Below are 112,865 nucleotides of genomic sequence, written 5' to 3'. Positions count from 1 at the left end.
AGCATCGGCGACGTGCTGGAGATGACGGTGGCGCAGGGCCGGGAGTTCTTCGCCGGCAGCCGCCGGATCGCGCCGGTGCTGGCGGCGACCGCCGACGTGGGGCTGGACTATCTGCGGCTCGGCCAGCCGCTGACCAGCCTCTCCGGTGGCGAGTGCCAGCGGATCAAGCTCGCCGCGCACCTGCGGGGCGGCGCCCCGGCGTACGTGCTGGACGAGCCGACCAGCGGACTGCACATGGCGGACGTGCGGCGGCTGCTGGGCGTACTGGACCGGCTGGTCGACGAGTACGCGGCGACCGTGCTCGTGATCGAGCACAACCTGGACGTGGTCGCGCACGCCGACTGGGTGGTGGAGCTGGGGCCGGAGGGCGGCAGCCGGGGCGGCCGGGTGCTCTACCAGGGCGAGCCGCGCGGACTGGTCGAGCTGGGCGGCTCGCCGACCGGCGTACACCTGCGGCGGGCGCTGGGCGGGTCCGGGGCCGTGGCGAAGGGGAGGGCGGCATGATGCCGGGACCGGACGAGGACCGTCGCCGGTTCGCCGCCGTCGTCAGTGCCGCCGCCGAGGCGGTGGCCGAGCTGCTCGGCCGGCACCAGGTCCGGCCCGGCACCCCGGTCCCGCTCGCCGAGCTGCTGCCGGAGCTGGCCGCGCGGCACCGCGCCCTACAGACTGCCGTCGACGGGTACGCCGGGCCGCTCGCCGTGGACCCGGCCGGCCGTCCCGAGCCGCTGGGCCAGGAACTCGCCGGCCTGATGAGCTGGCTGCAACTGCTCACGGTGCAGTACCGCGGGCTGGTCGACATCCCCGAGCCGCTCCGGGTGGGCGCCGGCCGGAGCTTCTCGGCCGCGCACCTCGCCGCCCGCCGGGTACGCGACCGCGCCCGCCGGCTGGCCACCTGAGCACGCCCGCCGGCCGGCGGGCCCGATCATGCCCGCCGGCCGGCGGGCGGTCACGCCGGGCCGCCTGCTGACCACCGGTTCGCCTGCTGACCACCGGCCAGGTGTTGCCTGCCGACTGCCCGGTCACGTCGGCGAGCGGCGGTCATGCCTCGATCCGTTCCCTCCCGAACCGGACTATGAGTCGACTGCTGACGGCGGCGTAACTGATCGTCAACACGGCGAGCAGCGGCATCAGGACGATCGGCGGCGGCACCAGGGTGACAGCGCCGAGCAGCCCGACGGTGACGGTCGTGACCGCGATCCGCAGTCGCGGTATGCCGCCCAGTGCGATCCGCTGCAGTGCCAGGCCACCGATCATCCAGCTGGCCAGCGAGACCGCCAGCAGCAGGCGCAGCATCCGGGGCAGGTCCTCGCGGCCGGCACCGACCTCCCGGACGGCCTGCCCCAGGCACCAGCCGAGCAGCAGCAGCGCGGAGCCGATCAGCCCGTGCACGGTCGCGTAGCCGATGCCGGCGCTCAACCGGGACCTGGTCAGGCCCAGCGTCACGAAGGTGGTGTAGACCCACCAGATCGAGGCCGGGATGAGGAACCCGGTGGTCGCCACCACGACGGCGGCCGGCGAGGGCCGGCTCGGCATCGCGTCGATCAGGTCGGTCAGGCTGACCCCGAGCAGGATGATGGTGAACTGCCCGATCCGTTCCGGCAGGTGCGACGGGTGCACCGGATGCCGGATCAGCCAGCGGCGGCCGAGCCACGGTGTCAGTACTTCGACGACCAGCCCGGAGAGCCAGAGCATCGGCCGGTTCTGCGCGGGTACGGCGAGCGAGGCGACCCAGAACAGCAGGCCCGCGCCGAACCCACTGAGGTATACCGTGGTCAGCCGCCGTGCGGTGGTGTTGGTGCCGCGAACCCGGAGGTAGAGCACCAGCAGGGTGCCGCGGACCACGAGGTAGCCGACCGGCAGCAGCAGGGTGTCCGGAGCGTCCCTGACGCCGACCGCCATGGCGCCGGCCCCGACCATTCCGACGAGTACGACCAGCCGGTGACCGAGGTCGTCGGGGTCGAACCGGGTGTCGTAGATCGCCTGGCCGACCCAGGCCCAGTAGACGATCGCGTAGAGCGCGGCGGTCCGGAGGATCTCGTCGGCGTCCGGCACCTCGTCGGTGAGCCGGTTCTGCACGGCGGCCAGTGCCAGTACGAAGACGAGGTCGAAGAAGAGTTCGAGCCAGGAGGCGTGCCGCTCCTCCTCGCCGGGCAGCGCCTCCGGGTCCAGTCCCCAGCGCTCGATGATCCGACGCGGCCGGATCACGCCGTACCCCGGCCACCGGCCCGGTCCGTCCGGCCGGTCACAACCTGCCACCTTGAATCCACAGGCGGTAATCATCCCGCCGTGCTCGGGGTCCGGATGCGCGATCGGCGAATCTCGTTCAGTCGGTGATCGACTGAAAATCTGAGTCGATCATGCGCTGCTGTGACCGGTTTTCACTACGTAAGAGACTTTTATACATCAGCCGTTCGGCTAGCCTCAGCCGATACCAACGGGCTAAGGTGACACCTGAACAGCCACACGCCACCACCCGAACCACCACATGCACCCGCACGGACAACCCCGTCCCCGCCCACAACGCAGGGAGACCCACCATGACCACCACCACCGCCACCAAGCCCACCACCACCGCCAGCAAGCCCCACCTCAACGACACCGCCACCGACCTGCTCCACGCCATGGCCGCCCTCCCCACCCACCACCCCTCCCGCGCCACCCTCCGCGACAAAGCCATCGAAGCCTGGCTCCCCCTGGCCAACCACCTCGCCCACCGCTACAGCGGACGCGGCGAACCCACCGACGACCTCACCCAAACCGCCGCCGTCGGCCTCATCAAAGCCATCGACAAATACGACCCCACCCGCGGCGTCGACTTCGCCGGCTACGCCATCCCCACCATCATCGGCGAACTCAAACGACACTTCCGCGACCGCACCTGGGACATCCGCGTCCCCCGCCGCCTCCAGGAACTCCGCCTCGCCATCAGCGAAGCCAACAGCAACCTCCTACAAACCCTCGGCCGCTCCCCCACCGTCACCGACATCGCCACCCACCTCAACCTCACCGAAGAAGAAGTCCTCGAAGGCCTCGAAGGCGCCCGCGCCTACAACGCCGTCTCCCTGTCCACCCCCACCGGCGACGGCGAACGCACCACCGAACTCGGCGACCTCCTCGGCACCGAAGACAACGAATACGAACTCGCCGAACTCCGCGTCGCCCTCGGCCCCGCCCTCGCCACCCTCGACGAACGCGAACAGAAAATCCTCACCCTCCGCTTCTACGGCAACCTCACCCAATCCCAGATCGCCGAACAGATCGGCGTCTCCCAAATGCACATCAGCCGCCTCCTCACCCGCGCCCTCACCAAACTCCGCGGCCAACTCGCCGACACGTACGTCGGCTGATCTTGGTTGATCCCCGGCCAACGCGAGCTGATCCGGGCGTTCCCGATCGGTCCCCCGGCCTTGGCCGGGGCCCGGGTAGGACCCTCGCCCATGGGCAAACGGGCGGTCCCGGCGGCCGGACCCCTGGCGCCCGGCGCGTAAGGCCCACTGATGGCGGCGGCGGGTGGCGGACGTGTCGCGGAGGTCGCGCCGTGCCACCCCTGCCGCCGAGGCTCGCGGAGACCCCGTCCGGTAGCCTGAACACCCGACGGGTCGCTAGCTCAATTGGCAGAGCTGAGGACTTTTAATCCTTAGGTTCGGGGTTCGAGTCCCCGGCGGCCCACCGAAACGGATACCCAAACGGAGGATCCAGGATCCGCGAAGTTGCAGGCCACGGTTTGGGCCGGGGGCTAAGCAACCGGCGCCGCTCGGAATGGGAGGGACGGCCGGGGGGCAAGTTGGGCCTGGCTCTCTCGCGGCTACCAGGCGTGGACCGAGCTGTCCGATCACACCTTGAGGACGTTCACGCCGTACAGCGCTATCGACGCGTCGCGGGAGGCGAGGGTCAGCCCTTCGGTGATTGCCTGTGCCACCAGCATGCGGTCGAAGGGATCGCGGTGATGTGATGGCAGGCGGCCGGCGGCTATGGCGTGGGCGTGGGTCACCGGGAGTTCTCGAAAGCCCATGTCCCTTACCCGCTCTGCGAGGTCAGGGGGTCCGGTGAGTTTTCCGGTGCTCTGTTTGATGGTGATCTCCCACAGGGTGACCGGGGAGAGGAAGATGTCCGGCTCGTGGCGTAGTCGGTCGAGCAACTCGGTGCCGAGGGTCGGGTCACCGGTGATGGCCCAGAGTGCGACGTGAGTGTCTAGTAGCAGGTTCATGCGCCGATGCCGAAGTCGTCGGCGATCTCGGCGTTGGTCTGTGGTGAGTCCCAGTCACCGGAGAGGTCCAGTTGGCCGGCGAGGGAGCCGACTGCGGTGCGGTTGGCCCGCCGGACCAGCGGTACCACCTTCGCCACCGGGGTGCCCGCCCGGTCGATGATGATCTCCTCGCCGCGTTCCACCCGTTCGATGATGCGCGACAGGTGGGTCTTGGCATCATGCATGTTGTAGTGCACCGCATCAGCCGCCATGGCGCAACCTCCTCGCTTAGCTAAGGTGTTAGTTTAGCCTGCTTGGCCACATGCGTCACCGGCCTTAGTCAGCACCGACCTGTCGGTGCCTATCGGGACAAGTCGGGCAATCGGCTGTCCGCGATCGGTGATCTCGACAGTCTCGCCGCCACTCACCCGCGCCAGCACCAGGCTCGTGTTCTGGTTCGGCGCCCGGACACCGATGCGTTCCATGGACACGAATGTGGAACCAAGTGTTCTACGGTTCCAACTCCAGGAGCTCTTCAGCCGAACAGCGAAGCGGTTATGTCGGCGTAGAACAGGGCGGGGTCGCGCGAGAGGGAGGCCTTGACCCTGGCGGTGGGAGCGTCGGCGACCACTTCGAGTTCGCCCGCCTCCAGGCCGTCCAGGGCCATGGTGACCACCTCGTGGGGCGGGAGCTTGGGGATGTCGTAGCCGGCCATCATGTCGGTGTCGGCTATGGCCAGGGCCAGGGCGGTGACCTGGGTTTTCTGGCTGGCCAACTCGAGTCTGACGCCGTTGGTGAGGGACCACTCCGCCGCCTTCGAGGCAGCGTAGCCGTTGCTGGCGGGGGCGAAGGTGTACCAGCTCAACGCCGAGATGACGTTGAGGATCGCGCCGCCGGCGAGTCTGGGGGCGAAGGCCCGGGTGACGTTGAGGGTGCCCCAGAAGTTCGTCTCGAACTCGCGCCGGACGTTCTCCGTGCTGGGGCCGAGCAGGGGGGCTTCGGTGGAGATCCCGGCGTTGTTGACGAGGATGTCGAGCTCGCCCACCTCGGTGGCCGCGGCCTCGATGGACGCCGGATCGGTGATGTCCAGTCGGAGGGGCACGGCGCCGGGGATTTCGATCTGGTCGGGGCGGCGGGCGGTGGCGTAGACGGTGGTGGCGCCGCGGGCGAGGAGAGCCTCGACGAATGCCTTGCCGAGACCGCGGTTGGCGCCGGTGACCAGGGCTTTCTTGCCGTTGATCTGCATGCCGCCACGTTACGATCTCACGTTGATGTCAGGTGCAAGTACTGCGAGGTGGATCACGTCGGTCCCGTGCGTCCTGGCGCCGTGCCGGCCTCAACCGGTCGGCAGCCGGTCCACCAGCTCGTCGAGCTGGATCGGCAGGGTACGCAGGCGCAACCCGGTGGCGTGGTGGACCGCGTTGGCGACCGCCGCCGCCGAGCCGACGATGCCGATCTCACCCATCCCCTTGATGCCGAGCGGGTTCCCCCGGTCCTCGTCCGGCACCCAGTACGCCTCCATCGTCTCCACGTCCGCGCAGACGCTCACGTGGTAACCGGCCAGGTCCCGGTTCACCCAGTCGCCGAACCGCTGGTCGAGCACGCCCTCCTCGTGCAGCGCCATGGAGAGTCCCATGGTCATCCCGCCGATCAGCTGGGAACGGGCGGTCGTCGGGTTCACCACCCGGCCGACGGCGAAGACGCCGAGCATCCGGGGCACCCGGATCTCGCCGGAGTCGACGTCCACCCGGGCCTCGACGAAGTGTGCGCCGAAGGAGTACCGGGGGGCGGTGGGCAGTGCTGTGGTCTCCTCCATGGTGTCGACGCGTACGGCGAGGCCGTCCGGCGGGGCGCTGCCCGCGTACTCCCCGTCGAGCTGGCGGCGCAGGCCCTCGCAGGCGCGGTGCACCGCCAGGCCCCAGCCGGCGGTGCCCATCGAGCCACCGGCGACGTACGCCGGCGGAAGGTCGCTGTCCCCGATGCTCACCGCCACCCGGTCGCCGGGCACCCCGAGGGCGTCCACGGCGACCTGCCACAGCGCGGTCCGGGCGCCGGTCCCGATGTCGGTCGCGTTGATCCGCACCCGGTACGTCCCGTCCGGCTCGGCCACCGCCTCGGCGGTCGCCCCCGGGGTCCGGGCCGGGTAGATCGCGCTGGCCATGCCGGTGCCGACCAGCCAGCGGCCGTCCCGGCGTACTCCCGGGGCGGGATCGCGGCGGGCCCAGCCGAACCGTTCCGCTCCCTCCCGCAGGCAGGCGGCCAGGTTGCGGCTGGTGAACGGGACACCCTCCTCCGGGTCGACGTCGGTGTCGTTGCGCAGCCGCAGCTCGACCGGGTCGACGCCGCAGGCGACCGCCAGCTCGTCCATGGCGCACTCCAGCGCGAACGACCCGGGGCACTCGCCGGGGGCACGCATCCAGGACGGTGTCGGTACGTCCAGCCGGGCCAGCCGGTGCGTGGTCCGGCGGTGTGGTGCCGCGTACAGCGCCCGGGTGAGTACGGCGGTCTGCTCGGCGAACTCGATGCTGGTGGAGGTCTGGCTGATCGCGTCGTGGCAGATCGCCGCGAGCCGGCCGTCGGCGTCGGCGCCGAGCCGGACCCGCTGGATGATCGGGGTGCGGTAGCCGATCGGGCCGAAGAGCTGCTGCCGGGTCAACGCCAGCCGCACCGGCCGGCCGACCTGCCGGGCGGCCATCGCGGCCAGCACGGGAGTGCACCGGGTCGTCCCCTTGCTGCCGAAGCCGCCGCCGACGTGCTCGGCGGTGACCCGGACCGCCCCGGTCGGCAGTTCGAAGAGGCTGCCGAGGTCGCCGCGCACGTCGGTGGTGCCCTGGCTGGAGTCCCGCACCAGCAGCCGGCCGTCGGCCCAGTGCGCGGTCGCGGCGTGCGGCTCCATCGGGTTGTTGTGGTACGCCGGTGTCCGGTACGTCTGGTCGAGTCGTACCTCGGCCGCCTGGTAGCCGCTGTCGAAGTCGCCGACCGACGTGTCGGTGGGATAGGCCGGGTTGACCCGCTCCGGCGTGTAGAGGCTCGGATGCCGTTCGGTGAGTACGCTGCTGTGCGGCTCGGTGTCGTAGTCGATCCGGACCAGCCGGGCACCCTCCCGGGCCGCCTCCAGCGACTCGGCCACCACAAGCGCCACGATCTCGCCCCGGTAGCGGACCCGGGGCTGCTGGAGCAGCAGCAGTTCGGGGCTTCCCGTCGGGTTCAGCCGGGGCGCCGTCTCGAAGGTGAGCACCGCCAGGACCCCTGACTCGCGTTCCGCTTCGGTGGCGTCGATCCGGACGATCCGCCCCTTGGCCACGGTGGCCTGCACCGCCCAGCCGTACGCCGTGCCGTCGGCGGGGTGCTCGACGGCGTACCGGGCGGCGCCGGTGACCTTGTCCCGGCCCTCGACCCGGGGCTGTGGCCGGCCGATCACGCCGGCCGGCGCGCTCACCGGGTCACCCCGGCGGAACCGCCCGTCGGCTCCGGCGACCGGTGCGCCAGCTCCACCAGGGTCCGTACGGTCAGGTTGCGGATCAGTGGGATCTTGAAGGCGTTGTACGCCAGCGGCCGGGCGGCGGCGAGTTCCTCCTCGGCGGCGAGCCGGAAGGTCTCCTCGGTCGCCGGCTGCCCGCGCAGCGCCGCCTCGGCCAGCCGGGGCCGCCAGGGCCGGTGCGCGACCGCGCCCCAGCCCAGCCGGACGTCCCGGACCAGCCCGTCGGCGACGTCCAGCGCCGCCGCCACCGAGCCGGCGGCGAAGGCGAACGAGGCCCGGTCCCGCGCCTTCCGGTACGCCGACCGGCGCCCGAACGGCAACCCGGGGATCCGTACCGCGGTGACCAGCCCGCCCGGGGCCATCGTCGTCTCCTGGTCCGGCCGTTCGCCGGGGAGCCGGTGGAACTCGGCCAGCGGGATGTCCCGGGCGCCGGCCGGTTCCAGCACCTCCACCACGGCGTCGAGGGCGACAAGCGCCACCGCCATGTCGGAGGGGTGGGTGGCGACGCACCGCGGCGACCAGCCGAGGATGGCCAGCTCCCGGTTCTGCCCCTCCAGCGCGGCGCAGCCGGCCCCGGGTTCGCGCTTGTTGCAGGGCCGGCTGACGTCCTGGAAGTAGAAGCAGCGGGTACGTTGCAGCAGGTTGCCGCCGACGGTGGCCATGTTGCGCAGTTGTCCGCTCGCCCCGGCGAGCAGGGCCCGGGACAGCACCGGGAAGTCCCGCCGGACCGTCGGGTGCGCGGCCAGGTCGCTGTTCCGGACCGTGGCGCCGATCCGCAGCCCGCCGTCCGGGGTCGGCTCGACCGAGTCCAGCGGCAGCCGGGTGACGTCGACGAGCAGCCGTGGCCGGGCCACGCCGAGCTTCATCAGGTCGACCAGGTTGGTGCCCCCGCCGAGGTACACCGCGTCCGGCTCGGCGGCGACCAGCGCCACCGCCCGGCCCGGGTCGGTGCTCCGCTCGTACCGGAAGCTCCTCATCGGACGCCCTCCGCCGCCGCGGCCTCGCGGATCGCCGAGACGATGTGCGGGTACGCCGCGCAGCGGCAGATGTTGCCGCTCATCCGCTCCCGGATCTCCGGGTCGGTGAGCCCGTCCGGCCCGGCGGCCAGGTCGGCGGTGGCATGGCTCGGCCAGCCCCGGCGTACCTCGTCGAGCATGCCGAGGGCCGAGCAGAGCTGGCCGGAGGTGCAGTAGCCGCACTGGAAGGCGTCGTGCGCGACGAAGCAGCTCTGCAACGGGTGCAGCCGCCCGTCCTCGGCCAGCCCCTCCACGCTGCGTATCTCGGTGTCGTCGGCGGCCACGGCGAGGACCAGGCAGCTCTTCACCCGCCGGCCGTCGAGCAGCACCGTGCAGGAGCCGCACTGCCCGTGGTCGCAGCCCTTCTTGGCACCGGTCAGGCCGAGGTGTTCGCGGAGCGTGTCGAGCAGGGTGGTCCGGTTGTCGAGGTCGATCTCGTGCGGTCCGCCGTTGACGGTGAGCCGCACCGTCGACCGGTGCGGCGGTTCGGCGAGCCGGGTACGCGAAGCAGTTTGCACCATATGTCGAGATTACCGAGCGAGGGCGCCGGCGCGGGACCAATCAGACCTTCCGGTCGCCGTCGCCGATCCGGCCCGGGGCCGGCCGGGGGCGCAGCCGCCGGACCCGCACCTCCGCGAGGGCGTGCGGCGGGCGATCGCCCCGGTCGCCACACGGCGGGACACGGGGGCGTGCGGCCGGGGCGATCATTCGGCGGCGACGTCCGCCACCACCAGTGTCACGTTGTCCGGGGCACCCGCCTGGTGGGCGAGCTTGACCAACTGTCGCGCACACTCCTCCCGGTCCGGAAAGCCGGCCAGGGTGCCGGCCAGGGCGTCGTCGTCGACCACGTCGGAGAGGCCGTCGCTGCACAGCAGCAGCCGGTCGCCCGGCTGGGCGATGAGCGCGACCGTGGCCGGCTCGAGCGGGCCGCCCTGCACGACCCGGGTGACGAGCGACCGCTGCGGGTGCCGGCGGGCCTCCTCCGGGGTCAGCCCGCCCTGGTCGACCAGCTCCTGCACGAAGGTGTCGTCCCGGGTGAGCTGCGCCAGGCGGCCGGCTCGCAGCAGGTACCCCCGGGAGTCGCCGACGTGCGCGACCGCGAGCCGGCGGCCGGCGAGCAGCACCGCGGTGACCGTGCTGCCCATCCCCTCGGTGGCCTGGTCGGCGTCGGTCACCGCCCGGATCCGGGCGGTGGCCGTGTCGATCGCCGCCAGCAGGGCGGCCACGGGTTCGACGTCGGGAGCGGACCGCTCGACCGGGGCCAGGGAGCTGATCACGATTTCGCTGGCCACCTCGCCGGCCGGTGCGCCGCCCATGCCGTCGGCGACGGCGACCAGGCGGCTGCCGGCGAACGCCACGTCCTCGTTGTTCGGCCGGACCAGGCCAGGGTCGCTGACCGCCAGGCTGCGCAGGACAAAGGTCATACCGTGCAGCTTGCCCCGTGATCCGCGGCGAAGTCACTACGCAGTACTGCGTAATGTTGACGCATGATGCCGGTCTCCATGGTCGGGCGTGCCGGCGAGCTGGCCGAGTTCGCCGCCGCCTGGGCCACGGTCGCCGGTGGGCGCTCCCGGACGGGCTGCGTGGTCCTCACCGGCGCCGCCGGAGTGGGCAAGAGCCTGCTGATCAGCGCGGCCCTGGACGGCCTCGCCCCCCGGCCGTCGACAGTGCTGAGCGGTACGGCCCGGGTGCACACCCCGGCGCCGTACGACTGGCTCGCCGCCGCGCTCACCGGCCGGGAGACCGCCGACCTGCCGCTGCCGCCCGACGCGCTGGCCTGGCTGGCCCAGCACCCGAACGCGCCCCGGGAGCGGTACGCCCCGGACGCCCTGCTGCGGCTGGCGGTACGCACCGTGCGGGCACTCGTCGGCGCCGGTCCGGCGGTACTGGTGGTGGAGGATCTGCACGCGCTCGACCCGGCCAGCCTGAACCTGGTCGGCGAGCTGGCCGCCGCGCCGGACCTGCCGGCCCTGCTGGTGGTCGGCAGCCGGCCGCCGGAGGAGGCGGTGTCGCCCCGGCTGGTCGCCGCCACCCTGGCCCGGCTCTCCGGCGCGCCGGGCGCGGTCCGGCAGCACCTCGGCCCGCTCGGCCGGCCGGACGTGGCCGCCGTGCTCGCCCAGGTCTATCCCGACCTGCCGGTGCCACCGGCGGTCGTCGAGTCGGTGTGCCGGCGCACCGGCGGCAATCCCTTCCGGCTGATGGAGCTGCTGGTGGCCGAGCGCGGCCAGCGTCCCGAGGAACTCGTGGCCGAGCCGGCACACCCCTTCCCGCCCGGACAGTTGACCGGCCGGGAGGTCGAGGTGCTCTCCTGCCTGGCCGCCGGCATGTCCAACAAGCAGGTGGCCCGCTCGCTCGGCATCTCGGTACGCACGGTCACCGTGCACGTCTCCAACCTGCTCCGCAAGACCGGCTCGGCGTCGCGCACCGAGGCCGCGCTCTGGGCGGTACGCCAGCAGCTCACCGACCCGGCCCGGCAGGGCTGACCGGCTCCCGCCCCCGGCCCGCGACCGCCGTTCCTGGTGGCCGGTCCGTATCCGCCGTTCCTGGTGAGCGGCCCGGCGAGGTGTTCCGCCTGCCTTGACGCGTACGCCATCATTGATGGATAGGCCCGAGATGCGAAGGGGGTGACCGCGGTGAAACGTGGCACCACTGTGGAAAGGCCGATCATTACGGCGTTGACCAGCATCTTCCTTTGATTCACCACCGGTGGTGGAGCCGGGGCCGCCGCAGCCGGTCGATCACGTCTCTATCATCGGGGCGCGCGGGACAGTCGTCGGGCTGCCCGACGCACAACATGAGTGCCGCTCGACCTGGCCGGTGTTTTTCGCGGATGGTGGTGCACGATAGATGAGGATCCAGCCCCGTCAGGAGCTCCTGGAGATCTGGGCGGCCACCGTCCGGACGAGCTGGCAGGACGGAAAGTGGCAGTGGGGCGGTCGGGACGGGCCGAACTCGATCAGTGACGCCGAACAGCTGCTCTGCATCCTGCTACCGGCGACCCAGGCGGACTTCGGGCTGGACCGTCCGGACGAGACCGCCGAGGAAATGATCAGGGCGTTGCGCCCGCTCGGCACCGCCACCCAGATCCCCCGGGTACTCATCCAGGTGCTCACGGAGTATTACCAGCGCTACACCGACAAATCAGGGACGCCGGTCTTCTCCGGCCGGACCTATTTCCAGACCGACGGCGGCGAGCCGTCCGAGCAGCAACTCGATCTCGACATCGTGGACTCGTTCGCCATGTCGATCACACTTTCCCTGGCCGCCATCGGTTTCGCCCGGGTCTTCCGGACGGCGGTCCGCCGGGAGGAGATCATTCGGGAGATCGACGACCTGGAGACGATGGCGAGCACCCGGCTGACCGCCGCGATGGTGGGTCTGCTGCGCAGTTTCGCGGTGAACGTCTTCGACGTCGACTCCGAAGAGGGGCAGGCGCTGGTCCGTACCCTCAACCAGAGCAACCTGCCGCAGCGCCAGGTCGTCGCGCAACTGCGCCGCCGGCTGCGGCAGACCATCGCGAGCTTCCGCGAGGTCATGATCGGTTCCGGTCAGGTGGCCGACCTGGACAGTCCGAACCGGCTCTTCGAGTGCGGCTGGTCCTGGGGCACCGTCCGGGAGGCGCCGGACGTCGAGACGACCGAGCCGATCGGCGAGCAGCGTGCCGGGGTGGCGCCCGAGGAGCCGTACCTCTACTTCACCGTGATCGCGATCGACGCGATCGAGGAGCTCTTCACCGAGCGGACCCGGATCCTGGGCCTGCTCAACGAGGAGCAGCAGCGGCTCTCCCGGGCGCTGCAACTGCGGTGGGACCTGACCCGGGGCTACTGGGCCACCGTCGCCACCTTCGGCGACGGGCACCGGTGGCCGCTGGAGGACATCCCGTGGCGGACCACCGACCGGGACGCGAACGACTACTACACCCTGTTGGTGACCTCGCTGGCGGTCAAGGGTCTGGTGGTCGAGCGGGGCGCCGACGCCGACCTCAGCCGGGTCGGCGCGGTGCTGGAGGAGCTGGCCAACCGGGCCCGGGTGACCCGCCGGCCGTTCGACGAGGATCCCGCGCTCACGCTGCACTCGCCGGGCGTACGGATGACCCTGCAGAATAGCGACAAGCTGGGCGGTCCCACGCTGCGCTGGGCGGTGACCGAGTTCTCGGCGCTGCTGTTGCAGCGCACCGCGTACATCGCCGGTCTGCTCAGCGACGCGGACCAGCGGGCCAGGATGCTGGACCTGGCCGACCTGGTCTGGGACCACCTGGTGCTGCGGCGCCTGGAACGGGGCAACAGCCGGAGCCTGTGGGACCAGCCGGCCCGGGTGTTCCGGCAGTTCGACGAATACCACGACGCCCCCTCGTGGTACTACACCGAGCGGGTGGTGCAGGGCCTCGTCACCACGGTACGCGTGCTGCGCCGCCCGCCACTGCGCAGCGACCGGCTCACCAAGCACGCGCTGGACCTGCTCAACGAGGCCGAGCACCTCTACGACATGGAGCTGCTGGCCGGCGCGGCGGCGGCGGGCCCGAAGATGCAGCAGACGCTCCAGATGGTCCGGGTCAACCTGCGGCGGGCCCGGGAGATCGTGCACGAGCGCCCCGGCACCGCCGCAGCGCTGGCCAGCGCCGTACTGCGCCAGTTGGACGAGTTGGCCGCGGCCCGGCGCGACGTCGCGGAGGCGGGCTGAGATGTTGGTCTTCGCGGTCTCCGACAAGGGCGGCACCGGACGGTCGGTCACCAGCAGCAACATGCTCTACCGGAGCGCGTTGCAGGGCAGCGACGTCTGCTATCTGGACTTCGACTTCGGGTCGCCGACGGCCGGCGCGATCTTCAACATCAACTCCGCGGTGCACGGGACCACCCGGGGCGGACTGCACGACTATCTCGACGGCGCCCTGGCCGAGCCGCAGCGCATCGAGGTCTGGACCGAGTCCGACCGGCCCAGCCTGCGCAACCGGCCGCCCGGCGCCGGCCGGCTGGTGCTGCTGCCGGGTGACAGCGGCGGCGGCGAGTTCCCGGCCACCCCGGAGCGGATCGAACGCTGCGCCCGGCTCTTCCTGCGGCTCGAGGAGGAGTTCGACCTCAGCCTCGTCGACCTGAGCGCCGGCCGGTCGTACGCCACCCAGATGGTGCTGGCCGCCACCGCCAGGCCGGAGCTGAAGTCGGTGCGCTCCCGCTGGCTGGTCTTCCACCGCTGGACCCGGCAGCACGTCCTCGCCGCCTCCAGCCTGGTCTACGGCACCCGGGGCATCCTGGAGGCCGGCACGCTGGCCGGGCACGACTACGAGGACCTGGTCAACCGGCTCCGGTTCGTGCGCACCGCGGTGGTCGACCCGGACTCGCCGGAGCTGGAGGGGCTGCGACCGCCGCAGGTGGCCTGGCTCCGCGAGTGCAACCAGGACCTGCTCGAACTCGCCAGCAACAACCGGGTCGGCCGGACGATGCTGATCGGCTCGGTACCGCTCGACCCGGTGTTGCAGTGGCGCGAGCAACTGATCTCCGACAACGACGTGTACGCGCGCAAGATCGCAAACCTGGAGACAGTGGAGGCCTTCTCAGCACTGGCAAAACTCATCGTGGACGACGCGGCCTGGGAGATGCTGTGAGACGACCGGATGTGACCTTCGAGGAGACGGCGGCCAGACGCAGCGTCGAGTCCGTTCCGCTCTCGCACCTCTCCATCGAGCTGGGACACCTCTACATCGAGGAGTTCGCCGGCGGGATCGACCAGCTCCGCCGGCACTTCGCCCGGGTCGTGCCGTGGGCGGCGGCGGCCCGGCAGGCCGTCGCCGACCGGATCCCGAACGGCCGGCCCCGGGTCAGCACCTGCTTCATGATCGACGACTACTTCCAGCGGTTCAGCACGCCCCGGGTGGTGATGGAGCAGGTCCGCGAGGCCGCGCGGGACGCCGGGCTGGTGATCGACTACTTCGCCCGGGAGGCCGGCTGCGCCCAGGCCGACGACATCCCGCTCGCCGAACTGGTGCTCACCCAGCTCGTCTCCGACCCGGTCCCGGAGACCACCGGGGACCGCCCGCCGACCACGGAGACCGGCTGGCTCTGCAACGGCCGGCGGTCGCCGACCTCCGGCCCCGGCCAGGCGATGAGCGTCGGCCGGGCCTGGCAGCCGCCGGTGCAGAACGCCGCGAACCGGCACTCCATCTTCATGGACGTCGAGCTGTGGGACTACGAGGAGGACGGCCGGCGACGCTGGTCCTGCCCGTTCCTGGCCGCCGTCTGGCAGCTCATGCGGCTCGGCCTGCTCCGGCACGAGGGCGAGGGGGTGACAAACCCCTACCAGCTCGACGACTGGCCGGACGACTGGGACGAGATGCCGGCGGTGGTCAAACTCAACCCGCACGCCGCCCCGTTCAGCGCGTACCGCGCCTTCTCGGTGCTCGGATCGCGCTTCCTGCCGATCGAGCACGCCGTCCGGACGATCCTGAGCCAGGTCTCGATCAGCCCGGCCGTGCTGGACCAGATCCAGACCCGCAGCCGCAACGAGCACATCGACCTGCCCAAGGACCTGGTCGAACGGATCGAGTACGTCTTCACCAGCGACTGACCGCACCCCCCTCACCGCCGTACGTCCGGCAGGTGGTCGGGGTCGGCGTCGGGCAGCCAGGTGAGCACCTGACCGGCCCGGCGGCGGAACCCGGGATCGGGATCGTCCCGGGCCAGCTCGGTCAGGAGTTCCCGGGTCTGGTGGTCGTCGCCGAAGTGCGTGCCGAGGGCCTGCACGGTGGCGGCCCGCACCGACCAGTCCTGGTCACGCAGCCGCTCCACGAAGAGGGTACGCACCTCGGGATGTTCGGCCAGGCGCTCGCCGAGCACCCGGAGCACCTCCCGGCGTACCTGCACGTCCTTGTCGTTGCCGGCCCGCTCGATCAGCAGCTCGCGTACCGCCCGGTCGGCGCCGAAGTGCTCGCCGAGGATGCGTACCGCCACGGTCCGGATCTGCGGGTCCTCGCCGGTGGCCCGGCCCATCAGCAGCTCGCACTGCTCCACGTCGGTGCCGAGCCGGGTGGCCAGCTCGACGGCCGCCTCGTGCACGAGTTCGGGGTCCGGGTCGTGCCGGATCCGCTCCAGCAGCGCCTCCCGGACCTCGGCGTCGACGCCGACCCGCTGCACCAGCAGGCGTACGGCGGCGAGCCGGACCCGGGCGTTGCTGTCCCCGTGCACCCGCCCTTCGAGCAGCTCGTGCACGTCGTCCTGGGAGCCGCCCCGCTCCACCACCGCCGTGGCGGCGAGCGCGAAGACGCCGGCGTCCGGATCGTGCCGCGCCCGGTCCAGCAGCACCCGGTGGACCTCGGCGGACAGTCGCGGCTCCCGGGTCAGCGCCCGCAGCGCGGCCAGCCGCACCTCGGCGTCGGAGTCGGTACCGGCCCGGTGCAGCAGCACCTCCCGGGTGGTCGGGTTCCGGCGCACGGTGTCGGCGAGGGCGTCGACGGCGGCCAGCCGTACGGCCGCGTCGACGTCGTCCCGGGCCAGCCCGGCGAGCACCTCGGAGACGGCGGAGTCCATCCCGACCCGCTCGATCAGCGCCCGGGCGGCCACCAGCCGGATCCGGGCGTCCGGGTCGCGCAGCGCCAGCTCGCCGAGCGCCGCCCCGACCGACGCCTCGGCACCGATCTCGTCGGTCAGCGCCCGGGCGGCGAGCAGCCGTACGTCGGCGTCCCGGTCCTGCCGGGCGGCGGTGACCAGCAGGTCGAGCAGTGCGGTGTCCCGCTCGAAGTGCTCGACGAGCAGCCGCAGCGCGGCCCGGCGTACCGTCTCGTCGGCGTCCCCGCCGGTCCGGCTGACCAGCAGGTCCCGGGTGGTGGTGTGCGGGCCCTGCTGGTCGATCAGGGCGCGGGCGGCGACCCGGAGCACCCCCGGGTCCCGGTCGGCGCGCACCCGGTCGATGAGCAGCGCCCGGACCTTGGGATCGGCGGCCAGCCGCTCGCCGAGCACCCGCACGCTGGTCCGCCGGGTCACCGGGTCGGTGTCGTCCCGGGCGCGTTCCATCAGCAGGTCCCGGACCTGCCGGGTGGCGGCGAACCGTTCGACGAGTACGTGCGCGGCGGTCCGGGTCACCTCGGCGTCGGGGTCGGTACGCAGACACTCGACGAGTACGTCCCGCAGCTCGTCGTCGCCGCCGTACCGGTCGCCGAGGGTCTGGATGGCGGTACGCCGCACGCTCGCGTGCTCGTCGGCGTGCGCGCGTTCCCGGAGCAGGTCGCGGACGTTCGGCTCGTCCCGGAACCGCTCGCCGAGCGCCTGCACGGCGGCGAGCCGCACCCCGGCGTACCCGTCGGCGCGGACCCGTTCGATCAGCAGGTCGCGGGCCTCGGCGTCGGTGCCGAACCGCTCCCCGAGGGCCTGCACGGCGGCGAGCCGCACCCCGGCGTGGTTGTCCGACCGAGCCCGCTTGATCAGCCGGGTCCGGGCCCGCGCGGCGGCGGCCTGGTGCGCCGGGCTGTCCACCGCCGAGGTGGCGAGCTGGGCCAGCTCGGCCAGCCCGGCGACCGAGGCGTACGAGGCGGGGCTGTCGTCCATGGTGGCGAGCACGTCGTCGAAGAGGTCGTCGATCCGCTCGGCCGGGGTGGAGAGCATCGCGGCCAACCGGGCGGCGTGGGTGGAGATCGGGTTCCAGACCACCCGGACACCCCGGCGGCGGTACCAGGAGAGGTAGATCTTCCGGCCCGGCCAGTTCGGCCCGATCGCCTTGGCGGCCGGCAGGATCTCCTCGTCGATCAGCCGGGCGGTCTCCCGGTCGTCGATCGAGACGCAGTGCTCCAGCAGCAGGATCAACTGCCGCAGCAGGGTCTCGGCCGGCTTGGCGGCGGCGTTGTGCAGGTTGCGCACCTCGGCCAGGCACTGCACGGCCAGCGCCAGGTTCCACGGCGGCGGGGCGAAGTCGGCCGGCGGCCACGGCTGGTTGACCTCGGTGGTGAGCAACTGGATGAGCTGCGCGGTGTGGTTCTGGTGCAGCGCACCGGCGAGCAGTCGGAGCACCTCCCGCCAGGACAGGTCGGCCCAGTGCTGCCGGAACAGGTCCTTGAGCTGCTCGAAGGAGAGCACCTGGTCGTGCTGGAACTTGGCCAGGATCGCGTCCGCGCAGAAGAACTCCAGGAAGGTGCGGTGCACGAAGCCGTAGACGTGCGGGCCGTACCGGCTGAGGATGAAGTTCCGCTCCCGGAACTGGTCGATCATCGTCAGCGAGATGGTCCGTGCGGTGGCCGCGTCCCGCCGGTAGCGCTCGACCAGGTACTGCTCGAAGACGTCGCTCAGCTCGGTCCGGTCGATGTAGTTGACCGTCAGCCCGCGGTCGGCCGACTGCATCCGGTAGGCCAGCCGGCGCAGCAGCTCCTTCTTGTCCTCCGGGTCCAGGAAGCTGGCCGCCGGGGACTGCTCCGGCAGGTGCCGGTCGGTGTCCCACTGTGCCACCAGCACCGTGGCGGCGTGGTCGTAGAGCTTCCAGCGTTCCCGGGGCAGCGGTTGGTGCTTGCCGATGATCGCCAGGATGGTGAGCAGCAGCGGGTTGCCGGCCAGTTCCCGGATCGCGTGCGAGTGCCGCATCGCGTCCAGCAGCCGGGCCCGCTGGGCGTGCGCGTCCTCCGGCCGGTCCCGGATCGCCAGCCGGTACCAGCTGGACAGGAAGTCACCGGTCTGCTCCTCGTCCAGGTCCTGCAGGGTGTAGTGCACGAAGCCGACACTTGTCAGGATCCGGCGGGAGTAGCCGATGATCCGGGAGGTGACGATCATGCGTACCTGCGGGTGGTTGGCGGCGAACCCGGCGATCTGCCGGGCCACCTCCTCCCGGCGGTGCCGGTCGAAGACCTCGTCCAGACCGTCCAGGATCATCACGGCCCGGCCGCCGATCCCGAGGTGCCGCAGCAGCGCGGCCCGCTCGATGCCGAGCCCGTCGGTGCCGGCCCGGTGGTCGAGGTAGTCGACGAAGTTGTCGCACTTGCCCTCGGCGACCAGGGTGACGAAGGAGCGCAGCTCGATCAGCAGCGGCAGGTGGTCGGCGAGCGCGGAGAGCCGGTCGTCGGTCGGACCGCCGGTCAGGCTGAGCGTGACGTACCGGGCCGCCGTCGACTTGCCCGACCCCGGGTCGCCGAGCAGCACGATCGCCCGCTGCTCCGGCGCACCGAGTACGTCGAAGAGCCGCTGCAACGGCTTCGCCCGGTACGACTCGTGCAACTGCACCAGCTCCCGGGGGTCGACCTCCTCCGGCACGTCCTCGGTGCCGATCCGCCCCTCGGACTGCATCCGGCGCAGCCACTCCCGGGGCAGCTCGGCCGGCGGCGGGTCCTCGCGTACCCACTGCTCGACGAAGACCGACGTCAACTGGATCCGGAGGTAGTCCTCGTTCTGCTCCGGGGTCAGCGCGTCCAGGTCCAGCACCCCGTAGTGCTGGCGCAGCCGGAGCAGATACTGCTTGAGCGTGTCCCGGCTCAGCGCGGGCATGCCGCCGTCACCCTGCACCCCGGCGTCGGTGAGACAGTTCGCCACCGCCGCGGTCACCATCGCGGCCAGGTCGGCCGGGTCCCGGAAGGTGCCGCACATGTGCCGGTCGGCCAGCTCGGCGCGGAGCGTCTCGATCTTGTCGGCGTCCCGGCCCCGGTCGACGAAGCTGCGCGGCCAGGGCGCCTCCTCGTCCAGCAGGAAGATCAGGCAGGGCTTACCGCCGTTCAGCGCCTCCCGGTATTCGAGTTCGGTGATCGAGCGGTCGTAGCCGGCCGGGACGAAACCGTACCGCCAGGCGAAGATGCCGACGTAGACGTCACATTCGGCGACGTCGGCCAGGCAGCGTTCGAGCGGTCGGCGGTCCTCGGCCACGTACGACTCCATGGCCACGTCCTCGACCCGCAGTCGGCGCAGTGCCAGTTGGACGGCGGCCCGGCACTCCTGGAGATCCCGGAAAGTGGCCGAGACGTAGACCTTGGTCACGGCGGCGGCTCCTTGGGGGTGACGCTCGGGGCGGCGTGAGCGGCGCGTAACGCAACCGTACCAATAGGACGCAACAGCGAGGTTTCCGCTGGTCGGATGGGGTGAGCGTCGCGTACCGGACCTGGGCGGGCGTACCAGAATGAATTGCCGTCAGCCGATCACCATGTCCGGCACCGACATCGGTTACCGTGACGCTGTCACGGCGACCCGGCCCCGGTGATGCGGTCACGGTGCCAACGAGCGTGCGGAGGCGCGCAATGCTGACCCTGGGCGAGGTCCATACCGGACTTTTGCAGAACTCCAGCTCGCTCTCGCTGGAGAACACCGCCCAACTCCTCGACTTCCTGGTCGGTCAGCGGGTCCGCCGGTCCGAACGGCCGATCGCGTACGCGGTCTCGCCGGACCAGCTCACCGGGATCGACTGCCGGCTGCCGGCCGGCTCCGGCCGGGGCACCCGGGGGGTGGGGACGGTGGTGTCGCACGCGGCGGTGACCGGCGGGCACGTGTTGCAGGGCTCCACCTACACCCGGCTGGACCGGGCCGCCAGCAACCGCCGGTTGATCTGGTCGCACTACCTGGCCCGGCCCGGCTGGGTGGAGACGATCGGCAAGGTCGACCTCCGGGACGTCGCCCGCGGCTTCCTCGGGCCCACCTACCAGCCACAGACGCTCAACCTCGGCGCGATAAGCGCCCGGCTGATCGACGCGGTGCAGAAGTCGCCCCGGCTGGACCGCCGGCCGCCGTTCCGGACCAAGCGCACCCGGCTGCGCTGGGCGGTGCTGCCGGCCGCCGACCCGGGGACCGAGCCGCACGGCAAGTTCCGGATCGAGTCCGAGACGCTACGTAGCCTGGAGCTGACGGCGCCGCAGGAGGCAGTACCCGCGCTCGTCGAGTTCTGCGAGGACCTGGCCCTGCACGACTGGCTGCTCACCACGCTGCTGTCGCTCATCGAGTTCAGCCTCACCGGGCCGGGCACCCGGACCCAGAAGATCGACCGGCTGCGGCCGGCGATCGACTGCCTGCTGCACCTCTGGATGCCGGCCGCCCGGCTCGACGAGTCGGTGCTGCCGGTCTGGCAGGACCTCGAACACCGGCCCGGCTTCACCCGGCAGTGGCAGACCTCGGTGACCCGGATCCGCGACCAGGTCACGCTCAGCACCATCGCGCTGCTGGAGGCGCCGTCCCGCTGAGCCGGTCGGTCCGTCCCGCCGAGCCGGGTCAGTCCGTCCCGGGCGGGCGGGCGGAGAGTTCCCGCCAGGTGTCCGGTCCGGCCAGCAGGGTCCGGACGACGTCGTACGCCGCCTCCTCGCTGTCGAACTCGTAGAACCGGGAGATCCCCTCGGCTCCGCCCGCCCGCTGTTCCAGGTGCCACTGGTCGGCATCCGCCCGGAGGTAGACGTCGCGCCGGGCCAGGCGCCCCCACTTGCCGTTCCACCAGTGCTTTCGCTGTTCCATCCGGGGACCTTATCGAACGTACGTACGAGAAGATCACCGGGTGCCGGACCGTCACCCGGGCAGGTGACGGTCCGGGTTCAGGGGTGGCGCTGCGCCGGCGGGTACTGCCCGCCGAACCGCTCGTCCGGGCCCTCGGGGTGCCGGTTCGGCGCCCGGCCGGCGGCGACCAGGGCGTCCCGGATCTCGGTGAGCAGCATGATCTCCTCGCTCGGCGCGGCCGGTGCCGGCTCCTCGCCCCGCTGACGCCGCTCGGCGAGCTTGTTCATCGGGAAGACCACCAGGAAGTAGAGCACGGCGGCGGTCATCAGGAAGGTGATGGTGGCGTTGAGAAAGGCCGCCCAGTCGACCTCGGCCTTGTTCGGCAGCGTCCAGGTGCCCGCCTTGAGGCCCTCCTCGCCGCCGAACATGGTGATCAGCGGCTTCAGGAAGGAGTTGGTGAACTGGGTGACCAGGCCGGTGAAGGCCGCGCCGATGACCACGCCGACCGCGAGGTCGACGACGTTGCCGCGCATGATGAAGTCTTTGAAGCCCTTGAGCATTGGCGTCTCCAGGTTGCCGGATTCCTGTCGGTCGACAACCTAGTGCCCAGCCCCGCGCGGACGGAAAAGCGGCGGTGTCGGCCGGTCAGCTGGCGGCGACCGCCTCGTCCACCGTCTCGTGCGTCTGGAGGACCTCCACCAGGCCGCTGACCTCCAGGATGCGCAGCACCCCCCGGCGCGGCGCGGCCAGCCGGACCGTCCCGCCGGCCTCGTCGGCGCTGTTACGGGCCCGGACGAAGACGGAGAGCCCGGTCGAGTCGCAGAACGTCAGCTCGGCCAGGTCGAAGACGAGCCGGTTGCGGCCCTTCTCCAGCAGATCCGTGATCTGGTCCTGGAGTTGCGGCGCGGTGGCCATGTCGAGTTCGCCCGCGACCGACACGACGACCACGTCGGACCGCTCCTCGGTGTGCACCGTCAGGGACATTCGCAACCTCCTGGGATATCGGTCGAACCGTACTCCACAACCGGCCCGGCACGCATGACAGGCCTCGGAAGTCGGCCGCCGGAACCGGTGCCACCCGCCGGACGGACGTGATCAGCCCTGGGCGAACAGGGCTTACCGGATGCCCTCCCGGCCGGGCACCATCGCCGGATGCGCATCCTCGTCCTCGGTGGCACCGTCTTCCTCGGTCGGGCCGTCGCCCGGCAGGCCCTGGCCGCCGGCCACGACGTCACCTGCGCCGCCCGGGGCTCGTCCGGAGACCCCGTCGACGGCGTCCGCTTCGTCCGGGTGGACCGCACCGACCCGGCCGGCCTGGCCACACTCACCGGCGAGTTCGACGCGGTCGTCGACGTGGCCCGGCATCCCGAACAGGTCCGGAACGCGGCGACCGCGCTCGCCGGACGGGTGGGACACTTCACCTTCGTCTCCACCGGCTCGGTGTACTCCGACACCGCCACTCCCGGCCAGCGGGTCGAAGACGCCCCGCTGCTCCCACCCGCACCCCCGGACGCGGAGGACCCGACCCGGGACGCGGAAGCGTACGGCGCCTGCAAGGTGAGCTGTGAGCGGATCGTGACGGAGGCGTTCGGCGCCGGGTCGGTGTTCGTCTGCCGGGCCGGGCTGATCGTCGGGCCGGAGGACCCGAGCGGACGCTTCGAGTACTGGGTGCGGCGGGCCGCCCGGGGCGGTGAGGTCCTCGCCCCCGGCACGCCGGACGAGGCGGTGCAGTTGGTGGACGTACGCGACCTGGCCGACTGGATCGTGGCGGCCGGTGAACGCGGACTCACCGGCACGTACGACGGCACCGGCGCGGCGACGACCCGGGCCGCCTTCCTGGCCGACGTACTTCCCGAGGGGGTCGAGCCGACCTGGGTGTCCCAGGAGTTCCTGGCCGAGCAGGGGGTACAGCCCTGGTCCGGTGCGCGGTCGGTGCCGCTCTGGCTGCCGGTGCCGGAGTACGCCGGGTTCCTGAGCCGGGACGTCTCCGCGAGCCTGGCGGCCGGGCTGCGGACCCGGCCGCTGGCCGAGACTGCCCGGGACACCGCCGCCTGGCTGGCGTCGGCCGGTCCGGGGGCGGGGCAGCGGATCGGCCTCACCGGGGCCGAGGAGGCCGAGGTGCTGGCCGCCTGGCACGCCCGCTGACCGCTCACCTTCCCGGTCCACCTTCCGGGCTCACGTTCCCGGTCCACTCTCCGGCTCACCTTCTCGGCCCACCCGCCCGGTCAGCCGGTGCGGACCTGGATGCCGGGGGAGGTGGCGCTGGCGCGTAGCCGGAGCCGGACGATCCGGGCGTCGGGTGGGATGTCGTAGACGACCACCCCGGTGACCCGGTTGCCAGGGTTGATCTCGCTGAGGAAGCCGAGCCGGTCCGCGTTGGCGAGCAGCCCGGCCGAGCTGTCCACCCCGAACCGCTGCCCCGCCGGCCCGTACGCGACCTGGAGGGTGTCCTGGAACGTCGCCGGTCGGTTACCGAGGTTGCGGACCGCCAGGTCGACCACGCAGAACTGCCCGACCGCGAGCTGGCTGACCAGCGGGTCGCCGACCTCGGTGAGCCCGCAGCGCAGTTCCCGCACCCGGAACTCCAGGTCGCCGTCCCGGGCCGCCTGGTTGAGGTCGACCACCCGGGGGCTCTGGTCGCGCAGCCCGGTGTAGATGTCCGGCCCCCAGGCCAGCACGATCACGGCCGCGGCCACGCAGCAGCAGGAGAGCAGGGCGGCGACGAGGCCGAGCACGAACCACCAGCGGCGGTCGGCCTGCCGGACGAACTCGGGAGCCTTGGCGAGGCCGGCGGGCGTCGGACGGCCCGGCTCCGCCTCGCCCTGCGGTGGTCGGCCCGACTCCGCCTCGCGCTGCGGCGGTCGGGACGGCCAGGTCGGTGGCGGGGGACCACCGGGTGGCGGCGGGTTGTCGCCGGCCGCCTGCGGATAGTCGCCGGGCGGCGGGTAGCCGCTCAGCGGCGGGGTGCTGGCCCGCGTCTGCGGGGTGGACCAGTCCGGTGGCGATGCCGCCGCCGGCCCGGGAGCGGCCGGCGGTTGCCCGGGATTGGCCGGCGGCCGTCCGGGGGTGGCCGGCGGTTGCCCGCGATTGGCCGGCGGTTGCCCGGAGGTGGCCGGCGGTTTCCCGGCGACGGGTCGGTCGGGCAGCGGTGGGGAGGGTGGGCCGGCGCCGGGGGCGACCGTGTCGGGAAAGCGGCCGGTCGACGGGATCGGCTCGGGGACCTCGTCGACGGTCGAGCCGGCCGCCGGGTCCGGGGCCGGCTCCCGGCTCGGCCCCTCCGGCGGCGGCGGGTCGATCGCCCAGTCCCACGATCGGGGTACCGGCTCGGCCGGCCCGCCCCCGCCCGCCGGGGGCTCGGCCGGCCTGTCCCCGCCCGCCGGCGGCTCGCCGGAACCGGCACCGGGCCGGTACGGCTGCCCGCCGGACTGCTCGGGGCTGGTCATCGCGATCCTCGTATCCTCCGGGGCCTTGAGGCAAATAGTATGCTTCATCCCTATTCGCCCAGCAGGGATCGTCATCTTCGTCCGGGACGGCGGACGGGCGGGGCAGGGGTGTCCCGCCCCGGCCCGGCGAGGACCGCCGCGGACCGGCTGGTCGGCCGCAGTGGCAGGATGATCCGGTGGATCTCGTGACCGTCGACGACGTACGGGCCGCGGCGGGGGACCTGACCGGGGTGGTGCTACGTACCCCGCTGCTGTCCTGCCGCTGGGACGACCAGCTCTGGCTGAAACCGGAGAGCCTGCAACCGGTCGGCTCGTTCAAGCTGCGCGGTGCCACGCACGCGGTGGCCCGGCTCGACCCGGCCCGGCGGGACCGGGGGGTGGTGACGCACTCCTCCGGCAACCACGGCCAGGCGCTCGCCTACGCCGCCCGGGCGTACGGCCTGCCCTGCACCGTGGTGATCCCCGAGGGTGCTCCGGCGGCCAAGGTCGACCAGGTACGCGCGCTCGGCGCCGAGGTGCGGATGGTCGCCCCGGCCGACCGGCTGTCGGTCGCCCAGGAAATCGCCGCCGAGCAGGGGCGCACCCTGGTCCCGCCCTTCGACGACCGGCGGATCATCGCCGGCCAGGGCACCATCGGGCTGGAGGTGCTGGCGGACCTGCCCGAACTGGACGTGCTGCTGGTGCCGGTCGGCGGCGGTGGGCTCGCCTCCGGGGTCGCCACGGCGGTCAAGGGGCTGCGTCCGGAGGTCAGGGTCGTCGGGGTCGAGCCGGCGCTCGCCGCCGACGCGGCCGAGTCGTTGCGCAGCGGCGAGCTGCGTCAGTGGGAACCCGCCCGTACCTACCGGACCAGCGCGGACGGGCTGCGGACCAACCTCTCCGCGCTGACCTTCGCACACCTGCGCGCCCGGCTGGACGGCATCGTGACGGTCGGCGAGGACGAGATCGCCGCCGCGATGACCCGGCTGGTCCGGGACGCCCGGCTGGTGGTCGAGCCGAGTGGCGCGGTGACCACGGCGGCCCGGATGTTCCACGCCGCCGAATTGCCCGCCGGTCGTACCGTGGCGGTGGTCACCGGTGGCAACGTCGACCCGGACGTCCTGGCAGCCGCCGCCGCTGGCCGTTCGGCCGACAGTCCCGCCGCCGCTGGCCGATCCGCCGACAGTCCCGCCGCCGGCTGACGGCACGACGAAGTTCCCGGCAGGGCCGGGGGATTTGGTGGAGTTAACCCCACCCCGCCCCGGGACCTGGCGCTCCTGCCCCGGCGGCCCGGCGCTGGTGTGCTCGAAAGGTGACCACAGCGACCGCCGCCACGGCCTCCCGGACCCGCATCCCCGACCTCGACGCGCTACGCGCCTTCGCGCTGCTCGGCATCCTCGTCGTCAACATCACCTTCGCCGCCACCGGCTACAGCACGACCGTGACCGACCCGGCGTACGACTCCTGGCTGGACGACGCCGTGCGCTGGCTCAACCTCGGCTTCTTCGGGATGAAGTTCTACCTGCTCTTCTCGTTCATGTTCGGCTACAGCTTCGTCCTCCAGGCGGACGCGGCGGCGCGGGCCGGTGCGGCGTTCCGGCCCCGGATGGTACGCCGGCTGCTCGGCCTGCTCGCCCTCGGCGCGGTCAACATGGTCTTCCTGATCAGCGGTGACATCCTCACCGTCTACGCCCTGCTCGGCGCGGTGCTGCTGGCGTTGCGCGGAATCCGGGACCGGACCGCGTTGGTCGTCGCCGCCGCGCTCTACGGCTACCTGCTGCTCGGCATCGGGTCGAGTCTGCTCTTCCTGGACACGTCGAGCTACTTCGACCACGCCGCGCAGGTCGCCGCCGCGCAGGAGTCGACCGCGAACCTGGCCGGCGGGTTCGACTCGGTGATCGGCGAGCACCTCGCGGTCCTGCCGCTCTACGGCCTCTCCCAGCTGACCGTGCAGGGGCCGACCACGCTGGCGATGTTCCTGCTCGGCATGGTCGCCGCCCGGCGCCGGATGCTGGTCGGGCTCACCGGGCGGGAGGGCTGGCTGCGGGCCGTCCAGCTCGTCGGCTTCCCGGTCGGCATCACCGGCGGCGTCGTCTACGCCTCGCTCGGCGGCAACGGCGACACCCTCGGCGTACTGGTGAGCGCGACGACCGCTCCGTTCCTGGCCGCCGCGTACGCCGCGACCCTGATCCGGGTGGTGCACGGCGACCGGGGCCGGTGGCTCGGCACGACCCTGGCCCCGGCGGGCCGGATGGCGCTCTCCAACTATCTCGGCCAGTCGGTCGCCACGCTGCTGATCTTCACCGGGGTCGGCTTCGGGCTGGTCGGACAGGTCTCGCCGCTGGAGATGCTGCTCTTCGCCCTGGCCGTCTTCGCCGGTCAGCTGGCGCTCAGCCGGTGGTGGCTGGCCCGGCACGGGCACGGGCCTGTCGAGTGGCTGCTGCGCTGGTTCACCAACGCCGACCGTCCCGCCTGGCGGGGCAGCCAGCTCAGCCGGCTGGCGGGCTAGCCGCCGGCACCGGGGCGGCCGCCCGTTCGTCGTACCTGGCGCGGGAGGCGGCGATCTCGTCCAGGTGGGACTCGGTCCAGTGCACCAGCGACTGGATCGTGTGGTGCAGCGTCACGCCCAGCGGGGTGAGCGCGTAGTCCACCCGGGGCGGCACGACCGGATGGACGGTGCGCTGGACGAGCCCGTCGCGTTCGAGTTGCCGCAGGGTGACGGTGAGCATGCGCTGGCTGATCCCGTCGACCGCCCGGCGCAGCTCGGTGAAGCGCAGGCTGTGCCGGTCGAGCAGGGCGATGACCAGCAACGACCACTTGTCGGCGATCCGGTCGAGGATCTGCCGGACCTCGCAGTCCTCGCGGCCGTCCCACTGCCGGGCCGTGTAGTCGCCCTCGGTTCCCGTGCAGTAACCGGGTGACTTCGAAGTGCCTTCTTCCACGAAGGTCAAGCCTGGCCGACGATTTCCTTGGTTACAAGAGGGAACCGACCTGCCGGGTGGTAACCGACCGACGCGCCCCGGCGGTTCCCTCGCGCGGTCCCGCCTGTGCCGAGGAGCCGTTCTGTGTCCAGTCCACCGACAGTCCAGCAGTCAAGCGATGCACAACGCGTCGACGCGCGCGCCCGGGGCGTGCTCGTGGTGATGTGCGGAGCGATCTTCCTGGAGGGGATCGACGTCGCGATGCTCAACGTCGCCCTGCCGGCGATCCGCGCCGACCTCGGCCTCTCCACCGGGGAACTCCAGTGGGTGATGAGCGCCTACGTCCTCGGGTACGGCGGCTTCATGCTGCTCGGCGGCCGCGCCGCCGACCTCTACGGCCGGCGCCGGATGTTCCTCGGCTGGCTGTTGGTATTCCTGCTCTTCTCCGGGCTCGGCGGGATCGCCACCGAGAGCTGGCTGCTGGTGCTGGCCCGGTTCGTCACCGGCGTCGCCGCCGCCTTCATGACCCCGGCCGGACTCTCCATCATCACCACGAGCATCCCGGAGGGACCGCAGCGCAACCGGGCCCTGCTGGTCTACGCCGGGATCGCCTCCGGCGGTTACTCGCTCGGGCTCGTCGCGGGCGGCCTGCTGACCGCGATCGCCTGGCGGTGGGTCTTCTTCGCCCCGGTACTCTTCGCGCTGGTCCTGCTTGTCGCGGCCGTACCGCTGGTGCCGAGGTCGCCGCGGCCCGACCCGGCCGGCCGGAGCGTCGACCTGGCCGGCGCGGTGACCGTCACCGCCGCCCTGCTGCTGCTCGTCCTGGCGGTCGAGCGGGCACACACCAGCGCCGGGCAGACCATCGGTACGCTCGCCGCCTCGCTCATCTTCCTCGGCGCGTTCCTGCTGACCGAGTCGCGGTCGCGTACCCCGTTGGTCCGGCTCGGCATCCTCCGCTCCGGAGCACTGGTCCGGGCGAACCTGACCGGGCTGCTCTTCCTCGCCGCGTTCTTCGGGTTCCAGTTCGTCGCCGTGCTCTACCTACAGGAGCTGCGCGGCTGGTCGACGCTGGAGACGAGCTTCGCGCTGTTGGCGGTCAGCGTGGACGTGGTACTCGCGCCGATCCTCACGCCCAGGCTGGTCGCCCGGTACGGCACGCCACGGGTGGTCCTCGGCGGGCTGCTCCTCGCCGCCGTCGCGTACGCGCTGTTCCTGCCGATCGGTCCGGACACCGGCTATCCGGCGATGTTCCCCACGGTGATCATTCTCGGGGTGGCGTTCGCGTTGGTGTACGGGCCGCTCACCATCGGCGCCACGGACGGGATCGGGGAGCGGGAGCAGGGCCTGGCCGGCGGGCTGCTCTACACGTCGTTCCAGTTCGGTGCCGCCCTCGGCCTCGCCGCCGTGACCGCCGTCAACGTCGCCGCGACGGGCGCCGGCGGCACCCCGGACGCGATGCTCGACGGCTACCGGGCGGCTCTGCTGGTGCCGCTGGCCGCCGTGCTCGTCGCGGTCGTCGTCACCGCCTCCGGGGTACGTCGCCGGCCGGTCCGGCCGGCGCGGTCCACGCCGCCCATCTGACGTTTGTGGCCCGGACCCGGGTCGGTGGCGTGCTCGATGCCACCACCCGGGTCGGCGTCCGGGCGGACGCGTCCGGGCAGCGCCCAGGACCCGTCCCGGGGAGCGGGCATAGCTTCACTCGGAGAGTGTCGAGCTGCCCCGCCTGCGCACCCACCGCCCACCGACCGCACCGCTGCGTCCCTCTGCGCGTTCGCCCCGTCCGTGCACCCAGCTCGACAGTCTCCACAACGGACCTTGTCGGCTCGCGAGCCGTCGCGGCGACCGGCGCCGCACCAGCTGACCGGCCCCGCACCGGGCGATCGGTGCGGGGCCGGGTTCGCGGCGGGTCGGCGTACCGCCGCGTAATCGTCGGGCGTCGCGTCGGTCAGGCGCGGCGCCACTTCTGGTTGTCGCCGCCGGTGCACTCCCAGAGCTGGAGCTTGCCGCCGTTGGCCGTGTTCCGGTCGCGGACGTCGACGCACTTGTTCGCCTGCGGGTTGACCAGGTCGCCGGCCGCGCTCAGCACGAACTGCTGGGCCGGGTTGCCGTTGCAGCCGACGATCTGGATGTTGGCGCCGTTGGCGGTCGAGCCGTTGGCCACGTCCATGCACTTGCCCATCGCCCGGACGGTGCCGCCGGTGAAGGTCCAGCGCTGGGCGGCGGTGCCGTTGCAGTCCCAGATCTGCAACTGGGTGCCGTCGGCCGGGTTGGCGCCGGGGATGTCGATGCACCTGTTGGCCAGCCCGACGAGCTGGCTTCCGGTGCCCGGGTTGCCGCCGCCGGTGTTCCAGCCCCAGACCCGGACGTAGTCGACGACCATCTGCTGCGGGAACGTGGTGCTCGCATCGGGGTAGCCCGGCCAGTGGCCGCCGACGGCCACGTTCATGATCATGAAGAACGGGTGGTCGTAGACCCAGCGGTTGCCGTTCAGGTCGGCCGGGGTCTTGCGGCCGTACTGGATGCCGTCGACGTACCAGGTGATCGAGTCCGGCGCCCAGTCCACGGTGAAGGTGTGGAACGCGTCGGCGAACGCCTGGCCGCCCGGCAGCGTGTAGCGGTGGCTGATCGCACTGCCGCCCGAGTAGCCGGGGCCGTGCAGCGTGCCGTAGACGTTGCCCGGCTCGCGGCCGATGTTCTCCATGATGTCGATCTCGCCCATGTCCGGCCAGGGCATCCCGCCGAGCATCCAGAACGCCGGCCAGATGCCCTGGCCGCGCGGCACCTTGAGCCGGGTCTCGAACCGACCGTAGGTCTGGGTGAAGCGGTCTGCGGTGAGCAGTCGGGCCGAGGTGTACTGGCAGCGGCCGTAGTGGCACTGGTAGTTGGCGGGGTTCTCCCGGCGAGCGGTGATCACCATGTTGCCGTTGCCGTCGTGCGCGGCGTTGCTGGTGCTGTTGGTGTAGTACTGCTGCTCGTTGTTGCCCCAACCGCCGCCGCCGATGTCGTGCTTCCACCTGCTGCCGTCGGGCGGGGTACCGGCTGGTGCGTTGAACTCGTCGCTCCAGGTGAGCGCGCCCGGCTCGGCGCCGGCCGGGCCGGGTGGGGTCACCACCAGGCTCGCGGCCAGCAGGGCCAGGACGAGGGTGGCTCGGCGTGTACGCATGTAAATGTTTTTACGCCAGAGAGCGCTTTCTGGCAAGGTTGTTAACTAATTTAGCCTCGCTCCTGGGGTGCTGCGGGGTGCGCCGGGGGCGGTAGGTATGGGAATATCTCTCGGAGTAGCTATATCGACACGCAGAGCTTCCCTCTGGTTGGAGGTGTCGTGACGCAGCTGTCGTTCTTGGTCCAGACGAGAGCGGCCCGGAGCCGAAGCACCGAACCCCTCCACGAAATACGGGGAAACGGTGTGTGTGGCCGGACTCAGCGTCGACCCGCTCCGACGGGGCTGGGTGCGTCTCTACCCGATCAACCACCGTGACCTTGTTCGTGAGGACCGATTCCGGAAATACGAGATCGTGTCCATCGATGGCAGGCCTGCGCGGCAGGACCAGCGCCGGGAGAGCTGGAAGCCGATGATTGACTCGATCTCGCGGGAGACCTTCGTCCCGCCCTGGCGGAAGCGGCGCCAACTGCTCGATCCCTATGTCGAGGATTCGATGTGCCGGGTGCACCGCGCGACAACGGAGCGGCCGGACGCGCCGTCACTGGCGTTGATCCGGCCGGCCCGAATCGACGGCATCCAGGTCATCCCGCACCAGGGTTGGTCCGTCGATGAGCAGCGCAAGATCGACGCGTACGTGGGTCAGCTCGATCTGCTGGACAGCAGTGACCGGACACCGCTCGAGCCGCCGCGCTTCCGCGCCGCCTACCGCTACCGTTGCCACGAACCAGGGTGCGGCGGCCATCGGCAGGGCCTCCGGGCGCGGGCTGCCTGAAGTACCAGCTCCCGGTGACACTGCCGCTGGTCGGCCTCGAAGCAGAGTAGCGCGACGAGTTCCTGCCGACTCGCGTCGGCGAGCGTGTCCAGTACCTCGACGGCCTCCGGGCGCGTGAGCAGTCCGGAATAGACCGCACGTGCTTGCGCCCGCGCCTCCGGCGAGCCGGTGAATCCCGCGCGGTTGTCTCTCGGGTTCCCCAGCTCACGTCGGTGCTCGTAGCCGATTCCCGCATCCCCCAAGGCCTGTCCGAGCGCCGTCTTGCTGAACCCCGGCTTCCGGGAGATCGGATTGAGCCGTACGTCGACCAGACGTGTCACGCCCATCGACAGCAGGTCCGTCACGAAGCCCCCGATATCCCGGCCCTGGTAACCCACGCCGACCAGTCCGGCGCGTACGGACACGGATATCGTCATGGAACCCATCCTTCCGTACCGGCGTGTCTCTACGCCGTGATGCCCAGTCGGTCGAGGATCCAGGCGGCGACGAAGGCCTCCTCCCGCCAGGAGTCGTAACGCCCGCTCGGGCCGCCGTGCCCGGCACCCATCTCCGTCTTGAGCAGGTACGACCCCTGTGGCGCGACGGCACGCAACCGGGCGATCCACTTCGCCGGCTCGTGGTAGAGCACCCGGGTGTCGTTCAGGCTGGTGACGGCGAGGATCGCCGGGTAGTCCTGCGCGGTGACGTTCTCGTACGGCGAGTACGACTTCATGTAGGCGTACACCTCGGGGTTCTCCAGCGGGTTGCCCCACTCCTCCCACTCGGTGACGGTCAGCGGCAGCGACGGGTCGAGGATCGAGCTGAGCGGGTCGACGAACGGCACCTGCGCGACGATCCCGGCGAAGGCGTCCGGCGCCAGGTTGGCCACCGCGCCCATCAGCAGCCCACCGGCCGAGCCACCCCGGGCGACCAACCGGTCCGGCGTCGTCCAACCGGCCTTCACCAGGTGCCGGGCGACCGCCACGAAGTCGGTGAAGGTGTTCTTCTTGGCCAGCAGCTTGCCGGTCTCGTACCACCGGCGGCCCATCTCGCCGCCGCCGCGCACGTGCGCCACGGCGAAGACGACGCCCCGGTCCAGCAGGGAGAGTCGGGGGATGGAGAACCACGGGTCCATGCTCGCCTCGTACGAGCCGTAGCCGTAGATCACGCACGGTGCCGAGCCGTCCCGGGGGGTGCCGGCCCGGCAGACCAGCGAGATCGGTATCCGGGTCCCGTCGTCGGCAAGCGCCCAGTCCCGGTGCTGCTCGTAGTCCGCCGGGTCGAAGTCGCCGAGCACCGGCTTCCGCTTGCGCAGCACCATCTCCCGGGTGACCAGGTCGTAGTCGTAGACCGAGTCGGGCGTGGTCAGCGAGGCGTAGTGCAGCCGGATCTCGGTGGTCCGGTACTCCGGGTTGCTGTCCAGGCCGACGCTGTAGAGCGGTTCGGGGAAGTCGATGTCGTACGTCTCGGTGCTGCCCACCGGGAGCACCCGGATCCCGGTCAGGCCGGAAGTCCGCAGTGACACCACGACGTGGTTGGCGAAGGCGTCCACGGACTCCAGCCGGGTGCCGGGACTGTGCTCGATCATCGGCACCCAGTCCCCGGGCGCGTCCGCCGAGGTGTACGCCAGCGCGAAGTCCTCCGCGCCGTCGTTGTGCAGGATCAGGAAGCGGTGCCCGTGGTGCTCGACCGAGTATTCGACGCCCTGCCGGCGGGGGGCGATCACCGCCGGCTCGCCGGTCGGGTTGGCGGCCGGGATGACGCGTACCTCGCTCGTCACCTTGCTGTGCGAGTCCATGACGACGAAGTGTTCCGAGCGGGTGAGCCCGACACCGACCCAGAACCGCTCGTCGTCCTCCTGGTAGACGATCTCGTCGGCCTCGGCCGCCGTGCCCACGGTGTGCCGCCACACCCGGTAGGGCCGCCAGCTCTCGTCGACGGTCAGGTAGAACAGTGTGGAGCCGTCGGCCGACCAGGCGCTGCCGTAGAACGTGTCCGGCACCTCGTCGGCGAGCACCTCGCCGGTGTGCAGGTCCTTGACCCGCAGCGTGAACCGCTCGCTGCCGGCGAAGTCGGTGGAGTAGGCGAGCCAGCGGCCGTCGGGGCTGACGTCGAAGGTGCCGAGCGCGAAGAAGTCGTGCCCCTGAGCCAGCGCGTTGCCGTCGAGCAGGATCTCCTCGCCCGGCAGCGGTGCGCCGTCCGACGGCATCGGCGGGGCCGTCTCGTCGTCGCGGACCGATCGACGGCAATGGATGCCGTACTGCTCGCCCTCGACCGTCCGGGTGTAGTACCAGTGGCCGTTCTTGCGGGTCGGCACCGATAGATCGGTCTCCTTGGTCCGCCGCTTCGTCTCGTTGAACAGCGTCTCCCGCAACAGCCCGAGCCGGGCCGTGGTCTGCTCGGTGTACGCGTTCTCGGCATTCAGGTAGGAGATCGTGTCCGGGTCGTCCTTGTCGGCGAGCCAGGCGTACTCGTCGATCACCGTGTCGCCGTGGTGGGCGCGCTCGGTCGGGACCCGCTTGGCGACGGGGGCGGCGGTCGTCTCAGTGGTCACCGGGGTCACGTTACCCGCACCCGGCCGGCGGCAGGGCGGTCCGGTACGGGCCGGGCGTTGCCGAAAATTAGTACATGTGTACGATGACCAAGGTGGGGGAGATCTCGATAGAACGGCACGGCGGCGCCGACATCGCGCGGCGGCTCGCGGGCATCTGTGGTGCCCACTTCGCCCGGCCGGCGGGGGCGGCCGACGGGGTGGCCGGCGCGGCGGCCCGCTGGGTCGCGGCACCGGGCAGTCCGGAGGCGGTCACCGAGGTGGTCCGGCTGGCCGCCGAGCACGACCTCTCGGTGGTCGCCCGGGGCGCCGGCACCAAGCTGGACTGGGGCCTGCCTCCGTCGCAGGTCGACATCGTGCTGGACACCGGCCGGCTGGCCGGGGTCTGGCGGCAGCCGGAGGACGAGCTGGTCGCCGAGGTCGGGGCCGGCACGCCGGTCCGGGCCGCCGAGGCGATCCTGGAACGGACCGGGCGCCGGCTGCCGTTCGACGTGCCCTCGGTCGGCGCCACCGTCGGCGGTGTGGTCGCCGCCGACGAGAGCGGCCCGCTGCGGCACCTGCACGGCAGCCCCTGCGACCAGCTCGTCGGGGTCAGCTACGTCGACGCCTCCGGGGTGCTCACGCACGTCCGGGCCGGCGCGCCCGCCGGGCTCGGCGGCTCCGGCGGCTCCGGCGCGACCGGCGGGTCCGGGGTGGCCGGCGGATCCGGGACGGGCCACCGACCCGGCGCGGACCGTCGGGCCGAAGAGTGGCCCGGGGCGGACGCCCGGTCCGCCGCCGACGGTCGTGCCGACGGGCCGGCGGCGCCTGTCGATCCCGACGTCGCCCGGCTGCTCTGCGGCTCGCAGGGCGCGCTCGGCGTGCTGGTCTCGGCGACCCTGCGGGTGCAGCCGATCCCGGCCAGTCGGGCCTGGGTGACCCGTTCGGTCTGGACCCCGCTGGAGATGCACGACCTGGTCCGCGCCGTCCTCGACGCCGAACTGCGGCCCACCGCGATCGAGGTGGACCTCCCCGGCGGCCGGGTGCCGGCGGGCGGACCGCGCGGTCTCGGCTCCGGCGGCCACCTGCCACCGGACGGGCCGGGCGTCACGGGGGCACCCGGCCCGTCCGGTCCACCCGGCTGGTTCGGCGCCCCGGACCGCTCCGTCGTGCCGGCCCGGCCGACCACCCCGGTCGACTCCGCCGCCCGGGGCCGCTCCGGCGCCGGCCGGGCTGGAGCGGGGCGTGCCCGCTTCGGCGAGCCCGGCGCCGGCACCCTGGCGGTGCTGTTGGAAGGCGGGCCGGCCCAGGTGGCCGAGCGGGTGGCCCGGTTGACCAGGCTGCTCGGCGGTGACGCCAGGGCCGAGTCGACCGCACCGGCCTGGTGGCGCCGCTATCCGTTCCGGCCCGACCAGGTGGCGCTGCGCATCGAGGTGCCGATCCACGACCTGCACGCCGCCGTCTACGCGCTGCGGGACGCGGCCGGGTCGCCGGTTCCGGTCCGCGGTTCGGCCGGGCTCGGCGTCGTGCACGCCGCGCTGCCCGCCGACTCGTCGGCGCAGCGGGTCGGCACCATCCTCGACGGGGTACGCGCGGTGTTGCGGGCCCGCTCCGGCCGCTGCCTGGTGGTCGCCGCCCCGGCCCGGATCCGGGCGGTGGTGGACCTCTGGGGCGACCTGCCCGACCTGCCGTTGCGACGCCGGATCAAGGAACGGTTCGATCCGGCCCGACGACTTGCCCCCGGGCGTTACCCGGGCGGCATCTGACCCCTGGGCGGGGGTGCGCCCGGCCCGGTCGGTCCGTGCCGACCGGGCCGGGCCTGGGTCAGCAGTTCGGCACCCCGGGCAGTTGGGCCGCCGGATGGTCGATGTAGATGTTGGTCATGAAGCCGTTCTGGTCGCGCAGCCGGGACCACCAGTTGTTGGTGTAGCCCTCGGCGCTGACCGTGTCGCCCTGCTTCTGGCAGAGCACGTAGACCAGGGTCGGTCCGGCCAGGGTCGTCACCGTGGCCGCACCCAGTCGGGCGTCGCTGCGTACCCGTACCCCGGTGCCCCAGGTCCAGAAGGCGGTACCACCGCCGCAGCCGTTGTCGCTGGTCAGGTGCCGCTGGTTGTACGAGCCGGGGTAGGGCGCCAGCGAGCTGCCATTTATCACGATGTTCTGGCCGGCGCCGTTGTAGAGCTGCTCGTAGTGGATGTGCGCCCCGGTCGAGTTGCCGGTGCTGCCGGTGGTGCCGATCTGCTGGCCCTGGCCGACCGTGGCGCCGTCGGCCACCGAGAACGCGGCGAGGTGGAAGTAGTAGGTCGTCCAACCGCCGCCGTGGTTGATCACGATGTAGTTGCCCGCCCCGCCGGCCTGGTAGTAGCGCCGGGCGGTGCCGGGAGCGGAGGCGAGTACGGGGGTGCCGGCGGTGCCGCCGCCGTCGGAACGTACGAAGTCGAGCGCGAGGCGTACCTCGGCGCTGTGGTGGGAGTAGGTCCAGCGCTGTCCACAGGGGAACGGGGCCTTGAACACCGGTGCGGCGTGTGCCGGGGTGGCCGCCACAAGTGTCGCGGCGAGCGTGGTGCAGACGGTTGCCGTGAGGGCGAGCAGTAGCCGGATCGATCGCAAGGGTTCCGTCCTTCCCGAGCGGGGGTGGGGGAATGGCCGGCCGATGCGTACGCAGGGAAATGCTATCGAGAGGATCGGGATATGTAAATACTTGCCTTAACGGATGTTCAGGAGTGAAGGTTTCCTCCAGGTGTCCGGCCCGGAGCAGGCGGCGGTCAGTCGGTGGAGTCGTTCCGGAGCACCAGGATGGCGATGTCGTCCCGGGGCGACTCGACCGAGAAGTTGATCGCCGTGGCGCGCAGCCGGGCGGCCAGCACCTCCGCCGAATAGCCGGCCAGCGGCGCCGCCGCGTCCCGCAGCCGGTCGATGCCGAAGAGTTCCCGGCCGCGCCGCCGCTCGGTCACCCCGTCGGTGTAGAAGACAAGCGCGTCACCGGGACCGAGCCGCATCTCGGCGACCGGCGAGGTGATCGAGTCGAGCAGGCCGAGTGCCGTACCCCCCGAACCGACGAACGACGTCCGCCCGTCCGCGCGGACCAGCACCGGCCGGTCGTGCCCGGCCAGATAGAGCGAGACGGTGAGCCGGCCGATCCGGTCCCGCTGCACGGCGGCCAGCGCCAGCGTGCAGTACCGGCCGCCACCGCGCTCCACGAGCGTGCCGTTGAGCCGGGACAGCGCCTCCGGCAGCGGCTTGCCGTCCCCGACCAGTACCCGGATCACGTCCCGGACCAGCCCGGTCACCGCCGCCGCCTGCACGCCCTTGCCGGAGACGTCCCCGACCACCACCAGCCAGCGGTCGTCGGCCAGTGGCACGACGTCGTAGAAGTCGCCGCCGACCTCGGCGGCGTCCCCGGTCGGCACGTACTCGGCGGCGAAGCCGATGCCGTCGACCACCGGCAGCACCGGCGGCAGCAGCGACTGCTGGAGGGTGTGTGCCACCTTGCGCCGCTCGTCGTGGATCCGGGCGTTCTCGATGGCCAACGCCGCCCGCCGGGCCACGTCCTCGAGTACGGCGATCTCGTCCGGGTCGTGCCGGTGCCGCTGATGCCGGCCGACCGCCAGGGTGCCGAGCCGCTGCCCCCGGGCCACCAGCGGGATGGCGAAGCCGTCCAGCGGCGGACCGATCGGCACCTGCCCCTGGCTGCGGGACGCCTCGCGCAGCCGGGACTGCACCGACTCCGGACCGTCGTCGGAGAGCATCTTGTGCAGCTGCGGCAACACCGCCTCGTCGGCGTGGGTGGCCGCGGCCAGCTTCAACCCGCCCCACTCGTCCGTGACGTGCACCGCGCACCACTGCCCGAGCCGGGGCACCACGAGCTGCGGGATCAGCGCCATCGTCAGCTCGACGTCCAGCGACTGGGCCAGCAGCTCGCTCGCCTCGGCGAGAAAGGTCAGCCAGGTCTGCCGGCGTACGTCGGCCCGGCGCAGCCGGTCGTTCTCCAGGTGCAGGGAGAGCCGCTCGGCGACCAGCGTGGCGAGCGGGCGGGCGTACCCGGAGGGCGCGGCGTCGAGTTCCAGCTCCCCGGCGTACGGCCGGTGCACGGTCAACGGCACCCGGATCAGTTCGTCGCCGGGGCGGGGCTGCCGGCCGTACCGGGCCAGCAGTTGCCAGCCCGCCCCGTCACCCCGGTCCAGGCGTACCGCGCCGCCGGCCGCGCCCACCATGTCGCCGAGCCGGACCAGCAGGTCGGCGGCGAAGGTGGGCAGCGGGTCGTCCGCGTACGGGTCCGGGGCGGTCTGCATCAGCGCGCTCATCGCCCCGGCGCTCGGCGCGGACGGCGGTGGCGCGCTGGCGGCGCCCGGCCGGGCCACCCTGTCCGGCGGCGAGTACTGCCCGGGGGTGATCTGACCCTTGCGGTCCAGCCGGAACCAGACGCCCTTGCCGGTGGGCTGGTGGGTGGTGCCCCAGCGGCTGGCGAAGTGGTCGACCAGGAGGAGTCCCCGGCCCCGTTCGGAGACCTGGGAGATGTCCGTCAGGTCGTTCCTGGGCCGGGCCGTCACGTCCTCGAGCGGTCCGGCGGCGAAGTCGGAAACGGTCACGGTCAGCCCGGAATGGTCCGCGACGACCTCGATGTCCAGTTCGGTGCGGGCGTGCTCCACGGCGTTCGTCGAGAGTTCCGTGGTGAGCAGCAGTGCCTCGTTGAGCAGCTCGTCGAGGCCGGCCTCGTCGAGTACCGACCGGACCAGGGCGCGCGCGGCCGCCGGGGTACGCCGGTCGGCGGGTAGGCGTACCCGGCGCAGCTGGTCGCCGCCGCCCGCGGCGCCCGCCCCGTCGGTCCCCGTGCCGCCCGCGTCCGCTGACACCCTTCGCATCCTCCACGGTCCGAGATCCAGGCCACCCTATCCGGGGCGGGCACATCGGTGGCCCGCTCGTGCCCGCCGGGCGGCCGGTGCGGGGCGCGCTAGGCTGGACGCTGCCCCACTTGACCGTTCTGCCCGCTTTCCGGTCGCGCCGGTCCCGTCGGTTGCCGGTGCCTCCGGTGTGCGGCCGAGGGTGGCACCGGGCGGACGAAAGGCACAATGATGTGTGTGGCCGTGACCGGCGCGGGTTCGCGCGGGCACGGCGGAGCGGATACGCCGACCACCTGGCGGCGCGGGCCGGCCGGACCGGCCCACCTCCTTCGAAACCTGAGCGAGGCACGATGACCACGGCGAAACAGTTCTCTGCCGAGGAGCGGTCCGCCGCCGAGGAAGCGGTGCTGCTCAGCGAACTCGCCGACGCGCTGCGGCGGGTCCGCCGCGGCGACCTGAAGGCACGGCTGCCGCGCCGCGCCGGTGTCGCGGGCGAGGTGGCCGACGCCTTCAACGAGGTGGTCTCCCTCCAGGAGCGGCAGCACCTCGACCTGCGCCGGATCAGCCGGATCGTCGGACGGGACGGCCGGCTCACCGAGCGGTTGGACGAGGAGGGGCTGGACGGCGCCTGGGCCGAGGGGCAGCGGGCGATCAACTCGCTGATCGACGACCTGGGCCGGCCGACCACCGAGATCGCCCGGGTGATCGTGGCGGTGGCCGACGGCGACCTCTCGCAGCACATGGCGCTGGAGATGGACGGCCGGCCGCTGCGCGGCGAGTACCTGCGGATCGGCCGCACCGTGAACACCATGGTCGACCAGCTGTCGTCCTTCTCCAACGAGGTGACCCGGGTGGCCCGGGAGGTGGGCACCGAGGGTGAGCTGGGCGGCCAGGCCGACGTACGCGGCGTCGCCGGCACCTGGAAGGACCTCACCGACTCGGTGAACACCATGGCGTCGAACCTGACCTACCAGGTGCGGTCGATCTCCCAGGTGACCACGGCGATGGCCCGGGGCGACCTGTCGCAGAAGATCACCGTATCCGCCAAGGGCGAGGTCGCCGAGCTGGCGCACACCATCAACGGGCTGACCGACACGCTGCGGCTCTTCGCCGAGCAGGTGACCCGGGTGGCCCGGGAGGTCGGCACCGAGGGCAAGCTCGGCGGCCAGGCCGAGGTGCCGAACGTCGCCGGCACCTGGAAGGACCTGACCGACAGCGTCAACTCGATGGCGTCCAACCTGACCGCCCAGGTGCGGAACATCGCCCAGGTGTCGACGGCGGTGGCCCGGGGCGACCTGAGCCAGAAGATCACGGTGGCCGCCCAGGGCGAGATCCTGGAGTTGAAGGACACCGTCAACACGATGGTGGACCAGCTGTCGTCGTTCGCCGACGAGGTGACCCGGGTGGCCCGGGAGGTCGGCATCGAGGGCAAGCTCGGCGGCCAGGCCCAGGTGCGCGGGGTCTCCGGCACCTGGCGGGCGCTCACCGAGAACGTCAACCAGCTCGCCGGCAACCTCACCTCGCAGGTCCGGAACATCTCCCAGGTCTCCACCGCGGTCGCCAAGGGCGACCTGTCGCAGAAGATCACCGTCGACGCGCAGGGCGAGATCCTGGAGTTGAAGTCGACGGTGAACACGATGGTGGACCAGCTGTCGTCGTTCGCCGACGAGGTGACCCGGGTGGCCCGGGAGGTGGGCACCGAGGGCAAGCTCGGCGGTCAGGCCGAGGTGAAGGGGGTCTCCGGCACCTGGCGGGACCTGACCGACAACGTGAACTCGATGGCCTCGAACCTGACCGCGCAGGTCCGGAACATCGCCTCGGTGACCACGGCGGTGGCAAAGGGTGACCTGTCGCAGAAGATCACCGTCGACGCCCGGGGCGAGATCCTGGAACTCAAGTCGACGGTGAACACGATGGTGGACCAGCTGTCGTCGTTCGCCGACGAGGTGACCCGGGTGGCCCGGGAGGTGGGCACCGAGGGCAAGCTCGGCGGCCAGGCCCAGGTGCGCGGCGTCGCCGGCACCTGGCGGGACCTGACCGACAACGTCAACTCGATGGCCTCGAACCTGACCGCCCAGGTCCGCAACATCGCCCAGGTCTCGACGGCGGTCGCCCGGGGTGACCTGAGCCAGAAGATCACCGTCGACGCGCAGGGCGAGATCCTGGAACTCAAGCAGACCGTGAACACCATGGTCGACCAGCTGTCGTCGTTCGCCGACGAGGTGACCCGGGTGGCCCGGGAGGTCGGCACCGAGGGCAAGCTCGGCGGCCAGGCCCAGGTGAAGGGCGTTTCCGGCACCTGGCGGGACCTGACCGACAACGTCAACTCGATGGGCTCCAACCTCACCTCGCAGGTCCGCAACATCGCCTCGGTGACCACCGCGGTGGCCCGGGGTGACCTGAGCCAGAAGATCACCGTCGACGCGCAGGGCGAGATCCTGGAGCTGAAGGACACCGTCAACACGATGGTGGACCAGCTCTCCTCGTTCGCCCAGGAGCTGACCCGGGTCGGCCGGGAGGTCGGCGTCGAGGGCAAGCTCGGCGGTCAGGCCCAGGTGCGCGGGGTCTCCGGCACCTGGCGGGACATCACCGAGAACGTCAACCAGCTCGCCTCCACGCTCACCACCCAGCTCCGGGCGATCGCCCAGGTCTCCACGGCGGTGACCACCGGCGACCTGACCCAGCGGATCACCGTGCAGGCGCAGGGCGAGGTCGCCGAGCTGAAGGACAACATCAACCAGATGATCGTCACGCTCCGCGAAACCACCAAGAAGAACGCCGAGCAGGGCTGGCTGGACTCCAACCTGGCCCGGATCGGCGGCCTGCTCCAGGGGCAGCGGGATCTCGGCGAGGTCTGCCGCATGATCATGACCGAGGTGACCCCGCTCGTCGACGCGCAGCTCGGCGCGTTCTTCCTGGCCGACACCGACGAGGCGGTGATGCGGCTGCGGCTCACCGCCTCGTACGGCTACGTCGCCCGGCACCACGACGTCACGTTCGGCCCCGGCGAGGGCCTGGTCGGGCAGGCGGCGGTGTCGCGCCGGACGATCCGGGTCGGCGCACCGCCGAACGGCAGCCTCACCGTCCGTTCCGGACTCGCCGCCACGCCCCCGGCCGACCTGGTGGTGCTGCCGGTGCTCTTCGAGGGGGAACTCCTCGGCGTCATCGAGTTCGCCACCGTCTCGCCCTTCTCCGAGCTGCACCTGGCGTTCCTGGAACGGCTGGTGCTGACCATCGGCATCGCGGTGAACACCATCCAGGCCAACCGGCGTACCGAGGAACTGCTCTCGCAGTCCCAGCGGCTCGCCCACGAACTCCAGGAACAGTCCGCCGAACTCCAGCGCACGAACGCCGAGCTGGAGGACAAGGCGCAGTTGCTCTCCGAGCAGAAGGGCAACATCGAGACGAAGAACCGGGAGATCGAGCTGGCCCGGATCGGGCTGGAGGACAAGGCGCAGCAGCTGGCCCGGGCGTCGGCGTACAAGTCGGAGTTCCTGGCCAACATGAGCCACGAGCTGCGTACCCCGCTCAACTCGCTGCTGCTGCTGGCCCGGCTGCTGGCCGACAACTCGGAGAGCAACCTGACCGAGAAGCAGATCGAGTTTGCCCGCACCATCCACAGTGCCGGCTCCGACCTGCTCTCGCTGATCGACGACATCCTCGACCTGTCCAAGATCGAGGCGGGCCGGATGGACGTCGAGCCGACCGAGGTGCGGTTCTCCGAGATCCGCGGCTACGTCGAGCAGGCGTTCGCGCCGCAGGCCGAGGAGCAGGGCCTCGACTTCCAGGTACGCATCTCCAAGGAGCTGCCGCCGACCCTGGTCACCGACGCCCAGCGGTTGCAGCAGATCCTCCGCAACCTGCTCTCCAACGCGGTCAAGTTCACCGACAACGGGGCGGTGACGCTGCGGATCGGGCCGGCACCGGAGGGGGCGTTCTTCGACGTACCGGCGCTGGCGACCGCGCGTCAGGTGGTGGCGTTCACCGTCATCGACACCGGCATCGGCATCTCCGACGACAAACTCGGGCTGATCTTCGAGGCGTTCCAGCAGGCCGACGGCACCACCAGCCGGCGGTACGGCGGCACCGGCCTCGGCCTGTCGATCAGCCGCGACCTGGCCAGACTGATCGGCGGCACCATCACCGTCTCGTCGGCGCCGGGGCAGGGCTCGACCTTCACCCTCTTCGTGCCCGACGTCCTCGCCCCGGACGCGGTGGTCGCCCCGGTGCCGGTACCGCCGATGCAGACGCCCAGGGGCGGCCTGCCGGCGATGCTGCGTACCCCGACCGAGCCGGACCGGCCGATCACCCCGGCTGCCCGGCAGCTCGACGGCGCCACCGTCCTGATCATCGACGACGACGTACGCAACGTCTTCGCCCTGACCAGCGCGTTGGAGCTGCACGGCATGACCGTGCTCTACTCGGACAACGGAGTGGACGGGGTACGCCTGCTCGCCGAGCATCCGGAGGTCGACATCGTGCTGATGGACGCGATGATGCCGGACCAGGACGGCTACGAGACGACCCGGGCGATCCGCCGCAACCACCGCTTCACCGACCTGCCGGTGGTGTTCCTGACCGCCAAGGCGATGCCCGGCGACCGCGAGTCGGCGCTCGGCGCGGGTGCGAGCGACTACATCACCAAGCCGGTGGACCTGGACGAGTTGATCGAACTGATGGCCTCCTGGGTCAGCGGAGACGGACGGGAGGTCGAAGGGTGAGCGCGCGGCTGGTACGCGGACGATCCGGGGGACGGGGGACGAGCCGGTGAGTGAGCTGGCCAAAGCGCTGCTGGTCGACGACCGGCGGGAGAACCTGATGGCCCTCGAGGCGATCCTCCAGGGGTTGCCGGTGCAGTCGATCGCGGTGGAGAGCGGCGAGGCGGCGCTGAAGCAACTCCTGGTCGAGGACTTCGCGGTCATCCTGCTGGACGCGCAGATGCCCGAGATGGACGGCTTCGAGACCGCCAGTCACATCAAGCGGCGGGAGCGTACCCGGCACGTACCGATCATCTTCCTCACCGCCGCCGACCGGGACGCCCAGCTCGCGTTGCGGGGTTACGCGGTGGGTGCGGTCGACTACCTGACCAAGCCGTTCGATCCGTGGGTGCTGCGGGCGAAGGTGTCGGTCTTCGTCGAGTTGTGGGTGAAGACCAGGCAGCTCGCCGCGCAGTCCGAGCTGGTCCGGGAGCGGGACAACCAGTGGCGGGGGATGACCGAGGCGGTGGACGACGCGGTGGCGCTGCTGCGGTCGGACGATCCGGCGGGGCGGGAGCGGGCGGTGCGGGTGTTGGAGCAGGCTCGGTGGGGGGCGGCGGCCTGACCTTCCGGGGTGCGCGGTGGCCTGACCTTCCGGGTGCGGTGCTGGTCTGTCTGCGCGCCGTCGTGGTGGGGGTTGGGGCCGGATCGCCCGCTCTGGGCGGTCAGGCTTGATCCCGACGCGGGCGATCCGGCCCCAACCCCTGACGTGGTGGCGGTGGGTGCGTGTCCGGCCCGCGTGGGCCGGGCCAGGTGGCGGTGGGCGCGGTGCGTGCCCGGCCCGCCGGGCTGGGGCAGGCCGCCGGGGGCAGTCGGTTGCCGATACTCTCCGTCGTCGGGCGGGTGGCCGGGGTCAGCCGGTGGCTTGTTCGTTGCGGATCATCAGGGCGGAGCGCAGGCCGGTGATGTCCAGCACCCGGAGCAGGAAGTCGCCGACGTTGGTCAGCATCAGCAGGCTCTGCGAGTGGCTCGCCTTGCGGCTGAGCACGACAAGCGTGCCGAGCCCCTGCGAGTCGCAGAAGGTGACGTCCGACAGATCCAGGACGATTCGGGACGGCGCGTCGGCGAGTATCTCGTTGACGGCGCTGGACAACCTGGTGGCGGTGAGCATGTCGATCTCACCGGCGAGGAGGAGGGTCACCTCGTCGCTGCCGCGCTGCACGGCGATGGTCAGGTCCGCCCGGTTCACCCGATCAGCCTATCGCGACCTGACCGAACCGGCCTGTTGATGGCTGTGCGCCCCGCCGGTGTGGTGGTGGCGGCCCGGGAGTGGTGGCGGCCCGGGAGTGGTGGCGGCCCGGGAGTGGTGGCGGCCCGGGAGGGTCCGGCCGGGTGCGGGGTCCGGGACGTGACGTGGGCGACGGGGTGAGGGGTGGATGCCGGGCGTCCAGGCAGCGCTGACACAATGGCGACACCGTGAGTGAGACGTACCCCGCCGGCCCCGGTCGCTATCCGGCCGCGGCACCGGCTTCCCAGGCCCTGTTCGACCGCGCCCGCGCCCTGGTGCCGGGCGGGGTGAATTCTCCCGTGCGCGCGTTCCTGGCCGTCGGCGGCACACCCCGGTTCATGGCCCGTGGCGAGGGCGCGTGGCTGGTCGACGTGGACGGGCGACGCTATGTCGACCTGGTCTGCTCGTGGGGGCCACTGATCCACGGGCACGCCCATCCGGAGGTGGTGGCGGCGGTGCAGGCCGCGGCCGCCGGCGGGACCAGCTTCGGCGCCCCGACCGGTGCCGAGGTCGAGCTGGCCGCCGAGATCGTCGCGCGTACCCCGGTCGAGCAGGTTCGGCTGGTCAACTCGGGGACCGAGGCGACGATGTCGGCGATCCGGCTGGCCCGCGGGTTCACCGGCCGGAGCCGGATCGTCAAGTTCGCCGGCTGCTACCACGGGCACGTCGACGCGCTGCTCGCCTCGGCGGGGTCCGGGGTGGCCACGCTCGCGCTGCCCGACTCGCCGGGAGTGACCGGTGCGGCGGCCGGCGAGACGGTGGTGCTGCCGTACAACGACGTGGGCGCGGTGGAGGCGGTCTTCGCGGCACAGGGGTCGGAGATCGCGGCGGTCATCACCGAGGCGGCCCCGGGCAACATGGGTGTGGTGGCGCCCCGGGACGGGTTCAACCAGGCGCTGGCCCGGATCGCGCACGCGCACGGCGCACTGCTGATCATGGACGAGGTGATGACCGGGTTCCGGGTCTCGGCGGGCGGCTGGGCCGGGCTCGATCCGGCCGACGCCGACCTGTACACCTTCGGCAAGGTGATGGGCGGCGGGCTGCCGGCCGCCGCGTTCGGCGGGCGGGCCGAGGTGATGGGGCGACTCGCCCCGGCCGGACCGGTCTACCAGGCGGGCACGCTCTCCGGTAACCCGCTGGCCACGGCGGCCGGGCTGGCCTCGCTGCGGCTGGCCGACGCCTCGACCTACCAGCGGCTGGACGCGACGGCCGCCACAGTGGGCAAACTGGCCGGTGACGCGCTGGCCGCCGCCGGCGTGCCGCACCGGCTCTCGTACGCCGGGAACATGTTCTCGGTCTTCTTCACCGACGCGGAAGTGTACGACTACGACAGCGCGCGCATCCAGGACGTCGCGGCGTTCCGGGCGTTCTTCCACGCGATGCTGGCCGGCGGCGTCTACCTGCCGCCCAGCTCGTTCGAGTCGTGGTTCGTGTCGACAGCGCTGGACGACGCCGCGCTGGAGCAGGTCGCGGCGGTGTTGCCGGTCGCGGCGAAGGCTGCGGCGGCGGCCGGTAACGGGGGGTAGCGGGATGGGCAGCACAACTGTCGTGCACGTGCTCCGGCACGGCGAGGTGTACAACCCGGAGAAGATCCTCTACGGCCGGCTGCCCGGCTACCGCCTCTCCGAGTTGGGCGTGCAGATGGCGAAGGCCGCCGCCCAGGCGCTCGCGGAGCGGAACGTCACGCACGTGGTGGCGAGTCCGCTGGAGCGGGCCCAGCAGACGGCTGACCCGATCGCGGCGCAGTTCGGGCTGCCGGTCGGGGTGGACGAGCGGCTGATCGAGAGCGCCAACTGGTTCGAGGGGAAGCGGGTCTCGCCCGGCGACGGCTCGTTCCGGGACCCGCGCAACTGGTGGGTACTGCGGGATCCGGTCACCCCGTCCTGGGGTGAGGCGTACACGCTGATCGCGGAGCGGATGTTCGCGGCGCTGCACGCGGCCCGGATCGCCGCCGAGGGGCGGGAGGCGGTCTGCGTCTCGCACCAGCTTCCGATCTGGACCCTGCGCCGGTACGTCGAACGCAAGCGGCTCTGGCACGACCCGCGCAGGCGGCAGTGCGGGCTGGCCAGCCTGACCTCTTTCCACTTCGACGGCGCCAAGATCGTCGGAATCGGCTACACCGAGCCGGCCGCGCACCTGGTCGCCATGTCGCCGACCGCCCGGACGGCCAAGGGGGCATGATGAACCGCCCCCGCGCCGGTCGGGTGGAGCGCGGCCCCGGCGTACCCGCCGGGAAAGCCCGCGTACCCGCCGGGAAAGCCCGCGTACCCGCCGGGGTGGCGCGTCGACGCGCGGGCCGGTCTCGGGGCGCCGGGCGGGTCGCGGGTTTCGGGGTGCTGCTCGCCGTCGCCGCGACGCTGGCCCTGGCCGGCTGCTCGGGTGGCGGTGGCGGGAGCGGGACCGACTGGAAGGACGACTGCGCGACGTCGGACGGGATCGTCGAGTGCGCGCCGGAGCATCGCCCGGCGGCCCCGCGGATCGCCGGTGAGCTGCTGGACGGCGAGGCGTACGACCTGGCGCGGGAGCGCGGTCAGGTGGTCGTGGTCAACTTCTGGGGTTCCTGGTGCGCGCCCTGCCGGGCCGAGGCCGACGACCTGGAGGCGACCTACCAGGCGATTAGGGACCGGGGCGTACGGTTCGTCGGCATCAACATCCAGGACGGGCGGGACAAGGCGAAGGCGTTCGAGGCGGCCTACAAGGTGAGCTATCCGAGCCTCTTCGACCCGCCGAGCCAGTTGGCGCTGGCCTTCGACATTCCGCCGAACTCGATCCCGGCGACAATCGTGCTCGATCGGGAGAACCGGATCGCGGTGGTGATCCGGGCCGGGGTCACCCGGGAGCGGTTGGAGCCGATAGTCAGCCGGGTGGCGGACGAGCAGTCGTCGGGCGGGCCGAACTGATGGCCGGGCCGGTGCCGACGGCGGGCCGACGCTGATGGGCGGCCGAGCGGGGTCGACAGGCGGTCGGTGCTGATGGGTGGGGGTTTCGCCGAGCTGGCCGAGAGCGGGCCGGTGCTGCTGGCGGTCGGTGCGGCCGTACTCGCCGGGTTGGTGAGCTTCCTGTCCCCGTGCGTGCTGCCGCTGGTGCCGGGCTATCTGTCGTACGTGACCGGGTTGGCCGGCAGCGACCTGGAGCGGCGCGCCGCCGGCACCGACCGCGCCCCCGGCGGACCGGGCGGCGGCCCAGCCGGCGGCTCGGCCGCACCGGGCGGCTCGGCCGCACCGGGCGGCTCGGCCGCACCGGGCGGCGGCTCAGGCGGAGTGCCGGGCGGAGTGCCGGGCGGAGTGCCGGGCGGAGTGCCGGGCAGTGGCGGAACGGATGTGGCGCCGGCCGGCGGCGGGGTGGCGGTGGCCGCGCGGGCGGTCCGGGCGCCCCGGGCGGTACGCGGGCGGGTGCTGGCCGGCACGCTGCTCTTCATCGCAGGCTTCACCGCCGTGTTCACCCTGACCGCGGTGCTGGTGACCGCGGTCGGGCAGGCGCTGTTCGCGCAGCGGCGACCGCTGGAGATCGGCATCGGCGTCGTGATCGTGGTGTTGGGGCTGGCCTACCTCGGGCTGGTACCCGGGACGCAGCGGGAGTTCCGGATCCGCCGGCTGCCCGCCGCCGGCCTGCTCGGCGCCCCGGTCTTCGGCGCGGTCTTCGCGCTTTCCTGGATTCCGTGCGTCGGCCCGACCCTGGGCGCGGTGGTCGGGATGGGCACCGCCAGCGGCCAGGCCGACCGGGCCGCGCTGCTGGCCGTCGCGTACTGCCTGGGCCTGGGGTTGCCGTTCGTGGTCTTCGGACTCGGCTTCTCGCGACTGCTCGGGCTGTTCCGGGCGGTGCGCCGGAACAGCCGGTGGGTCACCCGGGTCGGCGGCGCGCTGCTGATCGCGATCGGGCTGGCGCTGGTCACCGGCGGCTGGCAGGACCTGGTCATCTGGTTGCAGACCACCTTCGGGGTCGGCGAGGTGAGCATCTGATGTCGGCGAGGGACCGGAACACCCCGCCCGGGGCGGCCGCCGCGCCGGCCGGGGTGGTCGAGGCCGAGCCGTCGGCGGCCACCGACCCGTCCGGGGACGAGCCACCGCGGGAGGTACGCCGGGTTCCGTCGCCACTGGCCCTGCTGCGCAACTCGTGGCGGCAGCTCACCAGCATGCGTACGGCGCTGATCCTGCTCTTCCTGCTGGCCCTGGCCGCTATCCCCGGCTCGATACTTCCGCAGCGCAACATCAACATCGAGAACGTCAACAGGTACGCCGTCGAGCATCCCGACCTCTTCCCGGTGCTGGACCGGCTCGGCGGCTTCGACGTGTACGCCTCGCCGTGGTTCTCGGCGATCTACGTGCTGCTGTTCACCTCCCTGGTCGGCTGCATCGTGCCCCGGCTGCGCGACCACGTACGCGCGCTGCGCGCCGCACCGCCGCCCGCACCGAAGCGGCTGGACCGGCTGACCAGGCACGCCGTGTTCACCGACTCCGACTCCGGCGCCGACCCGGCCCGGATCGCGGCGGTGCTACGGGCCCGGCGCTGGCGGGTGGTGGTGCGCGGCGACACCGTCTCGGCGGAGAAGGGCTATCTCAAGGAGACCGGCAACCTGCTGTTCCACCTCTCGCTGATCGGGGTGCTGTTCGGCATCGGCCTCGGCTCCTGGTACGGCTGGCACGGCAACCGGTTGCTTGTCGCCGGCCCGGACAACGCGTTCTGCAACACCCTCCAGCAGTACAGCGAGTCGAAGCTCGGGCACCGGGTGGACGGGGCCGACCTGCCGCCGTTCTGCCTCGAACTGGCCGACTTCACGGCGACCTTCCTGCCCAGCGGGCAGCCGTCGTCGTTCCGGGCGACGACGGTGGTGAAGGAGGGCGACCGGGCGCCGTACCGGGCGGGTTTTTCGGTGAACGACCCGCTGCGGCTGGACGGGGCCAGCGTCTACCTGCTCGGGCACGGCTACGCGCCGATCCTGCGGTACACCGACCGCAACGGCGAGACGCAGGAGAGCGACGACGCGTTCCTGACCATCGACGGCAACCTGACCAGCGAGGGTGTGGCGGCGTTCCCGGACGTCAACCTCGACCCGGCGACCGGGGCCCGCAACCCCGACCTCCAGGTCGCCTTCGAGGGGCTGTACTTCCCGACCGCGCCGGACGCGCCGCCGTTCGTCCGCTCGACGTACCCGGCGGAGCGGTCCCCGGCGGTGATGCTCTTCGCCTACCGGGGCAACCTCGGGCTGGACGCCGGGGTGCCGGGTTCGGTCTACCGGCTCGACCAGCGCCAGGTGAGCAGCGGCCGACTTCAGCAGGTCGGCGACGCCAAGCTGCTGCGCCCGGGTGAGAAGTGGACGCTCGACGACGGTACCGCGGTGGAGTTCCTCGGCACCCGCCAGTACGTCACCATCTCGGTCCGGTCCGACCCGGGCGAGCGGATCGTGCTGGTCAGCTCGGTACTGCTGCTGGCCGGGCTGATGCCGTCGCTCTTCGGCCGGCGCCGCCGGGTCTGGTTCCGGATCACCCCGGCACCGGCCGCCGACGGTTCCCCCGGATCGGCGGACGGTTCCCCGGCCGGCGTGACCACGACGGGGCGTAGTAGTTTGGTGCGGGTCGGTGGCCTGCCGCGTACCGAGTACGCCGGGTTCGCCGACGAGTTCGACCGGCTCGTCGCCGCGGTCCGGACCGGGGAGACCCGACCTGACGGGCGGACCCGGCCCGACGGGGTGACGGAAGAGGGGACCGACTGATGGCTGCGCTCTCCGACCAACTGCTGGTGGTCGCGATCCTGGGCTACCTGCTGGCGATGATCTGCCACGCGGTCGAGTACGCCTTCGGCAGCCGGAGTGTGATCGGCCGGGCGGCGGCACGCCCGGACCGGGCCCGGGAGCTGGTCGGCGCCGGGCTCGGTGCGGCCGGCGGGTCCGGTCCGGTAAAGGTTGCCTCGCCGCCGCCGGCCGCCGGAACGCCGGTCCCGGACGCTGCCGGCGCGCGGTCGCCCCGGGCGGTACTCGCCGGCCGGGCCGCCGTCGCATTCACCGTGCTGGCCGCCGCCGTCCACCTCGCCGTGCTGGCCACCCGGGGGATCGCCGCCGAGCGGATGCCCTGGGGCAACATGTACGAGTACCTGCTCTCGGTCACCTTCGTCGGGGTGGTCGGCTGGCTGGTGCTGCTCCACCGGCGCCCCACCCTGCGGCACCTCGGGCTCTTCGTCGCGCTGGCCATGGTGCTGCTGCTGGCCGTCGCCGGGCTGGTGCTCTACGTGCCGATCGTGCCGCTGGTGCCGGCGCTCGACTCGTACTGGTTCGTGGTGCACGTGGCGACGATCGCGGCCTCCTCCGGCATCCTGCTGCTCGGTGCGGTACCCGCGGTGATGTACCTGATCCGGCACGGCTACGACAGGGGCAGGCGGAGTTTCCCGTACAGCCTGGGGGCGCGGGTGCCGGCCGCCGACACGCTGGAGCGGCTGACCTTCCGGCTGCACGCGTTCGCCTTCCCGATCTTCACCTTCGCGGTGATGGCCGGCGCGGTCTGGGCCGAGGCGGCCTGGGGGCGGTACTGGGGCTGGGACCCGAAGGAGATCTGGGCGTTCATCTCCTGGGTCGTCTACGCCGGCTACCTGCACGCCCGCGCCACGCCGAGCGTGAAGCGTCCGGTGGCGACCTGGATCGCCGTACTCGGCTTCCTGACCATGCAGATGAACCTGTACGGCGTGAACATCTTCTTCGAGGGCCTGCACTCGTACGGCGGTCTCGACTGATATTTAGCTTTGATTTATATAAGTTGAGGCTGAATGATCGGGGGGCGTGCGCACGCGGTCGTGCTGGGATCCCGGTTCGAGGAACTGGTCCGGGAGTGGGCGCTCCGGTTCGCCGCACCGGAGACGCTCGGCGGGCCGGTCGCCGAGGTCAACTCGGCCGTACTCGGCGACCCCGCGACCCGGACGAGCCACGAACCCGACCTCGTCGCGCTCGGTGCGCCTCCACTCGGCGATGGTTCGCGCCCGCTTCTCGCCGTCGGCGAGGTGAAATGGGGTCGACGGGTCGGCGAGTCGGATCTCGATCGGCTGCACCGCATTCGGGAGGTTGTCCGGGGCCGGTCCGGCTACGACACCGGCGACGTCCGGTTGCTACTTGCCAGCGCCGAGGATTCACCGACCGGCTGGCGGCGACGGCGGCCAGGCGGCCGGACGTCGTACTGGTCGATCTGATCCGGCTCTACACCGGGGAGTGACCGCCGGCCGTGCCGGTCACGTCGACGGCGCGCTTTCGGCGGCCCGGTCGAGGAACAGAGCCCGTTCCCGCGCGTTGCGGGTCAGTTCGGCGGCCCGGGTGAACTCGCGCCGGGCCTCGTCGTGCCGGCCCAGCCGGGCCAGCAGGTCACCCCGGACGGCGGGAAGCTGCGGATAGCCGGCCAGCGCCGGTTCGGCCAGTAAGGTGTCGACGATGGACAGACCGTCGGCCGGGCCGCTGGCGTGCCCCACCGCGACCGCCCGGTTCAGTTCGACGACCGGCGACGGCGAGACGTGCACGAGTACCCGGTAGAGCGCGGCGATGCGTACCCAGTCGGTCTCGGCGGCGGTCCGGGCCCGCGCGTGGCAGGCCGCGATCGCGGCCTGGATCGTGTACGGGCCGATGCCCAGTGACTCGGCCCGGTCCAGGGCGGCGAGGCCGCGCCGGACCAGCAGCCGGTCCCAGCGTCTGCGGTCCTGGTCGGGCAGCAGGATCGGTTCGCCGTCCGGGCCGGTCCGGGCCGGGATCCGGGACGCCTGCAACTCCAGCAGTGCGAGCAGGCCGTGCACCTCGGCCTGCTCCGGCATCAGTCCGGCCAGGATCCGGCCGAGCCGGAGCGCCTCCGCGCAGAGCGCCGGCCGGGTCCAGTCGTCTCCGGCGGTCGCCGAGTAGCCCTCGTTGAAGACGAGGTAGACCACCTCCAGCACCGAGCCGAGCCGGTCGGCCAGTTCGGCCCGGGGCGGCAGTTCGAACGGTACGCGCTTCGCGGCGAGGGTACGTTTCGCCCGGGTGATCCGCCGCCCGACGGTCGGTTCCGGCACCAGGAACGCCCGGGCGATCTCGTCGGTACGCAGCCCGCCGAGCAGCCGCAACGTCAACGCCACCCGCCCCTCGGTGGGCAGCACCGGATGGCAGGCGGTGAAGATCAACCGGAGCAGGTCGTCGTCGATCCGTTCATAATCCAGTGCGGCGGCCAGCTCCGCCTCGGTCGGGTCCGGCCGACTCTCCACCTCCCGCCCCAGTTCCCGCAGCTTGCGCTGGTAGACGGTGCGCCGTCGGAGCAGGTCGACCGCCCGGTGCCGGGCGGTGGACATCAGCCAGCCACCCGGATTCGCCGGTACGCCGGAGCGGGGCCACTGCTCCAGCGCGAGGACCAGCGCGTCCTGGGCGAGTTCCTCGGCGAGCCCGACGTCCTGGACCAGCCGGGCGAGTCCGGCGACGATCCGGGCGGACTCGATCCGCCACACCGCCTCGACAGCCTCTCGGCTGGCCTTTCGCTGCTCCGCCAAGCCCATCCCCCCGATCCAACCACGCCGCGCCACCGCGCGTCCCAGCTTGTAGACCTTGCCGGCCTGTCGTCGCCGCAACGACGACAGGCCGGCAGGATCCGAACTGACCTGGATCTTCCGGGGCGTACGGTCAGGCAGGCGGCGGGGTGAAGTCCTCCGGACCGAAGACGCGGAGCACCTCGGTCTCGCCCTCCCAGCCCGGCCACATCTCACGGTGCAGGTCGAGGAACCGGGAGACCCATTCGACGGCCTCCTCCTTCGTTCGCACCTCGTACACCGCGTAGCTCAGCGTCTCCTTCGCCTCGGTGAACGGTCCGTCGGTCATGCTGAGTTTGCCGGTGGCGACCTGTAGCCGGGCACCCTCGGTGCTCGGGGCGAGACCGCCCTGGTCGAGCAGGGCGCCGGCGGCGGTTGCCTCCTCGCCAAGTTGCATGATCGCCTCCATCAGGCCGGGTGGCGGCGGAGTGGTGGCCCGGGTGGCCCGCAACAGTGCCAGGTAACGCATCTTTCTTCCCTTCGGTTGGTTGTCGTGCGAATGGTCGTCGGGTCGAGGTGCCGTGCCGCCGCGGTCCGGCTCAGCCGGCGGTGACGGAGGTGGCTCCGGTGGCGCGGCGGCGCAGGTGGGCGGCGATCGCCGAGATCCAGCCCCAGGCCAGCACGATCGCTCCGGTGAAGGCGAGGTTGGACCAGACGGCTCCGCCGCTGGATGCCATCGCCACGAAACCGGCCAGGAACAGCACGCCGGTCAGCCGGGAGAAGGTCGCCCAGCCCCGCCGTCCCTCGGCCGCGAACCGTCGGCCGAGGATCAGGCAGGTCACGATCAGGCAGGTGAATCCGACGGCCCCGGCCACGAAGTGCAGGGTGCCGTGCCACGTTACCGCCGTGCCGGTCTCCGGGGTGCCGATCGGAAAACCCAGGGCCGGATCGGCCCGGAACGCCCCGGCCGCGACCATGCTGACCCCGTACGTCGCGACCAGCCGGGGCGTCCACCTCGCCCCGGTACCCGGGGCCAGGCTGCGGCGCAGGCCGGCCGCGAGTGCGCAGACCATCAGTCCGGTCAGTACCAGATTGGTGATCTGGATCCAGCCGAGCCCGCCGTTGGCCAGCAGGCTCCAGGCGTGCCGGGTCAGGTCGAACCCGTCCCGGGTGAGTGCCTGGGTCAGCGACACCAGGACGTAGCTCGGCCCGGCGGCCACACCGATCGCCAACAGGATCCGCGTGGTGCCCGTCGAGGGGTGGCCCCGTTGCCCGGCCTGCCGGACAGCCGCCGGGAAGGCGGTGCCGGGCTGGTCCGTCGTCGTCGTCATCGTCGTTCTCCTTCACTGTCTTCCGGTCCGGTCCGCCCCCGGAGCGGGCGTCACCTGTGCCTCGAACGGGTGACGCCGAATCCGACAACCCGAGCTGGTTTTTTCGACGGTTGGCGTGGCCCGGTCGGCAGGCTCCGGCCTGGACCGGTTCTTCCCGGGGGCACGGGGCAGCGGCGGTCGTAGGCTGGGCTCATGTCCTGGGCGACGTACGGCAGCTTCCTGGTCTTCGCGGTGGTGCTGATCGTGGTGCCCGGTCCGGACTTCGCGGTGGTCACCCGGAACACCCTGGCCGCCGGTCGAGGGCGGGGCTGGTGGAGTGCCGCCGGGGTCGCCTGCTCGAACGCCCTGCAGGGCAGCGCGGCGGCGGCCGGGCTGGGGGCGGTGATCGTGCGCTCCCAGCCGCTGTTCCAGACGATCAAGTGGCTGGGCGTCGGCTACCTCGCCTTCCTCGGCATCCAGGCACTGCGCTCGGCCTGGCTCGGCCGGTACGCCCCGATCGGCGGGGACGGGGCCCATCCGCCCGGACAGGCTCTCGCCGGCTGGCGGCAGGGTTTCCTGTCCAACATCACCAACCCGAAGGTGCTCGCCTTCTATCTGGCGGTGCTCCCGCAGTTCGTCGGGCACCGCGCCCCGCTGGCCGTACTGCTGGCCTTCGCGCTCAGTCACGCGGTGCTCTCGTTGCTCTACCTGCTGACGCTTGTCGGGCTGTTGCACCGGGCCCGCCGGCTGCTCTCCCGGCGCCGGGTACGCCGGTCGATGGACGCCGGCACCGGGGTCGCGATGCTCGGCTTCAGCGTCCGGCTCGCCACCGAGCGGGCCTGACCGGTCAGACATCGCTGCGCCGGCCGTCGGGTCGGGGGAGAAGTCTTGCTGTTGACAAGATACCTCGTCATGACGCAATCTTGACGTCGACAAGTTTTCGTCGCTCGTCCGGGAGAAGAGATGTCGTCCGCCACCCAGACCACCGCCGCGATCCTGCTGATCACCGTCTCGACGATCGCGTTCGGCGGGTTGTCCCTACTCATGCACCTGGTCCGGCGGATACCCGGCTATCTGGACAACCCCGTCCGGCGGGCGCTCTGGACCGCCGGGCACGCCCACGCCGGGGTACTCGTGCTCTTCGCGCTCGTCGCCCTGCTCTACCTGGACCGGGTCGACTACGGCGACGGGACGCGGACGCTGGTCCGTACCCTGCTGGTCGCGGCGCCGATCCTGATGCCGCTCGGCTTCTTCCTCTCTGTCGTACGCCCCTCGGACACCCGGCCCAACAGGTTGATCTGGCTGGTCGGCCTCGGCGGGCTCAGCCTCACCGCAGGCACCCTGCTGCTCGGTTTCGGCCTGCTCTGACGCACCCGCCGGCGGGCTGCGGGTCGTTTCCGCGCGGCGCCGACGCCGGGACGGATCGGCGGGAGCCGGGTCACGGCGGGGGACCCGGCCGTGCCGGTCCGACCGGCGGTGCGACAGACTAGCGACCATGGCGGCTCGTGGCTTCCCGTACACAGACCTCCGGGAGTTCCTCACCGCGCTGGAGGGCGCCGGCGAGTTGCGCCGGGTCCCGGTGCCGGTCGACCCGACGCTGGAGATCAGCGAGGTGGTCACCCGTACCGTCCGGGCCGACGGGCCGGCCCTGCTCTTCGAGCGCCCGACCCGGGGCGAGATGCCGGTCGCGATCAACCTCTTCGGCACCGAGCGGCGGATGGCGATGGCGCTCGGCGTCGACCGGCTGGACGAGATCGGCGAGCGGATCGGCGCACTTGTCAAGCCGGAGTTGCCGGTCGGCTGGTCCGGCATCCGCGAGGGCCTCGGCAAGGTGATGCAGCTCAAGTCCGTACCCCCGAAGAAGGTCCGGACCGCCCCCTGCCAGCAGGTGGTCTACCGGGGTGCCGACGTCGACCTGAACCGGCTCCCCGGCCTCCAGGTCTGGCCCGGCGACGGCGGGATCTTCCACAACTACGGGCTGACCCACACCAAACACCCGGAGACCGGCAAGCGCAACCTCGGGCTCTACCGGTTGCAGCAGCACTCCCACAACACCCTCGGCATGCACTGGCAGATCCACAAGGACTCCACCGCGCACCACGCCGTCGCCGAGCGCCTCGGCCAGCGGCTGCCGGTGGCGATCGCGATCGGCTGCGATCCGGTGGTCAGCTACGCCGCCTCGGCACCGCTCCCCGGCGACATCGACGAATACCTCTTCGCCGGGTTCCTGCGCGGCGAGCGGGTCGAGATGGTCGACTGCCTGACCGTGCCGCTCCAGGTGCCGGCGCACGCCCAGATCGTCCTGGAGGGCTACATCGAGCCGGGTGAGCGGCTGCCGGAGGGCCCGTTCGGCGACCACACCGGTTTCTACACCCCGGTCGAGCCCTTCCCGGTGCTGCACGTCGAGGCGATGACCACCCAGCGGGAGCCGGTCTACCACTCGATCATCACCTCCAAGCCGCCGCAGGAGGACCACGGGCTCGGCAAGGCCACCGAGCGGATCTTCCAGCCGCTGCTCAAGCTGCTGATCCCGGACATCGTCGACTACGACCTGCCGGCCGCCGGGGTCTTCCACAACTGCGCGATCATCTCGATCCGGAAGCGCTATCCGAAGCACGCCCAGAAGGTGATGAACGCGATCTGGGGCGCCCACCTGATGTCGCTGACCAAGCTGATCGTGGTGGTCGACGAGGACTGCGACGTGCACGACTACGCCGAGGTGGCCTGGCGGGCCTTCGGCAACGTCGACTACGCCCGCGACCTGCTGCTCACCGAGGGGCCGGTGGACCACCTGGACCACTCGTCTTACCAGCAGTTCTGGGGCGGCAAGGCCGGGGTGGACGCCACCCGCAAGCTGCCGTCCGAGGGCTACACCCGGGGCTGGCCGGAGGAGATGACCATGTCGCCGGAGATCCGGTCCCTTGTGGACAAGCGCTGGAAGGAGTACGGCATCTCATGACCACCGTGGCGGAGTCGCCGGGGCGGGTCAAGTCGTTCCTCCGGCTGGTCGCGATCGAACACTCGGTCTTCGCGCTGCCGTTCGCCTACCTGTCGGCGCTGACCGCGATGCAGCGGCACGGCGGGCAGGTGCGCTGGCTCGACCTGCTGCTGATCACCATCGCCATGGTCGGGGCGCGGACGTTCGCCATGGCGGCGAACCGGATCATCGACCGGCACATCGACGCGCGCAATCCGCGTACCGCCGGGCGGGAACTGGTGACCGGAGCGGTGAGCGTCCGGACGGCCTGGACCGGCGCGGTCGTCGCGCTTGTGGTCTTCCTCGGCGCCGCGGCGGCGCTCAACCCGCTCTGCCTGGCGTTGGCTCCGCTCGCCGCGATCCCGCTGGTCGTCTACCCCTACGGCAAGCGGTTCACCGACTGGCCGCACGCGATCCTGGCGATCGCCCAGGCGGTCGGCCCGGTCGGCGCCTGGCTGGCGGTGACCGGCACGTTCGCCGGCTCCGGCCCGGCCTGGCTGCTCGGCGCGGCGGTCGGGCTCTGGATCGGCGGCTTCGACCTGATCTACGCCTGCCAGGACACCGAGGTGGACCGCGAGATCGGGGTACGCAGCGTCCCGGCCCGCTACGGCCGCCGGTTCGCCCTGCACGCCTCGACCGTGGCCCACGTGATCACCTTCGGCCTCTTCCTCTGGTACGGCGAACTGGTCGGGCTGGGCTGGCTCTGGTGGGTCGGACTGGCGCTGACCGCCGTCGCCTTCGGCTACCAGCACGTGGTGGTCACCCCGACCGACCTGTCCCGGGTCAACCGGGCCTTCTTCACCGCCAACGGCTTCGTCGGGATCGCCCTCTTCGTCTTCGCCCTGCTCGACCTGGTGGTCCGGCTGCACCTCTCGGCCTGAGGCCGGCAGACCGGATCGACCTTCACCCGGGCGGTCGACCCTCGTGGGGGGCGGCCAGCGCGTCCCGGTAACGGGCGCTCTCCATGGACCAGTCCATGGTGCCGCGCACCGAGTTGCCGAGCCCGTCCAGATACTGCCGCAGCGGCCCGTCCAGCGCCGGCCCGAACGACGGTACGGCGTTCCGCAGGTCGACGAACCGCCGCATGTCGCGCTGCCAGCGCCGGACCACCGCCTCGATCGCCGCCTGCACCGGAATCCGCTCCTCCCGGGCCACCGCCAGCACCAGGTTGTGCCCCCCGGAGGTGGCGGCATCCCGCTCCAGGGACAGCAGGTCGTTGAACCAGGAGAGGAGGTCGTTGGCGGTGTCGGCGACCTGGCGCACCGCCGGGTGGTGGTAGACCGCGTCCGGCACCGGGCGGCCGGTGGCGAACTCGATAAGGGTGTACGAGACGTACGCGGCGGAGGTCGCCCGGCGCAACGGGATGTACTCGTCGACGCCGGGCAGCCGGCCGCTCGCCTTGTTGGTCGCCTCGGTGACCACCCCGGTCAGATGGTGGGCGACCGCGTCGACGAAGCGGTCCCGCCAGGCCGCCGGCATCCGCTGGTACGGGGTGCGCCAGGCGTCGGCCAGCATCCGCCGCAGCGGCCCGTCGAACGCCTCCGGCCTCGGCCGGTTCGCCGCCCGGCCCTGCTGCGGGACGGTGAGCCGGGCCGCCGGCTGGTTCGGGGGCCGGGCACCCGCGGCGCCGGACGCCAGCGACTGGCCGGACTGCGACTGGCCGGACTGCGAGTGGCCGGACTGCGACTGGCCGGACTGCGAGTGGCCGGGCTGCGGCTGTGCCGTCCCGGTGCCCCGGGGTTGCCGGGGCTGGGCCCCGCCGGGGTTCCCGGTCCAGGAGTGCGCCGTTCCGGCCGGTGCGGTCCGGGACGCCGGAGTGGCAACGGACGGGCGGGTCGGGGTGCCGGCCGGCGGCCGGGTCGGGGTGCCGGCCGGTGCGGACCGGAGCAGTCGCAGCACCCCGTCGCAGAGCGCGGAGACCTCGGCCGGGCGGGGGCGCCGGGCCGCGTCGCAGGCGTCGTCGAGCAGGAAGAACCAGGTGAAGAGCGCGGCGATCACCCGCAGGTCGGCCTCGCTGGCGTCCGGATAGAGTCGGCCGGCGTACCGGGCGACGCCGCTGCGGGTGAGCCGCTCCCGGGCCGCCGCGTCGAGCGGGCCGATCAACCGGTCGGCCCAGTCGACAAGCCAGCCCTGCACGGCGTCGGAGTGCGGGCAGAGGCGCGCCGGTATCGGACACCTCAGCTCGGCCGCCCACGAGCTGATTCCGTACATGCCCGGTCTCCTCCGATCCGTGCCGCTCGGGCAGACAGACGTGAGCAGCATTGCAGTTTTCGACCTTCCTGTGATCACCGTCGGGTACGTCCTATTTCGCAGTAGGTGATGACGCGCAGGTCCACGGGCCCCGTCCGCAGGTCGCGGCCGGGGTCGGTCGGCGCCGGCTCCGACGCTTGCGGCAGGCTGGTGGGCATGAGAAGGCCGTGGGTGGTCGGCGTCTCCGGAGCATCGGGTACGCCGTATCCGGCCGCCGTGCTGGGCGGGCTGCTGGACGCCGGTGAGGCGGTGGACCTGGTCGTGTCCCGGGCGGCCCGGCTGACGATCCTGGACGAGACCGGCCGCCCGTTCCGGGACGCGCACTGGAAGGACGATCTCGCCGGCTGGCTGGGGCGGGACCTGACCGACGCCGATCTGGCGTACTGGCCGGCAGGTGATCTCGCGGCCGGGCCGAGCAGCGGGTCGTACCCGACCAGGGGGATGGTGGTGGTGCCGGCGAGTACGGCGGCGTGCGCCGGCATCGCGATCGGCCTCTCCAAGGACCTGCTGCAACGGGCCGCCGAGGTGAACCTCAAGGAGCGCCGGCCGGTGGTGGTGGTGCCCCGGGAGACTCCGGTCACCCGCAGCCACCTGGAACACCTGATCACCCTGCACGATGCCGGAGCGGTGGTGCTGCCGGCGAGCCCCGGCTTCTACGGTGCCGGGGCCGCCGCCTCCGCCGCGCAGCTCGTCGACTTCGTGGCCGGAAAGGTGCTCGACGCGCTGGGCGTGCCGCACTCCCTGTTCCGGCGCTGGTCCGGCGAACTCGGCGCCCACCGGCCCTGATCGCGCCCGCGTCGGGCATGCTCCCGGCGGCCAGCCGTCGGCGTAGACCGACGGTTCCGGCGGTGAGCCGTCAGTGCGGGCCGACGGTTCCGGCGGTGAGCCGTCAGTGCGGGCCGACGGTTCCGGCGGTGAGCCGTCAGTGCGGGCCGACGGTTCCGGCGGTGAGCCGTCAGTGCAGGCCGACGTTCCCTGCGCCGGCCGGGCCGGGGCCACTCGGGGCGGCGGGTCCGGCGTTGCGCGGACGGTTGGCGATGCCCTCGTCCACCTCGTCCAGCATGCCCTCACCCTCGAGCAGCGCGCGTACCTCCGACTCGCGGAAGCGGCGATGTCCGCCCGGTGTTCGGATGCTGCCGATACGCCCGGCCGCGGCCCAGCGTGTGACGGTCTTCGGATCGACGCGGAAGAGCGCTGCCACCTCGCCCGGCGTCAGCAGACGATCTCCAGTGTCCACAGCCCCCTCCTCGCGTCTACGAAGCCCCCGGACTGGTAGGACCGCCCCCAGAACACATGCTTGCCAGAGCCTTCGTTTAAGGGACGTACGGCAATTACAACACCGCCGGAGTGTCGTGTCCGGCAAACGCGAAAACGTACCGTGTGTGAGGTTAGCCCGAACGATTCACGGCATTTAGGGACTTTGTCGGTAACAATGCCGGCCACTTCCGGAGGCCCGACAGCCGGCCCGATCGGCCGCCGATCGGTGGCCGGCGACTAGGGTCTGCGAACGTGGACGCCATCGACCTGAGCCTCGTGGAGCTGCTGCGCGGCAACGCCCGACTTTCCTACGCCGAACTGGCCCGGCAGGTCGGTCTCTCCGCACCGGCGGTGCACGAGCGGGTGGGCAAGCTGGAGTCCGGTGGCGTCATCCGGGGTTATCGGGCGGACGTCGAGCCGGAGGCCGTCGGGCTCGGGGTGACGGCGCTGATCGGCATCGTCCAGGACTCCGGCGGCGACACCGACGACGTACTGGAGGCGTTCCGGGGCATGCCGGAAATCGAATCCTGTTACTTCATGGCAGGTGTCGAATCGTTCCTGCTCAAGGCACGAGTCGGCACAATTGCCGAGTTGGAGCAGCTCATCCTGCGGCTGAACCGGACGGCCGGAGTCGCCTCGACCCGGACAGGCGTCGCACTGTCGACGAAATGGGAGAACCGTCCCCAGCCGCTGCGCCCGTCCTGACCGGGGCGCTCGCCGGGCCGGCTTGCTACGTTCCTGGTCATGGAACAACTCGACCGCTGCGACGACGCCGAACGCGCCTGGGTGACCGAGGCGATCGCGGCGGTGGAGGCGGACGCGAACCGGTCAGCCGACACCCACCTGCTCTGCTTTCCGCTGCCCCGGGAGTGGGGGATCGACCTCTATCTCAAGGACGAGTCGGTGCACCCGACCGGCTCGTTGAAGCACCGGTTGGCCCGCTCGCTGTTCCTCTACGGACTCTGCAACGGCTGGATCGGGCCGCGTACCACCATCGTGGAGGCTTCGTCGGGCTCGACGGCGGTCTCCGAGGCGTATTTCGCCCGCATGCTCGGGGTGGAGTTCATCGCCGTGATGCCGGCCGCCACCTCGCCGGAGAAGATCGCACTCATCGAGTTCCAGGGCGGAAAGTGCCATCTGGTCGACGATCCGGCCGCCGTCGTGGTCGAGGCCCGCTGGCTGGCCGAGGACCTCGGCGGACACTTCATGGACCAGTTCACGTACGCCGAACGCGCCACCGACTGGCGGGGCAACAACAACATCGCCGAATCGATCTACGCACAGCTGGCCCTGGAACGGCATCCCGTTCCGGACTGGATCGTCGTCGGCGCCGGTACCGGCGGCACCAGCGCGACAATCGGCCGGTACCTCCGTTACCGGCGACTGGCCAGCCGGCTCTGCGTGGTCGATCCGGAGAACTCGGCGTTCTATTCCGCGTGGACCTCGGCCGACTGGTCCCTCACCATCGACGCCGGTTCCCGGATCGAGGGGATCGGCCGGCCCCGGGTCGAGGCGTCCTTCCAGCCGAGCGTCGTCGACCGGATGGTCCGGGTGCCGGACGCGGCCTCGCTGGCCGCCATGCGCGTCGCGTCGAAGGTGCTCGGCCGGCCGGTCGGCGGGTCCACCGGCACCAACCTGTGGGGCGCGTTCGGGCTGATCGCGCAGATGCGGGCGGCCGGGCGGACCGGGTCCGTGGTGACGCTGCTCTGCGACGGCGGCGAGCGGTACACCGACACCTACTATTCGGACGAGTGGGTGACCGGCCGTGGCCTCGACCTGGCGCCGTACCGCTCCACGGTCGAGCGTTTCCTCGGCACCGGCGAGTGGCCCGGCTGACCGCCGACGCGGGCAGGTCGGTCCCGGGAAACCCGGCACGGGTAGGTCGTGCCGAGCGCTCGCGCGGCCAGGTCCCGAGCGCTCGCGCGGGTCGGTCGAGGTGGGTCAGCGTCGGTCGGCCAGTCCCGGGTAGTGCACGACGTAGCCGTCCGCGTCGAGAGTCAGATCCGCACTGAACCCCTCGCTGGCGAAGCGCACACCGCCGCCCTCCAGCACGGTGTAGGTCTGCTCGACCGGCAACACCTGCAGGCTGGGCACCAGCACCCAGACCGCGACGATCCGGTGCGACGTGCCCGGGGCCGCGTCGCGCAGCCCGAGGCGGCGTACCGGAAGGGTGTTGAACAGCGGCGACCCGCCCAGGTCGATGTCGACCGCCTGGGCCAGCCGCTCCGGTTCCTCGGTGCCGGGCAGCCCGGCACCCGGCCGACCGGCGGCGGCCAGCGCCGCGTCCAGGTCGCCCTGCTCGGCGGTGCTCGCCCGCCAGCGGCCGGCGGCCCGCTCCAACCGCAGCGTGCGCAGCCAGCCGGCCCCCTCGCAACTCACCTCCAGCCGCTCCGCCGCCCAGCGCTCGTCGGTGTGCACCTCGTAGCGGCAGGTGAAGGCGATCGGGTCGACGGCGAGCGCGGTGCCCCGGGCCGCCAGCCCACGGCGTTCGGCGGCGAACGCGTGATCGGCACCGGGCACGTCGGTGCGGCTCCAGAACAACGTCTTCGGCATGCTCGACATGTCCATGGACGTTACCGCTGCCGTCCGACACCAGCACCGGAACGCGCAACCACGACGCCGACACCGGAGCCCCCCGGCCGCGGCGCTGACCCGGGTCGCCCGGCCGCGACGCTGACCCGGGTCGGTCAGCCGCGACGCTGACCCGGGCCGCCCGGCCGAAACACTGATCCGGGCCGCCCGCTCGGGCGGCCCGGATCAGCGGGTCAACAGGAGGTCAGAGGTCAGCGGGTCGGTGTCGGGCGCCGCCCGTCGAACCGGTGGTCGCGGCGGCCCCGCCGGTCGTCCGGCCGGTCCCCGCCGGTCCGGTCGTCACGCGGGCGCTCGTCCCGGGAACGGTCCCAGACCGGCCGGTCGCCGGGTGACCGGCCCTCGTGCCGGAAACCGCCGTGCCGCCCGCCGGAGCGCCACTCGCCGCCCCGCTCGGCACGACCACGCTGGGGCGTACCGCCACCGTCGCCGAACCGGCGGTCGCCGTAACGGTCCTCGCCCTTGGCGCGTTCGCCGTAGCGGCGCTCGCCTTGGGCACGGTCGCCGTAACGGCGCTCGCCGTCGAAGCGGCCACCCTGGCGGCGGTCCGAACGCGGCCGGTCCGGGCGCGTACCGGGGGTGCGGCGGGATGCCGGAGGTTCGTCGACCACAGGTACGCCACTCGGCTCCCGGGCACCCGTCACCTCGGCCAGCGCGGCGTCGCCGGAGCGTACCCGGGTCTGCGCCGGCTCGACACCGGCCTTCTGCAACATGGCCAGGGTGGAACGGCGCTGCTTCGGCAGTACCAGAGTGGCGACCGCACCCGACTCACCGGCCCGCGCCGTCCGGCCGGCCCGGTGCAGGTAGTCCTTCGGGTCCTTCGGCGGATCCACGTGCACCACCAGGGAGACGCCGTCGACGTGGATGCCCCGGGCCGCCACGTCGGTGGCGACCAGCACGTTCGTCCGACCCTCCTTGAACTCGGCAAGGGTGCGGGTACGCACCCGCTGCGTCTTGCCGCCGTGCAGCGCGCCGGCCCGGACGCCGACCGAGGCCAGTTGCTCGACCAGCCGGTCGACGCCCATCTGGGTCCGGGCGAACATCATGGTCCGACCCTGCCTGGCCGCGATCGAGGCCGCCACCGCGAACTTGTCGTGCGGCGGGATCAGCAGCATGTGATGGTCCATCGTGGAGACCGCAGCGGTCGGCGGTGCCGTCGAGTGGGTGACCGGATCGGTCATGAAACGCCTGACGAGCGCGTCGACGTCGTTGTCCAGGGTGGCGGAGAAGAGCAGCCGCTGCGCATCCGCCGGGGTCTTGGCGAGCAGTTCGGTGACATCCGGCAGGAAACCCATGTCGGCCATCTGGTCGGCCTCGTCGAGTACGGTGACCTCGATGTCGTCGAGGCGGCAGACACCCCGCTCGATCAGGTCGGCGAGCCGCCCCGGAGTGGCCACCACGATCTCCACGCCACGACGCAGTGAGTCGATCTGACGGTCGTACGGCACGCCGCCGACGGCGGTCTTGAGGAACACCCCGAGGGCCCGGCCGAGCGGCATCAGTGCGTCGTTCACCTGCATCGCGAGTTCCCGGGTCGGCACCAGGATCAGTGCCCTGGGATGGTGTGCCCGGGCCTTCGGACCGGCCGCCATCCGGGCCAGTACGGGCAGCCCGAACGCCAGCGTCTTGCCGGAGCCGGTCTGCCCCCGGCCGAGTACGTCCCGCCCGGCGAGCGCGTCCGGGACGGTGGCCCGCTGGATCTCGAACGGGGTGTCGATGCCCTCCCGGTTCAACGCCCGGACGAGTTGCCGGGGCAGGCCGAGCGCGCCGAAGTCGGCTGGCACCACCGCATCGGCCGCTGCCGGCTCGGCCGGCGCCGAATCAGGTGTTGCCAGGTCGGCTGGTGCCGAATCAGGTGTTGCCAGGTCGGCTGGTGCCTCGCCGGCTGGTGCCGGGTCGGCCGGCGTGGTGGTGGTCGGCGGCGTGGTGGTCACCGAAGTCGTCGAGTTCGTCGTCGCGGGAGCGGGGGTGTCCCCGGCGGGCACGGCCGGGGCGGCTCGCCCGTCGGGCTCGGGCCCGATGGCCCCGGCAGAAACGGATTGTGCGTCGAACACGGACGGAAACATGCTGGAATCAGCAAAGGTCGTCAAGGATACCTCTCAAGCGGGGCGCATCTTCGCGATGGCCCGCCGCGACGGAGGTCGCCGCCGAATCGCCCGCAAGATCGCCCAGAGGCGCGTGGCACGCGCCAGGTCAACAATCCATCCGAGTGTACGGGGACCGGACGGCACCGCCACCTCGGCGCGCTCGCCAGTGGGCAGGCTCACCACTTGCGATCGTGACCCGCTGGTCGGTTTACCTGCGCAGCGGAAGCCGTCAGCTGCTCAACAGTCCGTCGAAGAGACTGTTGAACGTGTCCCCGAGCAGGAGCACCGCCAGCACTCCGACGGCGACCAGGATGCCGAGCCCGACCAGCAGTACCAGCAGCACCTTGGCGTTGTCCGTCTTCTGCGCGGGGGTGTCCGTCCAGCCCTGGGCCAGGATGTGCCCGGTCAGCGAGCCCGAGTTCTCCACCGCGTTCACCGGCATCGAGACGGTGACGTGGCCCTCGGGGCCGCCGTACACGGTGCCCCGCTGGTCCGCGCCGCCGCCGGCCTCCACCCGTTGGTCCCGGGCCCAGTCCCGGTAACCAGGGGAGTGCGGCGCGGTCGGCCCGACGCCCGGCACGTCCGGCGAGCCTGGGCGAACACCCGGCACGTCCGGCGAGGTCGGCCCGACGCCCGGCAGGTTCGGCCTGGCCAGGCTGAAGCCCGGGACGTTCGACGAGGTCGGGCCGGTGCCTGGCGGGCGGCTGCCGGTCGGGATCCGCCCGGCCGGCTCGGCGGCGACGGCCGGGCCGGGGTCGGCGTTGGGCAGCGAGTAGCCCGGCGTACCGCCGCCGACGGCGTTCGCCGACGACATCGGGTTGGTCGGCGGAGGCCAGGCCGGCAGGGCGGGCGCCGGCACGACCAGCGCCGGCGGCTCGGAGCCCGCCGGTCGGCCGCCCGGCCCGCCGGAAACCGGCGTCGCCGGGTGTCCCACCGCCGCCGCTCTCGACGTGGTCGGGAACGGCACCGGTCCCGGCGGCACCGGCCCGGGCGGCATCGGCGGGTACGGCGTCGGACCCGGTGGCACGGGACCCGGGCCGGGTGGCACCGGACCCGGTGGCACCGGACTCGGACCCGGCGGCACCGGACTCGGGCCGGGCGCCGGGGCGGGCCGGGGCGGCGTCGGCGGGTACGGCGAGGGAACCGGCGGGACCGGCTCCGGTCCGGGCGGCGCGGGCGTGGGGAACGGCGTGGGCGTGGGGCCCGGCTCGGGCGGCTCGGGTGCCGGTGGTGTCGGCGGTTGCACAGGCTCGGACGGTCCGGCCGGCTCCGGGGGACCTGCCGGTGCCGGCGGACTGGCCGGATCCGGTTCGGTGCTGCGGTAGACCTTCGCCACTCCCGGCACGGCGGCCACGGCGGCGACCTCGGCCGGCAGTACCGGCGACAGCCCCGGCACCGCCGCGCTGGCCCGGGTCGCCCCGGCGCTGCCACGCGGAGCGCGACGCTGCGGCGGCACCGTGTAGGACGGCGTACCGCCGGCACGGCCAGCGGCGTCCTCGGGCGACTGCCCGGGGCCGACCAGCGGGGGTGGTTGCCCGACGCCGGGCGGAGTCGTGAAGTGCACGGACTCGGGTCGCTCCCGAGGCTGACCTGCCGAAGCGCCCGGATCCGACCCGGATCCTCCGGCGGCGGCCGACGGCAGGGCGGCCGAGCTGGCGGGTGGGCCGGATGCCGCGCCAGGCGGGACCACCTCGGCCGATCCGCTCGACGGACCGGACGGGGACTTGACGGCGTTGGCGAACGCCGACCACGGCGAGTCGACTGACGGGGTCTTCGGACGCCGCCGTTGCAGCGGTGGTACCGGAGTTCCCGGTGGTGCCGGCCGCACCAGCGGCGGTGCCGCGGCGGCGGCCGCGGCGTCCGGTGTGGACGAGGCCGGCGATGCCGAGGAGGCTCCGCCGGAAGATGTCGAGGGAGCCGTAGCGGAAGATGTCGAGTAAGCCGCGGCGGGAGATGCCGAGGGAGCCGCGGCGGGAGATGTCGAGGGAGCCGCGGCGGGAGATGCCGAGGGAGCCGCGGCGGGAGCCGCGGGGGCCGGTGAGGTGGCGGGCGTGGCCAGTTCACCGGCCCGATAGGTGCGGCTACCCGAGGAAGCGGCCGGCATCGCGGCGATCTCCGCTGCGGTGGGGGTGGTGGCCGCGGTACTCACCGCACGGCCCCGCACCGGCGAGTCCGCCGACGAGGCAACGGCCGCCTCGCCGGGGGTACCGGATGTAGGGGCGGGTTCCGGCTGCTCCGACGGCACGCTCGCCGTGGCCCGGACCGGCCGCGCGTCGGCATCGTCGGTGCCGTCGTCGGCGTCGTCGGCATAGTGGGTGCCGTCGTCGGCATCGTGGGTGCCGTCGGCTTCGGCGACCAACCCAGCGCTGGCGACCTGGACGTCTGGCTCGGCGCTGACGGTCTCGGCGGCTGACCCAGCGGTGCCGGCTTCGGCGTCTGGCTCGGCGCCGGCGGGGTCGGCGTTGGCGTCGGCTCCAACGTGCGGATCGGTTCTGGTGGCGGCAGTGTCGGACGGCTCCGTGTCCGGCTCCGGTTCGGCGTTCCCACCAGGCTCGGTGGTCTCCGGTCCGCGGCCCGACTCGGCGGCTTCCTGGCGCGGTTCGGCGATCTCCGCCGCCGGCCCGGCAGTCTCGGGAACGGAGTCGGCGGTCTGGGGGACGGAGGCGGCGGACCGGCGAACGGAGTCGGCAGTCTCGGGAACGGAGTCGGCGGACCGGGGAACGGAGTCGGCAGTTTCGGGAACGGAGTCGGTGGGCTCCGCGACCGGGGTGGGGTCCGGGGAATCGACGGGATCGGTCGAGGCTGCGGGCGCCTGGGCCGATGAATCCTCCGGTACCTCCGCCCAGAGCGCTCCGGCCGCGGGCGGGGGAGGTGGCTGGTACACCTCCGGAACATCCTCGCCGTCGGCGGGTTCCGGCAGCGGGGTGCCGACCGGCGGTGGCGGCGGCAACGGCGACAGTTCGTCCGCGCCCACCTCCGCGGCGTCGGCCCCGGCCGCGTCCACCTCCGCCGGGTCCGGCGCCGTGTTCTCCCGGGCTGCCGCGTCCTTTGGCGTCGCGTCGTCCCCCACCATGTCGTCCCGATCGGACCGGGAGACCACAGCCCGACCGTCAGAGTCCGGGGATGCCTCCCCGACAGCCGGTCTGACCTGCGATTCGTCCATTGTTGCCTCCCGCGCCCACACCCGGGCCGGTACGCCGGGTCGGAAGTACGTCAACCCTCACCGTGCCATATCTCGGCACGCCCGGACAGTTGGCCGGCGATCGGTACGGTCAGTCGCCGCTCGGGCTACCGTCCGCAGCCGGAGTCGACCGGCTGGCGCTGGGCGTACCGCCGCTCGGCTCGGCGGCCGAGGTGGTGACCGGCGGCGACTGCGGCCGGGTGGTCTCCGGCGGATCCGGGTTGGGCGCCGGAGTCACCGGCGGAGTGGCCGGCGGGGTCGGCGTGGTGGGCGGCGTTGCCGGCGGCGTCGTGGGCGGAGTCGTCGGCGGCTTGCTGGTCGGCGGCGGCGTCGTGGGCGGTTTTGTGGTCGGCGGCGGGGGCGTCGGCGGCCGGGTGGTGGGTGGCGGCGTGGTCGCGTTCGGGGCCGGCACGGCCGGGAAGATCCGGGTCGCGGCGTAGAAGCGCGACCACCAGACGGTGGAGACCTTCACCACGTCGCCGGTGGTAGGCGCGTGCACCATCTTGCCGCCGCCGATGTACATGCCGACGTGGTGGATGGTGGTCCAGCTGCTGCCCGAGGCGAAGAAGACCAGGTCGCCGGGGAGCAGCGCCTCCCGGGCAACACTCTGGTTGCGGGTCCCGTTGTACTGGTCGCGGGAGACCCGGGGGATCCGCTTGCCCACCGACAGGTAGGAGGCGAGCATCAGGCCCGAGCAGTCGAACCGGTTCGGACCCTCGGCACCCCACAGGTACGGGTCGCCCCGCTGGGCGAGTGCGTAACGCATCGCGGCCAGCGCCTTGGGGTGTGCGACCATCCCGGCGACGCTGTCGCTGCCGATCGTCTCGCCGATGCGCTGTTCGGCGGCCTCCCGGGCGCGCTCGATCGCCTTGAGTTGCTCGGCGTTGTCCCGCTTGAGTTTCACCAGGGCAGCGGAGCGGGTCTTGTACCGCGTCTCCGTACTGGTGAAGGCGGCGACCTTCTGCTGGTAGCTGGCGGACGCCGCCTGGTACGCGGTCTCCGCCTGCTGTTCGGCCTGCTGTGCCCGGGCCACCTCACTGGCGGCCACTTCGCTGTCGCCGCTGCGCTCCTCGCCGCGCTCGATCCGGCTGAGCAGATCCAGACCGTGCAGGTCGGAATTGAACGCACCGGGTGGCAGCCCGGCGGCGTCCTTCAGCGCGCCGGCCGCCGCGTTGTCGGCCGCCGTGCGCGCGTTGGCCAACGCCAGCCGCGCCCGCTGGCGTACACCGTCGGCACTGGTCAGCTCGGTGGTGGACTTGTCCCGTTCCTGCCGCAGTTGCAGCAGCTGCTCGCCGAGTTGGGCCACCTCGACCTCGAGCGACATGATCTGGCTCGCCAGCGGCCCGTTCACGCTCGGCGGCAGCGGGTAGGACGTCGTCGGCGCCCCGGTGGTGGTCGGCACGTTGGGTGCCCCGACCGGCTGCGGGCGCACCCCGGCGTCGGGGACCGTGTTCGGCAGCGGCGGGTCGGCGTAGACCGGGGTGGCCATCGCGCCCGCGACGATCGCACCGACCAGGGCCGACCAGAGCAGTGGGCGTAGTACCGGCGAAAACGGGTATACGGTCCGGTCGGGTCGTCCGCGCCTGCTGTTGGCCATGCCGCTCCCGTCCGTGCACAGCAGCGCGCGGCGCGGCTGTGGTATCGCCATCGGTGGTGTGTCGCGTCCCACTTTGTCTTACCTCAATGCGTCGGGGATGTCGATCCGTCGCCGGGTAACGAGACGCTGAGAAGCCGGTTAAGGGTACCTGGGAACGGGAACGGGTGAACCACGTCGCTGCCGCCGACCGCTCCGGCCGGCGGCGCAGCCCCTCCACGTAGGCTCGTCACGCCGATCGTGCCTGGAGGGACGTGCTGCGATGGACGCCGGACGCAAGCGTGAGCTGGAAGAGAAGGTCTATGCCGGCGTGCGGCTCGACCGCGCCGACGGCGAGGCGCTGTACGCCGGCGACGACCTGGTCTGGCTCGGCCGGCTCGCGCACCACAGGCGTACCGCGTCGGCGGGTGCCGACCGGGTGCTGTTCGTGGTGAACCGGCAACTGAGACCGACCGACCCCGATGCGTCCAGCCGACCGGATCACGGCGGCACCGGGGAGCGGGAACGGGACGAGGCCGTGCGCCGCGCCACCGGGTTGGCCGTGGACGGCGTCACCGAGTTGGAGCTGGCCGACCCGGTCCACCCCGCGCTGCCGTGGCGGCACTATCCGGAGCTGTTGCGCGCGCTGGCGGCGGCGCTGCCCGACGTACGGCTGACCGGGTTCGCCGTGACCGACCTGTGCCGGCTGGAGCGGCGCACCGGGCTGCCGGCCGAGGAGCTGTTGGACGAACTCGTCGCGGCCGGGCTGGTGTCGCTGGCCGGTGGCGGGGCCGAATCCTTCGACCCGGAGGTACGCCGCCGGGTCGGTGTCGACGACTGCTCGTGGGCGGACTGGTCCCGGATCCACCGGCTCGCCCGGGCTCGCGGGCTCGGCATCCCGGCGACGATGCGTTTCGGTCGCGGCGAGGAGCCCCGACACCGGGTCGACCACGTGCTGCGGCTGCGCGACCTGCAGGACGAGACCGGCGGCTTCACCAGCTTCCTGCCGCTGCGCTTCCCCGACCCGGCGGGGCCGGCGGACGGGTCCGGAGCGGGGCGGCCGGCCGGCGAAGTGGCCGTCTCGGCCGGCGAGGCAGCCTCCTCGGCCTGGTCGGCGTCCCCGGCGGAGTCGCTGAAGACCTTCGCGGTGTCCCGGCTGCTCTTCGACAACGTGCCGCACCTGCGCTGCTGCTGGGCGGCGCAGGGGCGGTCCGTCGCGCAGCTCGCACTCAACTTCGGGGTGGACGACCTGAGCACCGCCCCGGCGGACCAGTACGCCACCGGCGGGTCCGGCACGTCCGACCCGCTGTCCCGGGAAGAGCTGCTCCAGCTGGTTTCGGAGGCCGACTTCCGCCCGGTCGAGCGGGACAGCCGGTACGCGGTGCTGCGCGAGTACGACGCGCCGCCGAGTCTGGCGGAGCGCCGGTCCGAGCCGCAGCAGGTCTGGGCCTGATCCGCCCCGCCGGAGGAGAAGTTTCCCGGACCGCTCACGTACCCTCGACAGGTCATGAGCGAGCGAAGCGAACGGCCGCCCTTCCCCCGTCGGGACGACCAGGGGCGGATCATGGTGCTCGCCGACCTGCTCGGCGCCGCCCTGGTCGGGGTGGTGGTCGGGATGCTGGCCCTGCTCGTCTTCGACTTCGGCTTCTCGCTGCTCGGGCTGGGCGAGTTCGGTCGGGCCAGCGGGTGGCTGGCACTGGTGTTGCCCGCCTGGATCTTCGTCGAGGAGTTCCGGGCCTGGCGGTTCGGCCCGGCCCGGGTCGCGGCGGCGCTGGTGGCCGCGGCGGTCGGGACCGCCGCCGGACTGCTCGCCGCCGGGCTGGCCGCGTCGACCCCGCCACTGGTCTCCGGCGGGCTGGGCGCGGCGGTCTTCGCCATCGCGTACGCGTTGGTCTGGTTTGTCGGCGTCCGCTGGCTCGCCGGCCGGACGAGCTGATCGGAGATGTACGGATGAGTCCCGCGGTGAAGTACACGCTGGGCCGGATCGGGCTGTTCGTGGCGGTCGCCCTGGCGCTCTGGCCGGTCGAGATGAACCTCTTCCTCAAGCTCATGCTGGCGGTGGCGTTCTCCGCCGCGCTGGCCTTCTTCCTGCTCCGCGGCTGGCGGGACGAGATGGCCCGGCAGTTGGCCGGGGCGGCCGAGAAGCGCAGGGCGGAGAAGGAGCGGCTACGTGCCGCGCTGGCCGGCGAGGACAAGCCGACCGCCCCGGGCGGGTCGACCGACAGCAGCACGCCGACGGACGCCGGCAGGCCGACGGACGGCGGGAAGCCGACGGACGCCGGGAAGCCGACGGACGGCGGGAAGTCGACGGACGCCGGGAAGCCGACGGACAAGGCGTAGGCCGGCAGGTCCGGCGGGTACGGCACCGGCCCCGTGCCCGGACGTCGCTGGCCGGGTACGGGGCCGGTGATCCTCCCCAGGGTGATTCGGGGGCGGGGGGCTGCCGGGGTGGCGCGCGGCTACCAGTTGGTCGAGCCGGGCAGCCTCGGCCAAGGCTTCCAGGCCGGCTTGACCAGGTACGCGATCCCGCCCGACCCGCCGGAGACCCCGCCGCTGGCGTTGGTCCGCTTGGTCCGCAGCCAGATCTGCTCGAACTGGTCCCGCCGGTAGACGTTGCGCACCACGTCGTTGCTGGACGAGGCCGGGTCGTTCACCACCACGTCGCCGTCGGCGGTGAAGCCGACCACCACGAAGAGGTGGCCCGAGGTGCCGTAGTTGGCCCCGTCCAGCTCCTCGGACAGGAAGGACTGGCTGGTCACCACGGGCATGCCCGCGGCGACGAAGTGCTCCAGCTCGTCCAGCGAGTGCAGCCGGGTCACCTTGGCGTCCAGCCCGTAGGAGGCGGCGTACGCGGTGTTGAACGGCCAGTTGCCGCAGCCGGAGTACGCGTAGTCGTAGGTCATCCGGGCGGCGTGGTTCACCGCCGGGTCCGGATAGCTGGGATCGACCCAGGCGGTCTCCCGGGCGGTCGGCCGCTTGCCCCAGTACTCCAGGACCATGGTGGTGGAGGTCGGCGAGCACCAGGCCTGGCCGCCGCCGTCGTACTCCGGGTAGTGGCCGGCGTGGATGTTCTGCGAGTGGCGCGGCACCGCCAGTTCGCGGCCCCAGGCGATCCGGCCGGCGCTCGGCGTCACGGTGAACCGGTCCGGCACCAGTGAACTCATCGCGCCGAGCAGCCTGACCCGGGGTGCCCGGCGACTCTCCGGCGCGCGGTAGAGGGTCAGCCGGAGCTGGTAGGCCCGCAGCAGCACTCCGGCCGCCACGTCGTCGATGGAGAACGTGTCGGTCCAGATCGTCGAGTACGGGTCGCCCTGCCGGTTCACGCTGGTCCGCCGGATGTCCTGGTCTCCGGCGGCCCACCGGCCCAGGACGTACCACGGGGTCAGCGCGCCGGTGTTGTAGGTGCCCTGGAGTTCGACCTGGATCCAGGTGCCGGCCGGGGTGTCGGCGTTCCACGAGGCGACAAGTTCGCTGGCGTCGAACCCGACCGGGACGACCGGGGAGGTCCAGGTGGCGTACGCCCATTCGCGGGTGGTGCCGGTGTGCGGATCGGTGTATTCGGTGGTGCCGGCCGGGCGCAGCATGGTGATTCCGGCGCGCAGCCCGGGAAGCGCGACGGTGCCCTGGTGGGTGCCGCGCCGCCAGTCGGCGTAACCGGAGAACTCCTGCCAGGTGATCTGCTCGTCGTGCCGTACCGGGCGGGGGCGGCCGGCTGCCGTGCCGGCCCGGGCCGGCAGGCCGGTGCCGAGCAGGGCCAGCGTGGAAAGGCCGGCGAGGGTGAAGGTGCGTCGGCTGATCGGGGCGGGGGAACTGGCCATCGATGCTCCGCGGGGACGAAGGTCGGGGTCCTGCCGCCACTATTCCGTCCGTCAGGAATTTTCGCCAGATGTTCAGGCCAAGAAAATCTTTGCCGAAAGGAGGGGTGATCTGGCATTGGACGTCCAGTGATCAATGTTGATATGACCATGGTACGGATGGTGCAGTGTGCACTACCCAGCGGAGTCCTCCCTACCCCCAGGAGGTTTACATGCCCTTCCGCACCTGGAAGTCCGGGCCGTCGATCCGGCGCCGGGCCAGGGCCGGCGCGCTCGCCGGCACCCTCGTGCTCGGACTCGTCGTGGCCACCGTCGGCCCGACGGCCGGCACCGCCAGCGCCCGGCCGGACCGGGCCGAGGCGGAGACCGCCACCAGCGCCGAGTACCGGGTCACCGGCCCGCGGACCCTGGCCGACCGCAACGCGGTGGCCGCCACCGGCACCAGCATCGACTACGTCGAGCACGGTGCGCTGCACGTCACCGCGACCCCGGCCGAGGTCAGGGCGATCACCGCGCTCGGCTTCCAGGTGGCCGCCGTACCGGCACCGCCGGACCGGGGCCAGCACCAGCACGACGGCGACGTCGGCGTCCTCGACTTCCCGCCGGCCGACTCGGCGTACCACAACTACGCCGAGCTGATTGCGGTGATCAACCAGGTGATCGCCGACCATCCGAGCATCGCCCGTCGGTCCAGCATGGGCACCTCATACGAGGGACGCGACCTGCCGGTCATCAAGATCTCCGACAACGTCGGCACCGACGAGAACGAGCCGGAGATCCTGTTCAACTCGCAGCAGCACGCCCGCGAGCACCTGACCGTCGAGATGGCGATCTACCTGCTGAACCTCTTCACCGACAACTACGGCTCGGACTCCCGGATCACGAACATCGTCAACAGCCGGGAGATCTGGATCGTCCCGACCGTCAACCCGGACGGCAGCGAGTACGACATCGCCACCGGCTCGTACCGGTCCTGGCGGAAGAACCGGCAGCCGAACAGCGGCTCGTCGTACGTCGGCACCGACCTGAACCGGAACTGGGGCTACAACTGGGGCTGCTGCGGCGGCTCCTCCGGCTCGACCTCCTCGGAGACCTACCGGGGCCCGTCGGCGTTCTCCGCGCCAGAGACCTCCCGGCTGCGAGACTTCGTCAACAGCCGGGTCGTCGGCGGCACCCAGCAGATCAAAGTCAACATCGACTTCCACACGTACTCGCAGCTGGTGCTCTGGCCGTACGGCTACACGACCGCGAACACCGGGCCGGGGCTGAACGCCGACCAGGAACGCACCTTCCGCACCCTCGGCCAGCAGATGGCGGCGACGAACGGCTACACCCCGGAGCAGTCCAGCGACCTCTACATCACCGACGGCGACAGCATCGACTGGATGTGGGCCACCCACAACATCTTCGCGTACACCTTCGAGATGTACCCGGGCTCGTCCGGCGGCGGCGGCTTCTACCCGCCCGACGAGGTGATCCCGGCGCAGACCTCCCGCAACCGGGAGGCGGTGCTGATCCTCAGCGAGTACGCCGACTGCCCGTACCGGGTGGCCGGGCTGCAGGCGACGTACTGCGGCACCGGTGGCGGCACCACGGTCTGGTCGGACACCTTCGAGACGGCGACCGGCTGGACGGTCGACCCGGCCGGTACCGACACCGCCACCTCCGGGGTGTGGGAACGGGGCGCCGCCCAGCCGACCACCTCCAGCGGGGCCAAGCAGCTCGCCCCGTACGCCGGCAGCAACGACCTGGTCACCGGCCGGCTGGCCGGCTCGGCGGCCGGTGACCACGACGTGGACGGCGGGGTGACCACGGCACAGTCGCCGGTGATCGCACTGCCGGGCAGCGGCACGTTGACGCTCTCCCTGGCCTGGTATCTCGCGCACGGGTCGAACTCCTCGTCCGCGGACTACCTGCGGGTCAGCGTGGTGCACAGTGGCGGGACGACCCAGCTCGTCAACCAGGCGGGCGCGGCCAGCAACCGCAACGGGAGCTGGGCGGTAGCCACCGCCAACCTGTCGGCGTACGCCGGGCAGTCGGTCCGGCTGCTGGTGCAGGCCGCCGACACCTCCGGGGCCAGCCTGGTGGAGGCGGCGATCGACAACGTGACGATCACCAGTTCGTAGCGGCGCGACCGGGGTCCCGCCGAACGCGGCGACGTGTCGGCGGGGCCCCGGCGCGGTTCGGTCGGGCCGGCTGCTGGTCAACTACCCGAGAAGCCGTCGGCGGGCACCGAAGACACCGACCCGCTCGTCGGGCCGCTCACCGAGTCGACTGTCACCGAGTACGGGCCCGGGTGGCTCGGACCCGTTTCAGTCGGCCCGCACATCAATGCGCTGATCCTCGATGACCAGCTGAATGAGTTCGGAGAGTTGGTCCTGGTGGAGGATGACGCCGTTCAGGTTGGCGAGTGCCGCCTTGAGATCGTGTAGTCGGTTACCGCGAAGGTCGGCACCTTGGAGCTGGCAGGATTGGAGTTCAAGGTTGGTCAACTGACAGGATCTGAAGGCGATTCTGAGCAGTCGGCAGGACGACCACGTGGCGTTGGTGAACGTACAGTCGGAGAAGGCCACTGCTCCAGCAGCGACGACACGCTCAAAGGTGGCGTAGTCGAAGCGGCAGCCGTCGAAAAGGACGTCTTTGAGACGTACATCGACCAGTCGGGTGCCGGTGAATCGTGAGCCGGTGAACGCGCAGCGTTCGAGGGTGAACCCGGACAGAGCCGCGCCGGAGAAGTCGGTGCGGGTGATCTCGCTGCCCCAGATGGTTCCGGAGTCCCAGGTGCTCTCGCCGAAGTCCTCGCCAGCGATCCGGCTGCCCCGAATGCTGACATCGTCTATTTGCGCGCCGCGCCATGTGACACCCTCGATCCTGGCCTCGGTGAGATCGCTTGCCGGATCGTGGGCGTCGTCAAGATCTTCCGGGTCGAGATCCGGAAGCAGAATCTTTACGTCACCGATGGTGGTTGTCCGCATGAGTCCTCAGTCTGTCTGGGACGCGGGGCGACGGCGCCACCCCGCGTCCGGACACCTACTCGGGTGTCAGCAGGTCACTTCTTCTTGCTCCAGTTGTCCCAGCCGGGCCGGTTGTCGAACCCTCCTTTGTTGTCCCAGGTGGGGCGGTTGTCGAACTTGGCCGCGTCGATCGACGCTACCGTCCGAGACAGTCCGACACCGAAACGCGCGAGGCGCTCCGGTGTGGCGTTCACGAGGCTCGCAAGAGTGTGGGGCACGGTGATCCTCCTAGCTGACGAGGTGGCTCGCGGTGGCGTGGACGAGGGCCTGCCGCGTGTTGCGGCAGTAGTTGGTCTCGCGGGCCGCGAAGGTTGGTGCTCGAAGTAGCGGTTGCCGGCCTGAGCACCTCTGCAGAAGCTGTAGAACTCGCAATGACTCGCGCACTCGTTGAGTCCCGCAATGAACTCGGCGACATACCGGAGGTTGCCGGCCCTGGCCAGGATGTCGGTGATCGGCTCGCAGAGCACGTTTCCGGCAATGAAGTCTCCGTACCGAGGGTCCTCGAGTCCGAGGAGCTCCGGTGACAGGAGGACCACCTGCCCGTCCCAGGAGACGGTGGGAATCGGTTCGTACGGGGCATCGTCGACGAGCCCGGCACGCGTGGCGGTGAGATAGTCGGCCAGGCGGTCCAGGTCGCGGATTTTCAAGGGGCTGCCGTCGATCCGTCGCTGGACGAGGCGGTGCCAGAACTGGTAGGCCGCTTCCTCCGACACCGGTGTTCGTGCCGCACCCTCCTGTTCTTCGATGTTGAAGCCCACAGAGCGGCAACCGGGCAGGTCGGTAAAGAAGTCAACGAGGTCGTCGGCGTGATCGATGGTTTCCGGGGTGCCGACGCAGATCACCGAGTACGGCAGCCCTGCCTCGGCGAGAGTCCGCATTCCTCGAAGGGTCCGGGCCGTTGTCGGGTTGCCGGCCCGATCGAGCCGGTTGCGGTTCAGAGCGCCGGGGCCGTCGATGCTCACACCGATCTCGAACTCGTAGACGGCGAACAGGTCGCACCATCGCCGATCGAGGAGGGTGGCGTTGGTCTGGATCTGGTGACGTACCTGTCCGGCCTGCCTTAGCTCCTCGAACGGGGTGAGCAGTTCGCGGAGGGTGCCGAGAGGCGTGGCGGTCGGCTCGCCGCCGTGCCACACCACGCTGACTGGATGCGGACTGCCCTGCTCCCGCACGGATCGGGCGCACCCTGTGGCGACTGGGACCGTCATGAGCCGTCGGGATCGCCGGTCGGGCAGGTAGCAGTAGGCACAGTCCAGATTGCAGAAGCTGGTGGGTTGCAGGACCAGAGTGTGGAATGCGCGGGCTATCGCCGCCCGCCCATCAGCGGTGATGACACCGATACCGTTCACTGGCCTGTCTCCTTGGCCTCTGCCGAGCCGGCGTGTTCAGCCGGTGCTGACGGGCGGCACGCGCGCAGCCAGCCAAGGAATCGGTCGAACAGATCAGCGGTGCTCCCGGTCATACTGGAGTTGAGTCTGTGCAGGTCGTCGATGGCGTTGCAGAGCGAAGTGGCCAGGTAGAGACAGAGGCTCACCCTGCTGCCCTGATACTCGGCCAGAAGATCCAGCTTTGCCTGTCCGCATGGCCACGGCTGACCGCAGGCTCGGCACAACCAAAGCGGACGCGCCGGCAAGTGTTCCCTCGGCGCGTGCTCTCCCTGCCTCAAGGCGCGCTGGTGCAGAGGTACGGTGTCGCGCTGGGCTTCCGTCATCGGCGTTCTCCCTTCCGGGCCTGTCGCTCGAAATGCGGGTGGCCGGTCGTCAACTCGTGCGAGACATACGCCGTCATGGCTGCTCCCGAAGGCGGGTCGAGACTGGCAAGCAGTGGGCTCGCCTGGGCGCGGCGAGCCCACCGCTTGCAGTGCGGCGGCTGGGAGCAGCCCGCCGCTCACCCGGCGGCGCAGCCCTCGTGGCGGTACGCAGACGGGGAACACTGGGAACGGGTGAAGGGGCCTTCTGGGGCGTCACCGGCCGACGCATCCAGGTTCGCCGCAGAGCGTGACGATGGAAATGTCCCGTCGGTGCACTCGCAGTGCACTCGCCAACACGCCACGTGCCGTAACGATCGACAGGCTCACATCGGTCCCATCGAGAGGACATCCGATGGCTGCGGTGACCAACTGGACCGGCCGGGAGGCAAACACCCTGCGGCGGGCACTACGGCTGAGCGTCACCGGTTTTGCCGAACATCTGGGCGCGGCCCGACGCACCGTGGCCAAGTGGAGCAGCCAGGGCGAGAAAGTTCAGCTACGTGCCGACATGCAGGCCGCGCTCGATACGGTGCTCGCGCGGGCCGCCCCCGACGTCCTGGAACGCTTCGAGGCCCTGAGAAGACATGACACCAGGGGTGCACTTGCCGTTGCCACCAGACCGCCAGGTGCAGTGGACGCCGATACTGGCAAGGACGGATCTGGCACTGACTCGGACGGTGACGTGCAGCGTAGAAGGTTCCTGCAGGGTGCGACGGGCACCGGCATGGCAGTCCTGCCCAACGTCACGCCGCTACTTGACGCGCTGGTCTCGTTGCCGATGGCTCGCGAGGCCGAGCCGGTTGCTCTGCCCCTGCGGCAACTCGCTCGTGGCGTGGCCGCCGCCAAGGCTGCCTACCAGGCGTGCCGGTACGAGCAGGTTCTCGGTGGTCTTACGATCCTGCTACCAACGCTGGCGCCCACCCGGTCGGATGCCGAGGGCGATCAGCGGACCCGGGTCGACGCCGTGGCCAGCGACCTCTATCACGTCGTGGGAAGCGTGCTGCTTAAAGTCGGCGACAGAGGTATGGCCTTGGTGGCAGCGGAAAAGAGTGTCCAGGCAGGCACGGCCAGTCAGGACCCGGTGGCGATGGCGACCAGTGCGCGGATCATGACCCACGCCTTGATGAGCAACGGCCACACGAGGCAGGCGAGGAGCCTGGCCGAGAAGGCGGCCGGCACTCTCGAACGGGACACTCGCCTCATGTCCAGCGATCAGCTGGCCGTTTACGGCGCCCTTCTGCTTCGTGGTGCGGTCGCCGCCGCGCGCAGTGACGACCGGGACAGCGCCCAGGCCATGATCGACGAGGCCACCCGGGCTGCCGCGCGGCTCGGCTACGACGGCAACGACCGGTGGACCGGCTTCGGCGCCACGAACGTCCTGCTCCATCAGGTCAACGTCGCACTGACCCTCGGCGACGCCGGTACCGCCATCACCCTCGCTCGGCAGGTGCCACTGGACAAGATCCGTCTCGCCGAACGCAAAGCCTCGTTCTTCGTCGACGTGGCACGCGCCTACACCCGGTGGGGACGCTACGAGCACGCCCTCGACGCCTTGCGTATCGCCTACGACGTGGCGCCCGAGGAACTCCGGTGCCGACCGGCGGTGCAGCACATCGCCGGCGACCTCGCGGCCCTGAGCCGGGGCCACGTCCGCACCGCCGTCGTCGAGTTCACCCGCCGCGTCGGGATACTGGTATGACCGCTGGTCATCTACAGATCGTCGTCTGCGGCGCTGGCCCCGCTGCTGACGTCGGAAAGCTGATCGTTGCTGCTCAGGGAAGATCCTGGACGGCGGCGGTCACCGCCACACCGTGCGCCATCGACTTCATCGACGCGCGAGCGATCGAGTCGCTGACCGGACACCCGGCCAGGTCCACCTACCAGTCGACTCCAGGCGCTCGCCGTACGCTTCCTGGCATCGACGCGCTCGTCATCGCCCCCGCCACCTACAACTCCGTTAACAAGATCGCCATGGGCATCGCCGACAACTACGCCATGACCTCGGTCGCCGAGCTGATCGGACGCCAGGTGCCGACCGTCATCGTCCCGTTCGTCAACGCCGCCCTGAGCGCCCGAACTCCCTTCCGACGCGCCGTGGCCGATCTCCGCCAGGAACGCGTACGTATCTTGCTCGGGCAAGACGACGGGTGGGAACCTCACCCACCGGGCACCGGCAATGAACGGCAGGAAGTCTTTCCCTGGACGGCGGCGTTCGATACGGCGGTCCGGCTGGTTCAGGAGGCACGTCCGGTGGCCGACTGAGTTCGCCCGCTTCGGTGGAGCGGGTCCATGAAGGCGGGGTGGCCCAACCACGGCGCTGACTCGCTCCCGCGTTCGACGTGGCGGTCCGAGGGGCGCACGGAAAGTTGAGAAGGTTCAGTTCGAGCCGAGGGTGAGTTTCCGCTCGGGGCTCGCATCCGGACAGACCGCCGAAATGACGATCTCTATGCCGCTGAGACCTCCGACCCGGGGTACGGCGGCGCGTAACTGCACCGAGTCGCCGTACCGCTGTGGGGGTTGGGCGACGGCGCCGAGCGCGTGGCACCAGGTCTCCCAGTCGGCGCGGCGCTGGTCGGGGTCGGTGGCGCAGCAGCGTCCGATCAGGACGCCGTCGGCATTGCGGATGATCCAGGCGATCAACGGCAGGCGTTCGCGGTTGGCCCGGTCGAGGAGTTCGGCGAGGGCGTGCTGCCAGCCCGCCTCTCGGGTGGTACTAAGGGTGATCATGCGACCGGCCTCCCGTGCGGAAGCCCCGGAACTGGTCAGGTGTAGAGGATCTGGATCCGGTCGGACTGGCCGTCCGGAGTCTGGATCTTGAGCACCGCCCCCCGGGAGATTTCGTCGTTGAGGAATTTGAAGACCGCGACCGCGCGCCGGACGACCTCGCCGTCCGAGACCCGGTGCTGGTCGGCCATCTCCTCGACGCTGGCGGCGGCACTACCGGTCAGCGAGATGCTGATCTTGCTCCGCTCAGGCCGGTTGACCTGCCGCGACGAGCCGGTGGACGGGCGTGGGCGAGCGCGGTCAGCGCCGTTGCCGGGGGTGTCTTCCGCCGCTTGGTTCATGGTCCGGACGCTACGGCATAGGTACTACTTCAGCAAGTAGATGTACCGCATTGGACGGTATGGGTGCGAGGTATTGCGGTCGAGTAACCGCAAAGAATGTGCACTGAGCGTCATGACTGCACTATCTCGCTATTGTAAGCCTTCCCGGGATCCCGGAACATGGCATGCAACCCCATCGAGGAGCGCGCCGTGGCCGAATACCTACCCAACCCGGAAGGGGAGGAGCCGGCTCAGGATCCTGTCGAGAGTCGACCCTCCTATCTGATCACCAACCTGCCGGACGACCTCGCGATCAGTCGGACCCCGGACACGGTCCAGACCCGCAACCGGCTGGCCCTGGTCTGCTATCTCGGATACTGGATCGTCTCGGTGCTCGTCGTGGTCGGGGGACTGACGGGCAGGTTCGCCGAACAACTGGTCGGTGCCGTGGTGGCCGGACTCGGTGCCTCGGCCGCCGCGGTCGCGTACTTCTACTTCCGCCGTCCCGGCCAGTAGCCGAGGAACACCGTGTCCAGCCGGATGTCCGGAGGCGACAGTGCGGTCGCCGCCGGACACCACGGCAGCCACCCCGACCCGGAAGCGGAGCTGACGATGTCCGAACTCGACCCGGTCCTGGCGAAGCTGAGCTACGAGCTGATCGAGATGCTCCGGTCGCTGCGCTCCGACGACCACCAGGAGCGTTCGTTCAAGCACGTGGCAAACGTCTTCGGCCGGGACGAGCGTACGGTCTCCAAGGTCCTCCGCGAGATCGACGAGGCGTTCTGGCTCACCCAGCACGTCCGGATCATCGACCGGCCGCCGGGACACAAGAACTATCGGCTCACCCAGGCCGGCGAGGTCTTCGTCGACCTGCTCGAACCGATCACCGAGGCCACCCTGGCGGCCATCCGGGCGGCGGCCGCCGCCACCAAGCGGCTGCCGATCCTCTGCACCTCCAACTGCCTCGGCTACCTGCACGACCTCAACGACGCGCTGCCGGCGAACCGGGGCTTCGACGTGATCCCGCTGCCCCGGCGTACGGCGGAGATCGACCTCACCGCACTGGGCCAGCGCTCCGGCGAGCACATCTGCCTGCTCTCCACGCTGATGTCGACCGAGCAGGAACCCCGGATCGGCACGGTGGCGCAGTGGAACGACCGGATCGAGGTGATCCCGCTGGAGATCGACGTGCCGCGGATGCTCTCGGTCGAGGACCTCGGATACCGCCGCCCGGTGACGGTCAAAGAGGTGATCGACAACGGCACCACCTTCCTCGCCCCGCACGGCGGGCCCGCCTTCGACTTCCTCAACCGCTGCTACCCGGACTGGCGCAAGCTGCGGCCGTTCCAGTACATCGAGGTGCCGGACCTGGACTACGGACTCAAGTGCCTCTCCAGCCGACTGGTCCGGCAGTCCGCGATGATCGTGCACGGACTCCGGGCCGAGTCGCAGAAACTCGCCTGGTTGAACAAGAGCTTCCACCTGTACGACTTCAGCGCCGGCTCGCACAACCTGCTCGCGGTGACCGGCATCTTCCGGGCGCGCTCCGAATCCGGGCCGTCGGGACAGGACGAACCTCTCGACGTGGTGTGGAAAGTTGCTCAGGATCTCTGGTCCGGGCCGGACGCAAGGGCGGCATGACAGATGGATGACCTCCGCTACAACCGCATCGTCGTGAAGATCAGTGGTGAGTCGCTCGGGTCCGGGCAGGCGCTGGAAAGGGCCCGGCTGCGCGACGTGGCGCTGTCGCTGGCCGCCGTACACACCATGGGGGTGTCGGTGACCGTCGTGGTCGGCGGCGGGAACATCTTCCGGGGTGACCGGGGCGCCGACTGGCAGCTGGAACGCGGCCGGGCCGACACGGTGGGGATGCTCGCCACCGGGATCAACGTACTGCTGCTGGAGGGGCTGCTGAACGGGCTCGACGTGCCGACCCAGGTCTTCTCCCGGGGACCCTGCGCCGGCATCGGCCGGCAGTACCTGCGGGACGAGGTCGTCGAGGCGCTGCGCTCGGGGCACACGGTGCTGCTGGCCGGCGGCATGGGGGTCTCCGGCTTCTCCACCGACGTACCGGCGGTGCACGCCGCGATCGACACCGGCGCCGACGCGGTCGTGATGGTCAAGCACGGGGTGGACGGGATCTACAGCGCCGACCCGGCCAGCGACCCCGGAGCGGTCTTCCTGCGCGAGATCAGCGCCTCCGCCGCGCTGGAGCGGAACCTGCGGGTGATGGACGCCGCCGCACTCGACCTGGCCCGGCAGTCCGGCAAGCCCGTGCACGTCGTGCCGGCGGCCGACATGTGGAGCGTGAAGTACGTCCTGGAGGGCAAGGAGATCGGCTCGCTGCTGCTGCCGGCCTGAACCGGCCGCCGCGCCGGCCGGCCGGCTCACCCCGCCAGGGTCTCCAGGATCTGCTGCCCGTACTTCGCCAGCTTGTTCTCCCCGACCCCGTTGACCCGGGACAGTTCGGCGAGCGTCGTCGGCGGCTCGGCCGCGATCTGCCGCAGCGTCGCGTCGTGGAAGATGACGTACGCGGGTACGCCCTGCTCCTTGGCGGTGGCCGCACGCCAGGCCCGGAGCCGCTCGAAGACCGGTTCCGCCTCCGGCGCCAGCGCGACGGCGGCGGCCGTCCCGGCGGCGCGCGGCCTGCCGGCCCGGCCGGTCGACCCGGCCCGGGGCGCCTCCCGGCGCATAAGCACCTCGCGCCGCTTGCCGAGCACGTCGCCGCTGGTCTCGGTGAGCACAAGCGTGCCGTAGTCGCCCTCGACCGCCAGCAGCCCCTGGGCGAGCAGTTGCCGGACCACCCCGCGCCACTCGGACTCGGTCAGCTCGGTGCCGACACCGAAGACGCTGAGCGTGTCGTGCCGGTGCTGGGTCACCTTGTCGGTCCGCCGGCCGAGCAGGATGTCGATGGACTGGCCGGCACCGAACCGCTGGTCGCGCTCGCGGTGCAGGCGCAGCACCGTGGAGAGCAGCTTCTGTGCCGCGACGGTGCCGTCCCAGGACTCCGGCGGGGTCAGGCAGGTGTCGCAGTTGCCGCACGGCTCGCCCGGCTGGCCGAAGTACGCCAGCAACTGCACCCGGCGGCAGCGGACCGTCTCGCAGAGTGCCAGCATGGCGTCGAGGTGTGCGCCGAGCACCCGGCGCCGGGCGGCGTCGCCGTCGGAGGTCTCGATCAGCTTCCGCTGCTGCACCACGTCGGAGAGCCCGTACGCCAGCCAGGCGGTCGAGGGCAGCCCGTCCCGACCGGCCCGACCGGTCTCCTGGTAGTAGCCCTCGATCGACTTCGGCAGGTCGAGGTGGGCGACGAAGCGTACGTCCGGCTTGTCGATGCCCATCCCGAAGGCGATCGTGGCGACCATCACCAACCCGTCCTCGCGGAGGAACCGCTGCTGGTTGGCGGCCCGGGTCGGCGCGTCCAGCCCGGCGTGGTAGGGCAATGCCGGGATGCCCTGCTGGACCAGGAACTCGGCGGTCCTCTCCACCGAGGCCCGGGAGAGGCAGTAGACGATCCCGGCGTCGCCGGGATGCTCGGTGCGGAGCAGGTCGAGGAGCTGCTTCTTCGGCTCCCGCTTCGGCACGATCCGGTACTGGATGTTCGGCCGGTCGAAGCTGGCGACGAAGTGCCGGGCGCCGGCGAGGTCGAGCCGGGCCGCGATCTCGGCGTGCGTCTCCGGGGTGGCGGTGGCGGTCAGCGCGATCCTGGGCACCGCCGGCCACCGCTCGTGCAGCATCGACAGGGCGAGATAGTCGGGACGGAAGTCGTGGCCCCACTGGGCGACGCAGTGCGCCTCGTCGATCGCGAACAGCGCGATCCGGCCCCGGTCGAGCAGCCGGAGCACGTGTTCCGAGCGGAGTGCCTCGGGGGCCAGGTAGAGCAGGTCGAGGTCGCCGCCGAGGAAGGCCGCCTCGACCGCGCGGCGGGCGTCGAGATCCTGGGTCGAGTTGAGGAAACCGGCGCGTACCCCGAGAGTGGTCAGGGCGTCGACCTGGTCCTGCATCAGCGCGATCAGCGGTGAGACCACCACCCCGACGCCGGGCCGGACCAGGGCGGGGATCTGGTAGCACAGCGACTTGCCGCCGCCGGTCGGCATCAGCACCAGCGCATCGCCGCCGCCGACGACCTGGTCGATGATCTGCCGCTGTTCGCCCCGGAAGCTGTCGTAGCCGAAGACCCGGCGCAGCACGTCGAGCGCGTCGCCGGCCTTCCGCCCGGCGCCGGCCCGCTCAGGGCTCGGCTGTTCGGCGATCGGCTGTTCGGCGGCGGGCCGGTCGTCGGTGCGCTGCTCGGTGGGGAGGACCATCCGGCGGATTCTACGAGCCCGTCCGAGGCGAAGCCGACCGCTTGACGCGAGCTGTGGAAAAGTCTTACGGTACCAACTAGTTCCGGAACTAGGAGGTACCGAATGGCGCGGGACACGCTCAGCACGGTCTTCGCTGCGCTCGCCGACCCGACCCGACGGGCGATCCTGGACCGCCTGCTGGGCAGCGACGCCTCGGTCACCGATCTCGCCGAGCCGTTCGCGATGACGCCCCGGGCGGTCTCCAAACACGTCGCCGTGCTGGAGGCGGCCGGCCTGGTCACCCGGGCCAGAGACGCCCAGCGACGGCCGAGCCGGATCCGGGCCGAGCCGCTCGCCGACATCGACGCCTGGCTCGGCGCTTACCGGCGGCTCTGGCAACACCGGTTCGACCAGCTCGACGAGCGGCTGACCCGACTCCAGGCGGCTGGTGCCGACGGTAGGGCGGCCGGCGCCGGGGAAGCCACCGACGAAGACGAGGAGAGCAGAAAACCGTGACGGCAACAGACAGACACCGCATCCCGATCGTCCGCGTCTTCGACGCACCCCGGGAACTGGTCTTCCGGACCTGGACCCGGGCCGAAGAGGTCGGCACCTGGTTCGCCCCGCCGGGATTCTCGGTGACCCGGTGCGAGTTGGACGCCCGGCCCGGTGGGCGGTGGCAGGTCGAGTACCGCTCCACGGGCGGCGAGACCTACCGGGAGTACGGCGAGTTCCGCGAGGTCGTACCGCCCGAGCGGCTGGTGCTGACGCTGGCCCAGGCCGACGCCGACGGCAACACCACGCTGGAGACCCTGGTGACGGTGCTGCTCGCCGACCGGGGCGGCAAGACCGAGATGACCTTCGAGCAGACCGGATTCGAGTCGGTGGCCGTACGCGACGCCGTGGCCGAGGGCTGGCGGGGCTGCTTCGACAAGCTCGACACGCACCTCGCCAAGGCGCTCACCGAGAAGGAGGGCAGATGACCGACACCGATGCCGAGCACGAGATCCGCCGGGAGTTCGCGGAGTGGTTCCGGGACTCGGCCGCCAAGGACCTCGACGCGGTGATGACGAAGATCGCCCCCGACGTGGTCTCGTACGAGCACGCGGCGCCGCAGGTCCACCGGGGCGCGGACGCGGTCCGGGAGGTCTGCCGGCAGGGCTTCGAACTGGCCCGGGGCGAGTTCCGGTGGGACATCCCGGACCTGGAGGTGGTGGTCCGGGACGACATCGCGGTCACCTGGGGACTGAACCGGATGCGGGTCCAGGAGCCCGGCGGAGAGCCGGTCGAGACCTGGTCGCGCGGAACGCGGGTGTTCCAGAAGGTCGACGGCCGGTGGCAGATGATCCACCAGCACGTCTCCTTCCCGTTCGATCCGGCCACCGGTGGGCTCAGCACACAACGTTGAGCAGGGGGAACGGCGGCGCTCGGCGCCATGCCACTGCCGGGTCACGACTCGGATGCGCTACCGTTTTCCCCGACCACCCCGCAGCGAAGCCGGTGCGAAACCGGCGCTGTCCCGCAACTGTGATGCCACCCGCAGACCCACTCACCGCCCCGCCGGCGGCGCCGAGTGGTGCGGCGGGGGACGAGCCAGGTCGCCTGCGGCGCGGTCCCGGAAAGCGCCTTCGAGGAAGGGCGCCCCGTGGGCGGGGCAGCGGCACCTGTCGGCGGAGCACCAGACCTCGCCCGACAGGAGGACCGAATGACCCGACGCACCCCCCGGCTGCTGGCGGCGCTGCTGGCCAGCACGGCACTCGCCCTGGCCGGCTGCGCCGCCGACGACCCCGGCTCGGCCCCGAGCCCCGACGCGGGCGGTGCCAGCTATCCGGTGACGGTCGGCCCGCTCACCCTCGACGAGCGCCCCGAGAAGATCGTCGTGCTCGGGCCGACCGCCACCGAGATGCTCTTCGCGATCGGCGCCGGCAGCCAGGTCGCCGCCGTCGACGACAACTCGAACCACCCGGCCGAGGCGCCGAAGAGCGAGCTGTCCGCCTTCACCCCGAACGCCGAGGCGATCGCGGCGAAGGATCCCGACCTGGTGGTCCTGACCAACGACCTGAACAAGATCGTGGACCAGCTCGGCCAGTTGAAGATCCCGCACTACCTGGCGCCGGCGGCGACGACGCTCGACGACACCTACCGGCAGATCACCGACCTGGGTGCGCTCACCGGGCACCCGACCGAGGCGGCCGACCTGGTCGGCCGGATGAAGGACGACGTCGGGAAGCTGGTCGGGGACCTGCCGCAGCGGTCGGAGAAGCTCACCTACTTCTACGAACTGGGCCCGGAGTACTACTCGGCGACGAGTAGGACGTTCGTCGGTTCGCTCTTCGGGATGGTCGGGCTGGAGAACATCGCCGACCCGGCCGACCCGAACGGCTCGAAGGGCGGCTATCCGCAGCTCGCCGAGGAAGCGATCATCAAGGCCGACCCGGACCTGGTCTTCCTGGCCGACACCAGGTGCTGCCAGCAGTCCCCGCAGACGGTCGCGGCCCGCAAGGGCTGGTCCGGGATGACCGCGGTGAAGAACAACCAGGTCGTCCCGCTCGACGACGACATCGCGTCCCGCTGGGGTCCCCGGGTCGTCGACCTGCTCCGGGCGATCGTGGACGCGGTCGCCAAGGTACCCGCTTGAGCAGAGCCGGCGCCCCGGCCCGCCCCGGCACTCCGGCCGCGCCCGCCGGGCCCGGCCGGCCGGGGCGGCCCGCCGGGCTGCGCCGGCGGTGGCTGGCGGCCGGGTTCGCCGCCGTCCTGGTCGCCGCGCTGGCCGGCATCGCGTTCGGGCCGGTCAGCCTGCCGCCGGGCAGCGTCGCGATCGAGCTGCTCAACCTGGTACCCGGGGTGCACCTGCACAGCGGCCTGAACGAGCGCGAGATAGCCATCGTCACCGAGCTGCGGCTGCCCCGGGTGGTGCTCGGCCTGCTCGTCGGCGGGATGCTGGCCCTGGCCGGCGGCAGCTACCAGGGCGTCTTCCGCAACCCACTGGCCGATCCGCACCTGCTCGGCGTCGCCGCCGGAGCCGGACTCGCGGTGACGGCCGTGATCGTGCTGCGCGGGGTCAGCGGCGCGGACGTCACGGTCGGGCTGCCGGTCACCGTGCCGCTGGCCGCCTTCGTCGGGGCGCTCGGCGCGGTGCTGCTGACCTACCTGCTCGGCGCGGCCGGCGGCCGGGACCGCTCACCGGCGACGCTGATCCTGGCCGGGGTGGCGGTCTCCGCCTTTCTCGCCGCCGGGCAGACCTACCTGCTGCAACGCAACGCCGAGAGCATCCAGGAGGTCTACTCGTGGATGCTCGGCCGGCTGGCCACCGCCGGCTGGCACGACGTACTCGTGGTGCTGCCGTACGCGGTGTTCACCACCGCCGTGGTGCTGGTGCACCGGCGTGAACTCGACGTACTCGCGCTCGGCGACGACGAGGCGAGCAGTCTCGGCCTGCATCCGCAGCGTTCCCGGCTGCTGCTGGTCGCCGCGGCCTCGCTCGGCACCGCCGCCGCCGTCTCGGTCTCCGGACTGATCGGCTTCGTCGGCGTGATCGTCCCGCACGTGGTGCGGATGCTGGCCGGGGCGAGCTACCGGGCGATCCTGCCGCTCTCGGTGCTCTTCGGCGGCGCCTTCCTCACCCTGACCGACCTGACCGCGCGTACCGTCGCCGCGCCGGCCGAGATCCCGATCGGCGTGGTCACCGCGCTGCTCGGCGGCCCGTTCTTCGCGATCGTGCTGCGCACCACCCGGCGGGTGGCGGAATGACCGGTGCGACCGGTGCGACCGGTGCGACGGGTGCGACGGCGTCGACCGGTACGACGGCGTCGACGGGTGCGACGGGTGCGACGGCGTCGACGGGTGCGAGTGGTGCGACCGCGCCGGCCGGGGTCGCCGTCGAGGTGACCGACCTCGGGGTGACCCTCGGCGGGGCGGCCATCCTGGCCGGGGTCGGCCTCTCGGTCGCCGCCGGGGAGTGGGTCACCGTGATCGGCCCGAACGGCGCCGGCAAGTCGACGCTGCTCCGCGCGGTCGGCGGGCTGCTGCCGGCCAGCACCGGCTCGATCTCCCTCTTCGGTACGCCGCTCGCCCGGCTCCGCCGCCGGGACCGGGCCCGGACGGTGGCCACGGTGCCGCAGTCCCCGGTCGTGCCGGCCGGGATGGCGGTACTCGACTACGTGCTGCTCGGCCGTACCCCGTACGTGCCGCCGCTGGGCCGGGAGTCCGCCGCCGACGTGGCGGTGGCGCACGACGTACTCGACCGGCTGGACCTGACCGGCTTCGCGGCCCGGCCGCTGGCGACGCTCTCCGGCGGCGAGCGGCAGCGGGTCTTCCTGGCCCGGGCGCTGGCCCAGGGTGCCCCGCTGCTGCTGCTCGACGAGCCGACCAGCGCGCTGGACATCGGGCACCAGCAGGAGGTGCTGGAACTCGTCGACCAGCTCCGTGCCGACCACGGCCTGACCGTGCTGGCCACCATGCACGACCTCTCGGTCGCCGGCGAGTACGCCGACCGGATGGTGCTGCTCGCCGCCGGTGCGGTGGTCGCCGACGGCCCGCCCCGGGCGGTGCTCACCGACGACCTGCTCGGTACGCACTACCGGGCCCGGGTACGCGTCATCGAGGGTGAACACGGCCCGCTCGTCGTCCCGGTCCGCACCCGGCGTACCGCCGACTAGCGGTTGTCGGCGGCCTCGGTGGCCCCGGTGGGCTCGGCTGGCTCGGTCGGTGCCCTAGCTGAACCGGCGTCCCTCGTCGCGCCGGTAGGCCCAGCCGGCGACCGCGGCCAGCACGACGATCCAGACCCCGAGCATCACCAGCGAGAGCCGGTCGACCGGGAAGTCGCCGACGGCGGCCCACATCAGCTCGACCGCGCCCCGGGTCGGCAGGTAGGGGGCGATCACCTCGATGAATCCCGGCGAGTCGCCGGGCGGGAAGAGCAGTCCGCCGCCGAAGGCCAGCGGGAAGAAGACCACCTGGGCCACCACGATCGCCGCCTTGCTGGGCAGCGAGTAACCGATCGCCAGCCCCATCAGGGTGAACGGCACCGCCACCACGACGACGGTGCCGAGCGCGGCCAGGAACGCCGGTCCGGTGATCCGGGCCGCGGTGGCGACCGCCGCGATCACCACCACCGGGAGCAGCGAGAGCAGGGTGAGCAGCAGACCGGCCAGGATCCGGCCGGCGAACCGGGGCGCGGCCCCGGCGGGAAGGGTACGCAGGTACGGGTCCCAGGGCTGCGCCCGGTCCTCGGCCACCCCGATGCCGTACTGGAAGATGTTCGTGCTCATCACCGAGAAGGTGACCATCGAGGCGGTGGCGTAGGTGGCCACCACCGGGTCGTCGCCGCTGAACGGGACGACGAAGAAGAGCATCGAGGCGGCCGGGAAGAACGCGCTGCCGACCAGCGCGATCGGGATCCGGATCGTCTCCAGCAGTTGGAATCTGGCATGGACGAGCGAGAGTCGCACGATCGTTCCTCCGTCACACGTCGGCGGGCTGGGCGGGCCTGGCGGGTTGGGCGCGTTCCTCGGTGATGGCCAGGAAGGCGTCCTCCAGGCTGCTCGGCCGGATCTCCAGGTCGGCGAAGGGAACTCCACTGTGCACCAGTTCCCGGACCAGTTGGTCGGCGTCGGTGGTGAGCAGCCGGGTGACCCCGTCGACCCGCTCCACGGCCCGTACGCCGGGCAGTTCCGGCAGGCCCGGGGTGACCAGGCTGACCCGGCGCACCCCGACCAGGTCGCGTACGGCACCGACGGTGTCGTCGGCGAGCACCCGGCCGTGGCCGAGCACCACCACCCGGTGCGCCAGCGCCTCGATCTCCTCCAGGTAGTGGCTGCTCAGCAGGACCGTGCCGCCGTCGGCGTGGAACTGGCGGATGCCGTCCCAGAGTTCCCGGCGGGCGGTCACGTCGAGTCCGGTGGTCGGCTCGTCCAGGAAGACCAGCCGGGGACGGCCGACGAAGGCCAGCGCGACCGCCAGCCGGCGTTTCTGCCCGCCGGAGAGGCCGCCGGTCTGCCGCCGGACCAGGTCGTCGAGGCCGAACCGGCCGAGCAGTTCGGCCCGGGGCACCGGATCGGCGTAGTGCGCGGAGACGAAGTCGACCACCTCGCCGACCCGCAGGGTGGGCGGGAGTCCGGTCTCCTGCGGGGTCATCCCGATCTGCCGGCGGGCGGCCGGGTCGCGAGGGTCGGCGCCGAAGAGTTCGACCCGGCCGGAGTGCACCCGGCGCAGCCCGACCAGCAGGCTGAGCAGGGTGCTCTTGCCGGCGCCGTTCGGGCCGAGCAGGCCGACCAGTTCGCCGGCCGGAAGTTCGAGGTCGACCCGGTCGAGGGCGGTGACGTCGCCGTACCGGCGGGTGGCCTGGACGGCGCGGGCGAGGATCATGGCTTTTCCTCCGCTGCAGGGGGATCGAGCAGGGCGCGGACCGCGAGGGTGTACTCCTCGAAGGCGAACCGGCCGCGCCGGGTGAGCCCGACCAGGGTGGTCGGGGTACGGCCGTGGTGGGTCTTGACGATCTCGACGTAGCCGGCCTCTTCGAGCTTGCGCAGGTGCACCGAGAGGTTTCCGGCGGTCATCTGGAGGATGTCCTGGAGCCGGGGGAAGGTGATCCGGTCGCCGTCGTGCAGGGTGGCGAGGGTCGCGGTCACCCGGAGCCGGGCCTGCGCGTGGATCACCGGGTCGAGTTCCGGTAGGCCGGTCACGCGGCGCTCCCGGGGCTTCCGCCCGCGCTGCCGGGGTGACCGGCGGAGAGGCCGGCGGTGATGTCCCGGCCCCGCCGTCGGTCCCGGAGCAGGAAGTGGACGCCCGCCACCAGCATCCCGCCGCCACCGAGGACCGAGATCACCAGCGCGTGCCAGCCGGGGCCGGCGGCCAGCCCGGCGATGTTTATGACGCTGATCCAGACGCCGAGCCGGAAGAGGTTGCGGTCCAGCCAGACCGCGCCGCCGGCCATGTGCAGGGCGCCGGTCAGCCCGACGGTGACGCCGGCCCAGAGCAGCCCGCCGAGGTCGTCGGGGAGCTGGTCGGAGACCCGGCCGAGCACCGCGCTGACGCTGCTGAAGCCGAGGCCCCAGGCCAGCCCGTACCAGAGGCCGCGTCGCCGGGAGTCGCCGGCGACCTGGCCGTAGGTCCGGCCGCCGACGATCCCGGAGACGATCCCGGCGGCGATCAGCAGGGCGAGCAGGGTGAACAGCGGCAGCCAGGTGGGCAGCTCGACGAAGACCCGGCCGTCCGGGCCGAAGCGCAGGAAGAAGAGCCCGAAGCCGACCAGCCAGGCCAGGCCCCACGGCCAGTAGTACCAGAGCAGGTTGGGGCTGAGCTGGCGGGCCGCCTCGGCCTGCTGGTCGGCGATCAGCCGGAGTGCGGTTGCCGGGTCGGCGGGTGGTAGCTCGTCAAAGTTCCCGTTCATGCAAACGAGTTTACAACGCAAAGTCCACGACCGCACGAACTAGTTTTCGACCTACGGCGGAGGGGCGGGACGGTCGCCCGTCCCGCCCCTCGGAATGCCGCTGGCGTCAGCCGGTGGCGCCGACCCCGGGCAGCGGCCGGAGCAGCGTCGCCGCCCCCGGTGCCGGGCTCAGCGGACCGGGCCCGGACGGGCCGGCGAGGGCCCGCCGCCCCGCCGCCGGCGACGTGCTGCCGAAGGCAGTGAGCAGGAAGTCGAACAGCGCCTCGCCGATCGGGTCGGGCTGCCCGGGTACCCAGTAGTGGGTGGCGTTCATCGCGACGGTGACCTGACGCCGGCCGTCCGGCGAGTGCAGCGAGATCGCCTGGTGGCCGAGCACCACGCCGTCGTGCCCCCAGACCGGTCCGCCCGGCAGCGGCACCGTGAGCAGGCCGAGGCCGTACCCGGTGCCGGACGGGTTGGCCGGGTCGGCCGGCACGGTACGCCGCATCTGCGCCAGTTCCGCCGGGCGCAGCAGCCGGCCGCCGAGCAACGCCCGGAAGAACCTGTTCAGGTCGGCGGTGGTGGAGACGATCTCCCCGGCCATCCAGGCCCAGGACATGTTGTAGACGCTGAAGTCCCGCAGCGAGCCGTCGACCCACGGGACGTACCCGGCCGAGTGCGGCCCGTCGATGCGTGGGTCCGTACCCGGGAAGTAGGTCCGGCGCAGTCCCAGCGGGCGCAGCACGCGGCGGCCGATCTCGACGGCGGCCGGCCGCCCGGTGATCCGCTCCAGCAGCAGCCCGGCGAGCACGTAGTTGGTGTTCGAGTAGGAGTGCCGCTCGCCCGGCGCGTTCGTCGGCTGCTGGCCCAGCCCGATCGCGGCCAGCTCGCGCGGCCGGATCGTCGTGTGCTGGTACTTCTCGATGCCCTCCACCGAGCCGAAGAGAACGTGGTCGTAGTCGTTGATCCCGCTGGTCTGGTCGAGCAACATCCGCACGGTCACCCCGGCCGGGGCGAGTCCGGGCAGGTAGCGATGCAGCGGGGCGTCGAGCACCAGCCGGCGTTCGCCGACGAGTTGCAGCAGCGCCGTCGAGACGAAGGTCTTGTTGATGCTGCCGACCCGGTGCTGGAAGTCCGGCCGCACCGGCCGGCCGGTGACGATGTCGGCGACGCCGCTGGCACCCCGCCAGGTCTCCCGCCCGTCGCGGACCTCGGCGAAGGCGCCGGGCATCCCGGCCTCGCTGATCGCGCGCAACGCGTCCCGCAGCGCCCCGTCCGGCAGGGCACCACCGGAGCCGGTCCGGGGCGCGGCGGCCGGTCCGGCCAGCGCCGGGGAGGCACCCGCGGCGAGCGCACCGGCGGCCACCGCCGAACCCGCGACGACGGTACGCAGGAAGTCCCGACGGGACTGGTGTGGACGGTACGTGGACAATGTTCCTCCCCCGGTTGGACGTGACGATCTCTCCTCTGGAGATTCTGGTCCGCCCCGGCGGCGAAAACGTCCACTTCGGTGTCGAACCGCGACTCGGCACCCCGGACGAGTCGTGCGGTCCCGGTCCGCCGCCGGGTTCCACCGCGAGAGGGAGAAGCGGCGAGCGCCGGACGGTCAGAGCGGCGCGGGCAGCGGCTCGGTGTGCAGCACGGCGAGCCGGGAGACCGCCCGGGTCAGCACCACGTAGAGCCGGTGCAGGCCGCGCGGTTCCGCCGCCACGATCCGGGCCGGCTCGACCACGATCACGTGGTCGTACTCCAGACCCTTCGCCAGGGTGGCCGGCACGACGCTGACCCGGGCCGCCGCCTCGACCTCGTCGGCGGCCGTGCTCGGGATGCCGGCGGCGGCGAGCGCCTCGGCCAGCCGGTCCGTCTCGGCCTCGGCGGCGATCACCGCGATCGAACCCTCCTGGCTCAGCGCCGCGCGCACCTCGGCCACCGTCGCCGCCACCAGGTCCGGCACGGTACGCACGTCCAGCGCACCGTCCGAGCGCAGCGACTCGGCCGGCGGCACGTCCACGGCCAGCGCCGGCAGCAGCCGGTTGGCCAGCGCCAGCACCGCGGCCGGCACCCGGAAGCCCATGGTCAGCGGCACCACCGAGGCGTCCGGCTTGCCGAGGTGCCGCAGCGACTCCCGCCAGTCCGTCGCCGCCCACGGCGCGGTGCCCTGGGCGAGGTCGCCGAGGAGCGTGACCGAACAGTGCTCGCTGCGCCGGGCGATCACCCGGCACTGCATCGGGGAGAGGTCCTGCGCCTCGTCGACCACCACGTGCCCGAAGCTGGGCAGCCGCTCGACCAACCCGGCCGCCTCGTCGAGGAGTACGGCGTCGGCGGCGGTCCACTTCGCCGCCTTCGGGGTACGGGGCGGTTTCGCCCAGCTCAGCAGGGCCTGCTCGGCCTCGCTGAGCAGGCCGTCGGCCGCCGCCGCCAGCGCCTGCCGGTCGGTCAGCAGCCGGTGCAGCAGCCCGTCCGGGGTGACCGCCGGCCAGCAGGTGTCGAGGAAATCGGTGACCGGCCTGCAGCGGCCCATCCGGCGCAGCCAGCCGTCGCCGGGCGAGTCGCCCCGGCGGGCCTCCGACTGCCGTTGCAGCAGGCCGACCACCCGGGCCCGGACCCGCTCCCGGCCGGTGGCGTACGGCAACTCCTCCCGGCGGGCCTCCTCGACCACCCGGCGCAGCGCCTCGGCGCTCACCCGCCAGCGGTACGAACCGTCGGAGACCATTATCGGCTCCTCGGGCTGGCGGATCAGCCCGGCCAGCGCCCGGCGCAGCACCTCGGCCATCCGGGGATCGTGTTTCAGCACGGCGGTGGCCGGCGGGTCGGTCCCGCGTACCGGGGTGTCCAGCAGGTCCTCGACGGTCGCCTGGGTCACCTCGACCTCGCCGAGCGCCGGCAGCACCGCCGAGATGTACGACAGGAACGCCCGGTTCGGCCCCACCACGAGTACCCCGGACCGGCGCAGCCGTTCCCGGTGCAGGTAGAGCAGGTACGCCGCCCGGTGCAGCCCGACCGCCGTCTTGCCGGTCCCCGGTGCGCCCTGCACGCAGATCGAGTCGGCGAGGTCGGCCCGGACCAGCTCGTCCTGCTCGGGCTGGATGGTGGCGACGATGTCCCGCATCGGCCCGACCCGGGGCTGCTCGATCTCGGCGGTCAGGATCCGGCTGGCGGTGCCGTACTCCTCGCCCCGGTCCAGGTGCTCGTCCTCGAAGCTGGTGAGCTGGCCGGCGCCGAAGCCGAACCGTCGCCGGACGTGCACACCCTGCGGGTCCCGGACGGTTGCCCGGTAGAACGAGCGGGAGATCGGGGCCCGCCAGTCCAGCACCATCGGCTCGCCGCCCTGGTCGGTGACGTGCCGCCGCCCGATGTGGTGGCTGGCGTCGGCGAGGTCGAGGCGGCCGAAGAAGAGCGGGGTGTTCGGGTCGTCGGCGAGTTCGGCGACCCGGCGGGAGAGGGTCCGGCCGAGCGTCTCGGCCGCGTACGCGTCGCCGGCCACGTCCTGGCCGGTCCGGAAGAGCGACTCGGCCTGCTCCCGCATCCGCCGCAGGGCGGCCCGGGAGGCGGCCAGGTGTGCGCGTTCGTACTCCAGGTCGGTGTCGAGATCCTGTGCGGGCATGTTGGTTCCCATCGGCGCGGAAAGCGCGTCGGCTGCTCGCTCGCGTGTCCGGGGGCGGATGGCCGGCTCCCGGCGCGGGGACGTCCGCTGCGGTGCATGCTCACCTCGGCCGTCAAGCGGCCAGCAACACTACCGGCAGCTCAACCCGGGGGTCCACCGGTTTTCCGACGGCTGGACCGGTGTGCACCGGTGCTCAGCCGGGCCGCCGCCGGGACCGCCGGCCGGGTGTGCCGGCCAGCATGTCGGCCGGAGTGAACGTGCGGACCTCCGGGTGGCCGGCCAGCGCCTCGTCGGCGCCGCCGCGTGCCCAGAACCCGAAGGTCGGGCCGGCCGCTCCCGGCGGCAGATGGCCGGCCCGGCGGCGCAGGTCGGCCAGGTCGCGCAGGGTGAGCGGCCTGGTCTGCCACCGGGCCTCACCGACGAGTACGGGATCGTCGCCGACCAGCCCGAGCACGTCGATCTCGGCGGTCTCGTCCTTCCACCACCGGCCGACCACCGTCTCGGCGGGCAGCGCACCGGTCGCCACCAGCTGCTGGGCGTGCTCCCGGGCAGCCGCCTCGAAGACCCGGGCGAGGTGCGTCTGCCACCGTCCCCAGGTGCGTCGCCGGACGGCGGGACCCTGGCCGCCGTCGATCAGGTCGGCGTCGTCGCGCAACACGGCGAACCAGTACGCGAGGTAGTCGTCGGCGATCTCGTACATCGGGTCGGCGGAGCCGCCGGAGCCGATCGGGCGTACCGCCCGGACGTAGCCGGCCCGGCGCAGCCGGTCGAGGGTGTAGTCGATCCGCTGCTGGGCCCGGCCGGCGATCCGGGAGCGTCGCCGGGCGCCGCCGGCCATCGCGGTCAGCACCCGCTCGTAGCCGCCGCGCCAGTCGAGGTCCTCGGAGAGGATGTCCGGCGCGTCCCGCAGCAGCAACCCGCCTGGGGTGAACGCCAACTCGTCCAGGTTCTCCTCGGTGGAGCGTCCGGCCGACCAGCGTCGCAGGTGCAGCGGATAGCCGCCGCAGGCCGCGTACGCCTCCAGGAACTGCTCGGGGGCGAGGTCGGGCAGGAAGGCGCGGGCGTCCGGCAGCGGGAAGGGATCCATCCGGCGCTCGACGCCGGCCCGCCGGTGCAGCCCGCCCTGCGGGCCGAGCATCTGCTCCATCACCGCGACCGCCGACCCGGAGAGCACCAGCAGCAGCCGCTGGTCGCGGAGGTGGTTCTCCCAGACGGCGGAGACGGTGTCGGCGAAGTCGGCGTGCCCGCCGGTCAGCCGGGGTGCCTCGTCGAGCACCACCAGCAGCGGTTCGGTGCGGGCCAGCCGGGCGACGAACCGAAGCGCGGCCTCCCAGTCCGGGAAGGTCTCCGGGGCCAGGTCGGCCACCTCTTCGCCGAGCTGTTCGCGCAGCGCCCCGGCGAACCGGCGGAGCTGCCGGTCGTCGGCGTCCTGCCGGGTGGCGGTGAAGTAGACCGCCCGCTTGTCCCGGGCGAAGTGGGTGAGCAGGTAGGTCTTGCCGACGCGGCGGCGGCCCCAGACGACGGCCAGCTCGGGACTCCCCTCGGTGGCCCGCTGCCAGGCCGAGGCCAGCTCGGCCAGCTCGGCCACCCGCCCCACGATCGACATGCGATCGAGTTTACTACAAACTGTTTGTACTACCTCTTGTTTGTACTACAAACAGTTCGTATCTCCGTCTGTCGCGGCCGCCACTCCGGGTCGTTGCCGGTTGGCGGGCCGGAGGCGCAATCATGGGCGGATGACCGAGCAGCCCGTGGAGCAGCGGCCGTTGATGATCAGTGACCCGCAGGTGATGCGGGCGCTCGCCCATCCGGCCCGGCTGGAGATCATGGAGCACCTCAGCACCACCGGGGCGGCGGTCACCGCCACCGAGTGCGCGGAGATCGTCGGGCTCTCACCCAGCGCGGTCAGTTACCACCTGCGGGAGCTGGCGAAGTTCGGCCTGGTCGAGCAGGCGCCGAGCCGGGGCGACGCCCGCGAGCGACTCTGGCGCAGCAGCGTCGGCGCCTGGGGCGTCGAGGTCGGCCAGGACGCGCCGCCGGAGGCGCGGGCCGCCCAGGAGACCCTGATCGAGGTGTACGTCGCCCGCGACACCGAGCGGATCCGGCAGTGGGCCCGGCGGTTCGCCGAGGAACCGAAGGAATGGTACGAGGCCGCCCAGTACGGCGGTGTGACGTTGATGCTCACCGCCGAGGAGTTGACCGAGCTCAACGGCAGGATCCGGGAGCTGATGCGGCCGTACCGGCGCCGCGAGCGGGTCGATCCGCCCGAGGGCTCCCGCCCGGTGGTGGTGCACTTCGCGGCGCTGCCGATGGAGTGACCCGACCCGAGCCGGTCGATTCCCGTCGAGGGTTGCGTACGGCAGTTGTGAAGGATTACTTTCGAAGTATGTCCTTCACAACTGCCGGTCCCGCCGTACCCGCCGACGGGCCGCCGGACGGCTCCCGCTGGTCGGACGTCTACCTCGCCGCCGGGTCGCGGGCCGTGTCGAGCTGCGGGGACTTCCTGGCCGCGACCGTGCTGGCCCTCGCCCTGCAGTCGGCCGGGGCCGGTGGTCTGGCGGTCGCCGGGGTGCTGCTCGCCGCGGCGCTGCCGCTGGTGCTGCTCGCCCCGCTGACCGGACGACTGGCCGACCGGGTGGACAGCCGTACCCTGCTGGTCTGCGCCGGTGCGGGTCAGGCCGCCCTCTGCGTCGCGCTCGCCTTCGCCGGGAGCACGGTCGTGATCATGCTGCTCGCCGCGTTGCTCGCCTGCGGGCTCGCGGTGACCCAGCCGACCCTGGCCGCCCTGTTGCCCGAGATGGTGCGCCGGGTCGACCTGCCCCGGGCCAGCGCGGTCAACCAGACCGCCGGCTCGGTCGGCATCCTGCTCGCGCCGGCCCTGGCCGGGCTGCTGGTCGGCCACCTCGGCACCCGGGTACCACTGCTGATCGACGCCGGCAGCTATCTCGCGCTGGTCGTGGCCGGGCTGCTGCTGCGTACCCGACGGGGTGGCCGGCGGGCGACGACCGCCACCGGCGGGACCTCGTCGGCACCCACGGCACCGGCCTGGCGGCTGCGCCGGGACCCGCTGCTGGCCACGATGGTGCTCGCGGTCGCCGCGACGGTGGCCGGGGTGGGCGCGGTCAACGTGATCGAGGTCTTCTTCGTACGCGAGACCCTGCACGCCTCGACCACGATGTTCGGCCTGGTCAGCGCGGCCTGGACCGCCGGCATGCTGGGCGGCGCCTGGCTGCTGGCCGGCGCCGCCCGGTGGGCCCGGGACGACGGCGCACTGGTCCAGGGCGTGCTGGTCATGCTCGGCGGGGCCTGCCTGCTGGTCGCGTTCGGCGCCGCCGTTCCGGCCGCCGGCTGGCTGGTCCTGCTCTGGCTGGTCGGCGGCATCGCCAACGGCGGGCTGAACGTCTTCGGCAACCTGGTCATGGTCAACCGGGTGCCGCCCCAGGCGCGCGGTCGGGCCTTCGCCGTCCAGGGCGCCGCGATCCAGGGTGCCGGGATCCTCGGCTACCTGGCCGGCGGCCTCCTGCTGACCGGCTTCCCGCCCCGTCCGCTGGTCGCGGCGACCGGGCTGGCCGGACTGGCCGTGGTCGGCGTGGTGACTCCGGTGGTGCTCCGGGCCACCCGGCGGGAGCGGACCGCCGCACGCGAGCGGGCCGCATCGCCGGAGCAGGCCGGGGCGCGGGAGCGGGCGACCCTTCCCGCGCCGACCTGAGCCCCCGGGTGAGGTAGTGCCGCCCGCGACCGCCGCTTTGCGCAGATGCCGGATCAGCCGCCGTTGGACGGTCGGTAGGTGGGGGCTGGGTGGACGATCCGGGTCGGGGCGGATATCGCGTCGACCGCGGCCAGGAAGGTGGGGCCCATGGCGGCTCGTGCCTGGACGGCCGGATGGGTCGAACCGAAGTTGTCGGGATCCGCCTGGCCGTCGGAGAACATGACGTAGGTCAGCACCGGGGCGCCGGCGGCACTGAAGATGATTCCGGCCTCGTGTCGGGCGTCAGCGAACCAGCCGGCCTTCGTCGCGATCCTGGCCCGGCCGTCTGACGACATGGTGCGCCGGATGCCGTCGGTGAACGCGATGGGGGAACGCAACGCGGTGAGCATGAAGTTGGTGGACGCGGAGGAGAGCAGCGCACCGGAGACGAGCGCCTGCAACATGCGGTGGGTCTCCCGTGCGGTACTGGTGCCGAGATAGAACCGGTTCGGATTTGCCACCGGTTCGACCTGCGTATTCGGGAAGCCTTTGTCGACGAGGATCTGGTTGAGTTCGGCGGCGGGGCAGACGAGCCCGCAGAGGCGTACGGCGGTGTCGTCGGAAACCGTCAGGAGCGCGGCCAGCACGTGGCCCAAGGTGACCGAACTGGGATATGCGTTGTCCAGACTGAAGATCCCGTCCCCGCCGGGTACGACGATCGCGGCGGTGACGTCGACCCGCCGGTCCAGGGTGAGCAGGCCCCGGTCCACCTTGTCGAGCACGGCGGTGGCCACCGCGATCTTGTTGACGCTGTACGCCTCGACCACCGTGTCGATGTTCTCCATCACCACGCCCTGACCGGTCGGGCCGGGGCCGGAGATCGTGATGTACGAATACCAGTTGCCGCCCGCCTTCGCCCGTTCCGAGCGGTACTTCTCCCCCACCGACTGCCGGGGTGATCCTATGCCGGCTTCGCCCGCGCGCACCGTGCTCGGCGACGCACCGGCGGGCCGGCCTGTCATTCCGAGTACCGCACCCGCCGTGGCCACTGTGCCGATGCCCAAGGCGGTCCGGCGACTCACTTCGCTTGCCAATCTTTCTTCCTCCGTTCGATGGCGCGGGACATTTCCATCGGGCCCGGTCGAGCAACCCGACTCCACACTGGCCGCGGAATTGTGTGCCGACAAGTTCCGGTTCGGCATGATCGTCATAACCTCGACGCATGGCGGCTCGGCTGGGTGACATAGGAATTTCGTCCCCGACGGACGGAACCGGTGGCGCTGCGGGAGCGGGGGGCACGCTGCGTCCTGGGCCACTTCCGCCCGGGTCGGCCGAGCGGCCCGTCGAACCGGCGGTTACGGTCGGATCATGACCGAGCTGCGGCGACCCCGGGTAGGGCATATCCAGTTCCTCAACTGTCTGCCGATCTACTGGGGGCTGATGCGCAGCGGCGCGCTCATCGACGTCGAACTGCACAAGGACTCACCGGAGCGGCTCAGCGCCGCACTGGTCGCCGGTGATCTCGACATCGGCCCGATCACCCTTGTCGAATACCTCAAGCACGCCGACGAGCTGCTGCTGCTCCCCGATCTCGCGGTCGGCAGCGACGGCCCGGTGCTCTCGGTCAACATCGTCTCCACCCGCCCGCTGGCCGAGCTGGACGGGACCAGGGTCGCCCTCGGGTCCACCTCCCGGACCGGGGTGCTGCTCGCCCGGATGCTGCTCGCCCAGCAGTACGGCGTCGACCCGGAGTACTTCACCTGCCCGCCCGACCTGACCACCATGCTGCTGGAGGCCGAGGCCGGGGTGCTGATCGGGGACGTGGCGCTGCGCGCCCTCTACGAGGCGCCCGGCCGGGGGCTCTCGGTGACCGACCTCGGGCAGGCCTGGCGGGAGTGGACCGGGCTGCCGATGGTCTTCGCCGTCTGGGCGGTACGCCGGGACTTCGCGGCCAGCCACCCCGGCCAGGTCAAGGAGGTGCACCAGGCGTTCCTGCGCTCCCGTGACCTCTGCCTGGCCGAGCTGGACGAGGTCGCCGAGTCGGCCGCCCGGTGGGAGCCGTTCGACGCGGCGACCCTGGCCAGCTACTTCCGGACCCTGGACTTCTCGCTCGGCGAGCGCCAGGTGGCGGGGCTGCGCGAGTTCGCCCGCCGCGCCGTCGACCTGGCCGGCCTGCCGGCCCTACCCGCCGACGGACCGGTCTTCTTCTCCGCCTGAGCGGCTCGGGCCGGGGCCCGGGGCTCAGGTGGCGGCGTCCGAAGCCTCCCGGAGCTGACGGGCGACGTCCTCGCAGATCTCGGCGCCGTACCCGTAGCCGAGGTTGATCGCGTACCGGGTCTCCACCGCCATCGTCCAGCCGTCGCCGATGGCCAGGCAGTTCACCGTGTACTTCTGCTCGCGCTGCCGGTCCACCCAGCCGTTCTTGATCGCGATCGTCTTCTGCTCGGCGGCCGGGAACGCCTTGCGGATGCCGAAGTTGCCACCGCCGCGCACCTTTCGCATCTCGTCGAGCAGCCACTTCGTCCACTTCGGGCCGGCGGCCCGGCCGTCGGCGATGCAGGCGCCCAGCCGGGCGGCGTCCCGGGCCGAGAGCGCGGTGCGGCTCCACCCGCCGTCGGCGGCCGGGCTGCTGTCGGTCAGGTCGCAGATGCTGATCAGCCGCTTGATCGACGCCGTACCGCCGTTGACCTCATAGAGGGTCTGCGCGGCGGTGTTGTCGCTGTCCCGGATCATGATCGAGACCTGGTTCATCCGGGTGTCGCTCGGGGTGTCGCCCTGCTCGGCGGCCCGGCGCAGGAAGTCCGCCCCGATCCACGCCTTGATCATCGAGGCGGTCGGGTTGGTCTCGTCCATGTTGGCCGAGCCGGAGATCTCGCCGGTCCGGGTGTCCATCAGCGCCCAGTTCCACCAGCCGGCCTTGTCGATCTTCACCCTGGCCGGCGCCACCGGCAGCGGCGGCAGCTCGGGGCTGGGTGTCGGGGTGGGCGTCGAGCGGTCCCGGCCCGGGGCGGTGGCCGACGAGCCGGCCGGACTGTTCGGCTCACCCCACTTGGCGGCGGCGGTACTCGCGAACGGCGAGCCCGGCATCAGCCGCAGTCCGACCAGCACCAGCGCCAGCAGCACCCCGGCGATCAGGGTCAGCCGCAACATCGTCGACCGGTTGGACCGGGACCGCCGCTCGGCGGCGCGTTCCTCGGCGCCCATCAGGACCTCGCCGTCAGCGGCACGGGCACCCGGAGCACGGCGCCGGGCTGCGTGGTGGTCAGCTGGCTGGCCACGCTGGCGCAGACGTCGGCGCCGTAGTCGAGGCCCTTGCGGCCGGAGTATCGCGTCATTACCGAGAGCACCCACTTGTCGGTGATGGCCAGGCAGTTCAGGTGCCACTTGCCGTCCGCGAAGATCAACGTCCAGCCGTTCTTGATCGCGACCGGGCCCTGCGCGAGGATCCCCTCGGAGAGCCCGTCGATGATGCCCCAGCGGCCGCCGCCCTGCTTGGCCTTCTGGTCCTTCGCGGCGGTGCTGCCGCGCACCTTGGTCATCTCGTCCAGCACCCACTCGGTCCACTTCGGTCCGGCGGCGGTGCCGTCCTTGACGCACTCTCCCATCCGCACCGCGTCCCGGGGGGACATCGCGGTGTAACTCCACCAAACGCCCCTCTCGCCTGGCGGCACCACCTTGCGGGTGTCGGTGAGCCCGCACATCTTGACCAGGCGGTCCAGGGTGCTCGTGCCGCCAGCGGCCTTGTACAGGGCGTTCGTGGCGTCGTCGTTGCTGTCCCGGATCGCCGTGCTGGCCGCCTTCAACAACGACGGCGGCGGCTGCCTGCCGCCGAGCCGGCGCAGGTAGTCGGAGACGATCCAGACCTTGATCATCGACTCGGTCGAGTTGGTCGCGGTCATGTTCTTCGAGCCCGAGATCGTGCCGCTCTCCCGGTCCAGCAGTGCCCAGCCGAAGAAGCCGTCCACCCCCTTCACCGTCACCGGTGCGGCGGCCAGGGTCGGCGCGGGTGGCGCGGACGGCTCGATCCCGACCGGTGCCTCCCCGGACGGGGAGGGGCCGCCGGAATCGACAAGCCGGGCGTACGCGGCGGGTACGAGCAGCAGGCCGCCAAGCACGACTGTCGTGATGGCGAGCACCAGGGCCACGCGGGGACGCATGAGGATGGGGCTCCAAGGGTGAAGGCCGGGGGGCCGCTGTGTCCGGGGCGCTGTGCGGTTGATCTCGGCGGTGCCTCCGCCAGCCCCACACCGGCGGTCTGCTCCGCGCCCGACATGCCGGGGGAAGCGGCAGTACGGGAACGGGGAAAGTTTACGTGGCTCGGTCCAATCCGCCAGATGGCGAAGCCCGGCGGTTCGTCGATCGCGACCGGAATTAGCATGTTATGTGGTAATAGATGCGGAATTTTTACCTAGCTGTGACCAGCGTCATTCACCCATCAGTGCGACATTTGGTGCCGTAGGCCGAGCCAGGAACGAGCCGGTTCCGGCGCGGTTCCGAGCGGCATTTCTGTTACACATCTTGGTTACTCGCTAGTTGAGCTGTAACACTTGGTCCGTGTACGGACATGACTTCCCGGTCCCGGACGACGGACCCGCCGGCGACCTGCTCGATCAGGTCGAGGCGGCCGAGGCGGCGCTGCGGGTGGCCGCCGACCGTGGCCGTCCCGGGGGTGGCACGGGCACCGGCAGCGACCCGCAGGACTACTTCACCGACCTGATCGAGGCGGACCAGAAGATCGAGCCCCGGGACTGGATGCCGGAGGCGTACCGGAAGACCCTGATCCGGCAGATCGCCCAGCACGCCCACTCCGAGATAATCGGGATGCAGCCGGAGGGGAACTGGATCAGCCGGGCACCCTCGCTCAAGCGCAAGGCGATCCTGCTGGCCAAGGTGCAGGACGAGGCCGGGCACGGGCTCTACCTCTACGCCGCCGCCGAGACCCTCGGGGTGACCCGGGACGAACTTGTCGAGCTGCTGCTCGCCGGCCGGCAGAAGTACAGTTCGATCTTCAACTACCCGACGCTGACCTGGGCCGACGTCGGCGCGATCGGCTGGCTGGTGGACGGCGCCGCGATCGTCAACCAGGTCCCGCTGTGCCGCTGCTCGTACGGGCCGTACGCGCGGGCCATGATCCGGATCTGCAAGGAGGAGTCCTTCCACCAGCGGCAGGGCTACGAGATCCTGCACACCCTGGCGGGCGGCACCCCGGAGCAGCACGCGATGGCCCAGGACGCGGTGGACCGCTGGTGGTACCCGTCGCTGGCGATGTTCGGCCCGCCGGACGGCGACTCGACGCACTCCCGGCAGTCGATGGCCTGGAAGATCAAGCGGTTCTCCAACGACGAGCTGCGGCAGCGCTTCGTCGACATGTGCGTGCAGCAGGCCGGCGTGCTCGGCCTCACCCTGCCCGACCCCGACCTGCGGTGGAACTCCTCCCGGCAGGCACACGACTACACCCAGCCGGACTACGCCGAGCTGATGCGGGTGATCTCCGGCGACGGGCCGTGCAACCGGCAGCGGATAACGCACCGCCGCCGCGCCGACGCCGACGGCGCCTGGGTACGCGAGGCCGCCGCCGCGTACGCCGCCAAGCGGAGCGCCGAGCAGGCAACCGGGCGTACGGCGGTGCCGGCGTGACCGCCCCACGGCAGGACAGCCGGGCCGGCTGGCCGCTCTGGGAGGTCTTCGTCCGGGCCCGGCGCGGGCTGTCGCACACCCACGTCGGCAGCCTGCACGCCCCGGATGCCGAGCTGGCGCTGCACAACGCCCGGGACCTCTACACCCGGCGGCAGGAGGGCGTCTCCATCTGGGTCGTCCCGGCCGGGGCGATCACCGCGTCCAGCCCGGACGAGAAGGACGCCTTCTTCGAGCCGGCCGCCGACAAGGTCTACCGGCACCCGACGTTCTACCCGGTACCGGACGGGGCGGCGCACCTGTGAACACTCCCGAGGCGTCAGCCGGCACGACCGTCGACCACCTGCTCGGGCTCGGCGACGACGCACTGGTCGCCGCGCAGCGGCTCGGCGAGTGGGTCACCGCCGCACCGGAGCTGGAGGAGGACGTCGCGCTGGCCAACATCGCCCTGGACCAGCTCGGCGCCGCCCGGCTGCTGCTCGGCTACGCCGGTGAGCTGGAGGGGGCCGGCCGGGACGAGGACGCGCTGGCGTACCTGCGCTCCGACCGGGAGTACCGCAACTGCCTGCTTGTCGAGCTGCCGAACGGCGACTTCGCGTTCACCATGGCGAAGCTGCTCTTCCTGTCGGCCTACCAGTTGCCGCTCTACACCGCGCTGAGCGGCTGCGCCGACGAGCGGCTGGCCGCCGTCGCGGGCAAGGCCCGCAAGGAGGTGGCCTACCACCTCGACCACGCCAGCCTCTGGACGGTACGCCTCGGCGACGGCACCGAGGAGTCGCACCGGCGGATGCAGGCGGCCGTGGACGAGCTGTGGCCGTACACCGTCGAGCTGTTCAGCACCGACCCGGCCGCGCCGGTCGACCCGGCCGGGCTGCGTCCGGACTTCCTCGCCGCCGTCGACCCGGTGCTGGCCACCGCGACGCTCGATCGTCCCGCCGACGGCTGGGGGCCGACCGGCGGCCGGACCGGACTGCACACCGAGCACCTCTCCTACCTGCTCGCCGAGATGCAGGTGCTGCACCGCGCACACCCGGGAGCCCGCTGGTGAGCGCCGCCGACCCGCGCGCGGCTGCCGCCGCGGTGCTCGACCCCGAGCTGCGGGTGCTGACCATCGAGGACCTCGGCGTGCTGCGGGACGTCACCGAGGACGCGTCGACCGGCCGGGTCACCGTGACCATCACCCCGACCTACACCGGCTGCCCGGCGATGGACGTGATCCGGGCCGACATCCGGGCCGCGCTGGCCGCCGCCGGGCATCCGGAGGCCGAGGTCGTCACGGTCCTCGCCCCGGCCTGGACCACCGACTGGATCTCCGAGGCCGGCCGGGCCAAGCTGGCCGCCGCCGGCATCGCCCCGCCGGGCCCGGCCGGGCGGCGCCCGGTCCCGGTCACCCTGGGCGTCCGCTGTCCGCACTGCGGCGCTGTGGACACCGAGCAGGTCAGCCGGTTCGGCTCCACCGCATGCAAGTCGCTGTGGCGGTGCCGGGCCTGCCGGGAACCCTTCGACCACCTGAGGGCGTTTTGAGCGTAACCGTCAACCGGCCGGTCCGGCGCCGGCCGGTCTTCCACCCGCTGCCGGTCCGGGCCGTCGACCGGCTCACCTCCGACGCCGTCGCGGTCACCTTCGAGGTACCGGTCGAGCTGCGGGAGACCTTCGCCTTCCGGGCCGGCCAGCACCTCACGGTACGACGCTCCGCAGTGGACGGTGTCGAGGTGCGGCGGTCGTACTCGATCTGCTCCACGCCGGCGGAACTCGCCGGCACCGGGCGGCTCCGGATCGGGGTACGGGAGGTGCCGGGCGGCGCCTTCTCCAGCTTCGCGGTCGGCGCGCTGCGGGCCGGCGACACCGTGCAGGTGCTGCCGCCGCTGGGACACTTCGGCAGCGCGTTCGCCCCGGACCGGGTCCGGCACTACGCGGCGGTGGTGGCCGGCTCCGGGATCACCCCGGTGCTCTCGCTCGTCGCGACCGCGCTCGCCGTCGAACCGGCCAGCACCTTCACCGTCGTGTACGGCAACCGGCACGGCCGCACCGTGATGTTCGTGGAGGAGCTGGCCGACCTGAAGGACCGCTGGCCGGAGCGGCTGCACCTGGTGCACGTGCTGTCCCGGGAACCGGGCGAGTCACCGCTGCTCTCCGGTCGGATCGACGCCGACCGGCTCGGCCGGCTGCTCGACACCGTCGTGCCGGCCGAGCGGATCGACGAGTGGTTCCTCTGCGGCCCCTACGGGATGGTCCTCGACGCGCGGCAGGTGCTGACCGGGCGGGGGGTGCCGGAGCGGGCCGTACACGCCGAGTTGTTCCACGTGGACGCGCCGCCCGCGCCGCCGGTCCGGCCGGCCGCTGCGGCGGAGGGCACCGGAACCGAGGTGACGATCCGGCTGGACGGCCGGGCGTCGAGTTTCCGGATGGGCCGGGACGAGCGGGTCCTCGACGCGGCCCTGCGGGTCCGCAGCGAGCTGCCGTACGCCTGCAAGGGTGGCGTCTGCTCGACCTGCCGGGCGAGGGTGGTCTCGGGTGAGGTGTCGATGGCCCGCAACTATGCCCTGGAGCCGGACGAGGTGGCCGCCGGGTACGTGCTGACCTGCCAGGCCAGCCCGGTGACCGACAGTCTGGTGGTCGACTACGACGGCTGAGTGGGCGGGCGGGGTCATGCCGGCCGGAGAGACTGTCGAGCTGCCCCGTCCGTGCGCCCGCTGCCGGATGCCCTGACGGTCCTCCGGTCGGGTCAGCTCGGCACCGGATGCCCTGACGGTCCTCCGGTCGGGTCAGCTCGGCACCGGATGCTCGGTGGAGCCGGGTAGCAGCACCGACAGCACCCGGCGGTGCGTGCGGAAACCGGTGTCGTCGTAGAGCCGGCGGGCCGGGTTGCGGTCCGCCACCGAGAGTCCGAGGGCCGGCAGCCCTGCCCCGCGGGTGCCGTGCAGGGCGTGCACCAGCAGGGCCCGGCCGAGGCCGTTGCCCTGGGCGTGCGGCGCCACCGCGATGTTGAGGATCCAGCCGCAGACGTCGTCGGTCCACGGCACCGGGCCGGCGCAGAGCACGTGGCCGGCGCTGCGCCCGTCCGGACCCAGCACCCGGGCCGAGGCGGTCCGCAGCGGCGGGACGGGGTCGTCGCTGTCGAACATCGCCCGGATCTGCCGGGTGTCGTCGGCCTGCCACCGCCCGTCCGGATGATCCGGGCCGTACGCCGCGTCGCACGCCCGCGCCAGGTCGTCGTCCCAGCCCGGAGCGGCCAGCGTCCAGCCGGTGGGCAGCGTCGGTGGCATCGGCAGCCCGGTCAGGTCGTGCCGCAGCTCGGTGGCGGCGCGGCGCAGTTCGAGCCCGCCCGCCACCAGGGCACCGACCAGCCCGTCGTCCGGCGTCTCCAGGCGCAGTCCGGCGAGGTCGTGCCGGGCCTGGGCGGCGACGGCGGACGGCGCCACCCCGGGCCACGGCCGCACGTCGGCGGCGACGCGTTGGCCGTCGTCGTCGTGCAGGCGCATCCGGGCGAGCGGGGTGCCGTCGTCGGCGCAGAGCACCGAGTCGGCGGGGGCGTCGACGTCTGGGCGTACCGGCATCGGAGCACCGTAGTTCCGGCGGCCGGCGGTCGGCCACCTGATAACGGTCCCGCTTCCAGGGGTGGATCCCGGTCTACCGGGCGAGGCCCCGTTCCACCAGGAGGCGCTGGAACTCCCGGCGGCCCGCCTCGTCCGTGCCGTCCTTCGGCAGCATCAACATGTGGGTACGCCCGGGGCGGACGAGCCACATCTCCGGCGTCTCCTGCACGCGTCGGACGGTCGACCAGGCGATCTCGGCGGAGACGTCCGCGGACCTGCTGGACAGCGTTTCCGCGGTGACCGTGACGGTCGAGGGTGAGTCGAGGAGCCAGCCCTGCATCCGGACCGACAGCCAGGGCAGGCTCAGGCCCAGCCCCAGCAGGACGAGGCCGAGCACGACGAACACCACACCCAGCGGATCGGCCGGATCGAGCACCGCCACCGTGATGCCGTTCGACATGACGACCAAGCCGCCGACCCAGACGATGGTCCCGTACGGCCGCATCGCCCGTCGGGTTGCCCGGACCCAGCGTCTGCGATCCGGGGACACCTGGAAGACGATCTGCACCGCTACCTCCGAACTGGCTGCTGGCCTGCGATCCGGGCACACACCGGGTCACCTGGGCGTATGAAGAATTTTTGCGCAGGGAGTTGCTGGATTGAAATATTTATACTAGTAACGGGATATGAGAAGTCTGGACCTGCGCCGTACCCCCGTCAACGTCGCACTGGCGTCCGTGGCCGCGCTCGGGATGCTGGCGGCGGTCCTGCCCGTCCCGTCCGCGACGGCCGCCGCCGCGCCCGCACCGGACAGGTCCGCCGCCGCCGACCCGTTCCCGGCGTACACCCGGTTCAACATCCCGGCCGACGACGGGACCCGGGACCGGACCATCGAGGACGAGCTGGTCCGGCTCGCCGACGGCGCACCGGCCGGCGGCTACATCCGGGGCATCATGTACAGCTGGTCCTCCCCGGTGGTGGCCGAGGCACTGAAGCGGGCGGCGGGCCGGGGCGTGATCGTCCGGGTCGTACTGGACGAGACCGGCGGCGGGGTGAACACCGGCGCCGACAACGCCGCGATGGCGGTACTCCGCTCGGCCAACCTCGACGACCTGGTGATCTGCGGCAAGACCTCGTCCACGGTGGCCGGCTCGACCGCCTGCATCGGCAACAAGAGCAACTCGATCAACCACAACAAGGTCTTCACCTTCTCCACCAGCGGCAGCATGAAGCGGGTCGTCCTCGTCAGCTCGCAGAACCTCACCTTCACCCAGAACAACCTCTTCAACAGCGCCCTGGTCGTGCACGAGGACTACGACCTGTACGACCACTTCACGGCGTACTTCAACGACATGCGGGCGCAGCGGAAGAACAACGACTACTTCAACGCCGCCAACGGCTACTACAAGTCGCCGAACACGGCGGTCACGGTCTACCACTCGCCCCGGGCCGACAGCGACACCCTGGCGAACCGGCTGGCCGAGGTGGACGCCTACGCCAGCGGCTGCACGGTGGACGTGGCGCACGCCCAGTTCACCGACGCCCGCCCGCAGGTCGCCACCCAGTTGCGCCGGATCGGCCGGATGGGTTGCCGGGTCCGGGTCGTGTACGGCTCGATGGGCAGCACCGCGTACGCCACGCTGAACGGGCAGCCGAACGTCTCGCTGAAGAAGTACCACGACGCCGAGGCGAGCAACTACGACGGCCGGCTGGTGAGCGTGCACTCCAAGAACATCATCATCCGGGGCACCTTCGCCGGGGTGGCCGGGCGTTCCGTCGTCTTCACCGGCTCGCACAACGTCACCGACCCGGCGCTGACCGACCACGACGAGACGCTGGTGAAGATCGAGCACCCGACGGTCTGGAACGACTTCCACGCCAACTTCGAGACACTGTGGAGCCGGGCCAAGTGCGTCAACCCGGACAACGGCAGCTGCGCGACCTGAGCATCCCGGCGACCGTGGCGTCGACGTAGCGGAGGTGGTGGGTGGCGGCGGACGCCGGATGTTCCGCCGACCGGGCGAGGGCTACTGGGTGGAGGCGGTGCGGTGCCGTGCCAGGGCGAGGGCGGTGTGCAGCAGGTCGGCGTACCGGTCCGGGTCGGCGGCGTACGCCTGGCGGGCGAGCGGGACCGCCTCCGCGCAGGCGGCCCGGGCGTCCGAGACCAGGCCGACCCGGCCGGCGATGACGCCGAGCACCAGTAGCCGGCCGGCCAGCACCGAGCGGAACCGCTCGGGGTCATCCGCGACCAGCCGCCGGGTGACCTCGACCGCCTCCCGCTGGACCGCCAGCGCCTCGGTGTGGTGCCCGGCCAGCCTCCGCAGCCGCTGGCCCAGCTCGGCCAGGGTCGCCCCGAGCGGCTCGTCGCCGTCGACCGCCCGGCGGTAGAGCGCGACCGCCTCGCGCAGCGGCGGTACCGCCTCGGCGTCCCGGTCGAGCAGCTGGAGCTGGTGCGCCAGCACGATCAGCGCGGCGGCCAGACCCCGCTCGTGCCGTACCCCGTGCTCGGCGACGAGCCGCCGGAACCCGGCCGTCGCCCGCCGGGCGGTCTTCAGGCCCCGGTCCGGCCGGCCGACCTCGCCCTGCCAGTAGGACATCTTCTGCAGCAGTTCCGCGTACTGCGGCCGGCGGCCGGGCCGGCTCCAGCGCATGGCGCGCAGCGGCCAGCGCAGGCCGGACGCCACCGAGAGCGCCTCGGCGTACCGGCCGGCGCCGCCGAGCACGAGGGCGAGCGCGTACCGGGTCCAGAAGATCGACGTCATGTTGCCGAGCGGTGCCCGCAGGTAGCA

104 protein-coding genes, 1 tRNA gene, 2 pseudogenes and 1 riboswitch (2 of these 108 only partly in view) are annotated in these 112,865 nt (G+C 72.0%); of the genes and pseudogenes, 56 read left to right on the top strand and 51 right to left on the bottom strand.

The annotated features are described in order from the left end of the window. Positions 1-504, top strand: partial view of an ATP-binding cassette domain-containing protein gene (locus ACN28A_RS12190; RefSeq protein WP_421395113.1) — the 3' portion only. It extends 1,824 nt beyond the left edge of the window; only the last 504 of its 2,328 coding nucleotides appear in the window; its start codon lies beyond the left edge, outside the window; its stop codon occupies positions 502-504. Then, positions 501-896, top strand: coding sequence for a hypothetical protein (locus ACN28A_RS12185; protein ID WP_421395111.1), 396 nt, complete (start codon positions 501-503; stop codon positions 894-896). The genes ACN28A_RS12190 and ACN28A_RS12185 overlap by 4 nt, the downstream gene beginning before the upstream one ends. Before the next feature lie 142 nt (positions 897-1,038). Here ACN28A_RS12185 and ACN28A_RS12180 read toward each other — a convergent pair whose 3' ends face one another. Further along, entirely contained in the window at positions 1,039-2,205 is a 1,167-nt protein-coding gene (locus ACN28A_RS12180; protein ID WP_421395110.1) for a low temperature requirement protein A, read from the bottom strand. 332 nt (positions 2,206-2,537) lie between these two features. On the opposite strand from ACN28A_RS12180, the gene ACN28A_RS12175 reads away from it, so the two are divergent. Together ACN28A_RS12175 and ACN28A_RS12170 are read left to right on the top strand one after the other, a co-directional pair. Then, complete coding sequence (locus tag ACN28A_RS12175) at positions 2,538-3,347, top strand: SigB/SigF/SigG family RNA polymerase sigma factor (RefSeq protein ID WP_421395108.1); 810 nt, start codon at positions 2,538-2,540, stop codon at positions 3,345-3,347. 249 nt (positions 3,348-3,596) lie between these two features. Next, positions 3,597-3,669: transfer RNA gene (locus ACN28A_RS12170), tRNA-Lys, on the top strand. Positions 3,670-3,832: 163 nt separating this feature from the next. On the opposite strand, the gene ACN28A_RS12165 is transcribed toward ACN28A_RS12170, so the two are convergent. The 8 genes from ACN28A_RS12165 to ACN28A_RS12130 form a co-directional block, all read right to left on the bottom strand. Next, the gene (locus ACN28A_RS12165; protein WP_421395105.1) at positions 3,833-4,207 is read right to left on the bottom strand and encodes a type II toxin-antitoxin system VapC family toxin; all 375 of its coding nucleotides are present in this window, start codon (positions 4,205-4,207) and stop codon (positions 3,833-3,835) included. Further along, a complete protein-coding gene (locus ACN28A_RS12160) occupies positions 4,204-4,458 on the bottom strand; it encodes a type II toxin-antitoxin system Phd/YefM family antitoxin (protein WP_421395102.1) in 255 nt (84 codons plus the stop codon). Before ACN28A_RS12160 ends, ACN28A_RS12165 begins: the two co-directional genes overlap by 4 nt. A gap of 33 nt (positions 4,459-4,491) precedes the next feature. Continuing rightward, positions 4,492-4,671: a type II toxin-antitoxin system Phd/YefM family antitoxin gene (locus ACN28A_RS12155; RefSeq protein WP_421395099.1), complete on the bottom strand. Its 180-nt coding sequence runs from the start codon at positions 4,669-4,671 to the stop codon at positions 4,492-4,494. Positions 4,672-4,721: 50 nt separating this feature from the next. After that, positions 4,722-5,432 carry an SDR family oxidoreductase gene (locus tag ACN28A_RS12150; protein ID WP_421395097.1) on the bottom strand — a complete coding sequence of 237 codons (711 nt, stop codon included), beginning with the start codon at positions 5,430-5,432 and terminating at the stop codon, positions 4,722-4,724. A gap of 90 nt (positions 5,433-5,522) precedes the next feature. Further along, positions 5,523-7,625, bottom strand: a complete 2,103-nt coding sequence (locus ACN28A_RS12145) for a xanthine dehydrogenase family protein molybdopterin-binding subunit (RefSeq protein ID WP_421395095.1) — start codon at positions 7,623-7,625, stop codon at positions 5,523-5,525. Then, on the bottom strand, positions 7,622-8,644 hold the full coding sequence (locus ACN28A_RS12140; protein WP_421395093.1) for an FAD binding domain-containing protein: 1,023 nt from the start codon (positions 8,642-8,644) through the stop codon (positions 7,622-7,624). The genes ACN28A_RS12145 and ACN28A_RS12140 overlap by 4 nt, the downstream gene beginning before the upstream one ends. Next, complete coding sequence (locus ACN28A_RS12135; RefSeq protein ID WP_421395090.1) at positions 8,641-9,204, bottom strand: 2Fe-2S iron-sulfur cluster-binding protein; 564 nt, start codon at positions 9,202-9,204, stop codon at positions 8,641-8,643. Before ACN28A_RS12135 ends, ACN28A_RS12140 begins: the two co-directional genes overlap by 4 nt. A gap of 183 nt (positions 9,205-9,387) precedes the next feature. Next, positions 9,388-10,107, bottom strand: a complete 720-nt coding sequence (locus ACN28A_RS12130) for a PP2C family protein-serine/threonine phosphatase (protein ID WP_421395088.1) — start codon at positions 10,105-10,107, stop codon at positions 9,388-9,390. A 63-nt stretch (positions 10,108-10,170) separates the two neighbouring features. On the opposite strand from ACN28A_RS12130, the gene ACN28A_RS12125 reads away from it, so the two are divergent. The 4 genes from ACN28A_RS12125 to ACN28A_RS12110 all read left to right on the top strand — a co-directional run bounded on the left by ACN28A_RS12125 (position 10,171) and on the right by ACN28A_RS12110 (position 15,241). Continuing rightward, entirely contained in the window at positions 10,171-11,166 is a 996-nt protein-coding gene (locus ACN28A_RS12125; RefSeq protein WP_421395086.1) for an AAA family ATPase, read from the top strand. 364 nt (positions 11,167-11,530) lie between these two features. Further along, the gene (locus ACN28A_RS12120) at positions 11,531-13,363 is read left to right on the top strand and encodes an SCO2524 family protein (protein WP_421395085.1); all 1,833 of its coding nucleotides are present in this window, start codon (positions 11,531-11,533) and stop codon (positions 13,361-13,363) included. Between the two features lies 1 nt (position 13,364). Continuing rightward, the gene (locus tag ACN28A_RS12115) at positions 13,365-14,282 is read left to right on the top strand and encodes an SCO2523 family variant P-loop protein (RefSeq protein WP_421395084.1); all 918 of its coding nucleotides are present in this window, start codon (positions 13,365-13,367) and stop codon (positions 14,280-14,282) included. Then, positions 14,279-15,241: an SCO2522 family protein gene (locus ACN28A_RS12110; protein ID WP_421395082.1), complete on the top strand. Its 963-nt coding sequence runs from the start codon at positions 14,279-14,281 to the stop codon at positions 15,239-15,241. Before ACN28A_RS12115 ends, ACN28A_RS12110 begins: the two co-directional genes overlap by 4 nt. An 11-nt stretch (positions 15,242-15,252) precedes the next feature. On the opposite strand, the gene ACN28A_RS12105 is transcribed toward ACN28A_RS12110, so the two are convergent. After that, positions 15,253-19,614 carry a HEAT repeat domain-containing protein gene (locus tag ACN28A_RS12105; protein WP_421395080.1) on the bottom strand — a complete coding sequence of 1,454 codons (4,362 nt, stop codon included), beginning with the start codon at positions 19,612-19,614 and terminating at the stop codon, positions 15,253-15,255. 257 nt (positions 19,615-19,871) lie between these two features. Between ACN28A_RS12105 and ACN28A_RS12100 the strand changes: the two genes are divergently transcribed. Further along, entirely contained in the window at positions 19,872-20,804 is a 933-nt protein-coding gene (locus tag ACN28A_RS12100) for an SCO2521 family protein (RefSeq protein ID WP_421395077.1), read from the top strand. Between the two features lie 28 nt (positions 20,805-20,832). On the opposite strand, the gene ACN28A_RS12095 is transcribed toward ACN28A_RS12100, so the two are convergent. From ACN28A_RS12095 to ACN28A_RS12085, 3 genes are all read right to left on the bottom strand, one after another. After that, complete coding sequence (locus ACN28A_RS12095) at positions 20,833-21,069, bottom strand: hypothetical protein (protein WP_421395075.1); 237 nt, start codon at positions 21,067-21,069, stop codon at positions 20,833-20,835. A 77-nt stretch (positions 21,070-21,146) separates the two neighbouring features. After that, positions 21,147-21,608 (bottom strand): large conductance mechanosensitive channel protein MscL, encoded by a 462-nt coding sequence (gene mscL, locus ACN28A_RS12090; RefSeq protein WP_421395073.1) that lies wholly within the window; start codon positions 21,606-21,608, stop codon positions 21,147-21,149. Positions 21,609-21,693: 85 nt separating this feature from the next. Next, complete coding sequence (locus ACN28A_RS12085; protein ID WP_421395072.1) at positions 21,694-22,032, bottom strand: STAS domain-containing protein; 339 nt, start codon at positions 22,030-22,032, stop codon at positions 21,694-21,696. Positions 22,033-22,200: 168 nt separating this feature from the next. Here ACN28A_RS12085 and ACN28A_RS12080 point away from each other — a divergent pair, with 168 nt between their 5' ends. Beyond that, positions 22,201-23,193, top strand: a complete 993-nt coding sequence (locus tag ACN28A_RS12080) for an NAD-dependent epimerase/dehydratase family protein (protein WP_421395070.1) — start codon at positions 22,201-22,203, stop codon at positions 23,191-23,193. Between the two features lie 80 nt (positions 23,194-23,273). Here the strand turns inward: ACN28A_RS12080 and ACN28A_RS12075 are convergent, their stop codons facing one another. Then, positions 23,274-24,491 (bottom strand): DUF4352 domain-containing protein, encoded by a 1,218-nt coding sequence (locus ACN28A_RS12075; protein ID WP_421395068.1) that lies wholly within the window; start codon positions 24,489-24,491, stop codon positions 23,274-23,276. Positions 24,492-24,667: 176 nt separating this feature from the next. Between ACN28A_RS12075 and ACN28A_RS12070 the strand changes: the two genes are divergently transcribed. Both ACN28A_RS12070 and ACN28A_RS12065 read left to right on the top strand, forming a co-directional pair. After that, entirely contained in the window at positions 24,668-25,669 is a 1,002-nt protein-coding gene (locus tag ACN28A_RS12070; RefSeq protein WP_421395066.1) for a threonine ammonia-lyase, read from the top strand. A gap of 110 nt (positions 25,670-25,779) precedes the next feature. Further along, the gene (locus ACN28A_RS12065) at positions 25,780-26,976 is read left to right on the top strand and encodes a DUF418 domain-containing protein (protein WP_421395063.1); all 1,197 of its coding nucleotides are present in this window, start codon (positions 25,780-25,782) and stop codon (positions 26,974-26,976) included. On the opposite strand, the gene ACN28A_RS12060 is transcribed toward ACN28A_RS12065, so the two are convergent. Further along, positions 26,957-27,307, bottom strand: coding sequence for a winged helix-turn-helix transcriptional regulator (locus tag ACN28A_RS12060; protein ID WP_421404318.1), 351 nt, complete (start codon positions 27,305-27,307; stop codon positions 26,957-26,959). The genes ACN28A_RS12065 and ACN28A_RS12060 overlap by 20 nt on opposite strands. Before the next feature lie 225 nt (positions 27,308-27,532). On the opposite strand from ACN28A_RS12060, the gene ACN28A_RS12055 reads away from it, so the two are divergent. Next, entirely contained in the window at positions 27,533-28,969 is a 1,437-nt protein-coding gene (locus ACN28A_RS12055) for an MFS transporter (RefSeq protein WP_421395061.1), read from the top strand. Positions 28,970-29,333: 364 nt separating this feature from the next. On the opposite strand, the gene ACN28A_RS12050 is transcribed toward ACN28A_RS12055, so the two are convergent. Then, entirely contained in the window at positions 29,334-30,551 is a 1,218-nt protein-coding gene (locus tag ACN28A_RS12050) for a family 16 glycosylhydrolase (RefSeq protein WP_421395059.1), read from the bottom strand. A gap of 247 nt (positions 30,552-30,798) precedes the next feature. On the opposite strand from ACN28A_RS12050, the gene ACN28A_RS12045 reads away from it, so the two are divergent. Then, entirely contained in the window at positions 30,799-31,323 is a 525-nt protein-coding gene (locus tag ACN28A_RS12045) for a hypothetical protein (RefSeq protein WP_421395057.1), read from the top strand. Here the strand turns inward: ACN28A_RS12045 and ACN28A_RS12040 are convergent. Together ACN28A_RS12040 and ACN28A_RS12035 are read right to left on the bottom strand one after the other, a co-directional pair. After that, positions 31,260-31,739, bottom strand: coding sequence for a DUF488 family protein (locus ACN28A_RS12040; RefSeq protein WP_421395055.1), 480 nt, complete (start codon positions 31,737-31,739; stop codon positions 31,260-31,262). The genes ACN28A_RS12045 and ACN28A_RS12040 overlap by 64 nt on opposite strands. Before the next feature lie 29 nt (positions 31,740-31,768). Then, complete coding sequence (locus tag ACN28A_RS12035) at positions 31,769-33,856, bottom strand: S9 family peptidase (protein ID WP_421395053.1); 2,088 nt, start codon at positions 33,854-33,856, stop codon at positions 31,769-31,771. A 74-nt stretch (positions 33,857-33,930) separates the two neighbouring features. Here ACN28A_RS12035 and ACN28A_RS12030 point away from each other — a divergent pair, with 74 nt between their 5' ends. Beyond that, positions 33,931-35,598 (top strand): FAD-binding oxidoreductase, encoded by a 1,668-nt coding sequence (locus ACN28A_RS12030; RefSeq protein WP_421395051.1) that lies wholly within the window; start codon positions 33,931-33,933, stop codon positions 35,596-35,598. 295 nt (positions 35,599-35,893) lie between these two features. Here the strand turns inward: ACN28A_RS12030 and ACN28A_RS12025 are convergent. Both ACN28A_RS12025 and ACN28A_RS12020 read right to left on the bottom strand, forming a co-directional pair. Continuing rightward, positions 35,894-36,424 (bottom strand): annotated as a pseudogene (locus ACN28A_RS12025) (M23 family metallopeptidase); the annotation flags it as partial. 173 nt (positions 36,425-36,597) lie between these two features. After that, entirely contained in the window at positions 36,598-38,694 is a 2,097-nt protein-coding gene (locus ACN28A_RS12020; RefSeq protein ID WP_421395049.1) for a SpoIIE family protein phosphatase, read from the bottom strand. A 329-nt stretch (positions 38,695-39,023) separates the two neighbouring features. Here ACN28A_RS12020 and ACN28A_RS12015 point away from each other — a divergent pair, with 329 nt between their 5' ends. Then, complete coding sequence (locus ACN28A_RS12015; protein ID WP_421395047.1) at positions 39,024-43,394, top strand: HAMP domain-containing protein; 4,371 nt, start codon at positions 39,024-39,026, stop codon at positions 43,392-43,394. Between the two features lie 46 nt (positions 43,395-43,440). Further along, positions 43,441-43,995 (top strand): response regulator, encoded by a 555-nt coding sequence (locus ACN28A_RS12010; protein ID WP_421395045.1) that lies wholly within the window; start codon positions 43,441-43,443, stop codon positions 43,993-43,995. Positions 43,996-44,283: 288 nt separating this feature from the next. Here ACN28A_RS12010 and ACN28A_RS12005 read toward each other — a convergent pair whose 3' ends face one another. Next, complete coding sequence (locus ACN28A_RS12005; protein WP_278064846.1) at positions 44,284-44,619, bottom strand: STAS domain-containing protein; 336 nt, start codon at positions 44,617-44,619, stop codon at positions 44,284-44,286. A 39-nt stretch (positions 44,620-44,658) separates the two neighbouring features. Between ACN28A_RS12005 and ACN28A_RS12000 the strand changes: the two genes are divergently transcribed. The 8 genes from ACN28A_RS12000 (at position 44,659) to ACN28A_RS11965 (ending at position 51,828) form a co-directional block, all read left to right on the top strand. Then, on the top strand, positions 44,659-44,799 hold the full coding sequence (locus tag ACN28A_RS12000) for a hypothetical protein (RefSeq protein WP_421395043.1): 141 nt from the start codon (positions 44,659-44,661) through the stop codon (positions 44,797-44,799). 47 nt (positions 44,800-44,846) lie between these two features. Further along, positions 44,847-46,184: a glutamate-1-semialdehyde 2,1-aminomutase gene (hemL, locus tag ACN28A_RS11995; protein WP_421395042.1), complete on the top strand. Its 1,338-nt coding sequence runs from the start codon at positions 44,847-44,849 to the stop codon at positions 46,182-46,184. Between the two features lie 4 nt (positions 46,185-46,188). Beyond that, positions 46,189-46,839: a histidine phosphatase family protein gene (locus ACN28A_RS11990; protein WP_278064844.1), complete on the top strand. Its 651-nt coding sequence runs from the start codon at positions 46,189-46,191 to the stop codon at positions 46,837-46,839. After that, positions 46,839-47,558: a TlpA family protein disulfide reductase gene (locus ACN28A_RS11985; RefSeq protein ID WP_421395039.1), complete on the top strand. Its 720-nt coding sequence runs from the start codon at positions 46,839-46,841 to the stop codon at positions 47,556-47,558. The genes ACN28A_RS11990 and ACN28A_RS11985 overlap by 1 nt, the downstream gene beginning before the upstream one ends. 72 nt (positions 47,559-47,630) lie before the next feature. Next, on the top strand, positions 47,631-48,617 hold the full coding sequence (locus tag ACN28A_RS11980) for a cytochrome c biogenesis CcdA family protein (RefSeq protein WP_421395037.1): 987 nt from the start codon (positions 47,631-47,633) through the stop codon (positions 48,615-48,617). Continuing rightward, positions 48,617-50,368 carry a cytochrome c biogenesis protein ResB gene (locus ACN28A_RS11975; protein WP_421395034.1) on the top strand — a complete coding sequence of 584 codons (1,752 nt, stop codon included), beginning with the start codon at positions 48,617-48,619 and terminating at the stop codon, positions 50,366-50,368. The genes ACN28A_RS11980 and ACN28A_RS11975 overlap by 1 nt, the downstream gene beginning before the upstream one ends. Next, positions 50,368-51,378, top strand: coding sequence for a c-type cytochrome biogenesis protein CcsB (gene ccsB / locus ACN28A_RS11970; RefSeq protein WP_421395033.1), 1,011 nt, complete (start codon positions 50,368-50,370; stop codon positions 51,376-51,378). Before ACN28A_RS11975 ends, ccsB begins: the two co-directional genes overlap by 1 nt. Positions 51,379-51,411: 33 nt before the next feature. Continuing rightward, positions 51,412-51,828 (top strand): hypothetical protein, encoded by a 417-nt coding sequence (locus ACN28A_RS11965; RefSeq protein ID WP_421395031.1) that lies wholly within the window; start codon positions 51,412-51,414, stop codon positions 51,826-51,828. Positions 51,829-51,867: 39 nt separating this feature from the next. Here the strand turns inward: ACN28A_RS11965 and ACN28A_RS11960 are convergent, their stop codons facing one another. The 3 genes from ACN28A_RS11960 to ACN28A_RS11950 all read right to left on the bottom strand — a co-directional run bounded on the left by ACN28A_RS11960 (position 51,868) and on the right by ACN28A_RS11950 (position 54,446). Beyond that, positions 51,868-53,145, bottom strand: coding sequence for an RNA polymerase sigma factor (locus tag ACN28A_RS11960; protein WP_421395030.1), 1,278 nt, complete (start codon positions 53,143-53,145; stop codon positions 51,868-51,870). 124 nt (positions 53,146-53,269) lie between these two features. Next, positions 53,270-53,644: a YciI family protein gene (locus ACN28A_RS11955; RefSeq protein ID WP_421395028.1), complete on the bottom strand. Its 375-nt coding sequence runs from the start codon at positions 53,642-53,644 to the stop codon at positions 53,270-53,272. Positions 53,645-53,714: 70 nt separating this feature from the next. After that, positions 53,715-54,446: a DUF998 domain-containing protein gene (locus tag ACN28A_RS11950; protein ID WP_421395026.1), complete on the bottom strand. Its 732-nt coding sequence runs from the start codon at positions 54,444-54,446 to the stop codon at positions 53,715-53,717. A 192-nt stretch (positions 54,447-54,638) separates the two neighbouring features. Here ACN28A_RS11950 and ACN28A_RS11945 point away from each other — a divergent pair, with 192 nt between their 5' ends. From ACN28A_RS11945 to mqnP, 4 genes are all read left to right on the top strand, one after another. Then, positions 54,639-55,268, top strand: coding sequence for a LysE family translocator (locus ACN28A_RS11945; RefSeq protein WP_421395024.1), 630 nt, complete (start codon positions 54,639-54,641; stop codon positions 55,266-55,268). A 120-nt stretch (positions 55,269-55,388) separates the two neighbouring features. Beyond that, positions 55,389-55,793 carry a hypothetical protein gene (locus tag ACN28A_RS11940; protein ID WP_421395023.1) on the top strand — a complete coding sequence of 135 codons (405 nt, stop codon included), beginning with the start codon at positions 55,389-55,391 and terminating at the stop codon, positions 55,791-55,793. Between the two features lie 127 nt (positions 55,794-55,920). Beyond that, positions 55,921-57,384, top strand: a complete 1,464-nt coding sequence (locus tag ACN28A_RS11935) for a menaquinone biosynthesis decarboxylase (protein WP_421395021.1) — start codon at positions 55,921-55,923, stop codon at positions 57,382-57,384. After that, the gene (mqnP, locus tag ACN28A_RS11930; protein WP_421395019.1) at positions 57,381-58,283 is read left to right on the top strand and encodes a menaquinone biosynthesis prenyltransferase MqnP; all 903 of its coding nucleotides are present in this window, start codon (positions 57,381-57,383) and stop codon (positions 58,281-58,283) included. The genes ACN28A_RS11935 and mqnP overlap by 4 nt, the downstream gene beginning before the upstream one ends. A 22-nt stretch (positions 58,284-58,305) precedes the next feature. On the opposite strand, the gene ACN28A_RS11925 is transcribed toward mqnP, so the two are convergent. After that, positions 58,306-59,613 carry a terpene synthase family protein gene (locus ACN28A_RS11925; RefSeq protein WP_421395017.1) on the bottom strand — a complete coding sequence of 436 codons (1,308 nt, stop codon included), beginning with the start codon at positions 59,611-59,613 and terminating at the stop codon, positions 58,306-58,308. 195 nt (positions 59,614-59,808) lie between these two features. On the opposite strand from ACN28A_RS11925, the gene ACN28A_RS11920 reads away from it, so the two are divergent. Continuing rightward, entirely contained in the window at positions 59,809-60,438 is a 630-nt protein-coding gene (locus ACN28A_RS11920; RefSeq protein ID WP_421395016.1) for a UbiX family flavin prenyltransferase, read from the top strand. Between the two features lie 169 nt (positions 60,439-60,607). Here ACN28A_RS11920 and ACN28A_RS11915 read toward each other — a convergent pair whose 3' ends face one another. Beyond that, positions 60,608-60,889: a BldC family transcriptional regulator gene (locus ACN28A_RS11915; protein WP_421395014.1), complete on the bottom strand. Its 282-nt coding sequence runs from the start codon at positions 60,887-60,889 to the stop codon at positions 60,608-60,610. A gap of 272 nt (positions 60,890-61,161) precedes the next feature. Between ACN28A_RS11915 and ACN28A_RS11910 the strand changes: the two genes are divergently transcribed. After that, positions 61,162-61,614 carry an Lrp/AsnC family transcriptional regulator gene (locus ACN28A_RS11910; RefSeq protein ID WP_421395012.1) on the top strand — a complete coding sequence of 151 codons (453 nt, stop codon included), beginning with the start codon at positions 61,162-61,164 and terminating at the stop codon, positions 61,612-61,614. Between the two features lie 39 nt (positions 61,615-61,653). Continuing rightward, positions 61,654-62,745: a PLP-dependent cysteine synthase family protein gene (locus tag ACN28A_RS11905; RefSeq protein WP_421395011.1), complete on the top strand. Its 1,092-nt coding sequence runs from the start codon at positions 61,654-61,656 to the stop codon at positions 62,743-62,745. Between the two features lie 105 nt (positions 62,746-62,850). On the opposite strand, the gene ACN28A_RS11900 is transcribed toward ACN28A_RS11905, so the two are convergent. The 4 genes from ACN28A_RS11900 to ACN28A_RS11885 all read right to left on the bottom strand — a co-directional run bounded on the left by ACN28A_RS11900 (position 62,851) and on the right by ACN28A_RS11885 (position 70,363). Beyond that, a complete protein-coding gene (locus ACN28A_RS11900) occupies positions 62,851-63,471 on the bottom strand; it encodes a putative glycolipid-binding domain-containing protein (protein ID WP_421395009.1) in 621 nt (206 codons plus the stop codon). 221 nt (positions 63,472-63,692) lie between these two features. Continuing rightward, positions 63,693-65,285, bottom strand: coding sequence for a DEAD/DEAH box helicase (locus tag ACN28A_RS11895; protein ID WP_421404316.1), 1,593 nt, complete (start codon positions 65,283-65,285; stop codon positions 63,693-63,695). Between the two features lie 529 nt (positions 65,286-65,814). Then, the gene (locus ACN28A_RS11890; protein ID WP_421395007.1) at positions 65,815-67,149 is read right to left on the bottom strand and encodes a hypothetical protein; all 1,335 of its coding nucleotides are present in this window, start codon (positions 67,147-67,149) and stop codon (positions 65,815-65,817) included. A 1,708-nt stretch (positions 67,150-68,857) separates the two neighbouring features. Then, entirely contained in the window at positions 68,858-70,363 is a 1,506-nt protein-coding gene (locus tag ACN28A_RS11885; RefSeq protein WP_421395005.1) for an NlpC/P60 family protein, read from the bottom strand. 259 nt (positions 70,364-70,622) lie between these two features. On the opposite strand from ACN28A_RS11885, the gene ACN28A_RS11880 reads away from it, so the two are divergent. The 3 genes from ACN28A_RS11880 to ACN28A_RS11870 are packed head-to-tail and all read left to right on the top strand — an operon-like array spanning position 70,623 to position 72,679. Then, positions 70,623-71,792, top strand: a complete 1,170-nt coding sequence (locus ACN28A_RS11880) for an aminofutalosine synthase MqnE (RefSeq protein ID WP_421395003.1) — start codon at positions 70,623-70,625, stop codon at positions 71,790-71,792. 54 nt (positions 71,793-71,846) lie between these two features. Next, positions 71,847-72,275, top strand: coding sequence for a hypothetical protein (locus ACN28A_RS11875; protein ID WP_421395001.1), 429 nt, complete (start codon positions 71,847-71,849; stop codon positions 72,273-72,275). 14 nt (positions 72,276-72,289) lie between these two features. After that, positions 72,290-72,679 (top strand): DUF4229 domain-containing protein, encoded by a 390-nt coding sequence (locus ACN28A_RS11870; protein WP_421394999.1) that lies wholly within the window; start codon positions 72,290-72,292, stop codon positions 72,677-72,679. A gap of 119 nt (positions 72,680-72,798) precedes the next feature. On the opposite strand, the gene ACN28A_RS11865 is transcribed toward ACN28A_RS11870, so the two are convergent. Then, a complete protein-coding gene (locus ACN28A_RS11865; RefSeq protein WP_421394997.1) occupies positions 72,799-74,157 on the bottom strand; it encodes a C39 family peptidase in 1,359 nt (452 codons plus the stop codon). Between the two features lie 209 nt (positions 74,158-74,366). Here ACN28A_RS11865 and ACN28A_RS11860 point away from each other — a divergent pair, with 209 nt between their 5' ends. Continuing rightward, positions 74,367-76,280 (top strand): M14 family zinc carboxypeptidase, encoded by a 1,914-nt coding sequence (locus ACN28A_RS11860; protein WP_421394995.1) that lies wholly within the window; start codon positions 74,367-74,369, stop codon positions 76,278-76,280. Between the two features lie 186 nt (positions 76,281-76,466). On the opposite strand, the gene ACN28A_RS11855 is transcribed toward ACN28A_RS11860, so the two are convergent. From ACN28A_RS11855 to ACN28A_RS11840, 4 genes and pseudogenes are all read right to left on the bottom strand, one after another. Next, a complete protein-coding gene (locus tag ACN28A_RS11855; protein ID WP_421394992.1) occupies positions 76,467-77,129 on the bottom strand; it encodes a pentapeptide repeat-containing protein in 663 nt (220 codons plus the stop codon). Between the two features lie 74 nt (positions 77,130-77,203). Beyond that, positions 77,204-77,386 (bottom strand): multiple cyclophane-containing RiPP AmcA, encoded by a 183-nt coding sequence (gene amcA, locus ACN28A_RS11850; RefSeq protein ID WP_421394990.1) that lies wholly within the window; start codon positions 77,384-77,386, stop codon positions 77,204-77,206. A 10-nt stretch (positions 77,387-77,396) separates the two neighbouring features. Continuing rightward, positions 77,397-78,517 (bottom strand): annotated as a pseudogene (amcB, locus tag ACN28A_RS11845) (cyclophane-forming radical SAM peptide maturase AmcB). Then, on the bottom strand, positions 78,514-78,879 hold the full coding sequence (locus tag ACN28A_RS11840) for a hypothetical protein (protein ID WP_421394988.1): 366 nt from the start codon (positions 78,877-78,879) through the stop codon (positions 78,514-78,516). Before ACN28A_RS11840 ends, amcB begins: the two are co-directional and overlap by 4 nt. A 391-nt stretch (positions 78,880-79,270) precedes the next feature. On the opposite strand from ACN28A_RS11840, the gene ACN28A_RS11835 reads away from it, so the two are divergent. After that, positions 79,271-80,617, top strand: a complete 1,347-nt coding sequence (locus tag ACN28A_RS11835; protein ID WP_421394986.1) for a hypothetical protein — start codon at positions 79,271-79,273, stop codon at positions 80,615-80,617. Continuing rightward, positions 80,614-81,180, top strand: a complete 567-nt coding sequence (locus ACN28A_RS11830) for a flavoprotein (protein ID WP_421394983.1) — start codon at positions 80,614-80,616, stop codon at positions 81,178-81,180. Before ACN28A_RS11835 ends, ACN28A_RS11830 begins: the two co-directional genes overlap by 4 nt. Before the next feature lie 114 nt (positions 81,181-81,294). On the opposite strand, the gene ACN28A_RS11825 is transcribed toward ACN28A_RS11830, so the two are convergent. Both ACN28A_RS11825 and ACN28A_RS11820 read right to left on the bottom strand, forming a co-directional pair. After that, the gene (locus tag ACN28A_RS11825) at positions 81,295-81,645 is read right to left on the bottom strand and encodes a hypothetical protein (protein ID WP_421394981.1); all 351 of its coding nucleotides are present in this window, start codon (positions 81,643-81,645) and stop codon (positions 81,295-81,297) included. Positions 81,646-81,680: 35 nt separating this feature from the next. Beyond that, positions 81,681-81,983, bottom strand: coding sequence for a hypothetical protein (locus ACN28A_RS11820; protein ID WP_421394978.1), 303 nt, complete (start codon positions 81,981-81,983; stop codon positions 81,681-81,683). A gap of 159 nt (positions 81,984-82,142) precedes the next feature. On the opposite strand from ACN28A_RS11820, the gene ACN28A_RS11815 reads away from it, so the two are divergent. From ACN28A_RS11815 to ACN28A_RS11805, 3 genes are read left to right on the top strand one after another with little or no spacing between them, the layout of a single operon-like run. After that, positions 82,143-82,478 carry a hypothetical protein gene (locus tag ACN28A_RS11815; protein WP_421394977.1) on the top strand — a complete coding sequence of 112 codons (336 nt, stop codon included), beginning with the start codon at positions 82,143-82,145 and terminating at the stop codon, positions 82,476-82,478. Between the two features lie 24 nt (positions 82,479-82,502). After that, entirely contained in the window at positions 82,503-83,603 is a 1,101-nt protein-coding gene (locus tag ACN28A_RS11810) for a hypothetical protein (protein ID WP_421394975.1), read from the top strand. Positions 83,604-83,606: 3 nt separating this feature from the next. After that, complete coding sequence (locus tag ACN28A_RS11805; protein WP_421394973.1) at positions 83,607-84,323, top strand: hypothetical protein; 717 nt, start codon at positions 83,607-83,609, stop codon at positions 84,321-84,323. 26 nt (positions 84,324-84,349) lie between these two features. Here the strand turns inward: ACN28A_RS11805 and recQ are convergent, their stop codons facing one another. After that, positions 84,350-86,266, bottom strand: a complete 1,917-nt coding sequence (gene recQ / locus ACN28A_RS11800; protein WP_421394970.1) for a DNA helicase RecQ — start codon at positions 86,264-86,266, stop codon at positions 84,350-84,352. Positions 86,267-86,368: 102 nt separating this feature from the next. On the opposite strand from recQ, the gene ACN28A_RS11795 reads away from it, so the two are divergent. The 6 genes from ACN28A_RS11795 to ACN28A_RS11770 all read left to right on the top strand — a co-directional run bounded on the left by ACN28A_RS11795 (position 86,369) and on the right by ACN28A_RS11770 (position 90,903). Continuing rightward, complete coding sequence (locus ACN28A_RS11795; protein WP_421394967.1) at positions 86,369-86,761, top strand: ArsR/SmtB family transcription factor; 393 nt, start codon at positions 86,369-86,371, stop codon at positions 86,759-86,761. Continuing rightward, positions 86,758-87,228, top strand: coding sequence for an SRPBCC family protein (locus tag ACN28A_RS11790; protein ID WP_421394965.1), 471 nt, complete (start codon positions 86,758-86,760; stop codon positions 87,226-87,228). The genes ACN28A_RS11795 and ACN28A_RS11790 overlap by 4 nt, the downstream gene beginning before the upstream one ends. Beyond that, positions 87,225-87,653, top strand: a complete 429-nt coding sequence (locus ACN28A_RS11785; RefSeq protein WP_421394963.1) for a YybH family protein — start codon at positions 87,225-87,227, stop codon at positions 87,651-87,653. The genes ACN28A_RS11790 and ACN28A_RS11785 overlap by 4 nt, the downstream gene beginning before the upstream one ends. An 88-nt stretch (positions 87,654-87,741) precedes the next feature. Next, a riboswitch (cobalamin riboswitch) is annotated at positions 87,742-87,843 on the top strand. Positions 87,844-87,950: 107 nt separating this feature from the next. Further along, positions 87,951-88,883: an ABC transporter substrate-binding protein gene (locus ACN28A_RS11780; RefSeq protein ID WP_421394961.1), complete on the top strand. Its 933-nt coding sequence runs from the start codon at positions 87,951-87,953 to the stop codon at positions 88,881-88,883. 77 nt (positions 88,884-88,960) lie between these two features. After that, positions 88,961-89,995, top strand: coding sequence for a FecCD family ABC transporter permease (locus ACN28A_RS11775; RefSeq protein WP_421404315.1), 1,035 nt, complete (start codon positions 88,961-88,963; stop codon positions 89,993-89,995). Beyond that, positions 89,992-90,903 carry an ABC transporter ATP-binding protein gene (locus ACN28A_RS11770; protein ID WP_421394959.1) on the top strand — a complete coding sequence of 304 codons (912 nt, stop codon included), beginning with the start codon at positions 89,992-89,994 and terminating at the stop codon, positions 90,901-90,903. Before ACN28A_RS11775 ends, ACN28A_RS11770 begins: the two co-directional genes overlap by 4 nt. Before the next feature lie 54 nt (positions 90,904-90,957). On the opposite strand, the gene ACN28A_RS11765 is transcribed toward ACN28A_RS11770, so the two are convergent. From ACN28A_RS11765 to ACN28A_RS11735, 7 genes are all read right to left on the bottom strand, one after another. After that, positions 90,958-91,695, bottom strand: coding sequence for an ABC transporter permease (locus tag ACN28A_RS11765; RefSeq protein ID WP_421394957.1), 738 nt, complete (start codon positions 91,693-91,695; stop codon positions 90,958-90,960). A gap of 13 nt (positions 91,696-91,708) precedes the next feature. Beyond that, a complete protein-coding gene (locus ACN28A_RS11760; RefSeq protein ID WP_421394956.1) occupies positions 91,709-92,611 on the bottom strand; it encodes an ABC transporter ATP-binding protein in 903 nt (300 codons plus the stop codon). Further along, entirely contained in the window at positions 92,608-92,928 is a 321-nt protein-coding gene (locus ACN28A_RS11755) for a transcriptional regulator (protein WP_421394955.1), read from the bottom strand. The genes ACN28A_RS11760 and ACN28A_RS11755 overlap by 4 nt, the downstream gene beginning before the upstream one ends. Continuing rightward, a complete protein-coding gene (locus tag ACN28A_RS11750) occupies positions 92,925-93,635 on the bottom strand; it encodes a transporter (RefSeq protein WP_421394954.1) in 711 nt (236 codons plus the stop codon). Before ACN28A_RS11750 ends, ACN28A_RS11755 begins: the two co-directional genes overlap by 4 nt. A gap of 106 nt (positions 93,636-93,741) precedes the next feature. Then, on the bottom strand, positions 93,742-94,980 hold the full coding sequence (locus ACN28A_RS11745; protein ID WP_421404313.1) for a serine hydrolase domain-containing protein: 1,239 nt from the start codon (positions 94,978-94,980) through the stop codon (positions 93,742-93,744). 240 nt (positions 94,981-95,220) lie between these two features. Then, entirely contained in the window at positions 95,221-97,218 is a 1,998-nt protein-coding gene (locus ACN28A_RS11740; RefSeq protein ID WP_421394952.1) for a HelD family protein, read from the bottom strand. Positions 97,219-97,411: 193 nt separating this feature from the next. Beyond that, the gene (locus ACN28A_RS11735) at positions 97,412-98,824 is read right to left on the bottom strand and encodes an ATP-binding protein (RefSeq protein WP_421394949.1); all 1,413 of its coding nucleotides are present in this window, start codon (positions 98,822-98,824) and stop codon (positions 97,412-97,414) included. Positions 98,825-98,954: 130 nt separating this feature from the next. Here ACN28A_RS11735 and ACN28A_RS11730 point away from each other — a divergent pair, with 130 nt between their 5' ends. Together ACN28A_RS11730 and ACN28A_RS11725 are read left to right on the top strand one after the other, a co-directional pair. Further along, entirely contained in the window at positions 98,955-99,536 is a 582-nt protein-coding gene (locus tag ACN28A_RS11730) for an ArsR/SmtB family transcription factor (protein WP_421394947.1), read from the top strand. A 68-nt stretch (positions 99,537-99,604) separates the two neighbouring features. Continuing rightward, a complete protein-coding gene (locus ACN28A_RS11725; RefSeq protein ID WP_421394945.1) occupies positions 99,605-100,927 on the top strand; it encodes an MFS transporter in 1,323 nt (440 codons plus the stop codon). A gap of 53 nt (positions 100,928-100,980) precedes the next feature. Here ACN28A_RS11725 and ACN28A_RS11720 read toward each other — a convergent pair whose 3' ends face one another. Continuing rightward, the gene (locus ACN28A_RS11720) at positions 100,981-101,850 is read right to left on the bottom strand and encodes a serine hydrolase (protein WP_421394943.1); all 870 of its coding nucleotides are present in this window, start codon (positions 101,848-101,850) and stop codon (positions 100,981-100,983) included. Positions 101,851-102,274: 424 nt separating this feature from the next. On the opposite strand from ACN28A_RS11720, the gene ACN28A_RS11715 reads away from it, so the two are divergent. Then, positions 102,275-103,123, top strand: coding sequence for a menaquinone biosynthetic enzyme MqnA/MqnD family protein (locus ACN28A_RS11715; protein ID WP_421394942.1), 849 nt, complete (start codon positions 102,275-102,277; stop codon positions 103,121-103,123). Positions 103,124-103,147: 24 nt separating this feature from the next. On the opposite strand, the gene ACN28A_RS11710 is transcribed toward ACN28A_RS11715, so the two are convergent. Further along, complete coding sequence (locus ACN28A_RS11710; RefSeq protein WP_421394940.1) at positions 103,148-104,110, bottom strand: serine hydrolase; 963 nt, start codon at positions 104,108-104,110, stop codon at positions 103,148-103,150. Next, positions 104,110-105,063, bottom strand: a complete 954-nt coding sequence (locus tag ACN28A_RS11705) for a serine hydrolase (RefSeq protein WP_421394938.1) — start codon at positions 105,061-105,063, stop codon at positions 104,110-104,112. The genes ACN28A_RS11710 and ACN28A_RS11705 overlap by 1 nt, the downstream gene beginning before the upstream one ends. A 397-nt stretch (positions 105,064-105,460) precedes the next feature. Between ACN28A_RS11705 and paaA the strand changes: the two genes are divergently transcribed. From paaA to paaE, 5 genes are read left to right on the top strand one after another with little or no spacing between them, the layout of a single operon-like run. After that, entirely contained in the window at positions 105,461-106,543 is a 1,083-nt protein-coding gene (gene paaA, locus ACN28A_RS11700) for a 1,2-phenylacetyl-CoA epoxidase subunit PaaA (RefSeq protein ID WP_421394935.1), read from the top strand. After that, positions 106,540-106,845 (top strand): 1,2-phenylacetyl-CoA epoxidase subunit PaaB, encoded by a 306-nt coding sequence (gene paaB, locus ACN28A_RS11695; RefSeq protein WP_421394933.1) that lies wholly within the window; start codon positions 106,540-106,542, stop codon positions 106,843-106,845. Before paaA ends, paaB begins: the two co-directional genes overlap by 4 nt. After that, complete coding sequence (paaC, locus tag ACN28A_RS11690; protein ID WP_421394931.1) at positions 106,842-107,588, top strand: 1,2-phenylacetyl-CoA epoxidase subunit PaaC; 747 nt, start codon at positions 106,842-106,844, stop codon at positions 107,586-107,588. The genes paaB and paaC overlap by 4 nt, the downstream gene beginning before the upstream one ends. After that, positions 107,585-108,064 carry a 1,2-phenylacetyl-CoA epoxidase subunit PaaD gene (gene paaD / locus ACN28A_RS11685; protein WP_421394930.1) on the top strand — a complete coding sequence of 160 codons (480 nt, stop codon included), beginning with the start codon at positions 107,585-107,587 and terminating at the stop codon, positions 108,062-108,064. Before paaC ends, paaD begins: the two co-directional genes overlap by 4 nt. Beyond that, the gene (gene paaE / locus ACN28A_RS11680; protein WP_421394927.1) at positions 108,061-109,173 is read left to right on the top strand and encodes a 1,2-phenylacetyl-CoA epoxidase subunit PaaE; all 1,113 of its coding nucleotides are present in this window, start codon (positions 108,061-108,063) and stop codon (positions 109,171-109,173) included. The genes paaD and paaE overlap by 4 nt, the downstream gene beginning before the upstream one ends. A 132-nt stretch (positions 109,174-109,305) precedes the next feature. Here the strand turns inward: paaE and ACN28A_RS11675 are convergent, their stop codons facing one another. Continuing rightward, complete coding sequence (locus tag ACN28A_RS11675; protein WP_421394925.1) at positions 109,306-110,097, bottom strand: GNAT family N-acetyltransferase; 792 nt, start codon at positions 110,095-110,097, stop codon at positions 109,306-109,308. Positions 110,098-110,170: 73 nt separating this feature from the next. Beyond that, entirely contained in the window at positions 110,171-110,644 is a 474-nt protein-coding gene (locus ACN28A_RS11670; protein ID WP_421394923.1) for a YcxB family protein, read from the bottom strand. 118 nt (positions 110,645-110,762) lie between these two features. Here ACN28A_RS11670 and ACN28A_RS11665 point away from each other — a divergent pair, with 118 nt between their 5' ends. Continuing rightward, positions 110,763-112,022, top strand: a complete 1,260-nt coding sequence (locus tag ACN28A_RS11665) for a phospholipase D-like domain-containing protein (protein WP_421394921.1) — start codon at positions 110,763-110,765, stop codon at positions 112,020-112,022. Positions 112,023-112,103: 81 nt separating this feature from the next. On the opposite strand, the gene ACN28A_RS11660 is transcribed toward ACN28A_RS11665, so the two are convergent. Further along, positions 112,104-112,865: the 3' portion of a tetratricopeptide repeat protein gene (locus tag ACN28A_RS11660; RefSeq protein WP_421394920.1), read on the bottom strand. Its footprint extends 195 nt past the window's final position; only the last 762 of its 957 coding nucleotides appear in the window; its start codon lies off the right edge, out of view; it ends in the stop codon at positions 112,104-112,106.

Source organism: Plantactinospora sp. WMMB782 (genome assembly GCF_049179135.1).
GTDB lineage: Bacteria > Actinomycetota > Actinomycetes > Mycobacteriales > Micromonosporaceae > Plantactinospora.
The sequence above is the reverse complement of the archived record's forward strand: the minus strand, read 5'-3'. Positions and strand labels throughout refer to the sequence as shown.

Bases quoted from the DNA above. Each gene is read 5' to 3' on its own strand.
- ACN28A_RS11935 (WP_421395021.1), top strand. From the start codon at position 55,921: ATGGCGGCTCGTGGCTTCCCGTACACAGACCTCCGGGAGTTCCTCACC.
- ACN28A_RS11825 (WP_421394981.1), bottom strand. From the start codon at position 81,645: ATGATCACCCTTAGTACCACCCGAGAGGCGGGCTGGCAGCACGCCCTC.
- ACN28A_RS11985 (WP_421395039.1), top strand. From the start codon at position 46,839: ATGAACCGCCCCCGCGCCGGTCGGGTGGAGCGCGGCCCCGGCGTACCC.
- ACN28A_RS12030 (WP_421395051.1), top strand. From the start codon at position 33,931: ATGTGTACGATGACCAAGGTGGGGGAGATCTCGATAGAACGGCACGGC.
- ACN28A_RS11955 (WP_421395028.1), bottom strand. From the start codon at position 53,644: ATGCGTTACCTGGCACTGTTGCGGGCCACCCGGGCCACCACTCCGCCG.
- ACN28A_RS11830 (WP_421394983.1), top strand. From the start codon at position 80,614: ATGACCGCTGGTCATCTACAGATCGTCGTCTGCGGCGCTGGCCCCGCT.
- ACN28A_RS12185 (WP_421395111.1), top strand. From the start codon at position 501: ATGATGCCGGGACCGGACGAGGACCGTCGCCGGTTCGCCGCCGTCGTC.
- ACN28A_RS12085 (WP_421395072.1), bottom strand. From the start codon at position 22,032: ATGTCCCTGACGGTGCACACCGAGGAGCGGTCCGACGTGGTCGTCGTG.
- mqnP (WP_421395019.1), top strand. From the start codon at position 57,381: ATGACCACCGTGGCGGAGTCGCCGGGGCGGGTCAAGTCGTTCCTCCGG.
- ACN28A_RS12160 (WP_421395102.1), bottom strand. From the start codon at position 4,458: ATGGCGGCTGATGCGGTGCACTACAACATGCATGATGCCAAGACCCAC.
- ACN28A_RS11925 (WP_421395017.1), bottom strand. From the start codon at position 59,613: ATGTACGGAATCAGCTCGTGGGCGGCCGAGCTGAGGTGTCCGATACCG.
- ACN28A_RS11960 (WP_421395030.1), bottom strand. From the start codon at position 53,145: ATGGGCTTGGCGGAGCAGCGAAAGGCCAGCCGAGAGGCTGTCGAGGCG.
- ACN28A_RS11725 (WP_421394945.1), top strand. From the start codon at position 99,605: ATGTCCTTCACAACTGCCGGTCCCGCCGTACCCGCCGACGGGCCGCCG.
- ACN28A_RS11965 (WP_421395031.1), top strand. From the start codon at position 51,412: ATGATCGGGGGGCGTGCGCACGCGGTCGTGCTGGGATCCCGGTTCGAG.
- ACN28A_RS11860 (WP_421394995.1), top strand. From the start codon at position 74,367: ATGCCCTTCCGCACCTGGAAGTCCGGGCCGTCGATCCGGCGCCGGGCC.
- ACN28A_RS12040 (WP_421395055.1), bottom strand. From the start codon at position 31,739: ATGACGATATCCGTGTCCGTACGCGCCGGACTGGTCGGCGTGGGTTAC.
- ACN28A_RS11810 (WP_421394975.1), top strand. From the start codon at position 82,503: ATGTCCGGAGGCGACAGTGCGGTCGCCGCCGGACACCACGGCAGCCAC.
- ACN28A_RS12130 (WP_421395088.1), bottom strand. From the start codon at position 10,107: ATGACCTTTGTCCTGCGCAGCCTGGCGGTCAGCGACCCTGGCCTGGTC.
- ACN28A_RS11770 (WP_421394959.1), top strand. From the start codon at position 89,992: ATGACCGGTGCGACCGGTGCGACCGGTGCGACGGGTGCGACGGCGTCG.
- ACN28A_RS11950 (WP_421395026.1), bottom strand. From the start codon at position 54,446: ATGACGACGACGACGGACCAGCCCGGCACCGCCTTCCCGGCGGCTGTC.
- ACN28A_RS11750 (WP_421394954.1), bottom strand. From the start codon at position 93,635: ATGAACGGGAACTTTGACGAGCTACCACCCGCCGACCCGGCAACCGCA.
- ACN28A_RS12095 (WP_421395075.1), bottom strand. From the start codon at position 21,069: ATGGAACAGCGAAAGCACTGGTGGAACGGCAAGTGGGGGCGCCTGGCC.
- ACN28A_RS12175 (WP_421395108.1), top strand. From the start codon at position 2,538: ATGACCACCACCACCGCCACCAAGCCCACCACCACCGCCAGCAAGCCC.
- ACN28A_RS12120 (WP_421395085.1), top strand. From the start codon at position 11,531: ATGAGGATCCAGCCCCGTCAGGAGCTCCTGGAGATCTGGGCGGCCACC.
- ACN28A_RS11710 (WP_421394940.1), bottom strand. From the start codon at position 104,110: ATGGGCGCCGAGGAACGCGCCGCCGAGCGGCGGTCCCGGTCCAACCGG.
- ACN28A_RS11900 (WP_421395009.1), bottom strand. From the start codon at position 63,471: ATGTCGAGCATGCCGAAGACGTTGTTCTGGAGCCGCACCGACGTGCCC.
- ACN28A_RS12000 (WP_421395043.1), top strand. From the start codon at position 44,659: ATGGCTGTGCGCCCCGCCGGTGTGGTGGTGGCGGCCCGGGAGTGGTGG.
- ACN28A_RS12050 (WP_421395059.1), bottom strand. From the start codon at position 30,551: ATGCGTACACGCCGAGCCACCCTCGTCCTGGCCCTGCTGGCCGCGAGC.
- ACN28A_RS12100 (WP_421395077.1), top strand. From the start codon at position 19,872: ATGCTGACCCTGGGCGAGGTCCATACCGGACTTTTGCAGAACTCCAGC.
- ACN28A_RS12115 (WP_421395084.1), top strand. From the start codon at position 13,365: ATGTTGGTCTTCGCGGTCTCCGACAAGGGCGGCACCGGACGGTCGGTC.
- ACN28A_RS11855 (WP_421394992.1), bottom strand. From the start codon at position 77,129: ATGCGGACAACCACCATCGGTGACGTAAAGATTCTGCTTCCGGATCTC.
- ACN28A_RS11875 (WP_421395001.1), top strand. From the start codon at position 71,847: ATGAGCGAGCGAAGCGAACGGCCGCCCTTCCCCCGTCGGGACGACCAG.
- ACN28A_RS11815 (WP_421394977.1), top strand. From the start codon at position 82,143: ATGGCATGCAACCCCATCGAGGAGCGCGCCGTGGCCGAATACCTACCC.
- ACN28A_RS11920 (WP_421395016.1), top strand. From the start codon at position 59,809: ATGAGAAGGCCGTGGGTGGTCGGCGTCTCCGGAGCATCGGGTACGCCG.
- ACN28A_RS12020 (WP_421395049.1), bottom strand. From the start codon at position 38,694: ATGCGAAGGGTGTCAGCGGACGCGGGCGGCACGGGGACCGACGGGGCG.
- ACN28A_RS12015 (WP_421395047.1), top strand. From the start codon at position 39,024: ATGACCACGGCGAAACAGTTCTCTGCCGAGGAGCGGTCCGCCGCCGAG.
- ACN28A_RS11885 (WP_421395005.1), bottom strand. From the start codon at position 70,363: ATGGCCAACAGCAGGCGCGGACGACCCGACCGGACCGTATACCCGTTT.
- ACN28A_RS11940 (WP_421395023.1), top strand. From the start codon at position 55,389: ATGTCGTCCGCCACCCAGACCACCGCCGCGATCCTGCTGATCACCGTC.
- ACN28A_RS12135 (WP_421395090.1), bottom strand. From the start codon at position 9,204: ATGGTGCAAACTGCTTCGCGTACCCGGCTCGCCGAACCGCCGCACCGG.
- ACN28A_RS11835 (WP_421394986.1), top strand. From the start codon at position 79,271: ATGGCTGCGGTGACCAACTGGACCGGCCGGGAGGCAAACACCCTGCGG.
- ACN28A_RS11880 (WP_421395003.1), top strand. From the start codon at position 70,623: ATGGACGCCGGACGCAAGCGTGAGCTGGAAGAGAAGGTCTATGCCGGC.
- ACN28A_RS11975 (WP_421395034.1), top strand. From the start codon at position 48,617: ATGTCGGCGAGGGACCGGAACACCCCGCCCGGGGCGGCCGCCGCGCCG.
- ACN28A_RS11760 (WP_421394956.1), bottom strand. From the start codon at position 92,611: ATGATCCTCGCCCGCGCCGTCCAGGCCACCCGCCGGTACGGCGACGTC.
- ACN28A_RS11705 (WP_421394938.1), bottom strand. From the start codon at position 105,063: ATGCGTCCCCGCGTGGCCCTGGTGCTCGCCATCACGACAGTCGTGCTT.
- ACN28A_RS11865 (WP_421394997.1), bottom strand. From the start codon at position 74,157: ATGGCCAGTTCCCCCGCCCCGATCAGCCGACGCACCTTCACCCTCGCC.
- ACN28A_RS12150 (WP_421395097.1), bottom strand. From the start codon at position 5,432: ATGCAGATCAACGGCAAGAAAGCCCTGGTCACCGGCGCCAACCGCGGT.
- ACN28A_RS11820 (WP_421394978.1), bottom strand. From the start codon at position 81,983: ATGAACCAAGCGGCGGAAGACACCCCCGGCAACGGCGCTGACCGCGCT.
- ACN28A_RS11730 (WP_421394947.1), top strand. From the start codon at position 98,955: ATGACCGAGCAGCCCGTGGAGCAGCGGCCGTTGATGATCAGTGACCCG.
- ACN28A_RS12165 (WP_421395105.1), bottom strand. From the start codon at position 4,207: ATGAACCTGCTACTAGACACTCACGTCGCACTCTGGGCCATCACCGGT.
- ACN28A_RS12080 (WP_421395070.1), top strand. From the start codon at position 22,201: ATGCGCATCCTCGTCCTCGGTGGCACCGTCTTCCTCGGTCGGGCCGTC.
- ACN28A_RS12075 (WP_421395068.1), bottom strand. From the start codon at position 24,491: ATGACCAGCCCCGAGCAGTCCGGCGGGCAGCCGTACCGGCCCGGTGCC.
- ACN28A_RS12155 (WP_421395099.1), bottom strand. From the start codon at position 4,671: ATGGAACGCATCGGTGTCCGGGCGCCGAACCAGAACACGAGCCTGGTG.
- ACN28A_RS11870 (WP_421394999.1), top strand. From the start codon at position 72,290: ATGAGTCCCGCGGTGAAGTACACGCTGGGCCGGATCGGGCTGTTCGTG.
- ACN28A_RS11780 (WP_421394961.1), top strand. From the start codon at position 87,951: ATGACCCGACGCACCCCCCGGCTGCTGGCGGCGCTGCTGGCCAGCACG.
- recQ (WP_421394970.1), bottom strand. From the start codon at position 86,266: ATGGTCCTCCCCACCGAGCAGCGCACCGACGACCGGCCCGCCGCCGAA.
- ACN28A_RS11980 (WP_421395037.1), top strand. From the start codon at position 47,631: ATGGGTGGGGGTTTCGCCGAGCTGGCCGAGAGCGGGCCGGTGCTGCTG.
- ACN28A_RS11945 (WP_421395024.1), top strand. From the start codon at position 54,639: ATGTCCTGGGCGACGTACGGCAGCTTCCTGGTCTTCGCGGTGGTGCTG.
- ACN28A_RS11715 (WP_421394942.1), top strand. From the start codon at position 102,275: ATGACCGAGCTGCGGCGACCCCGGGTAGGGCATATCCAGTTCCTCAAC.
- ACN28A_RS11990 (WP_278064844.1), top strand. From the start codon at position 46,189: ATGGGCAGCACAACTGTCGTGCACGTGCTCCGGCACGGCGAGGTGTAC.
- ACN28A_RS11795 (WP_421394967.1), top strand. From the start codon at position 86,369: ATGGCGCGGGACACGCTCAGCACGGTCTTCGCTGCGCTCGCCGACCCG.
- ACN28A_RS12125 (WP_421395086.1), top strand. From the start codon at position 10,171: ATGATGCCGGTCTCCATGGTCGGGCGTGCCGGCGAGCTGGCCGAGTTC.
- ccsB (WP_421395033.1), top strand. From the start codon at position 50,368: ATGGCTGCGCTCTCCGACCAACTGCTGGTGGTCGCGATCCTGGGCTAC.
- mscL (WP_421395073.1), bottom strand. From the start codon at position 21,608: ATGCTCAAGGGCTTCAAAGACTTCATCATGCGCGGCAACGTCGTCGAC.
- ACN28A_RS11905 (WP_421395011.1), top strand. From the start codon at position 61,654: ATGGAACAACTCGACCGCTGCGACGACGCCGAACGCGCCTGGGTGACC.
- ACN28A_RS11735 (WP_421394949.1), bottom strand. From the start codon at position 98,824: ATGTCGATCGTGGGGCGGGTGGCCGAGCTGGCCGAGCTGGCCTCGGCC.
- ACN28A_RS11665 (WP_421394921.1), top strand. From the start codon at position 110,763: ATGAGAAGTCTGGACCTGCGCCGTACCCCCGTCAACGTCGCACTGGCG.
- ACN28A_RS11805 (WP_421394973.1), top strand. From the start codon at position 83,607: ATGGATGACCTCCGCTACAACCGCATCGTCGTGAAGATCAGTGGTGAG.
- ACN28A_RS12140 (WP_421395093.1), bottom strand. From the start codon at position 8,644: ATGAGGAGCTTCCGGTACGAGCGGAGCACCGACCCGGGCCGGGCGGTG.
- ACN28A_RS11840 (WP_421394988.1), bottom strand. From the start codon at position 78,879: ATGACGGAAGCCCAGCGCGACACCGTACCTCTGCACCAGCGCGCCTTG.
- ACN28A_RS11675 (WP_421394925.1), bottom strand. From the start codon at position 110,097: ATGCCGGTACGCCCAGACGTCGACGCCCCCGCCGACTCGGTGCTCTGC.
- ACN28A_RS11740 (WP_421394952.1), bottom strand. From the start codon at position 97,218: ATGCCCGCACAGGATCTCGACACCGACCTGGAGTACGAACGCGCACAC.
- ACN28A_RS11785 (WP_421394963.1), top strand. From the start codon at position 87,225: ATGACCGACACCGATGCCGAGCACGAGATCCGCCGGGAGTTCGCGGAG.